The 115,343-nt window shown below is 71.6% G+C and carries 107 protein-coding genes and 2 pseudogenes (2 of these 109 cut by a window edge); 39 read left to right on the top strand and 70 right to left on the bottom strand.

All coding sequences use genetic code 11. The features are described from left to right. The 7 genes from def to GEV07_02000 form a co-directional block, all read right to left on the bottom strand. On the bottom strand, positions 1-524 hold the 5' portion of the coding sequence (gene def, locus GEV07_02030) for a peptide deformylase (GenBank protein MQA01544.1). Its footprint begins 22 nt before the window's first position; only the first 524 of its 546 coding nucleotides appear in the window; its start codon is at positions 522-524; its stop codon lies beyond the left edge, outside the window. A gap of 51 nt (positions 525-575) precedes the next feature. Beyond that, positions 576-2,570, bottom strand: coding sequence for a primosome assembly protein PriA (locus tag GEV07_02025; GenBank protein MQA01543.1), 1,995 nt, complete (start codon positions 2,568-2,570; stop codon positions 576-578). Positions 2,571-2,706: 136 nt separating this feature from the next. Next, the gene (locus tag GEV07_02020) at positions 2,707-3,900 is read right to left on the bottom strand and encodes a methionine adenosyltransferase (GenBank protein ID MQA01542.1); all 1,194 of its coding nucleotides are present in this window, start codon (positions 3,898-3,900) and stop codon (positions 2,707-2,709) included. Positions 3,901-3,942: 42 nt separating this feature from the next. Further along, a complete protein-coding gene (coaBC, locus tag GEV07_02015) occupies positions 3,943-5,178 on the bottom strand; it encodes a bifunctional phosphopantothenoylcysteine decarboxylase/phosphopantothenate--cysteine ligase CoaBC (GenBank protein MQA01541.1) in 1,236 nt (411 codons plus the stop codon). Positions 5,179-5,205: 27 nt separating this feature from the next. Beyond that, entirely contained in the window at positions 5,206-5,502 is a 297-nt protein-coding gene (locus GEV07_02010) for a DNA-directed RNA polymerase subunit omega (GenBank protein MQA01540.1), read from the bottom strand. Positions 5,503-5,558: 56 nt separating this feature from the next. Continuing rightward, positions 5,559-6,173, bottom strand: a complete 615-nt coding sequence (locus tag GEV07_02005; protein MQA01539.1) for a guanylate kinase — start codon at positions 6,171-6,173, stop codon at positions 5,559-5,561. 81 nt (positions 6,174-6,254) lie between these two features. Next, positions 6,255-6,575, bottom strand: coding sequence for a 30S ribosomal protein S13 (locus GEV07_02000; protein ID MQA01538.1), 321 nt, complete (start codon positions 6,573-6,575; stop codon positions 6,255-6,257). Between the two features lie 356 nt (positions 6,576-6,931). On the opposite strand from GEV07_02000, the gene GEV07_01995 reads away from it, so the two are divergent. Continuing rightward, positions 6,932-7,897, top strand: a complete 966-nt coding sequence (locus GEV07_01995; protein ID MQA01537.1) for a hypothetical protein — start codon at positions 6,932-6,934, stop codon at positions 7,895-7,897. Here the strand turns inward: GEV07_01995 and GEV07_01990 are convergent. The 10 genes from GEV07_01990 to pyrR all read right to left on the bottom strand — a co-directional run bounded on the left by GEV07_01990 (position 7,894) and on the right by pyrR (position 19,036). Then, positions 7,894-8,727 (bottom strand): TIGR03620 family F420-dependent LLM class oxidoreductase, encoded by an 834-nt coding sequence (locus GEV07_01990; GenBank protein MQA01536.1) that lies wholly within the window; start codon positions 8,725-8,727, stop codon positions 7,894-7,896. The genes GEV07_01995 and GEV07_01990 overlap by 4 nt on opposite strands. Before the next feature lie 40 nt (positions 8,728-8,767). Continuing rightward, positions 8,768-9,466 carry an orotidine-5'-phosphate decarboxylase gene (pyrF, locus tag GEV07_01985; protein ID MQA01535.1) on the bottom strand — a complete coding sequence of 233 codons (699 nt, stop codon included), beginning with the start codon at positions 9,464-9,466 and terminating at the stop codon, positions 8,768-8,770. A gap of 126 nt (positions 9,467-9,592) precedes the next feature. After that, on the bottom strand, positions 9,593-10,519 hold the full coding sequence (locus GEV07_01980) for a dihydroorotate dehydrogenase (protein MQA01534.1): 927 nt from the start codon (positions 10,517-10,519) through the stop codon (positions 9,593-9,595). After that, complete coding sequence (locus tag GEV07_01975; GenBank protein ID MQA01533.1) at positions 10,519-11,361, bottom strand: dihydroorotate dehydrogenase electron transfer subunit; 843 nt, start codon at positions 11,359-11,361, stop codon at positions 10,519-10,521. The genes GEV07_01980 and GEV07_01975 overlap by 1 nt, the downstream gene beginning before the upstream one ends. Continuing rightward, complete coding sequence (gene carB, locus GEV07_01970) at positions 11,358-14,660, bottom strand: carbamoyl-phosphate synthase large subunit (protein MQA01532.1); 3,303 nt, start codon at positions 14,658-14,660, stop codon at positions 11,358-11,360. Before carB ends, GEV07_01975 begins: the two co-directional genes overlap by 4 nt. Next, positions 14,653-15,780 (bottom strand): glutamine-hydrolyzing carbamoyl-phosphate synthase small subunit, encoded by a 1,128-nt coding sequence (carA, locus tag GEV07_01965; protein MQA01531.1) that lies wholly within the window; start codon positions 15,778-15,780, stop codon positions 14,653-14,655. The genes carB and carA overlap by 8 nt, the downstream gene beginning before the upstream one ends. A gap of 2 nt (positions 15,781-15,782) precedes the next feature. Next, positions 15,783-16,244, bottom strand: a complete 462-nt coding sequence (locus GEV07_01960) for a hypothetical protein (GenBank protein ID MQA01530.1) — start codon at positions 16,242-16,244, stop codon at positions 15,783-15,785. A 25-nt stretch (positions 16,245-16,269) separates the two neighbouring features. Beyond that, the gene (locus GEV07_01955; GenBank protein MQA01529.1) at positions 16,270-17,562 is read right to left on the bottom strand and encodes a dihydroorotase; all 1,293 of its coding nucleotides are present in this window, start codon (positions 17,560-17,562) and stop codon (positions 16,270-16,272) included. After that, positions 17,559-18,521 carry an aspartate carbamoyltransferase catalytic subunit gene (locus GEV07_01950; GenBank protein MQA01528.1) on the bottom strand — a complete coding sequence of 321 codons (963 nt, stop codon included), beginning with the start codon at positions 18,519-18,521 and terminating at the stop codon, positions 17,559-17,561. Before GEV07_01950 ends, GEV07_01955 begins: the two co-directional genes overlap by 4 nt. Beyond that, the gene (gene pyrR, locus GEV07_01945) at positions 18,518-19,036 is read right to left on the bottom strand and encodes a bifunctional pyr operon transcriptional regulator/uracil phosphoribosyltransferase PyrR (protein MQA01527.1); all 519 of its coding nucleotides are present in this window, start codon (positions 19,034-19,036) and stop codon (positions 18,518-18,520) included. Before pyrR ends, GEV07_01950 begins: the two co-directional genes overlap by 4 nt. A 407-nt stretch (positions 19,037-19,443) precedes the next feature. Here pyrR and GEV07_01940 point away from each other — a divergent pair, with 407 nt between their 5' ends. Beyond that, positions 19,444-19,938, top strand: a complete 495-nt coding sequence (locus tag GEV07_01940) for a helix-turn-helix domain-containing protein (protein ID MQA01526.1) — start codon at positions 19,444-19,446, stop codon at positions 19,936-19,938. Positions 19,939-20,034: 96 nt separating this feature from the next. On the opposite strand, the gene nusB is transcribed toward GEV07_01940, so the two are convergent. From nusB to aroC, 8 genes are all read right to left on the bottom strand, one after another. Then, positions 20,035-20,472 (bottom strand): transcription antitermination factor NusB, encoded by a 438-nt coding sequence (gene nusB / locus GEV07_01935; GenBank protein ID MQA01525.1) that lies wholly within the window; start codon positions 20,470-20,472, stop codon positions 20,035-20,037. Further along, on the bottom strand, positions 20,472-21,035 hold the full coding sequence (gene efp, locus GEV07_01930; protein ID MQA01524.1) for an elongation factor P: 564 nt from the start codon (positions 21,033-21,035) through the stop codon (positions 20,472-20,474). The genes nusB and efp overlap by 1 nt, the downstream gene beginning before the upstream one ends. Positions 21,036-21,067: 32 nt before the next feature. Then, positions 21,068-22,183, bottom strand: coding sequence for a M24 family metallopeptidase (locus GEV07_01925; protein ID MQA01523.1), 1,116 nt, complete (start codon positions 22,181-22,183; stop codon positions 21,068-21,070). A gap of 126 nt (positions 22,184-22,309) precedes the next feature. Next, positions 22,310-22,663, bottom strand: a complete 354-nt coding sequence (locus GEV07_01920) for a hypothetical protein (GenBank protein MQA01522.1) — start codon at positions 22,661-22,663, stop codon at positions 22,310-22,312. A gap of 395 nt (positions 22,664-23,058) precedes the next feature. Beyond that, positions 23,059-23,484, bottom strand: coding sequence for a type II 3-dehydroquinate dehydratase (gene aroQ, locus GEV07_01915; protein MQA01521.1), 426 nt, complete (start codon positions 23,482-23,484; stop codon positions 23,059-23,061). Positions 23,485-23,489: 5 nt separating this feature from the next. Continuing rightward, entirely contained in the window at positions 23,490-24,566 is a 1,077-nt protein-coding gene (locus GEV07_01910) for a 3-dehydroquinate synthase (protein MQA01520.1), read from the bottom strand. A 29-nt stretch (positions 24,567-24,595) separates the two neighbouring features. Then, complete coding sequence (locus tag GEV07_01905) at positions 24,596-25,129, bottom strand: AAA family ATPase (protein ID MQA01519.1); 534 nt, start codon at positions 25,127-25,129, stop codon at positions 24,596-24,598. A gap of 108 nt (positions 25,130-25,237) precedes the next feature. Then, positions 25,238-26,413 carry a chorismate synthase gene (aroC, locus tag GEV07_01900; protein ID MQA01518.1) on the bottom strand — a complete coding sequence of 392 codons (1,176 nt, stop codon included), beginning with the start codon at positions 26,411-26,413 and terminating at the stop codon, positions 25,238-25,240. Between the two features lie 167 nt (positions 26,414-26,580). Here aroC and GEV07_01895 point away from each other — a divergent pair, with 167 nt between their 5' ends. Next, the gene (locus GEV07_01895) at positions 26,581-28,386 is read left to right on the top strand and encodes a nuclease (protein MQA01517.1); all 1,806 of its coding nucleotides are present in this window, start codon (positions 26,581-26,583) and stop codon (positions 28,384-28,386) included. On the opposite strand, the gene GEV07_01890 is transcribed toward GEV07_01895, so the two are convergent. Both GEV07_01890 and hemG read right to left on the bottom strand, forming a co-directional pair. Next, complete coding sequence (locus GEV07_01890; protein MQA01516.1) at positions 28,370-29,041, bottom strand: hypothetical protein; 672 nt, start codon at positions 29,039-29,041, stop codon at positions 28,370-28,372. The two genes, GEV07_01895 and GEV07_01890, sit on opposite strands and share 17 nt — an antisense overlap. A gap of 64 nt (positions 29,042-29,105) precedes the next feature. Then, positions 29,106-30,509: a protoporphyrinogen oxidase gene (gene hemG / locus GEV07_01885; GenBank protein MQA01515.1), complete on the bottom strand. Its 1,404-nt coding sequence runs from the start codon at positions 30,507-30,509 to the stop codon at positions 29,106-29,108. Here hemG and GEV07_01880 point away from each other — a divergent pair. Next, a complete protein-coding gene (locus tag GEV07_01880) occupies positions 30,508-31,512 on the top strand; it encodes a DUF4349 domain-containing protein (GenBank protein ID MQA01514.1) in 1,005 nt (334 codons plus the stop codon). The two genes, hemG and GEV07_01880, sit on opposite strands and share 2 nt — an antisense overlap. 74 nt (positions 31,513-31,586) lie before the next feature. Beyond that, positions 31,587-32,840 carry an aminotransferase class III-fold pyridoxal phosphate-dependent enzyme gene (locus GEV07_01875; GenBank protein ID MQA01513.1) on the top strand — a complete coding sequence of 418 codons (1,254 nt, stop codon included), beginning with the start codon at positions 31,587-31,589 and terminating at the stop codon, positions 32,838-32,840. Between the two features lie 285 nt (positions 32,841-33,125). Here the strand turns inward: GEV07_01875 and hemE are convergent, their stop codons facing one another. Beyond that, positions 33,126-34,298 (bottom strand): uroporphyrinogen decarboxylase, encoded by a 1,173-nt coding sequence (gene hemE, locus GEV07_01870; GenBank protein ID MQA01512.1) that lies wholly within the window; start codon positions 34,296-34,298, stop codon positions 33,126-33,128. A 32-nt stretch (positions 34,299-34,330) separates the two neighbouring features. Between hemE and GEV07_01865 the strand changes: the two genes are divergently transcribed. Both GEV07_01865 and GEV07_01860 read left to right on the top strand, forming a co-directional pair. Further along, positions 34,331-34,546 (top strand): hypothetical protein, encoded by a 216-nt coding sequence (locus GEV07_01865; protein MQA01511.1) that lies wholly within the window; start codon positions 34,331-34,333, stop codon positions 34,544-34,546. A gap of 56 nt (positions 34,547-34,602) precedes the next feature. Beyond that, a complete protein-coding gene (locus tag GEV07_01860; protein MQA01510.1) occupies positions 34,603-35,172 on the top strand; it encodes a DUF3000 family protein in 570 nt (189 codons plus the stop codon). On the opposite strand, the gene GEV07_01855 is transcribed toward GEV07_01860, so the two are convergent. Next, positions 35,169-35,873: a type 1 glutamine amidotransferase gene (locus GEV07_01855; protein ID MQA01509.1), complete on the bottom strand. Its 705-nt coding sequence runs from the start codon at positions 35,871-35,873 to the stop codon at positions 35,169-35,171. The genes GEV07_01860 and GEV07_01855 overlap by 4 nt on opposite strands. Before the next feature lie 83 nt (positions 35,874-35,956). Here GEV07_01855 and GEV07_01850 point away from each other — a divergent pair, with 83 nt between their 5' ends. The 3 genes from GEV07_01850 to GEV07_01840 all read left to right on the top strand — a co-directional run bounded on the left by GEV07_01850 (position 35,957) and on the right by GEV07_01840 (position 40,617). Then, entirely contained in the window at positions 35,957-37,186 is a 1,230-nt protein-coding gene (locus GEV07_01850) for a ribonuclease D (GenBank protein MQA01508.1), read from the top strand. 147 nt (positions 37,187-37,333) lie between these two features. Then, complete coding sequence (locus GEV07_01845; protein ID MQA01507.1) at positions 37,334-38,521, top strand: acetyl-CoA C-acyltransferase; 1,188 nt, start codon at positions 37,334-37,336, stop codon at positions 38,519-38,521. Then, on the top strand, positions 38,521-40,617 hold the full coding sequence (locus GEV07_01840) for a 3-hydroxyacyl-CoA dehydrogenase (GenBank protein MQA01506.1): 2,097 nt from the start codon (positions 38,521-38,523) through the stop codon (positions 40,615-40,617). Before GEV07_01845 ends, GEV07_01840 begins: the two co-directional genes overlap by 1 nt. On the opposite strand, the gene GEV07_01835 is transcribed toward GEV07_01840, so the two are convergent. Then, positions 40,588-40,977, bottom strand: a complete 390-nt coding sequence (locus GEV07_01835; GenBank protein MQA01505.1) for a MerR family transcriptional regulator — start codon at positions 40,975-40,977, stop codon at positions 40,588-40,590. The genes GEV07_01840 and GEV07_01835 overlap by 30 nt on opposite strands. Before the next feature lie 35 nt (positions 40,978-41,012). On the opposite strand from GEV07_01835, the pseudogene GEV07_01830 reads away from it, so the two are divergent. Then, positions 41,013-41,712 (top strand): annotated as a pseudogene (locus GEV07_01830) (methyltransferase domain-containing protein). A 45-nt stretch (positions 41,713-41,757) separates the two neighbouring features. On the opposite strand, the gene dxs reads toward GEV07_01830, so the two are convergent. After that, positions 41,758-43,638, bottom strand: coding sequence for a 1-deoxy-D-xylulose-5-phosphate synthase (dxs, locus tag GEV07_01825; protein ID MQA01504.1), 1,881 nt, complete (start codon positions 43,636-43,638; stop codon positions 41,758-41,760). 137 nt (positions 43,639-43,775) lie between these two features. Next, positions 43,776-46,562, bottom strand: a complete 2,787-nt coding sequence (acnA, locus tag GEV07_01820; GenBank protein MQA01503.1) for an aconitate hydratase AcnA — start codon at positions 46,560-46,562, stop codon at positions 43,776-43,778. 173 nt (positions 46,563-46,735) lie between these two features. Here acnA and GEV07_01815 point away from each other — a divergent pair, with 173 nt between their 5' ends. After that, positions 46,736-47,305 carry a hypothetical protein gene (locus tag GEV07_01815; GenBank protein ID MQA01502.1) on the top strand — a complete coding sequence of 190 codons (570 nt, stop codon included), beginning with the start codon at positions 46,736-46,738 and terminating at the stop codon, positions 47,303-47,305. A gap of 4 nt (positions 47,306-47,309) precedes the next feature. On the opposite strand, the gene GEV07_01810 is transcribed toward GEV07_01815, so the two are convergent. Then, on the bottom strand, positions 47,310-48,497 hold the full coding sequence (locus GEV07_01810) for a TRAM domain-containing protein (protein ID MQA01501.1): 1,188 nt from the start codon (positions 48,495-48,497) through the stop codon (positions 47,310-47,312). Continuing rightward, entirely contained in the window at positions 48,487-50,502 is a 2,016-nt protein-coding gene (locus GEV07_01805) for an amino acid permease (GenBank protein MQA01500.1), read from the bottom strand. The genes GEV07_01810 and GEV07_01805 overlap by 11 nt, the downstream gene beginning before the upstream one ends. 91 nt (positions 50,503-50,593) lie before the next feature. Here GEV07_01805 and GEV07_01800 point away from each other — a divergent pair, with 91 nt between their 5' ends. Then, positions 50,594-51,259 (top strand): TrkA family potassium uptake protein, encoded by a 666-nt coding sequence (locus GEV07_01800; protein MQA01499.1) that lies wholly within the window; start codon positions 50,594-50,596, stop codon positions 51,257-51,259. Position 51,260: 1 nt separating this feature from the next. Next, positions 51,261-51,920 (top strand): TrkA family potassium uptake protein, encoded by a 660-nt coding sequence (locus GEV07_01795; protein MQA01498.1) that lies wholly within the window; start codon positions 51,261-51,263, stop codon positions 51,918-51,920. Here the strand turns inward: GEV07_01795 and GEV07_01790 are convergent. The 4 genes from GEV07_01790 to GEV07_01775 are packed head-to-tail and all read right to left on the bottom strand — an operon-like array spanning position 51,917 to position 54,424. Continuing rightward, on the bottom strand, positions 51,917-52,630 hold the full coding sequence (locus GEV07_01790; protein MQA01497.1) for a DUF3159 domain-containing protein: 714 nt from the start codon (positions 52,628-52,630) through the stop codon (positions 51,917-51,919). The genes GEV07_01795 and GEV07_01790 overlap by 4 nt on opposite strands. After that, entirely contained in the window at positions 52,627-53,013 is a 387-nt protein-coding gene (locus GEV07_01785; protein MQA01496.1) for a DNA-binding protein, read from the bottom strand. The genes GEV07_01790 and GEV07_01785 overlap by 4 nt, the downstream gene beginning before the upstream one ends. A 60-nt stretch (positions 53,014-53,073) precedes the next feature. Continuing rightward, a complete protein-coding gene (locus GEV07_01780) occupies positions 53,074-53,904 on the bottom strand; it encodes a DUF3710 domain-containing protein (GenBank protein ID MQA01495.1) in 831 nt (276 codons plus the stop codon). A gap of 52 nt (positions 53,905-53,956) precedes the next feature. Further along, a complete protein-coding gene (locus tag GEV07_01775) occupies positions 53,957-54,424 on the bottom strand; it encodes a dUTP diphosphatase (GenBank protein MQA01494.1) in 468 nt (155 codons plus the stop codon). Positions 54,425-54,539: 115 nt separating this feature from the next. Between GEV07_01775 and GEV07_01770 the strand changes: the two genes are divergently transcribed. Together GEV07_01770 and GEV07_01765 are read left to right on the top strand one after the other, a co-directional pair. Continuing rightward, the gene (locus GEV07_01770) at positions 54,540-55,013 is read left to right on the top strand and encodes a DUF3093 family protein (GenBank protein ID MQA01493.1); all 474 of its coding nucleotides are present in this window, start codon (positions 54,540-54,542) and stop codon (positions 55,011-55,013) included. Between the two features lie 59 nt (positions 55,014-55,072). Next, positions 55,073-55,381 carry a DUF4235 domain-containing protein gene (locus GEV07_01765; protein MQA01492.1) on the top strand — a complete coding sequence of 103 codons (309 nt, stop codon included), beginning with the start codon at positions 55,073-55,075 and terminating at the stop codon, positions 55,379-55,381. Between the two features lie 6 nt (positions 55,382-55,387). On the opposite strand, the gene GEV07_01760 is transcribed toward GEV07_01765, so the two are convergent. The 3 genes from GEV07_01760 to GEV07_01750 all read right to left on the bottom strand — a co-directional run bounded on the left by GEV07_01760 (position 55,388) and on the right by GEV07_01750 (position 58,979). Next, a complete protein-coding gene (locus GEV07_01760; protein MQA01491.1) occupies positions 55,388-56,182 on the bottom strand; it encodes a hypothetical protein in 795 nt (264 codons plus the stop codon). A gap of 15 nt (positions 56,183-56,197) precedes the next feature. After that, on the bottom strand, positions 56,198-56,494 hold the full coding sequence (locus GEV07_01755; GenBank protein MQA01490.1) for a DUF4193 family protein: 297 nt from the start codon (positions 56,492-56,494) through the stop codon (positions 56,198-56,200). A 313-nt stretch (positions 56,495-56,807) separates the two neighbouring features. Then, entirely contained in the window at positions 56,808-58,979 is a 2,172-nt protein-coding gene (locus GEV07_01750) for an alpha/beta fold hydrolase (GenBank protein ID MQA01489.1), read from the bottom strand. On the opposite strand from GEV07_01750, the gene GEV07_01745 reads away from it, so the two are divergent. Next, complete coding sequence (locus tag GEV07_01745) at positions 58,909-60,081, top strand: GNAT family N-acetyltransferase (protein MQA01488.1); 1,173 nt, start codon at positions 58,909-58,911, stop codon at positions 60,079-60,081. The genes GEV07_01750 and GEV07_01745 overlap by 71 nt on opposite strands. Before the next feature lie 243 nt (positions 60,082-60,324). Here GEV07_01745 and GEV07_01740 read toward each other — a convergent pair whose 3' ends face one another. From GEV07_01740 to GEV07_01700, 9 genes are all read right to left on the bottom strand, one after another. Further along, the gene (locus GEV07_01740; protein ID MQA01487.1) at positions 60,325-61,608 is read right to left on the bottom strand and encodes an MFS transporter; all 1,284 of its coding nucleotides are present in this window, start codon (positions 61,606-61,608) and stop codon (positions 60,325-60,327) included. Positions 61,609-61,680: 72 nt separating this feature from the next. Beyond that, a complete protein-coding gene (locus GEV07_01735; protein ID MQA01486.1) occupies positions 61,681-63,177 on the bottom strand; it encodes an aldehyde dehydrogenase family protein in 1,497 nt (498 codons plus the stop codon). Positions 63,178-63,344: 167 nt separating this feature from the next. Further along, positions 63,345-64,226 (bottom strand): alcohol dehydrogenase catalytic domain-containing protein, encoded by an 882-nt coding sequence (locus tag GEV07_01730; protein MQA01485.1) that lies wholly within the window; start codon positions 64,224-64,226, stop codon positions 63,345-63,347. 22 nt (positions 64,227-64,248) lie between these two features. Continuing rightward, positions 64,249-65,106, bottom strand: a complete 858-nt coding sequence (locus tag GEV07_01725) for an ABC transporter permease subunit (protein MQA01484.1) — start codon at positions 65,104-65,106, stop codon at positions 64,249-64,251. Then, positions 65,103-65,921 carry an ATP-binding cassette domain-containing protein gene (locus tag GEV07_01720; GenBank protein MQA01483.1) on the bottom strand — a complete coding sequence of 273 codons (819 nt, stop codon included), beginning with the start codon at positions 65,919-65,921 and terminating at the stop codon, positions 65,103-65,105. Before GEV07_01720 ends, GEV07_01725 begins: the two co-directional genes overlap by 4 nt. 20 nt (positions 65,922-65,941) lie before the next feature. Then, positions 65,942-66,991, bottom strand: a complete 1,050-nt coding sequence (locus GEV07_01715; protein ID MQA01482.1) for a hypothetical protein — start codon at positions 66,989-66,991, stop codon at positions 65,942-65,944. A gap of 13 nt (positions 66,992-67,004) precedes the next feature. After that, positions 67,005-68,258 (bottom strand): amidohydrolase family protein, encoded by a 1,254-nt coding sequence (locus tag GEV07_01710; protein ID MQA01481.1) that lies wholly within the window; start codon positions 68,256-68,258, stop codon positions 67,005-67,007. Between the two features lie 11 nt (positions 68,259-68,269). Then, on the bottom strand, positions 68,270-68,572 hold the full coding sequence (locus tag GEV07_01705) for a hypothetical protein (GenBank protein ID MQA01480.1): 303 nt from the start codon (positions 68,570-68,572) through the stop codon (positions 68,270-68,272). Continuing rightward, positions 68,559-69,032 carry a Rieske 2Fe-2S domain-containing protein gene (locus GEV07_01700; GenBank protein ID MQA01479.1) on the bottom strand — a complete coding sequence of 158 codons (474 nt, stop codon included), beginning with the start codon at positions 69,030-69,032 and terminating at the stop codon, positions 68,559-68,561. The genes GEV07_01705 and GEV07_01700 overlap by 14 nt, the downstream gene beginning before the upstream one ends. 17 nt (positions 69,033-69,049) lie before the next feature. Between GEV07_01700 and GEV07_01695 the strand changes: the two genes are divergently transcribed. Continuing rightward, complete coding sequence (locus GEV07_01695; GenBank protein ID MQA01478.1) at positions 69,050-70,009, top strand: LysR family transcriptional regulator; 960 nt, start codon at positions 69,050-69,052, stop codon at positions 70,007-70,009. A gap of 2 nt (positions 70,010-70,011) precedes the next feature. Here GEV07_01695 and GEV07_01690 read toward each other — a convergent pair whose 3' ends face one another. Then, positions 70,012-71,034, bottom strand: coding sequence for a ferrochelatase (locus tag GEV07_01690; GenBank protein ID MQA01477.1), 1,023 nt, complete (start codon positions 71,032-71,034; stop codon positions 70,012-70,014). 56 nt (positions 71,035-71,090) lie between these two features. Continuing rightward, entirely contained in the window at positions 71,091-72,152 is a 1,062-nt protein-coding gene (locus tag GEV07_01685; protein ID MQA01476.1) for a transglycosylase SLT domain-containing protein, read from the bottom strand. Between the two features lie 188 nt (positions 72,153-72,340). Between GEV07_01685 and GEV07_01680 the strand changes: the two genes are divergently transcribed. Further along, positions 72,341-73,174, top strand: coding sequence for a DUF3071 domain-containing protein (locus GEV07_01680; GenBank protein MQA01475.1), 834 nt, complete (start codon positions 72,341-72,343; stop codon positions 73,172-73,174). On the opposite strand, the gene GEV07_01675 is transcribed toward GEV07_01680, so the two are convergent. After that, on the bottom strand, positions 73,171-74,691 hold the full coding sequence (locus tag GEV07_01675) for a PH domain-containing protein (protein ID MQA01474.1): 1,521 nt from the start codon (positions 74,689-74,691) through the stop codon (positions 73,171-73,173). The two genes, GEV07_01680 and GEV07_01675, sit on opposite strands and share 4 nt — an antisense overlap. Continuing rightward, on the bottom strand, positions 74,688-75,245 hold the full coding sequence (locus tag GEV07_01670) for a PH domain-containing protein (GenBank protein MQA01473.1): 558 nt from the start codon (positions 75,243-75,245) through the stop codon (positions 74,688-74,690). Before GEV07_01670 ends, GEV07_01675 begins: the two co-directional genes overlap by 4 nt. 104 nt (positions 75,246-75,349) lie before the next feature. Here GEV07_01670 and GEV07_01665 point away from each other — a divergent pair, with 104 nt between their 5' ends. From GEV07_01665 to GEV07_01630, 8 genes are all read left to right on the top strand, one after another. Next, on the top strand, positions 75,350-75,910 hold the full coding sequence (locus tag GEV07_01665; protein ID MQA01472.1) for a TetR family transcriptional regulator: 561 nt from the start codon (positions 75,350-75,352) through the stop codon (positions 75,908-75,910). A 32-nt stretch (positions 75,911-75,942) separates the two neighbouring features. Continuing rightward, entirely contained in the window at positions 75,943-77,286 is a 1,344-nt protein-coding gene (locus GEV07_01660) for an MFS transporter (GenBank protein MQA01471.1), read from the top strand. A 343-nt stretch (positions 77,287-77,629) separates the two neighbouring features. Continuing rightward, the gene (locus GEV07_01655) at positions 77,630-78,814 is read left to right on the top strand and encodes a S8 family serine peptidase (GenBank protein ID MQA01470.1); all 1,185 of its coding nucleotides are present in this window, start codon (positions 77,630-77,632) and stop codon (positions 78,812-78,814) included. Between the two features lie 39 nt (positions 78,815-78,853). Next, entirely contained in the window at positions 78,854-79,432 is a 579-nt protein-coding gene (locus tag GEV07_01650; protein MQA01469.1) for a sigma-70 family RNA polymerase sigma factor, read from the top strand. Beyond that, positions 79,422-79,874 (top strand): hypothetical protein, encoded by a 453-nt coding sequence (locus tag GEV07_01645; protein ID MQA01468.1) that lies wholly within the window; start codon positions 79,422-79,424, stop codon positions 79,872-79,874. The genes GEV07_01650 and GEV07_01645 overlap by 11 nt, the downstream gene beginning before the upstream one ends. 131 nt (positions 79,875-80,005) lie before the next feature. Then, the gene (locus GEV07_01640) at positions 80,006-82,480 is read left to right on the top strand and encodes a CHAT domain-containing protein (GenBank protein MQA01467.1); all 2,475 of its coding nucleotides are present in this window, start codon (positions 80,006-80,008) and stop codon (positions 82,478-82,480) included. Between the two features lie 128 nt (positions 82,481-82,608). Next, complete coding sequence (locus GEV07_01635) at positions 82,609-83,112, top strand: DUF2752 domain-containing protein (GenBank protein MQA01466.1); 504 nt, start codon at positions 82,609-82,611, stop codon at positions 83,110-83,112. Between the two features lie 38 nt (positions 83,113-83,150). Beyond that, positions 83,151-83,390, top strand: a complete 240-nt coding sequence (locus GEV07_01630) for a hypothetical protein (GenBank protein MQA01465.1) — start codon at positions 83,151-83,153, stop codon at positions 83,388-83,390. A 25-nt stretch (positions 83,391-83,415) separates the two neighbouring features. On the opposite strand, the gene GEV07_01625 is transcribed toward GEV07_01630, so the two are convergent. The 6 genes from GEV07_01625 to GEV07_01600 form a co-directional block, all read right to left on the bottom strand. Next, positions 83,416-84,258, bottom strand: a complete 843-nt coding sequence (locus tag GEV07_01625; protein MQA01464.1) for a sulfurtransferase — start codon at positions 84,256-84,258, stop codon at positions 83,416-83,418. A 20-nt stretch (positions 84,259-84,278) separates the two neighbouring features. After that, positions 84,279-85,409, bottom strand: coding sequence for a PglZ domain-containing protein (locus GEV07_01620; GenBank protein ID MQA01463.1), 1,131 nt, complete (start codon positions 85,407-85,409; stop codon positions 84,279-84,281). An 81-nt stretch (positions 85,410-85,490) separates the two neighbouring features. Next, entirely contained in the window at positions 85,491-86,066 is a 576-nt protein-coding gene (locus GEV07_01615) for a phosphodiesterase (protein ID MQA01462.1), read from the bottom strand. A 155-nt stretch (positions 86,067-86,221) separates the two neighbouring features. Beyond that, positions 86,222-86,665, bottom strand: coding sequence for a hypothetical protein (locus tag GEV07_01610; protein MQA01461.1), 444 nt, complete (start codon positions 86,663-86,665; stop codon positions 86,222-86,224). Positions 86,666-86,699: 34 nt separating this feature from the next. Further along, a complete protein-coding gene (locus tag GEV07_01605; protein ID MQA01460.1) occupies positions 86,700-87,344 on the bottom strand; it encodes a response regulator in 645 nt (214 codons plus the stop codon). Then, positions 87,329-88,618 (bottom strand): sensor histidine kinase, encoded by a 1,290-nt coding sequence (locus tag GEV07_01600; GenBank protein MQA01459.1) that lies wholly within the window; start codon positions 88,616-88,618, stop codon positions 87,329-87,331. Before GEV07_01600 ends, GEV07_01605 begins: the two co-directional genes overlap by 16 nt. Before the next feature lie 1,006 nt (positions 88,619-89,624). Here GEV07_01600 and GEV07_01595 point away from each other — a divergent pair. Together GEV07_01595 and GEV07_01590 are read left to right on the top strand one after the other, a co-directional pair. After that, a complete protein-coding gene (locus GEV07_01595) occupies positions 89,625-90,896 on the top strand; it encodes a glycosyltransferase (protein MQA01458.1) in 1,272 nt (423 codons plus the stop codon). A 187-nt stretch (positions 90,897-91,083) separates the two neighbouring features. Continuing rightward, positions 91,084-91,971, top strand: a complete 888-nt coding sequence (locus GEV07_01590; GenBank protein MQA01457.1) for a sugar kinase — start codon at positions 91,084-91,086, stop codon at positions 91,969-91,971. A gap of 103 nt (positions 91,972-92,074) precedes the next feature. On the opposite strand, the gene GEV07_01585 is transcribed toward GEV07_01590, so the two are convergent. Both GEV07_01585 and GEV07_01580 read right to left on the bottom strand, forming a co-directional pair. Then, positions 92,075-94,873, bottom strand: a complete 2,799-nt coding sequence (locus GEV07_01585) for a DEAD/DEAH box helicase (protein MQA01456.1) — start codon at positions 94,871-94,873, stop codon at positions 92,075-92,077. Between the two features lie 46 nt (positions 94,874-94,919). Then, on the bottom strand, positions 94,920-95,537 hold the full coding sequence (locus GEV07_01580) for a rhomboid family intramembrane serine protease (GenBank protein MQA01455.1): 618 nt from the start codon (positions 95,535-95,537) through the stop codon (positions 94,920-94,922). 127 nt (positions 95,538-95,664) lie between these two features. Between GEV07_01580 and GEV07_01575 the strand changes: the two genes are divergently transcribed. The 5 genes from GEV07_01575 to GEV07_01555 all read left to right on the top strand — a co-directional run bounded on the left by GEV07_01575 (position 95,665) and on the right by GEV07_01555 (position 102,487). Further along, positions 95,665-98,094: a DNA topoisomerase 4 subunit A gene (locus GEV07_01575; protein ID MQA01454.1), complete on the top strand. Its 2,430-nt coding sequence runs from the start codon at positions 95,665-95,667 to the stop codon at positions 98,092-98,094. A 103-nt stretch (positions 98,095-98,197) separates the two neighbouring features. Further along, complete coding sequence (locus GEV07_01570; protein MQA01453.1) at positions 98,198-99,244, top strand: LacI family DNA-binding transcriptional regulator; 1,047 nt, start codon at positions 98,198-98,200, stop codon at positions 99,242-99,244. 28 nt (positions 99,245-99,272) lie between these two features. Beyond that, positions 99,273-100,397, top strand: a complete 1,125-nt coding sequence (locus GEV07_01565; protein MQA01452.1) for a substrate-binding domain-containing protein — start codon at positions 99,273-99,275, stop codon at positions 100,395-100,397. A gap of 66 nt (positions 100,398-100,463) precedes the next feature. Further along, positions 100,464-101,273 (top strand): ATP-binding cassette domain-containing protein, encoded by an 810-nt coding sequence (locus tag GEV07_01560; GenBank protein MQA01451.1) that lies wholly within the window; start codon positions 100,464-100,466, stop codon positions 101,271-101,273. After that, positions 101,270-102,487 (top strand): sugar ABC transporter permease, encoded by a 1,218-nt coding sequence (locus GEV07_01555; protein MQA01450.1) that lies wholly within the window; start codon positions 101,270-101,272, stop codon positions 102,485-102,487. The genes GEV07_01560 and GEV07_01555 overlap by 4 nt, the downstream gene beginning before the upstream one ends. A gap of 6 nt (positions 102,488-102,493) precedes the next feature. On the opposite strand, the pseudogene GEV07_01550 reads toward GEV07_01555, so the two are convergent. Next, a pseudogene (locus GEV07_01550) lies at positions 102,494-103,058 on the bottom strand (TIGR00730 family Rossman fold protein). 32 nt (positions 103,059-103,090) lie between these two features. Beyond that, positions 103,091-103,915, bottom strand: coding sequence for a hypothetical protein (locus GEV07_01545; protein ID MQA01449.1), 825 nt, complete (start codon positions 103,913-103,915; stop codon positions 103,091-103,093). A gap of 120 nt (positions 103,916-104,035) precedes the next feature. Between GEV07_01545 and GEV07_01540 the strand changes: the two genes are divergently transcribed. Further along, entirely contained in the window at positions 104,036-104,488 is a 453-nt protein-coding gene (locus tag GEV07_01540) for an AsnC family transcriptional regulator (protein ID MQA01448.1), read from the top strand. 6 nt (positions 104,489-104,494) lie between these two features. On the opposite strand, the gene GEV07_01535 is transcribed toward GEV07_01540, so the two are convergent. Then, entirely contained in the window at positions 104,495-106,573 is a 2,079-nt protein-coding gene (locus tag GEV07_01535; protein ID MQA01447.1) for a DNA gyrase subunit B, read from the bottom strand. Between the two features lie 195 nt (positions 106,574-106,768). Between GEV07_01535 and GEV07_01530 the strand changes: the two genes are divergently transcribed. Then, positions 106,769-106,969 carry a hypothetical protein gene (locus tag GEV07_01530; protein ID MQA01446.1) on the top strand — a complete coding sequence of 67 codons (201 nt, stop codon included), beginning with the start codon at positions 106,769-106,771 and terminating at the stop codon, positions 106,967-106,969. A gap of 517 nt (positions 106,970-107,486) precedes the next feature. Here the strand turns inward: GEV07_01530 and GEV07_01525 are convergent. Both GEV07_01525 and GEV07_01520 read right to left on the bottom strand, forming a co-directional pair. After that, positions 107,487-108,836: an RNA polymerase sigma factor gene (locus GEV07_01525; GenBank protein ID MQA01445.1), complete on the bottom strand. Its 1,350-nt coding sequence runs from the start codon at positions 108,834-108,836 to the stop codon at positions 107,487-107,489. A 230-nt stretch (positions 108,837-109,066) separates the two neighbouring features. Then, entirely contained in the window at positions 109,067-109,663 is a 597-nt protein-coding gene (locus tag GEV07_01520; protein MQA01444.1) for a Fe-S cluster assembly protein HesB, read from the bottom strand. Positions 109,664-109,807: 144 nt separating this feature from the next. Here GEV07_01520 and GEV07_01515 point away from each other — a divergent pair, with 144 nt between their 5' ends. Then, a complete protein-coding gene (locus GEV07_01515; protein MQA01443.1) occupies positions 109,808-110,515 on the top strand; it encodes a molybdopterin-dependent oxidoreductase in 708 nt (235 codons plus the stop codon). A 4-nt stretch (positions 110,516-110,519) separates the two neighbouring features. Next, positions 110,520-111,179 (top strand): formate dehydrogenase, encoded by a 660-nt coding sequence (locus GEV07_01510; protein MQA01442.1) that lies wholly within the window; start codon positions 110,520-110,522, stop codon positions 111,177-111,179. On the opposite strand, the gene GEV07_01505 is transcribed toward GEV07_01510, so the two are convergent. Further along, entirely contained in the window at positions 111,180-112,646 is a 1,467-nt protein-coding gene (locus GEV07_01505) for an MFS transporter (GenBank protein ID MQA01441.1), read from the bottom strand. A 95-nt stretch (positions 112,647-112,741) separates the two neighbouring features. Continuing rightward, positions 112,742-113,761 carry an EamA family transporter gene (locus tag GEV07_01500; GenBank protein ID MQA01440.1) on the bottom strand — a complete coding sequence of 340 codons (1,020 nt, stop codon included), beginning with the start codon at positions 113,759-113,761 and terminating at the stop codon, positions 112,742-112,744. Between the two features lie 62 nt (positions 113,762-113,823). Between GEV07_01500 and GEV07_01495 the strand changes: the two genes are divergently transcribed. Beyond that, on the top strand, positions 113,824-114,729 hold the full coding sequence (locus GEV07_01495) for a LysR family transcriptional regulator (protein MQA01439.1): 906 nt from the start codon (positions 113,824-113,826) through the stop codon (positions 114,727-114,729). 30 nt (positions 114,730-114,759) lie between these two features. Here the strand turns inward: GEV07_01495 and GEV07_01490 are convergent, their stop codons facing one another. Beyond that, positions 114,760-115,343, bottom strand: the 3' portion of a protein-coding gene (locus GEV07_01490) for a carbohydrate kinase family protein (protein MQA01438.1). The gene runs 550 nt beyond the window's last position; 584 of the gene's 1,134 nt are visible here — the last part of the coding sequence; its start codon lies beyond the right edge, outside the window; it ends in the stop codon at positions 114,760-114,762.

Raw genomic sequence — 115,343 nt, 5'->3', positions numbered from 1 at the left:
GGGTGCGGCGAGGTGCGTACGTCGGGGATCGGCTCGCCCGCCCACTCGGCGGCGCGGACCTCCCGCATCGCCAGCTTCCGCTGCTCCCGGTCGAGCCGGTCGATGAACAGGATGCCGTCGAGGTGGTCGGTCTCGTGCTGCAGCGCCCGCGCGAGCAGCTCGCTGCCGCGGATCTCCACCGGCTCGCCGTGCATGTTCTCGCCCTTGGCGACGACGTACATCGACCTGGTCACGTCGTACACCATGCCGGGGAACGACAGGCAGCCCTCGTCGCCTTCCTGCTCCTCCTCGGAGAGCTCGAGCCGCGGGTTCACCAGGTGGTTCACGATGCCGTCCACGTTGTACGTGAACACCCGCAGCCCCACGCCGATCTGCGGCGCGGCGAGGCCGGCGCCCTCCGCGTCGAGCATCGTCTCCTGGAGGTCGGTGACCAGCTGGCGCAGCTCCTTGTCGAAGTCGCGCACCGGCTCCGCCGGCGTACGCAGCACCGGGTCGCCGAACAGCCGGATCGGTCGGATGGCCACGAGTCACTCCAAGGAAAGATCGGGAAGCTCACAGTCTAGGCGGCCAGCAGCTCAGAGCACCTCGAGCGGGTCCACCTGCACGCGCACCTTGCCAGGCGCCTTCACCGCGCTGCGGACCGCGAGGCCGGCGTGCAGGCCCGCGGCGAGCGCCGCGCCGTCCCTGCGCGGTACCCGCACCAGGGCGCGCACCTCCTGCGGGTCGCCGGGCAGCGGCACCGGGCCGAGCACGTCGGACACCTCGGGCAGCCGGTCGGCGCCGAGCAGCTCGTCGACGGCGGTCGCGTCGCCGGTGACCGCGGCGGCCCGTACGGCGGGCGGGAACCGCAGCTCGGCGCGGTCGGCGAGCTCGCGTTCGGCGAAGCCTGCGGGGTCCCAGCGCACCAGCGCCTGCACGACCGGCAGCGACGAGTCAGCGAGCACGACGACCCGGCCGCCGGCACTGCCCGTCCGTACGAGCGCGGCCGCCGTCAGCCACCGCCGCAGCGCCTCCTCGGCCGCGCGCAGGTCGGCGCGCCCGAGCAGCGCCCAGCCGTCGAGCAGCAGGGCGGCCGCGTAGCCGCCGGCGGCCACCGGCTCCGCGCCCGGCGTCGCCACCACCAGCTGGCCGGCCGCGGGCACCTCCGCGAGCACGTCGGCGTCGCCGCCGCTGACCCGCACCCGTACGCCGGGGAACGCCTTGCCGAGCTCCTCTGCGGTGCGGGCCGCGCCTACGACCACCGCCCGCAGCCCGGTCGCCGAGCAGGACGGGCACCGCCAGTTCGCCACCGGCCGGCCGCACAGCCGGCACGCCGGCTGCCCGTCGCCGGTCGCGGCGAGCGGACCCTGGCAGTGCGGGCAGTGCGCCGTGTGCCGGCAGGAGCGGCAGGCGAGCACCGGCACGTACCCACGCCGCGGCGTCTGCACCAGCACCGGACCGTGCGCGAGCGCCTCCTTCGCCGCCCGCCAGGCGGACTGCGGCAGCCGTGCGCTGCGGGCGGCGGGGTCGCGGGCCAGGTCGGCGTCGTCGCCTGCGACCCGGACGGCCGGCATCGCCGCCCGTACCGCGGACCGGTCCCCCGCGACCGCGTGCGCCCAGCCGGTCGCGAGCAGCCGCGCGCCCTCCGCGGTGCTGGCGAACCCGCCGATCAGCGCGGCGGCGCCTTCCCGGTGCGCACGCAGGCAGAGCACCTCGCGGACGTGCGGGTACGGCGCCCGCTGCTCGGCATGCAGGTCGTCGCCGTCGTCCCAGCACACCACGAGACCGAGGTCGTGCACCGGCGCGAACATCGCCGCCCGGGTGCCGACCACCACCTGCACGGCGCCGCGCCGTACGGCGAGCCAGCGCCGGTACCGCTGCGCCGGGCCGAGCTCCGCGGTGAGCACGACGTGCTGGTCCGGGCCGCAGGCCGCCCGCACCGCGGCGTCCAGCCGCGCCACGTCGCGGTGGTCGGGCACCACGACGACGGCGCCGTTGCCCACGCTCCGCACGGTCGCGACCGCGTGCGCGATGGCCGCCGGCCAGTCCGCGCCTGGCAGCGCGTTCCAGACCGCGCGGGCGGGGCGCCCGGCGGCGAGCTCCCGCACGTACGCCGCACCGGCCGTGTACTCCGCCCACGGGCCTGGCCCGTCCGGCGGCTGTGGTGCCGGTGCGGCCACTCCAGGCGGTTCGGCCTCCACCTTCGCGTGGCGCGGCGGGACGGCGAGGCGCAGCACGTCGGCCATGGTGCCGGCGTACCGGTCGGCGACGGCTCTGGCCAGCGTCGCGACCTGCGGTGCCAGCACCGGCTCGCCGGAGACCACCCGGTCGAGGAACGCCAGCCGGCCCTCGTGCTCGCTGCGGTCCACCCGGTCGAGCACGAACCCGTCCACCAGCGACCCGGCGAACCGCACCCGCACCCGGCAGCCGGGTACGCAGTCGGCGTCCGCCGGCACCAGGTAGTCGAACGGGCGGTCCAGGTGCGGCAGCGACATGTCGACGGCGACCCGCGCCACCGGCAACCGCTCCGCCGGCTCGGGTTTCGCCGCCGTGCGGCTGCGAGCCGGCGGCCGCCGACGTACGAGCGCCAGCTGCTCGGTACCGGTCTCGCCCACCCCACCGTTCTACCGGACCCCGCCGACCGGCCAGCGGCGGGACAGCGTTGCGGCCCGCGGGCCCGGCGGTTGCCGGGCCCGCGGGCCGCTCGCTGTGCTCGGTTACGACACGTCAGGCGCCGACGAACGAACGCAGCGCGTCCGCGCGGTCGGTGCGCTCCCAGCTCAGGTTCAGGTCGCTACGGCCGAAGTGGCCGTACGCCGCGGTGCCCTTGTACCCCGGCTTGAGCAGGTCGAGGTCGCGGATGATCGCACCGGGGCGCAGGTCGAAGACCTCACCGACGGCCTTCTCGATCTGGTCCACCGGCACCTGCTCGGTGCCGAAGGTGTCGACGAAGAGGCCCACCGGCTGCGCCTTGCCGATCGCGTACGCGACCTGCACCTCGCAGCGCTCGGCCAGACCGGCGACCACGATGTTCTTCGCCACCCAGCGCATCGCGTACGCGGCCGACCTGTCCACCTTGGACGGGTCCTTGCCGGAGAACGCGCCGCCACCGTGCCTGGCGTACCCGCCGTAGGTGTCCACGATGATCTTCCGGCCGGTGAGGCCGGCGTCACCCATCGGGCCACCCACCTCGAACCGCCCGGTGGGGTTGACGAGCAGCCGGTATCCGGTGGTGTCGATGTCGAAGCCAGCCAGCACCGGCTCGATCACGTGCTGCCGGACGTCCGGAGTGAGCAGTGCATCGAGATCGATGTCGGCGGCGTGCTGGGAAGAGACGACCACGGTGTTGAGCCGCACCGGACGCTGCCCGTCGTACTCGACGGTGACCTGCGTCTTACCGTCCGGGCGGAGATACGGCACGGTGCCGTCCTTGCGCACGTTGGTGAGCTGCCTGGACAGCTCGTGCGCCAGCTGGATCGGCAGCGGCATCAGCTGCTCGGTCTCGCTGCAGGCGAAGCCGAACATCATGCCCTGGTCGCCCGCACCCTGCTTGTCGATGGGGTCGACGGAGCCTTCCGCACGCCCTTCGTAGGCGGTGTCCACACCCTGCGCGATGTCGGGCGACTGCGAACCGATGGACACCGACACGCCGCAGGACGCACCGTCGAAGCCCTTCGTGGACGAGTCGTAACCGATACCCAGGATGGTGTCGCGGACGATCTGCGGAATCTCTACATACGCGTTGGTCGTCACCTCACCGGCGACATGCACTTGACCAGTCGTGATCAAGGTCTCGACCGCAACCCGGCTCTTGGGGTCTTGTTCCAGCAACGCGTCGAGGATGGCGTCGCTCACCTGGTCCGAGATCTTGTCCGGATGGCCCTCGGTGACTGATTCCGACGTGAAGAGGCGGCTGGACACGAGGTATTCCTCCAACGAATTGGGTATCGGTCCAGCATGAGTTTACCGAGTTCCGTCAGCTCGCCCCACCAGCCGTTCGACTACCAGGTCCCAGACCCGGTCCGCGAGCGCCGTTTTCCGCTGCCTCGGTAGCGTCGTCTTGCTGCCGTCCGCGCCGAGCACGGTCGCCGTGTTGTGCTCCACGGCAAAGCCCTTACCTGCACCGACTTCGTTCACGACGAGCAGGTCACAGCCCTTGCGGGCCAGCTTCTGCTGCCCGTTGGCCACCGCGTCGTCGGTCTCCGCGGCGAACCCGACGATTACTTGCCGCGACCGGTACGGTCCGTGTCCGATCTCGGCGAGGATGTCGGCCGTCTGCTCCAGCCGCACCGGAGCGGGACCGTCCGACTCGGACTTCTTGATCTTCCTGCCGGCGACCTCGACCGGGCGGAAATCCGCAGGTGCGGCCGCCATTACTACCGCGTCGACGGCGGCCGTCCGGTCGACGACGACGGCCCGCATCTCCTCGGTCGTCTCCACCCGGACGACCTCGACACCGGCGGGGTCGGGCAGCCCGCTGTTGGCCGTGACAAGGATCACTTCGGCGCCGCGCGCCCACGCGGTCTGCGCGAACGCGTAGCCCTGCCGGCCGCTCGACCTGTTACCGATGAACCTGACCGGGTCGAGTGGCTCCCTGGTGCCGCCCGCGGTCACCAGCACGCGCCGGCCGGTGAGGTCGGTCGCCGCCGTCCCCCGGTCGAGTACGGCCTTGGCCGCGGTGAAGATCTGCTCCGGCTCGACCAGCCGGCCGGGGCCTGAGTCACTGCCGGTGAGCCGGCCGCTGGCCGGCTCGAGGACCAGCGCCCCCCGGCTGCGCAGCAGCTCCACGTTCGCCGCCGTCGCCGGGTGCTGCCACATCTCGCTGTGCATGGCGGGCGCGAACACCACCGGGCAGCGGGCCGTCAGCAGCGTGTTCGTGAGCAGGTCGTCGGCGAGGCCATGGGCCGCGCGGGCCAGCGTGTTCGCGGTGGCCGGCGCGACGACGACCAGGTCGGCGTCCTGCCCGAACCGCACGTGCGGGACGTCGGGCACGTCCGCCCAGACGTCGGTGTGCACAGGGTGCCCGGACAGCGCCTCCCACGTCGCCGCGCCGACGAAGCGCAGCGCGCTCTCCGTGGGGACGACCCGGACGTCGTGGCCGGACTCGGTGAACAGCCGGACCAGGGTGCAGGCCTTGAACGCGGCGATGCCGCCGGCCACTCCGACGACCACACGCGGTCGCGCGTCGTCCGCGGACACCGTCGCCCTCGCCGGCCCGGCGGGCTGCTACTCGACCTGTGCGGCGCCGACCGGCTCCGCCGGTGCGTCCAGCGCCTCGGTGTCGAGCAGGCCGTGGTGGATCTCGCGCAGCGAGATGGAGAGCGGCTTCTCCTGGACGTGCGTCTCGACCAGCGGGCCGACGTACTCGAGCAGGCCCTCACCGAGCTGGGAGTAGTACGCGTTGATCTGACGCGCCCGCTTGGCGGCGAAGATCACCAGTTGGTAGCGACTCGGCGTGGTCTTGAGCAGCTCGTCGATGGGTGGGTTCGTGATGCCCTCGGCAACCGGCTCGGTACCCGACAAGGCGATCCTTCCGTTGGACTGGAAAAGCGACCGGACGCCACTGGGGCGCAGATCGGCTAGGAGACTTGCCACAAGGCTACCAGCTGGTCACACACCTCTTCGACCGACGTGTTGACGAGCGTCACGTCGAACTCAGACTCGGCAGCGAGCTCGACCCGCGCCTGGGCCAGCCGGCGCTCGACCACCGCGGGTGGCTCGGTGCCCCGGCCGACCAGCCGCTGGACGAGCTCCTCCCACGACGGCGGCGCGAGGAAGACCAGCAGCGCGTCCGGCATGGAAGCACGCACCTGCCTGGCTCCCTGCAGGTCGATCTCGAGCAGCGTCGGGACGCCGGCCGCCAGGTGTTCGAGCACGGCGCTGCGCGGCGTGCCGTACTGGTTGCCGGCGAACTCCGCGTGTTCGAGGAACTCCCCGGCGTCACGCATTCGGTCGAACGTCTCGTCGTCGACGAACGTGTAGTGCACTCCGTCGATCTCGCCCGGGCGGATCTTCCTCGTGGTCGCCGACACCGACAGCCACACCTCGGGGTGGTGCTGCCGCAGCCTGGCGACGACCGTGCTCTTGCCCACCCCGGAAGGACCGGAGAGCACGACCAACCGCGCGGGCGTGCTACGCCGCAGATCCTGGCCGGCACCGACCAGCTGGTCCGGACCCCCGTGGCCGACGTTCATGCAGACTCGTTTCCCGTAGGAAAGCCTTGGGTGGCACACCATACGGCGTGCCACCCATTGCTAGTTGCTATTAGCGGAGGATCAGCTGTTGCCGCCGAACTCACGCTCGAGCGCTGCGATCTGGTTCGCACCCAGTCCGCGCACTCGCCGCGATTCGGCGATCCCCAGCCGCTCCATGATCTGCTTGGCCCGCACCTTGCCGACACCAGGCATGGCTTCGAGAAGCGCGGCCACCTTCATCTTGCCGACGACATCGTTCTCCTGGCCCTCGCGGATGACCTCAGCGAGGGTAACCCCGGAGTGCTTGAGTCGGTTCTTCACCTCCGCGCGGGCCCGCCGCGCCGCGGCGGCCTTCTCAAGGGCAGCGGCACGCTGTTCGGGTGTAAGAGAAGGGAGGGGCACTCGCGGTCACCTCGGTCTCACTCGTTGGGGCACTGGGCATCCACTTCGGCCAGGTGGCCTCGTGGAAGGGGACTCCTGGAACCTAGCGAGTCCTCCCCCACCAAAGCAACGTGGGGTACGTTCAAGTGGCCAGCTCAGCACCCGTCATAGTTGGTCATTCATGGTCGAGCAGGGCGACGAACCGGTGCGGAGACCCCTTTTGGGCCCGAAAAATCCCACATTCGGCTCGCCTTTCTCGCATCGTGAACGCTACGGAGCAGCAGGCTAACCCGCTGCTACCAGCGAAAAGTGACATCAAACATACTGGCCTACTTTCTCCTGGTCACACGACCGGTCTCAGTTGCTGAGAGAAGGAGGTGCCGGTGGCATCCGAGGACCGCTTCCGCCGCGTGCTGCTCGGCGGGATCGTCACGCTCGCCGTCCTCACGGCCGCCGTCGTGGTCGCCGGCGTCGTCCGGTCCGCCGCCCCCGAGGAGTCGCCGTCCGCCGGCCCGTGGCGCCACCAGGCGGTACTGGATACCGGCAGGGACGATTTCGGCACCGTCGTCCTGGATGGCCGGATCTGGGTGCTCGGCGGCATGACGGGCTCCCGCGGCAACCTGCTGGACACGGTGGAGATCTACGACCCTGACAAGGACCGCTGGCGGTACGGCCCGTCGCTGCCGGTCCCGCGCAGCTCGACGGCGACCGTGGCGGTGGACGGCGTCATCTACAGCATCGGCGGGCTGACCCCGCCGACCGAGACCACCGGCCGCGCGACGGCGTTCGACCCCGCGACGCGGAAGTGGCGCCGGCTGCCACCGCTGCCGACGCCCAGGTATGAGCTTGGGGCAGCCGTGCTCGGCGGCGACATCTACGCGATCGGCGGCGAGGGCGCGCAGGGGCCGGTCCGCACCGTCGAGGTGTTCGACACCCGCAGCCGCACCTGGTCGAAGGCGCCGCCGCTGCCCGTCGCCAAGGGCAGCCTGCGCGCCGTAGCGCTTGGCGGGAAGGTCTACGCCGTCGGCGGCAACACGAACGGCGAGGACACCACCGACGTCCAGGTCTTCGACCCGGCGAAGGACCGGTGGTCGAAGGGACCTGCCCTGCCAGCCCCGCTCGCCAACTACGGCCTCACGGTGCACAGCGGCCGCATCCACGCCGTGATGTACGGGCACCACTTCACCTACCGGCCAGGCGCCGCCAGCTGGCGGAAGGCACCGGGCATGGGGAGCAGCAGGCACGGCCTCGGCCTGGCCTCGGTCGACGGCCGCCTGTACGCGATCGGCGGCTGCACCCCGGAACCCCTGCGCGACGTCCCCGTCGTCGAGTCGTACCGCTAGCCCATCGCGGTGGCCAGCTCGCGGTACGCCGGCAGCGGGTCGGTGCCGGGTGCGGCGAGTGCCTGGACCGTCACGTGGTCGGCGCCGGCGTCCAGGTGGGCCCGCACCCCGGCGGCGACGGCGCTCACGTCGCCGTGGGCTACGAGCGCGTCGATCAGCCGGTCGCTGCCGTCGCCGGCGAAGTCGGCGTCGTCGAAGCCGAGCCTGCGCAGGTTGTTCTGGTAGTTGCTGAGCTTCAGGTACGGGTTCGCCACCCGTGGCCGGCCGATCGCGCGCGCTCTGGCGGGGTTGTCGTCCAGCACGACCTTCTGCTCAGGCGCGAGCAACACGCCGGGGCCGAGGATCTCGCGGGCGTGCGCGGTGTGCTCGGGTGTGGTCAGGTACGGGTGCGCGCCGAGGCTGCGGTCCCTGGCGAGTGCGAGCACCTTCGTGCCCAACGCCGCGACCGCACGGTCCTGCATCGGCACGCCGGCGTCGTCGAGTGCGTCCAGGTAGTCGACGAGCGTCGTGTACGGACGCCGGTACTCCGCGGTCGCCTCCGGGTGGCCGACGCCGACGCCGAGCAGGAACCGGTCGGGGAACCGCGCCGTGATCCGCTGGTACGAACGCGCGACGGTCGCCGCGTCGTCCTTCCAGATGTTCACGATCCCCGTCGCGACCACGATCCTGGACGTGGCCGCCAGCAGCTCCTCGGCCACCACGAGGTCGCCCGGCGGCGAGCCGCCCAGCCAGATCGCGCCGTACCCGAGGCCTTCCAGCTCCCGGGCCGCGTCGGTCGAAACGTCCGTATGGGGTCGCCAGACTCCGAGCTGGCCGAGTTCGATGCTCATACCCGGGCCAACGAGCGCGCCCGGCCGTTTCATCCCCGGGTCAGCTCGGGGTGAGGCGGCGCAGCGAGCGGCCGAGCGCCGCGGCGGCCGCGCCCGGGTCGGGCGCACCGGTGATCGGGCGGCCCACGACGATCACGTCGGCGCCGTCGGCCAGTGCCTGCTCCGGCGTCGCCACCCTGGCCTGGTCGTCGCTGCCGCTGCCGGCCGGCCGCACGCCTGGGGTGATCAGCGTGACGTCGTCGCCGACCTCGGCCCGCACCCCGGCGACCTCGCGCGGCGAGCAGACCAGCGCCCGCGCCCCGGCCGCCACCGCGTTCACCGAGAGCCGCCGCACCGCGTCACCGGCCGGGCCGGCCAGGCCGATCTCCTCCAGGTCGGCGTCGGCGAGCGAGGTCAGCACGGTCACCGCTGCGATCTTCGTAGCGGGGATCGCCTCGACCGCCGCGCGGATCATCGCGGCACCGCCGCTGGCGTGCACGGTGAGGTAGCTCGGCCGCAGCGACTCGACGGCCCTCGCCGCGCCCGCGACCGTCGCCGGGATGTCGTGCAGCTTCAGGTCGAGGAAGATGTCCGCGCCGCTGCCGCCGCGCACGCTGGCGACCACCTGCGGGCCGTAGCGCATGTACAGCTCCAGGCCGACCTTCAACGTGCTCACGTGCGGGGTCACGGCCTTCGCCCAGCGCGCGGCCGTCTCCAGGTCGCCGGTGTCGAGTGCGACGGCGATGGGTGCAAGGGTCATCAGGAGGCCTCCCGCGTGAGCATCGTAGCGAGGACGGAATGGGTGCGCCGCGCACACGGCGGAAGTGAGCGAGGAGCGGAGCGCGGGAGGTCGACGGGGTGCAGGGTCATCAGGAAGCCTCTCTCGTCAGCGGGGGTGGGCGGCCGACACTGCGTCGGTGAAGCGGGCGTACCCCCTGGCGGCCAGTGCCTCGGCCAGCTCGGCCTGGATCCGCGGGCAGGCGCCGGGGTCGCCGAAGACGGCCGTGCCGACGGACACCGCGTTCGCGCCGGCGAGGACCAGCTCGAGTGCGTCCACGCCGTGCCGTACGCCGCCCATGCCGAGGATGGGCACCTCGGGCAGCGCGGCGCGGACCTGCCAGATGCAGCGGACGGCGACCGGCCGGATCGCGGGGCCGGACAGCCCGCCGGTGACCCCGGCGAGCACCGGCCTCGCGGTGTCCACGTCGATGGCCATGCCGAGCAGGGTGTTGATCATCGACAGGCCGTCGGCGCCCGCGCCTACGCACGCCTGGGCGACCGGGACGATGTCCGTGACGTCCGGCGACAGCTTCGCTAGTACCGGCACGTCGGGCGCGGTGACCGCGCGCACGCCGGCGACGACGCGGGCCGCGGCGTCCGGGTCGCAGGCGAACACCTCGCCACGGCTCTCCACGTTCGGGCAGGAGATGTTCACCTCGAGCGCGACCAGGCCGGGCTGACCGCGCAGCAGCTTCGCGACCTCCGCGTACTCCTCGACCGAGCCACCGGCCACCGACACGATCACCCGGCAGCCTTGCTCGGTCAGCCACGGCAGGTCGTTCGCGACGAACTCGTCGACGCCCGACCCCTGCAGGCCGATGGAGTTCAGCATGCCGGACGGCGTCTCCGCCATCCGCGGCGTCGCGCGGCCGGACCGCGGGTTGCGCATGATCGACTTGGTGACCACGCCGCCCAGCGCGGCGAGCTCGACGTACGGCGCCAGCTCCCTGCCGTAGCCGGCGCAGCCGGACGCGGTGAGGACCGGCGCGGGCAGCTCGAGCGTGCCGAGGTTCGTGCGCATGTCGACGGCCATCAGTGACCACCTGCTCCCCACGTGCCGGTCGGCACGGTGCCGACGTCGGCCCACCGCACGGTCTCGCCCGCGAACACCGGGCCGGCGGTGCACGAGCGGGTCATCCTGGTGACGCCGTCGTCGCCGACGACGGGCAGCACACAGGTCATGCAGACCCCGACGCCGCAGGCCATCGCCTCCTCCACCGCGGTGTACGCGGTGATGCCCTGCTCCCTGGCGACCGCCGTGCAGGCCGCCAGCATGGCCATCGGGCCGCACGCGTAGAGCACGGTGGCGCCGGTGCGGGCGATCAGCTCGGGCAGCGGGTCGGTGACCAGCCCCCGAACGCCTGCGGAGCCGTCGTCGGTGGTGACGGTGACCGACGCGCACCGCTGCCACGCTTCCTCGCCGAAGAACAGCTTGTCGGCGCTCGCGGCGCCGACCACCAGGTGTGCCTCGCCGCCGGCGGCATGCAGCACGTCGGCCAGCGAGAACAGCGGCGCGCTGCCGTAGCCGCCGCCGACCAGCACGGCCGCGCCCGGCCTGGCGGGCAGCGGGAACGGCCGCCCGAGCGGGCCGACCACGTCCACCTGGTCGCCAGGCCGCAGCTCGGCGAGCCAGGCGGTGCCCTTGCCGTGCACGGCGAAGACCACCTCGACGGTGCCGTCGCCAGGATCGCCTGCGTACAGCGAGAAGCAGCGCCGCAGCACCATGCCCGTGTGCCGGCCGCCGACGGCGACCGCGGCGAACTGCCCGGGCTGGAACGCGGCCAGCTCCGGCGCCCGCAGCCGCAGTGAGAGGTACGCGCCGGCGCTGCCGAGCTGCAGTACCTCGGCCGGCACCTGCCGCGGGGGCACACTCATTCCGACCGCCCTCCACTCGCCGGTTGCAGCGCCGAGGTGTGGTCCTGCAGCGAGCGCACCCCGATGTCGCCACGTACGGTCGCCTCGATGCCCTCCACGGCGGCGGCCAGCCCCTGCACGGTGGTCATGCACGGCACCCCGGCCGTGGTGGCCGCGGTGCGGATCTCGTAGCCGTCGACGCGCGGTCCGGCGTGTCCCGGGCTGCCGAACGGCGTGTTGATGATCAGGTCGACCTCGCCGGCGAGGATCCGCTGCACGATGGTCGGCTCACCGTCCTCGCCCTGGCCCTGGCTGTGTTTGCGCACGACCGTGGCCGTGATGCCGTGCCTGCGCAGTACCTGCGCGGTGCCGGCGGTCGCGAGCACCTCGAAGCCGAGGTCGGCCAGCCGGCGCACGGGGAACACCATGGACCGCTTGTCGCGGTTGGCCACCGACACGAACACCCGGCCGGCGATCGGCATCGGCGAGCCGTACACCGCGACCTGTGACTTGGCGAACGCGGTGCCGAACTGCGCGTCGATGCCCATCACCTCGCCGGTGGAGCGCATCTCGGGTCCGAGCAGCGTGTCCACACCGGAGAACCTGCCCCAGGGCAGTACGGCTTCCTTCACCGCGATGGACGCGTCCGGCGGCAGGTCGCCGCCGTCGCCGTGCGGCGGCAGGATCCCCTCGGCGCGCAGGTCCGCGACGGTCGCGCCGAGCATCACCCGGCTGGCGGCCTTCGCCAGCGACACCCCGGTGGCCTTGGACACGAACGGCACCGTGCGCGACGCCCGCGGGTTCGCCTCGAGCACGTAGAGCACGTCGCCGGCCAGCGCGTACTGCACGTTCAGCAGCCCGCGCACGTGCAGGCCGCGGGCGAGCGCCTCGGTCGACGCGCGGATGTGCTCCACCACCTCCTGGCCGAGGGTGGTCGGCGGCAGGGCGCAGGCGGAGTCGCCGGAGTGGATGCCGGCCTCCTCGATGTGCTCCATCACGCCGCCGAGGAACAGCTCCTCGCCGTCGAACAGCGCGTCCACGTCGATCTCCACCGCGTCGTCGAGGAACCGGTCGACGAGCACCGGCCGCTCCGGCGACACCTCGGTCGACGACGCCAGGTACGCCTCCAGCCGCTCGTCGTCGTAGACGATCTCCATGCCGCGGCCGCCGAGCACGTACGAAGGCCGGACCAGCACCGGGTAACCGATCTCGTCGGCGATCACCTTCGCCTCGTGGAACGACGACGCCGTGCCGTGCTTCGGGGCCGGCAGCCCGGCCGCGGCGAGCACGTGCCCGAACGCGCCGCGGTCCTCGGCCGCGTGGATGCTCTCGGGCGACGTGCCGACGATCGGCACACCGGCCGCCGCCAGGTCCCTGGCCAGGCCGAGCGGGGTCTGGCCGCCCAGCTGCACGATGACCCCGGCCACCTCGCCGGTCTCCTGCTCCGCGTGCACGACCTCGAGCACGTCCTCCAGCGTCAGCGGCTCGAAGTACAGCCGGTCGCTGGTGTCGTAGTCGGTGGAGACGGTCTCCGGGTTGCAGTTCACCATCACCGTCTCGAACCCGGCCGCGCGCAGCGCGAGCGACGCGTGCACGCACGAGTAGTCGAACTCGATGCCCTGCCCGATCCGGTTCGGCCCCGACCCGAGGATGAGCACCTTACGCCGGTCGCCCGTCGGAACCTCGGTCTCCTCGTCGTAGCTGGAGTACAGGTACGGCGTGCGCGCGGCGAACTCGGCCGCGCAGGTGTCCACCGTCTTGTACACCGGACGTACCGCGAGCGCGTGCCGCAACGCGCGGACGAGCAGCTCGTCGATGCCCTTGATCGCCGCGATCTGCGCGTCGCTGAAGCCGTGCCGCTTCGCCAGCCGCAGCAGGTCGGCGTCCAGGTCCTTCGCGGCGGCCAGCTCGGCGGCGACCTCGTCGAGCAGCGCGATCTGGTCGAGGAACCACGGGTCGATGCTGGTCGCCCGGTAGGCGTCCTCGACCGACGCGCCGGCGCGCAGCGCCTGCTGCACCACCCGCAGCCGGCCGTCGTGCGGCGTGCTGGCGCGGTCGAGCAGCTCGGCCGCGTCGCCCGGGTCGCCGGCGAAGGTGAACGACGAGCTGGCGCGTTCGGTCGAGCGCAGCGCCTTCTGCAGCGCCTCGGTGAAGCACCTGCCGATGGCCATCACCTCGCCCACCGACTTCATGTGCGTGGTGAGCACAGGGTCGGCGCCGGGGAACTTCTCGAACGCGAAGCGCGGCACCTTCACCACCACGTAGTCGAGCGTCGGCTCGAAGCTCGCCGGCGTCTCCTTCGTGATGTCGTTGGGGATCTCGTCCAGCGTGTAGCCGATCGCCAGCCGCGCGGCGATCTTCGCGATCGGGAAGCCGGTGGCCTTCGACGCCAGCGCGCTCGACCTGGAGACCCGCGGGTTCATCTCGATGACCACGATCCGGCCGGTGTCCGGATGCACGGCGAACTGGATGTTGCAGCCACCGGTGTCCACGCCGACGGCACGGATCACGTCGATGCCGATGTCGCGCATCCGCTGGTACTCGCGGTCGGTCAGCGTCATGGCAGGCGCGACGGTGATCGAGTCGCCGGTGTGCACGCCCATCGGGTCGACGTTCTCGATCGAGCACACCACCACCACGTTGTCGTGGTGGTCGCGCATCAGCTCGAGCTCGTACTCCTTCCAGCCGAGCACGCTCTCCTCGATGAGCACCTCGGTGGTCGGGCTCGCCTGCAGCCCTGCCGACGCGATGCGGCGCAGCTGCGCCTCGTCGTGCGCCATCCCTGAACCGCTGCCACCCAGCGTGAACGACGGTCGTACGACCACCGGGTACTGCAGCTCCGCTGCGGCGGCGAGCGTCTCGTCGAGGCTGTGGCAGATGACGCTGCGCGGGGACTCCGCGCCGATCGACGCGACGATCTCCTTGAACCGCTCCCGGTTCTCGCCGGCCTGGATCGCGTCGATGGAGGCACCGATCAGCTCCACGCCGTACTTCTCCAGCGCCCCGGACTCGTACAGCGCGACCGCCGTGTTGAGCGCCGTCTGCCCGCCGAGCGTGGCGAGCACGGCGTCCGGCCGTTCCTTCGCGATCACCTGCTCGACCACGTCGGGGGTGATCGGCTCCACGTACGTCGCGTCGGCGAACTCAGGGTCGGTCATGATCGTCGCCGGGTTGCTGTTCACCAGGCTGACCCTTAGGCCCTCCGAGCGCAGCACTCGGCACGCCTGCGTGCCCGAGTAGTCGAACTCGCAGGCCTGTCCGATGATGATCGGACCCGACCCGATGACCAGGACGCTGGACAGGTCCGATCGCTTAGGCATCGCGCTGCTGCTCCATCATCTCGACGAACCGGTCGAACAGGTACGCGGCGTCGTGCGGCCCGGCCGCCGCCTCCGGGTGGTACTGCACGGAGAAGGCCGGCGCGTCGAGGCAGCGCAGGCCCTCCACCACGTCGTCGTTCAGGCAGACGTGGCTGACCTCGACCCGACCGTGCGGGGTGTCCACCGGCCCGGACAGCGGGGCGTCGACGGCGAACCCGTGGTTGTGGGCGGTCACCTCGACCTTGCCCGTGCCGAGGTCCTTGACCGGCAGGTTGATGCCGCGGTGGCCGTACTGCAGTTTGTACGTCGGCAGCCCGAGCGCGCGGGCGAGCACCTGGTTGCCGAAGCAGATGCCGAACAGCGGCACCTTCCGGTCGAGCAGCTCGCGCACCACCTCGACCTGCGGGTCCGCCGTCGCCGGGTCACCCGGCCCGTTGGCGAGGAACACGCCGTCGGCGCCCACGCCGAGGACGTCCGCGACGGTCGCCGTGGCCGGCAGCACGTGCGTCTCGATGCCGCGCTCGGCCATCCGCCGCGGCGTCATGCTCTTGATGCCGAGGTCGAGCGCGGCCACCCGCAGCTTGGCCTCGCCGGCGGCCGGCACCACGTACGGCTGGTCGGCGCTGACCTCCTCGCACAGCTGGGCACCGACCATGCTCGGGCTGGCCAGCACCTGCTCGCGCAGCTCGTCGACGGACCGCCCGGCGGCCGGCCCGCTGAACACACCCGCCCGCATCGCCCCGCGCTCCCTGATGTGGCGGGTGACCGCGCGGGTGTCGACGCCCTGGATGCCGACGATGCCCTGCTCCCGCAGGTCGTCCTCCAGGCCGCCGGTGGCGCGCCAGCTCGACTGGCGGCGCGCCGGGTCGCGCAGCACGTAGCCGGCCACCCAGACCCGCCGCGACTCCGGGTCGTCGGAGTTCACCCCGGTGTTGCCGACGTGCGGCGCGGTCATCACCACGATCTGCTTGTGGTATGACGGGTCGGTCAGGGTCTCCTGGTACCCGGTCATGCCGGTCGAGAAGACGATCTCGCCGAACGTCTCGCCCACCGCCGCGTACGGCGCGCCGCGGAACACCCGCCCGTCCTCGAGGACGAGCACCGCTCCGGCTCGCTGCATGCTCACTGCATCCGTCCCATCTGCTCCAGGCTCGCCACCCAGCTTGCTACCTCGCCGGCTGCGTCGAGCTCCACGGCCGTCTCCAGCACGACCCCCTCGTGCCGCCACCGCACCACCAGCCTGCCGCTGCGCTCCTCCGCGCCGAGCAGCTCGTGCTCCTCGATCAGCAGGTCGTTGAGGCCCTGCCGGTCGAGCACCAGGCCCTCCGCGGCCAGGATGAGCTGCACCCGGCCGCCGTTGCCGAGGCCGTGGGCGCGCACCAGCTGGCCGTCCGCTGCGCGCTCGGTGCCGCCGTACGTACCCTCGGTCGGTGCGCGCAGCGCCCGCGGGTAGTTCGGCGGCGTCGCCGGTGGCGCCACGGCCGGCCCGCTGCTGCGCAACCAGCCCGGCCACCGGAACAACAGCACCAACACCACGGCGACCAGCACGAGCAGCACGAGGACCAGGACGGCGGCGGGGCTCATCGGATGCTCCGCGCGGCAGTCATCCTCATGTCGGTTTCCCGTCCAGCACCGTCGGGCGACCGCCGTAGAACGTCGCCACGATCCTTCCCGGCAGGGCGTGCCCCGCGTACGGGGTGTTCGTGCTCCGCGACGCCAGCCGGGCGCGGTCCACCGTCCACTCCGCGGCCGGGTCGTAGAGCACCAGGTGCGCGGGCTCCCCCTCGGCCAGCGGCCGGCCGTGGCCGGCGAGACCGCCGATCGCCGCCGGCTTGGTGGCCATCCGGTCGGCGACGCCGGCCCAGTCGAGCAGCCCGGTGTCGACCAGCGCCTGCTGCACGATCGGCAGCGCCGTCTCCAGGCCGAGCATGCCGGGTGAGGCGACCGCCCACTCGGTCTCCTTGTGCTCCAGCGAGTGCGGCGCGTGGTCGGTGGCGACGCAGTCGATGGTGCCGTCCGCGAGCGCCTGCCGCAGCGCCTGCACGTCCGCATCGGTACGCAGCGGCGGGTTCACCTTGTAGATCGGGTCGTAGCTGCGTACCAGGTCCTCGGTGAGCAACAGGTGGTGCGGCGTCACCTCGGCGGTGACGTCCCAGCCCTTCTCCTTCGCCCACCGGACGATCTCCACCGAGCCGGCGGTGGACAGGTGGCAGATGTGCACCCGCGAGCCGACGTGCCCGGCCAGCAGGACGTCCCTGGCGACGATCGCCTCCTCCGCGACCGCCGGCCAGCCGCCAAGCCCGAGCACCCCGGACAGCGCGCCCTCGTTCATCTGGGCGCCCTCGGTCAGCCGCGGCTCCTCCGCGTGCTGCGCGACCACCCCGCCGAACGCCTTCACGTACTCCAGGGCGCGCCGCATCAGCACCGCGTCGGAGACGCAGTTGCCGTCGTCGCTGAACACCCGTACGCGCGCGGCGGAGTCGGCCATCGCGCCGAGCTCGGCCAGCCGCTCCCCCTGCCGGCCGACGGTCACCGCGCCGATCGGCTGCACGTCGCAGTGCCCGGCGTCCCTGCCCAGCCGCCAGACCTGCTCCACCAGGCCGGCGGTGTCTGCGCACGGCTCGGTGTTGGGCATGGCGAAGACGGCCGTGTACCCGCCGAGCGCGGCGGCGAGGGTGCCGGTCTCGACGGTCTCCGCGTCCTCGCGCCCGGGCTCACGCAGGTGCGTGTGCAGGTCGACCAGGCCGGGCAGCGCATGCAACCCCGCGGCGTCGACCACCTCGGCACCGGCCGCGTCCACGTCGGTGCCCACGGCCGCGATCCTGCCGTCGGCGAGCAGCATCCGGACGGGCTCCCCACCCAGTGGGCGTACTCCGTCGAGCAGGTATCGCTGTGCTGTCATGCGCTCTCCGTCGGCTCGGTGTGGGCTGGGTCGTGGCCGATCGCCGGCTCGGTGCCGCCGAGCAACAGGTACAGCACGGCCATCCGGATGGAGATGCCGTTCGCCACCTGCTCGGTGATGGTCGACCTGGTCGCGTCGGCGACCTCGGCGGCGATCTCCATCCCGCGGTTCATCGGCCCCGGGTGCATCACCAGGGCGTGCTCGGGCAGCGTCGCCATCCGCCTGGCGTCCAGGCCGTACCTGCGGCTGTACTCCCGCGCGCTGGGGAAGAACGCGGCGTGCATCCGCTCCTGCTGCACCCGCAACATCATCACCACGTCGCACTTCGGCAGCACCGCGTCCAGGTCGTACGAGGTGGCGCACGGCCAGGTCTCGACGCCCACCGGCAGCAGCGTCGGCGGGCCGACCACCGTCACGTCGACGCCGAGCGTCGCGAGCAGCAGCACGTTCGACCTGGCCACCCTGCTGTGCAGCACGTCGCCGACGATCACCACGGAAAGCCCGTCCAGCCGGCCCAGCCGGTCGCGGATGGTATACGCGTCGAGAAGCGCCTGTGTGGGGTGCTCGTGCGTGCCGTCGCCGGCGTTGATGACGCTGCCGTCGATCCAGTTCGTCAGCCGGTTCGGCGTGCCGGACGCGCCGTGGCGCACCACGACGGCGTCCGCACCCATCGCCTCCAGGGTGAGCGCGGTGTCCTTGAGGCTCTCGCCCTTCGCGACGCTCGAGCCCTTGGCGGAGAAGTTGATCACGTCCGCGGACAGCCGCTTCGCCGCCACCTCGAACGACGTCCTCGTCCGGGTGGAGTCCTCGTAGAACAGGTTCACCGCCGTACGCCCGCGCAGCGTCGGCAGCTTCTTCACCGGCCGGCTCGCCACCTGCGCGAGCTCCGCGGCGGTGTCGAGGATCAGCAGGGCGTCGTCGCGGCTCAGGTCGCCGGCGGAGATCAGGTGGCGGTTCACTGTGCGCTCCCCGTGACTTCGCGTTCGATCAGCACGGCGTCGCGGCCGTCGCGCTCGGCGACCAGCACCCGCACCTGCTCGACCTGGGCGGTGGGCAGGTTCTTGCCGATGTAGTCCGGGCGGATCGGCAGCTCCCGGTGGCCGCGGTCGACGAGCACCGCGAGTTGTACGTTGCGTGGCCGGCCGAGGTCGTCCAGCGCGGTGAGCGCCGCGCGGACCGTGCGGCCGGAGTAGAGCACGTCGTCGACCAGCACCACCAGCTTGCCCTCGACGCCGCCCGCGGGCTCCTCGGTGTGCTCGAGCGCCCTGGTCGGCCGCAGCCGCAGGTCGTCGCGGTACATGGTGGGGTCGAGCGAGCCGACGGGCACCTGGCCGCCCTCGACGGCGGCGATCCGCTCCGCCAGCCGCCTGGCGAGGTCGACACCGCGGGTGGGGATGCCCATCAGCACGACGTCGGTGCTGCCCTTGGCGCGCTCCAGGATCTCGTGCGCGATCCTCGTCAGCGCCCTGGCCATGTCGGCCGCCTCGAGGACGACCCGGCCGGACCGCGCCGGCTCCGCCGGTGCGTCGCCGTTCGTCGGGCGCGCGGGCAGGCTGCTCACACGGACCTCCTTCCCCGCCTCACGGGACGGGCGTTAAAGGATGCCTTCGCAGGGCACGGCAGCGGACCCTGCTCGGTACCTCACGCTAGCAGGCGGCCCGGTCAGGACCTGCACAGACCTCGACGTGTGTCGCGTCATTGACCCGTCACGGACCGCAGTCTCGCTCGTTACCTCTCTGTAGACGTTTCATTACGGATCGTCGGGTTGCGCCCACCGCTTGACCCCGGCTGTGGTCATACTTACGGTCACTGTGAGTAGTCACTCGGGGCGAGGGTCGCCGATCGGTGGTACCGAGGTCCAGTGACGGGGAAAGGACCGGAATGTCGGACTACGGAAAGTCGCTAGGCGCACGGCTTCGAGCCATTCGCCAACAGCAAGGACTCTCCCTCCACGGGGTGGAGGAGAAGTCCCACGGTCGGTGGAAGGCAGTGGTCGTCGGCTCGTACGAGCGCGGCGACCGGGCAGTCACCGTGCACAAGCTCGCCGAGCTCGCGGAGTTCTACGGCGTACCGATCTCGGAGCTGCTGCCAGGCGGCCACCCGAGCAACGGTGTCGCCGACCGCCCGCCCAAGCTGGTCATCGACTTGGGCAAGCTCTCCACGCTGCCACAGGAGCAGTCGGGACCGTTGGCCCGCTATATCGCCGCCATCCAACACCAGCGGGGCGACTACAACGGGCGGGTGCTCACCATCCGCAGCGAGGACCTGCGTGCGCTCTCGGTCATCTACGACCTCGAGCCGTCCGCTCTGGTGACCCAGCTGATCGGCTGGGGCGTGCTCAACGACGAGGCCCAGAGCATCACCGAAACCCTCTGACCGGACCGGTCCGTTGGCTCGTGCACGCCCGCGGGGGGCGGGCACGAGGCAACGGGCCGTCGCGGTCGGGTCGAGCGGGGCACCCAGTGCCCCGCGTCACGCTCCCGCCGCGGTGCCCTTCTCGCTGAGCACGGCCGCAAGCAGGCCGTTGACGAACCCGGGCGACTCGTCCGTGGACAGCTCCCTGGCCAGCCGTACGGCCTCAGCGACGGCGACCGCGTCCGGCACGTCGTCGGCGTAGAGCAGCTCGTACGTACCGAGCCGCAGCAGGTTCCTGTCCACGGCCGGCATCCGATCCAGCGACCAGTCCACCGAGTGCTTCGCGATCAGCTCGTCCAGCTGCGCACGGTGGGCGGTCACACCCTCTACCAGGCCGACGGCGTACTCAGGTACCACCGGGTCCGAGGCAGCGATCCGCTCGGCCAGCAGGGTCAACGGATCGGCGCGGCGCACGTCCGCCTCGAAGAGCAGGTCGAGCGCACGCTTCCGCGCCTTGCCCCGGGCGCCTACCCGCCCACTCGACTGCGCCGGCATCAGCCAGACACGCGGGAGAGGTACTCGCCCGTCCTGGTGTCCACCTTCACCCGCTCGCCGGTGGTGACGAACAGCGGCACCTGCACCTCGGCGCCGGTCTCCAGCCGCGCCGGCTTCGTGCCGCCGCTCGACCGGTCGCCCTGGATCCCGGGCTCGGTGTACTCGATGGCCAGCTCCACGGCGGCCGGCAGGTCGACGTACAGCGGGTTGCCGTCGTGCAGCGCCACCGTCACCTCCTGGCTCTCCAGCAGGAAGTTCGCGGCGTCGCCGACGACGTCACCGGTGACGTAGATCTGGTCGTACGTCTCGGTGTCCATGAACACGTAGTCGGCGCCGTCTTGGTAGAGGTACTGCATGCCGCGCTTGTCGACGGTCGCCACGTCGACCTTGATGCCGGCGTTGAACGTCTTGTCGACGACCTTCCCCGAGGTGACGTTCTTCAGCTTCGTACGGACGAACGCGCCGCCCTTGCCCGGCTTCACGTGCTGGAACTCGACGATGTTCCAGAGCTGGCCGTCCAGGTCGAGGGTCATGCCGTTCTTGAGATCGTTGGTGGTGGCCACTGCCGTGTCGTCTCCTGGGTATTGCTGTGCGCTCAGCCGAGCACAGTGAGCTCGCGGTCGGTTCGGGTGAGGGATTCCGTGCCTTCCGCGTCGACCAGGACGGTGTCCTCGACGCGCACTCCGCCGCGACCGGGGAGATACACCCCGGGCTCGACGGTGACGGGCACCCGGCTGGCCAGTGTAGCCGTCGAGCTGTAGCCCATGAACGGGTCCTCGTGGATCTCCAGCCCGACGCCGTGCCCGAGCCCGTGCGTGAACCGGTCGCCGAACCCCGCGTCGGTGATGACGGCGCGGCTCGCGGCGTCCACGTCCTTGGCCGCGACGCCGGGCACGAGCGCCTGTTTCGCGGCGTGCTGCGCGGCGACGACCAGCTCGTAGATCTCCTTCTGCCAGCCCGCGGCGACGCCGACCACGAACGTCCTGGTCTCGTCCGCGTGGTAGCCGGCGTAGCGTGCGCCGAAGTCGATCTTCACGAAGTCGCCGGTCTGCAACAGCCGGTCGGTCGGCTGGTGGTGCGGGATCGCCGAGTTCGGGCCGCTGGCGACGATCGTCGGGAAGCCGGGCGCGTCCGCCCCGTGCTCGCGCATCTTCGCGTCCAGCTTGCGGGCCAGGTCGCGCTCGGTGATGCCCTCCCTGATCCCAGGGAGCAGGTCGGTGAGCGCTTGGTCGCTGATCGTGCAGGCCCGCCGCAGCGCGGCGATCTCGACCTCGTCCTTGACCATCCGCAGCTGCTCCACGCCGCGCTGGAGCGAGCCGAGCCCGAGCTCAGCGGCGCCGTCGACCATCGCGCGATGGGCCGCCACGGTGACGTCGTGGTCCTCGAACGCCACCCTCCGCTCGCCGGAGGCGACCAGCTGCTTCGCCGCGTGCACGGCGACCGGCAGCCGCACGCCCGTGCGGGCCGGGTAGTCGACGTAAAGCTCCAGGTCCGGCGCCTCGGTGACGGCCTGGTCGGCGTACCTGCCGTCGGTCACCAGCAGGTCGGCGCCGTTCTCGCGTACCACGAGCGCACCGTTGGACCCGCTGAACCCGGACAGGTACCGCACGTTCACCAGCCTGGTGACGATCGCCGCCTCGACGTCCCGCTGTGCGAGGAGCACCCGTAGCCGATCCCTACGAACCGCGTGATTGGCCCCCGAGCCACCCATATGTCGCCTTTCCTCTGCTCCGCGCATGCACCGCCGCCGCACGGTACCGCACCGGCCCCTCACACCGTAACCCGGCCGTGACCTATTCGCCGCCGCCGTCGGGTGAATTCCCCGCAGTGATCGCGGCTAGCTGACCGGTCGGCTGGGGACGAACGGGCGTACTTGCACCACGCCGGGGTTCCATTGCACGAAGGCCTCGGCGAACGCCGGATGCGGCTTGGTGAGCACGAAGTACCCCTCCTCGACCCGCGCGTCCACGTCGCTGGTGTGGAACAGCCTGATGCTGTAGACGTCCAGGCCCCGCGCGAGCACGAGGAAGACGAGCGCGAAGGCCAGCGCGTGCCAGTCCAGGTCGGTTGCGAACAGGGTCGCCGCGCCGAACACCGCGACGATGCAGGCGACGACCGCACCGACGAGGGCGACCATCCCGTTGCGCAACCGCGCACTCGACCTGGCCGCCACCTCTGGGCACGCCGGCATCGACATATGCCCGTGCCAAGCCGGCCGGCCGGCCGAACAACAGGTCGATCAAGTAACTGTGGTCGCCCGGGCGGCCGCGCCGGAATCGCCAGAGCTCCTGCCACCACTCGGGTGCCTCGCCGTACGCCCGCGGGTCGAAGTACACCTTCGTCACGTCGCCGGGTCGCCGCCCGGCCGGTGGCAACGCACACCGGCGGTGGCGGCACCGGCTGCGCCCGGTACCAGCGCACCTGGACGTCCTGGCCGGGCAGTACCGGTTCCGCCCAGAACCGGTCGCCGTGCGGGTGCCCGGGCCACGGCTGACCATGGGGTGCGTCCGGGTACATTCGCCTCCCTGCGCACGCTCCTGCCTGCCGGGCGGCGACATACCAGCCGTGCGGCGGCCCGTGTCGTCATCAGGTGTTCGCGACCGCGCGCAGCGCGAGGTCGTACGACGCCATGCCGAAGCCGGCGACGGTGCCGGTCGCGACGCCGGCGACGACCGAGGTGTGCCTGAACTCCTCGCGCGCCGCCGGGTTGCTCAGATGCACCTCGACCAGCGGCGCGGTGCGCTGCGCGCAGGCGTCGCGCAACGCGTACGAGTAGTGCGTGAACGCGGCCGGGTTCAGCACCACGGGCAGCTCGCCGTCCGCGGCCTCGTGCAGCCAGTGGACCAGCTCGGCCTCGTCGTCGGTCTGCCGCACCTCGACGTCCAGACCGAGCTCCTTGCCGACCGTCGTACACCGCTCGACCAGGTCGGCGTAGGAGGTGTGACCGTAGACGTCGGGCTCCCGCGAGCCGAGCCGGCCGAGGTTCGGACCGTTCAAGACCAGTACGCGCATCCGGCTCAGCGCCCCACGGTGGAGTACGTCTGCTCGAGCAGCTCGGGATCCGGGTCCTCGAGGATGATCGGGTCGGCGAGGCCGGCGAGAACCACGAAGCGCAGCTTCGCGCCGCGGGCCTTCTTGTCCACGCGCATGGACTCGAGCAGCTTCGGCCACGCCTTCGCGTGGTAGTGCGTCGGCAGGCCGAGCGCCTCGAGCACGGCGACGTGCCGCTTCGCGGTCACCTCGTCGAGCTCACCGGCGCGCCTGGCCAGCTCGGCGGCGAACACCATGCCGACGGAGACCGCGTAGCCGTGCTTGCACTTGTAGCGCTCCAGCCGCTCGACGGCGTGGCCGAGGGTGTGCCCGTAGTTCAGCGCCTCGCGCGGGCCCTGCTCGCGCAGGTCGCCGGCGACGACGTCCGCCTTCATCGCGATCGCCCGCTCGACCAGCTGCCGCGCGACCGGGCCGCTCGGCGTGGTCGCTGCCGTGGGGTCGCCCTCGATCAGGTCGAGGATCTTCGGGTCCGCGATGAAGCCGGCCTTCACCACCTCGGCGAGGCCGGCCACGTAGTCCTCACGCGGCAGCGTCGCCAGCGTGGACAGGTCGCACAGCACGCCAGCCGGCGGGTGGAAAGCGCCGACCAGGTTCTTGCCGGCGGACGTGTTGATGCCGGTCTTGCCGCCGACCGCCGCGTCCACCATGCCGAGCAGCGACGTCGGCACGTGGACGACCCGCACGCCGCGCAACCAGCTCGCCGCGACGAACCCGGCCAGGTCGGTCACTGCTCCCCCGCCGACGGCGACCACGCAGTCGGTGCGGGTGAAGTTCCGCTCGCCCAGCCGGTTCCAGCACATGGCGGCGACCGAGACGTCCTTGCCGGCCTCCGCGTCCGGCACGGAGATCCGGCAGACGTCGTAGCCCGCGCCGTCCAGCACCTCGGCCACCTGGTCGGCGACCAGCTGCAGCGGCGGCGCGGTCACCACGGCGACCTGCCGCGCGCGGTCACCGACGATGGCCGGCAGCTCGTCGAGGATCTGCTCGCCCACGAGCACCTCGTACGGTTGCTCGCCCTCCACCCGTATCCGCGTGGTACCCACCTTGGTTGCCTCTCGTACTCGAACAGTCCCTAGACCGGAAGGCCGATCGCGCTCGACACCTCGGCGGCGACCTCGCTCGGCGTGCGGTCGGCCGTGGCCACGGTGGCCGTCGCGACTTCCTCGTACAGCGGCCGGCGTTCGGCCATCAGGTGGCGCAGCGCCGTGCGCGGGTTGACCACGAGCAGCGGGCGCGGTGCGTCCAGCCCGACCCGTTGCGCGGCAGCGGCCAACGTGACGTCGAGGAAGACGACCGTGTGCTCGCGCAGCAGCGCGCGGGTGTGCTCGTCGAGTACGGCGCCGCCGCCGAGCGCGAGCACCCCGGTGTGGGTCGCCAAGGCCGTCTCGACGGCCTCGCGCTCCAACTGCCGGAACACGGCCTCGCCGTCGGACACGAAGATCTCCGAGACGGCCGTGCCGGTGCGTTCCTCGACGTCGCCGTCGGTGTCGCGGAACTCCACGCCGAGCCGCTCGGCGAGCAGCTCGCCCACCGACGTCTTGCCTGCGCCCGGCGGGCCGACCAGCACCACGCGCGGCCCGTGACTCACCAACTCGGTGTCGCCCACATCGACCTTCTTATTCACTGTCTGTAGTCACTTAGGTTCTCATGGTCACATTCCGACCACACAGCCGGTCCCCGACACCGACCGCCCCTGCGCACATGATCACACGTGCTAACGGACGGTGAGGCTGGCCAGGTAGCTGGCCAGGTTGCGCCGCACCTCGGGCACCGAGTCGCCGCCGAACTTCTCCACCGCTGCGTCCGCGAGCACCAGCGCGGTCATCGCCTCCGCCACCACAGCGGCGGCCGGCACCGCGCAGACGTCGCTGCGCTGGTTGATCGCCTTCGCCGGCTCCCCCGTCGCGACGTCGACCGTACGGAGGGCGCGCGGCACGGTGGAGATCGGCTTCATGGCCGCGCGCACCCGCAGCACCTCGCCGGTGGTCATGCCACCCTCAGTGCCGCCTGAGTACCCGGTCAGCCGGCGTACGCCTTCCGGCGTGCCGACGATCTCGTCGTGCGCAGCGGAACCGCGCCGCCTGGCGACGTCGAAGCCGTCGCCGACCTCGACCCCCTTGATCGCCTGGATCCCCATCAGGGCAGCGGCCAGCCGGCCGTCCAGCCGCCTGTCCCAGTGCGTGTGGCTGCCCAGCCCAGGCGGCAGCTTGTGCACCACTACCTCGACCACGCCGCCCAACGTGTCGCCCTCGGCCTTCGTGGTGTCGACCTCGGCGACCATCTGCTTCGAGGTGTCCGGGTCGGCGCACCGTAGCGGGTCCTCGTCGATCCGCTCCCGGTCGGCCGGCTCGGGCACGACGCCCGCAGGCACCTCCACCGGGCCGAGCGCGGTCACGTGGCTGAGCAGCTCGACGTCCAGCGCCTGCAGCAGGAACCGCCTCGCCACCTCGCCGAGCGCGACCCTGGCCGCGGTCTCCCGCGCGCTCGCGCGCTCCAGGATCGGCCGCGCGTCGTCGAAGCCGTACTTCTGCATGCCCACCAGGTCGGCGTGGCCGGGGCGCGGCCTGGTCAGCGGCGCGTTGCGCGCGAGGTTCTCGATCTCCGCCTGGTCGACGGGGTCGGCGGCCATCACCTGCTCCCACTTCGGCCACTCGGTGTTGCCCACCTGCACCGCGATGGGGCTGCCGAGCGTGCTGCCGTGCCGCACGCCGCCGAGGAACGTCACCTCGTCCTGCTCGAACGACATCCGCGCGCCGCGGCCGTAGCCGAGCCGCCGCCGCGCCAACGCCGCGGCCACGTCCGACGTGGTCACCTCGACGCCCGCGGGCAGCCCCTCGAGTATCGCCACGAGCGCAGGACCATGCGACTCGCCTGCGGTCAGCCAACGCATCATGCCCCAAGTCTCCCACTGCCCCACCGCAGGCCCTGCGGAAGAGGTCGCAGCGCGTCACGAGCGGGCGAGTTCATCTCGCGTTCAGTACGTCTGACTAGGCGCGATGTCCGTGCGCTGGTAGGAAGTACGGCGCCAGCAGTTCCGCCGACCGTCGGAGGCGACCGATGCGCCGAACCGTTGCTGCCGCGTCGGTCGCGGCTCTGCTCGGGCTCACCGTCGCCGCCGGGCCCGGCTACGCGGCCGAGGACGTGCACGTCCACGACATCCAAGGTGCTGCGCACGTCTCGCCGCTGGCCGGCGAGGACGTCGCGGACGTCCCCGGCGTGGTCACCGCCGTCGCCGACGACCAGTTCTTCCTGCAGGACCCGCAGCCGGACACCGACCCCGCCACCGCCGAGGGCCTGCTGGTGTACACCGGCGCCGCGCCCGGCGTGGCCGTCGGCCACGCCGTCACGGTGACCGGCAAGGTCACCGAGTACCGGCCCGGCGGAGCGGCGACGAACCTCAGCACCACGGAGATCGTCAGCGCGCCCGACCAGGTCGACGTGGCGTCGAGCGGCAACCCGCTGCCCGCGGCCACGGTGGCGGGCAGCGACGGCCGGGTGCCGCCCAACCAGGTGATCACCGAGGGCGTGGACGGTGACGTCGAAGAGTCGGACGTCTTCGCCCCGGCGAAGCACGGCCTGGACTTCTGGGAGTCGCTGGAAGGCATGCGGGTGCAGGTGGACGACGCGCTCGCCGTGGCGCCGACCAACAGGTTCGGCGAGCTGGCCGTGGTCGGCGACGACGGCGCACACGCGAAGCCACGCAGCACCAGCGGCGGTGTGGTGCAGACGGCGGCCGACGGCAACCCGGAGCGGCTGATCCTGCGCGGCGCGTTCGCGAAGGTGCCTACCGCCGACGTGGGTGACGTACTGCCAGGCGCCGTGACCGGGGTGCTCGACTACAACTTCGGCAACTACACGCTGGAGATCGACGAGACGCCGGACGTGCGAAGCGGCGACCTCGACCGCGAGGTCACCGACCCGCAGCGCCGGAACGAGCTGTCCGTCGCGTCGTTCAACGTGGAGAACCTCGACCCTGCGGACCCCGCGGCGAAGTTCGCCGGCCTCGCCGAGACGGTCGTACGCAACCTCCGTGCGCCCGACATCCTCACCGTCGAGGAGATCCAGGACGACACCGGCCCGACCGACGACGGCACGGTGACCGCCGACGCCACCGTGGATAAGCTGACCGCGGCGATCGAGGACGCCGGCGGCCCTGCGTACGCCTGGCAGTCGATCGACCCGGAGAACAACGCCGACGGCGGCGAGCCTGGCGGCAACATCAGGGTCGGCTTCCTGTACCGCACCGACTGCGGCATCGAGTTCGCCGACGCGCCGCGCGGCGACGCCACCACGCCCGTTGGGGTCGAGGCGGCCGACGGCGGCGCGCGGCTGACGCATAACCCCGGCCGCATCGAGCCGAACGGCGACGCGTGGGACGAGACCCGCAAGCCGGTCGCGGGACAGTTCACCTGGCGTGGCGAGACGGTGTTCGTGGTCGCCAACCACTGGAGCAGCAAGGGCGGCGACGACCCGCTGATGGGCCGCTACCAGCCGCCGCGGCTGGCCAGCGAGGAGCAGCGCGTCGCGCAGGCGCGGTCGGTGGCCGGGTTCGTCGAGGAGCTCACCGCCGTGGACCCGAAGGCGCACGTCGTCGTCGCCGGTGACCTGAACGACTTCCCCTGGTCACCGCCGATCACGGAGGCTACCGACCTGGTCGACCTGCCGCAGCTGCTGCCGAAGGCGGGCCGGTTCACGTACAACTACCAGGGCAACTCCGAGGTGCTCGACCACATCCTGCTCAGCAGGTCGCTCACCAAGCGTGGATTCCGGTACGACGTGGTGCACACCAACGCGGACTTCGCCGACCAGCTCAGCGACCACGACCCGCAGGTCGTAAGGCTCGAGCTCACGGCAGGGCGTTGACGATCTCCGCGACCGGCCGCCTGGTGCCGGTGTAGAACGGCACCTCGAGCCTGGTGTGGCGCCGCGCCTCCGAACCGCGCAGGTGCCGCATCAGGTCGGTGAGGCTGTACAGCTCGTCCGCCTCGAAGGCAAGCATCCACTCGTAGTCGCCGAGGGCGAACGACGCGACGGTGTTCGAGCGCACCTCCGGGTAGTCGCGCGCCATCTTGCCGTGCTCGGCGAGCATGGTGCGCCGCTCCTTCCCGTCGAGCAGGTACCACTCGAGCGACCGGACGAACGGGTACACGCAGACGTACGTCCGCGGCTCCTCGCCCGCGAGGAACGCGGGGATGTGACTCTTGTTGAACTCCGCCGGCCGGTGCAGCGCCATCGCGGAGAACACCGGCTCGCAGCAGCGGCCGAGCTGGGTGCGCCTGAATCGCGCGTATGCGTCCTGCAGCAGCTCGGGCGAGTCGGCCACCCACCAGAACATCAGGTCGGCGTCGGCCCGGAAGCCGCTGACGTCGTAGCTGCCCCTGGTCGTCACGCCCTCGGTGTCGAGCTTGGCCAACAGCTGCTCGACCTCGGTCGCGACGCGTTGCCTGTCGACGTCCGTCTGCCGGTCGCCGCGGCCGTCGAGATCGATCGGTGTGGTGGCACGGAAGACCGACCACATGGTGTACCGCACGACCTCGTTGAGCTCGCGCGCCTGCTTGCCGTCTACTGTCACGCTGCCATTGTCACGCGTGGCCGAGCGCACCGAGCACCCGGTCCGCGGCCGCTCGGCCGCTCGCGACGCACGCGGGCACGCCGACACCGCCGTACGCCGCACCGCACACCGCGAGCCGGTCGTGCTCGGCCACCGCCGCAAGCGCCTTCTCCACCCTCGCCAGGTGCCCGACTACGTACTGCGGCAGCGCGCCGCCCCACCGGGTCACCCGGCTGGCGACCGGCGGCTCGGCGATCCCGGCCGCGGCGAGGTCGGTGACCGCCTGCTGTACGAGCGTCCCGTCCGCGACCTGCAGGGTGCGCTCCTCGCCGTACCTGCCGACCGAGCAGCGCACCACGGCGAGGCCGTCGGCGGCCACCTGCGGCCACTTCTGCGACATGGCGGTGGCCGCCTTGATCGTCCGGCCGGCCGACGCCGGCACCAGGAACCCGCTGCCCAGCCTGCCTGGCACGGCCGACGCCGGGTACACCAGCGTGACGAGCGCCATGCTCGCGTACTCGACGGCGCCCAGCTCGGTCGCCGCGGCCGGGGCGATCTGGGCGAGCAGCCGGGACGCCGGGCGCGCAGGCACGGCGAGCACCACGGCGTCCGCCCGCACCTGCTCGGGTTCGCGCGCCGGCCCGACGGTCAGCCACCAACCGTCGGTGCTCTCGCACAGCTCCCGCACCATGGCCGAGGTACGGATCCGCGCACCCGACCGCTCGGCGAGCAGCTGCGGCAACCGGCCCATGCCACCGCGCAGGCTGACGAACCCCGGGCCGGTGGCCGACGGCGCCTGCGCCACCACCCGCCTGGCCGCGGCCACCAGCGAACCGTCGGTACGCAGCAGCGGTGCCAGCTGCGGCAGCGTCGCCGGCAGCGAGAGCGCGTCCGCCCGGCCGGCGTACACGCCGGCGAGCAGCGGCTCGACGAGCCGGTCCACCACCTCGGCGCCCAGCCGCGACGTCACGTAGTCGCCGACGGCCACGTCGTCGGTGAGCGGTCTGCCGGGCAGCTGCGGCTCTTGCGCCACCCGGTCGACGGTGTCCGCGGAGAACAGCCCACTGCCCGCCACCGCGTCGACGTCGGCGGGGATGCCCATCACGTGGCCCTTCGGCATGGGCACCAGGTCGTCGCCCACCCAGATCGACGCGCTCGTCGTCGCCGGCTCGACCAGGTCGCCGGCCGCGCCGAGCGCCCGCACCAGCTCGACGCCCTCCGGCCGGCGCGCGAGCATCGACTCCGCGCCCTCGTCCACGGGGATGCCCGCGACCTCGGACACCCGCAGCTTGCCGCCCAGTTGCGGTGCACCCTCGAACACCGTCACGTCGACCCGGTCGCCCACGCGGTTGGTCAGCTCCCACGCGGCGGTCAGGCCGGCCACCCCGGCGCCGACGACCGCGACGCGCGGGCGGTCGGAACGGTTCCCTGGCATGCGCAAAGGCTCTCAGACCGTTGCGGCATTGGAACCTCAGCCCAGGCATCCGTACGCGTTCCCCGAGGCGTGTAGTCAGCAAAACGCGCCAACGAGGGGATCACGTATGACAGCCCGCCTGCTGACCATCCACCGCCGCCGACTCGCCATCGCCGCGATACCGCTCGCACTCGCGGTTCTCGTCTCGTGCGGTGGCGCGCAGGAGACCTCGACCGAGGAAGCCGACTCCGGGCTCGCCGACCGTTCCGAAGGCAAAGCGCAACCGTCGAAGCCCGGCACCACGACTACCGACGAGCCGGCGAAGACCATCGGCGCCCAGCTGCTGACGTACACGGCGACGCTGCGCTTGCGTGTCGACGACACCGACAAGGAGTCCGTGGCCGCCGAACGGCTCGTCACGAAGGCCGGCGGCTACGTGCAGAGCCAGCAGCAGCTCGGCGAGTCGAACGGCGCGACGGCCACCACCACGTTCCAGGTGCCGAGCGCCGAGTACCGCACCGTGCTGAAGCAGCTCGGCAAGCTCGGCACCAGGCTCTCCCTCACCCAGAACACCGACAACGTCACCGAGGCCGTCGCGGACGTCGACCAGCGCGTCAAGTCGGCTGAGGCGTCGCTGAAGCGGCTGCGCACCCTGCTGAAGACCGCGTCGGACATCGACGACGTGCTCGCCATCGAGGAGAAGATCGGCTCCACCCAGGCGGAGCTGGAGTCGCTGCAGGCCAGGCAGCGCGCGCTGGCCAAGCAGGTCGACTACGCGACCATCACCGTCACGCTCACCGGCCCGCGGGACGAGCAGGACGAGCAGGCGACAGGGTTCCTCGCCGGCCTGCGCGCCGGCTGGCACGGGCTGCTCGCCTTCCTCACCGGTGTCGCCACGGTGTTCGGCGCCGTCCTGCCGTTCCTGCTGATCGCCGGCCCGTTGGGGCTCGCCGGCTGGCTGTTCTGGCGCCGGCACCGCAGCACCCGCAGCCGGCGACAGGCCAAGGCCGAACCTTCGGTGTGACGCCCGCCACTTGCCACCGGGCGCCCGGCTTGATTGCATCGTGAGCGTCCGTACGGGTGAAGGGCAGTGTTCCCATGGCCAACTACTGGCATCCATTCGCCGACATGGCACAGGTCAGCGCGGGCGGCGAGCTCGTCATCGCGGCGGGCGACGGCGCGTACGTCTACGACGAGGACGGGCGCAAGTACTTCGATGCCGCCGGTGGGCTGTGGTACTGCAACGTCGGCTATGGCAGGGCGGAGCTCGCCGACGCCGCGGCGGAGCAGATGCGGAAGCTGTGCGCGTACTCCAACTTCGGGCCGTACGCGACCCGGCCGACGCTCGACCTCGCCGACCGGCTGGTCGAGCTCGCCCCGATGGACGGCGCGAAGGTCTTCTTCACCAGCGGCGGCTCCGACTCCGTCGACACCGCCGTGAAGCTCGCGCTGCGGTACTGGGCGGAGCGGGGCCAGCCGCAGCGCGACACGATCATCGTGCGGCAGCGTGCGTACCACGGCATGCACGCGGCCGGCACCGGTCTGGCCGGCATCCCGGACAACCGCGCCGGTTACCCGCAGCTGCTGCCGCACGTCGAGCAGGTGTCTTACGACTCGGCGGAGGAGCTGGCCGCCACCATCGAGCGGGTCGGGCCGGACCGGGTCGCGGCGTTCTTCTGCGAACCGGTCGTCGGCGCGGGCGGGGTGTACCCGGTGTCCGCGGAGTACCTGACCGCCGCCCGCGCGACCTGCAGGGACGCCGGCGTCCTGTTCGTCGCGGACGAGGTGATCTGCGGGTTCGGGCGGCTCGGCGAGTGGTTCGCCAGCGGTAGGTACGGGCTCGACCCCGACCTGCTCACCTGCGCGAAGGGGTTGACGTCCGGCTACCTGCCGATGGGTGCCGTGCTCATCGGCGCGAACGTCGCGGAGCCGTTCTTCGCCGAACCTGGCACCATCTGGCGGCACGGGTACACCTACTCCGGGCACGCGACGGCGGCCGCGGTCGCGCTGGCCAACCTCGACATCCTAGAGCGGGAGCAGCTGATCCCGCACGCCCGCGAGCTGGAGGGCGAGGTCACCACTGCACTGCAGCCGCTGGCGCAGCACGCCCTCGTCGACGAGGTGCGGTCCGGGGTCGGCGTGCTCGCCGCGGTGCAGCTCGCCGCGAGCGCACTCGCCGACCGGCCGGGGCTGCCCGACCAGGTGATCGGCGGCCTACGCGAACGCGGCGTGCTCACCCGCGCACTGGCCGGCGGAGCCATCCAGGTCTCGCCGTCGCTGGTCACGCAGACCACCGACCTGAAGCTACTCGCCGACGCCGTCACCGGCGCCCTGGACGCCTATGGCACCTAGCTCGCCGTCTCGGTGTGTACCAGGTCGGCTGCTCGCCGACGCCTAACCCGCCGACTCGGCATGCACCACGCTGACCAGAAGCTGCTCGCCGACGCCCTGGACGTAGCGGACGCCTAGGGAGCCGACTCGGCATGCACCAGGCCGACCTGAGCTGCTCGCCGACGCCCTGGACGTAGCGGACGCCTAGCCGGCCGTCTCGCCGACGCCCTACGTGCCGGCGCCCTGGACGCAGCGGACGCCTAGCCCGCTGTCTCGGCGACTGGACACCCTGGACGCCTATGGCACCTAGCTCGCCGTCTCGGTGTGTACCAGGTCGACCAGGCGGGTGAGGGTGTCCGGGTCGGTCGACGGCAGCACGCCGTGGCCGAGGTTGAACACGTGCCCGGCGGCGGCGCGTCCCCTGGCCAGGACGTCCTTGGCGCGATCGGCGACCAGGTCCCAGGGGCCGAGGCACACCGCCGGGTCCAGGTTGCCCTGCAGCACGACGCCAGCGCCGACCCGCTTGGCCGCCTCGTCCAGCGGCACCCGCCAGTCGACACCGAGCACCGTCGCGCCCGCCTCGACCATCGGGCCGAGCAGCTCCCCCGTCCCGACGCCGAAGTGCACCCGCGGCAGGTCCGCGGGCAGCCCGTCGAACACCGACCTGGTGTGCGGCAGCACGTAGCTCCGGTAGTCCTCCACGCCGAGCACCCCGGCCCAGGAGTCGAACAGCTGCACCGCAGCCACGCCCGCGTCCACCTGCACCTGGAGGAACGTCCGGGTGAGCGCCGCGATCCTGCCGAGCAGGGCGTGCCAGGTGTCCGGCTCCGCGTACATCAGCGCGCGGGTGCGTTCGAAGTGCCGCGACGGGCCACCCTCGACGAGGTACGACGCCAGCGTGAACGGCGCCCCGGCGAACCCGACCAACGGCACGCCGCGCAGCTCGGTCAGCGGGCCGCGCACGGCGTCCGCGACGAACTCGAGGTCCGCCGGCGTGAGCTCGGGTAGCGCGGCCACGTCGGCCGCCGACCGGATCGGCGTCCCCACCACCGGGCCCACGCCCGGCCGCAGCTCGACGTCCATCCCCGCAGCGTGCAACGGCACCACGATGTCGCTGAACAGCACCGCCGCGTCCACCCCGTAGCGGCGCACCGGCTGCATGGTGAGCTCGGTGACCAGCTCGGGACGCCGGCAGGCGGTAAGCATCGGCACGCCCTCCCTGGCCCGCCGGTACTCCGGCAGCGCACGTCCGGCCTGCCGCATGAACCAGACGGGAGTGTGGGGCACCTGCTGGGCCCGACAGGCGCGCAGGAACGGGGAATCGGCCAGCAGATCGCTCACTGCCGGATCGTGACACACCTCGGCATGCTCGCGACACGCCGGGGCCGCCTCCCGGGTTTCCCTCCACCGCCGTGCCACCGTCGAAGCGACGAAGCTCACGGTGCCGCCGGCCGTACGGGCCCGGCAACACCGACCCATGGGCCCAGGCACGACAACAAGAGAGCTGACCGATGACGAGCCAACCAGAGTTCTTCTGTCCGTCCTGTGCGGCGGTCGTCGCATTCGAGCAGCCACCGTGTTCAGACGGTCACGAAGAGTGTCTAGACCTCGCGTGCACCCTCTGCGGTACCGCACTCTTCGCCGGTGGCCAGGCGCCTTGGCCGCAGCGCCGACGTCGGCACCGGCCGGCCCGTCGTGCCCGTACGTCCGCGGGTCGCGTCGCGTGAGCCGTTTCGGCGCGCCGCGAGGGCGCGGAGCCGTCGATTCGGCCTACGCTGCTGACATGACCGTGTTCGGGGACACGGACGGGACACCACCGGAGTTTCGTCGCGCCATCGCCAGCCTGCGCAGCGTCACGCTGCGCCCCGAGGTGCAGCTCGACGAGGCGCCTGCACCCCGGCAGCTGGCCCCGTACTCGATGGCACTCACCGCCGACGTCGTCGTCGCGGACGAGGACCTGGCCACCGGACGACTGGTCGTGCTGCACGACCCGGACGGCCCGGACGCCTGGGCCGGCACCATCCGGATGGTGTCGCTGGTGCAGGCGGACATCGAGCCGGAGGCGGCGGCCGACCCGCTGCTGCCGGCCGTCGGCTGGAGCTGGCTGATCGACGCGCTGGACGCCAGGAACGCCACGTACGGCGCGGCCAGCGGCACAGTCACCAGGCTCGCCGAGGAGTCGTTCGGCCTGGACAGGGAACCGACCGCGAAGGTGGAGATCCGGGCTTCCTGGACGCCGCACGACGAGGACCTCGGGCCGCACCTCAGCGCGTGGAGCGACGTGCTCTGCCAGGCCGGCGGGCTACCGCCGGTGCCACCGGACGTGGCGATCCTGCCGAACCGCTCGCGCTAGGCCCCGGCCAGCGTCGCGAACCGGCCGGCGAACGCCGACCAGGTCTGCCGCATCTCGTCCTCGTGCTCCCTCACGGTGGCCAGCGCGTCGCGGGTGGCGTCGTCGTGGTCGGCGCCGCGGGACTCCAGCTTCGCCCACACCTCGGCCTTCTCCGCGCCGGCCTCCGGGTGGAACTGGATGCTCCAGGCCTTCGGCCCCACGCGCGCCGCCTGCGGGTGCCCGTCGGCGCTCTCCGCGAGCAGCACTGCGCCCGGCGGCAAGGCCGTGACCACGTCACCGTTCCACTGCACCGCATGCGTCCCGGTGGGGAGCGGGCCGAACAGCGGGTCCTCCGCCGCCTCGCGCTGGAACCCGACGGCCAGCGCACCGCGCTGCCGGCCGTCCGGGTTGCGCTGTACCTCGCCGCCGCACGCGACGGTGAGCAGCTGGTGCCCCAGGCAGACGCCCAGGCACGGCACCTCCGCCCCGACGTACGCGCGCAGCAGCGCCTTCGTGTCGGTCAGCCACGTGTACTTGACGTCGTCGTACGCACCCATCGAGCCGCCCAGCACGACGAGCGCGTCGTGCGTCACCTCGGCCGGCACCGTCTCGCCGGCGAACGGCCGCACCACCTCGACGGTCAGCCCCGCGTCCTCGAACCACTCGCCGAGCCAGGCCAGGTCGGCGTCCTTCTCGTGCTCGATCACCAATGCAGTCGCCACACCTGCACATTAACCGTCGCGCCGTGTCGCCGCACGGCGCGCCATATCGGCAGACCCGCGGTCCGCGGCATACGGTGGAGACCATGGCCAAGGTGGCACCGGATGACGTTGCCGCCGCAGCGGACACGGTGCGCCTAGTCGAGCCTCGCGACGGAATCCCGCCAGTCATCGACCGGCCCACCGACCTGCGCGCGGCGGTCGACCGCTATGCCCGTTCGTCCGGTCCCGTCGCGTTCGACGCCGAACGGGCCTCCGGCTACAGGTACAGCCAGCGTGCGTACCTGATCCAGCTGCGGCGGCCGGACGCCGGCACACTCTTGATCGACCCGACCGCCGTGCCCGACCTGACGGTGGTACGCGACGCGTTCGCGGACGACGAGTGGGTGCTGCACGCCGCCAACCAGGACCTGCCGTGCATGGCCGAGCTCAGCCTGCTGCCACCCCGGCTGTTCGACACCGAGCTGGCCGGCCGGCTGCTCGGCTACCCGCGGGTGGCGCTCGGCACCCTGGTCGAGACGCTGCTCGGCTACTCGCTGGAGAAGGGGCACGCCGCGGCCGACTGGTCCACCCGGCCGCTGCCCCGCGACTGGCTCGCCTACGCGGCACTCGACGTCGAGCTGCTGATCGAGCTGCGCAACCACCTGGAGGCCGAGCTCGCCGAGGCCGGCAAGCTCGACTGGGCGCGGGAGGAGTTCGACGCGATCCGCACCGCGCCGACCCGGCCGCGCCGCGCCGAGGAGTGGCGGCGTACCTCGGGCATCCACAAGATGACCGAGCTGCGCGGCCTGGCCATCGTCCGCGCGCTCTGGTCGGCGCGCGAGGAGCTGGCCAAGCAGCGCGACCTGGCACCCGGCCGCGTCCTCGCCGACGCGGCGATCGTCGCGGTGGCGCAGGCCAAGCCCACCACGCTGGACGAGCTCCGCAAGGTGCCTGGCGTCTCAAGCAAGCGGACGTCCGCGTCCACCCCGCGGTGGCTCGACGCCGTCACCTCGGCGCTCGAGCTGCCGGACGCCGACCTCCCCCGCCGCCGCGCCCGGTCGACCGAGCCGCCGGCGACCAAGCGCTGGGGCAGCAAGCAGCCGGAAGCCGCGGCCCGCCTCGCCGCCGTACGCGCCGTCGTGACCGAGCTCGCGGAGCAGCACAACCTGCCGCAGGAGAACCTGGCCCCGCCGACCGCCGTACGCCAGCTGGCCTGGGCACCGCCCGCACGACCCACCAGCGACGCGGTCGCCGCCCTGCTCCGCGCGGAAGGCGTCAGGGAGTGGCAGATCTCCCTGCTCGCCACCAACCTCGCCGGCGCCCTGTCCAGCTGACGACCGAACGCGGACCTGCTGCCGTGTCGTCGCGTGCCCTCCTGGTCAAGCGTTGTTACTCGTGAGTAATATGGGGCCGTCCGCTGCCCACCGCGATGCGGAGGAACCGTGCCCGACCAGTCCGACCCACCCGCCACCGCTCGCGCCGTGCGCGACGTCGTCTTCGTCGACGGGGTGCGCACTCCGTTCGGCAAGAACAACGGCGCGTACGCCGAGACCCGCGCCGACGACCTGGTCATCCGCTGCCTGCGGGAGCTCTTGAAGCGCAACCCGTCGCTGCCGCCTGAGCGCGTGGACGACGTTGCGATCGCCGCGACCACGCAGACCGGCGACCAGGGCCTCACCATCGGCCGCACCGCGGCGCTGCTCGCCGGGCTGCCGAAGACCGTGCCCGGCTTCGCCATCGACCGGATGTGCGCCGGCGCCATGACCGCGGTCACCACTATCGCGTCGGGCATCGCCGTCGGCGCGTACGACGCGGCGTTCGCTGGCGGCGTTGAGCACATGACCAGGCACCCGATGGGCGAAGGCGTCGACCCCAACCCGCGGATCATCGCGGAGAAGCTCGTCGACCCGTCCGCCCTCGTGATGGGCCAGACGGCGGAGAACCTGCACGACCGCTTCCCCGGCATCAGCAAGGAGCGCGCCGACGCGTTCGGCCAGGCCAGCCAGCAGAAGCTGGCGAAGGCGTACGCGGACGGCAAGGTGCAGCGCGACCTGGTGGCGATGGCGACGAGGAGCCAGGCCGAGGGCTGGGGCCTGCAGAGCGTGGACGAGCCGCCGCGGCCGGACACCACGCTCGACGGCCTCGCCGGCCTGAAGACGCCGTTCCGGCCGCACGGCCGGGTCACCGCCGGCAACGCCGCGCCGATCACCGACGGCGCCACCGCGTGCCTGCTCACCGCCGCGGACGTCGCCGCCGAGTTCGGGCTCACGCCGAAGATGCGCCTGGTCTCGTTCGCGTTCGCCGGCGTAGAGCCCGAGGTCATGGGCGTGGGCCCGATCCCGTCCACGGAGAAGGCGCTGGCGAAGGCCGGCCTCGGCATCGACGACATCGGCCTGTTCGAGCTGAACGAGGCGTTCGCCGTGCAGGTGCTCGCGTTCCTCGACCACTTCGACATCTTGGACGACGACCCGCGGGTCAACGAGTACGGCGGTGCGATCGCCGTCGGCCACCCGCTCGCCTCGTCCGGGGTGCGGCTGATGACCCAGCTGGCCAGGCAGTTCGAGGAGCACCCCGAGGTCCGCTACGGCGTCACGGCGATGTGCATCGGCATCGGCATGGGCGGCACGGTCATCTGGGCGAACCCCCACTACGTCGGAGGGGACAGCTGATGGGCAGCACGGCAACGCTGGACTTCCCGGACGAACTCGTCACGCACGCGCACGTGAAGTACGTGGACCTGCCGGACGCCGCTGGCACCGCCGCGCTCATCACGCTGGACAACGGCTTCGACCACACCAAGCCGAGCTCGTTCGGCGTCGGCGGCCTGCGCTCGCTCGCCGCAGCTCTCGACGAGGTGGAGGCACGCGACGGCCTGGCCGCCGTGTGCATCACCGGCAAGCCGTTCATCCTGGCCGTCGGCGCCGACCTCAAGGGCATGCCGCACATCACCACCCGCGAGCAGGCGCTGGCCATCGGCAAGCTCGGCCACGACGTGTTCCGCCGGCTCGGCGAGCTGCCGGCGCCGTCGTTCGGGCTGATCAACGGCGCCGCCATGGGCGGTGGCCTCGAGGTCGCGCTGCATTGCACGTACCGCACCGTCTCCGCGTCCGCGAACGGCATCGCGCTGCCGGAGTGCTTCCTCGGCCTGGCGCCCGGCTGGGGCGGCACCCGGCTGCTGCCGAACCTGATCGGCCCGGAGTCCGCGGTCACGGTGATCATCGAGAACGCGCTCAACCAGAACCGGATGCTCGACGCCGCGAAGGCGTACCGGCTCGGCATCGCGGACGCGATGTTCGACGGCGCCGACTTCCTCGAGGAGAGCCTGCGCTGGGTCGGCCAGGTCGTCCGCGGTGAGGTCACGGTGACCCGCGACGAGCCGGACCGCGGCGCCGGCTGGGACGCCGCGATCGCCCGTGGCCGCGGCATCGCGGACCAGAAGGTGCATGGCGCGACGCCGGCGCCGTACGCCGCCCTCGACCTGCTCGACCGGGCGCGCGACTTCGACCGCGACGCCGGCTTCGCCGCCGAGGACGAGGTGCTCGCCGACCTGATCATGAGCGAGGAGCTGCGCGCCAGCCTGTACGCCTTCGACCTCACGCAGAGCCGCGCCAAGCGCCCGGCCGGCGCGCCGGACAAGCAGCAGGCGTTGCCGGTCACCAAGGTCGGCATCGTCGGCGCCGGCCTGATGGCGAGCCAGCTCGCGCTGCTGTTCCTGCGCCGGCTCGAGGTGCCCGTCGTGCTGACCGACGTCGACCAGGGCCGTATCGACGCCGGTGTCGGCTACGTGCACGCCGAGGTCTACAAGCTGCTCGGCAAGGGCCGCATCGGCCAGGACAAGGCGAACAAGCTGAAGGCGCTGGTCTCCGGCTCGGCCACGAAGGACGCGTTCGCGGACACCGACTTCGTCATCGAGGCGGTGTTCGAGGAGATGAAGGTCAAGAAGCAGGTCTTCGCCGAGTGCGAGGCCGTCGTCTCCGAGTCGTGCGTGCTCGCGACGAACACGTCCTCGCTGTCGATCAGCGAGATGGCCGCGGACCTGAAGCACCCGGAGCGCGTGGTCGGCTGCCACTTCTTCAACCCGGTCGCCGTACTGCCACTGCTCGAGGTCGTACGTGGCACGGCCACCGACCACGCGACGCTCGCGACGGCGTTCAGCGTCGGCAAGCGGCTGAAGAAGTCGTGCGTGCTGGTGAAGGACGCACCTGCGTTCGTGGTCAACCGGCTGCTCACCAGGTTCCTCGGCGAGATCACCGCCGCCGTGGACGAGGGCACGCCGATCGAGGTGGCCGACCGCTCGGCCGCGCCGCTCGGGCTGCCGATGCCGCCGTTCGTGCTGCTGCAGCTGGTCGGCCCGGCCGTCGCGCTGCACGTCGCGGAGCAGCTGCACGAGGCGTTCCCCGACCGGTTCACCGTGTCGGAGAACCTGCGCAGGCTGGTGTCGGCCGGCAAGCCGAGCGTGTACGTCTGGGAGGGCGCCACCCCGAAGGTCGACCCCGAGGTGGCCGAGCTGTTCGAGCACGGCGACGCCCCTTCGACCGAGGAGCAGCTGCGTGCCCGGGCGCTCGGCGCGGTCGCGCAGGAGGCGCGGCTGATGCTCGACGAGGGCGTGGTGGCGGAGGCGCAGGACCTCGACCTGTGCATGCTGCTCGGCGCCGGCTGGCCGTTCCACCTCGGCGGCATCACGCCGTACCTGGACCGCACCGGTGTCAGCGAGCAGGCCACCGGCGCCCGCTTCCTACCGCAGGGCGTCGCGAGCCTCCCCTGACGGCGTCGCCTCGCCCAGCCCGGCCCGTTCGGCGAGCACGGCCTGGAAGTGCGGGCAGGTCGCGATGTCGTCGTGCTCGCAGTCGAGCGCGCAGTCCAGCAGTTCGAGCGACGCCTGCGCGCGGGCGATCCGCTCCGCCAGCGCGGCGCGTTGCTCGACGAGCACCTGCCTGCGTTCGGCGGGGTCGGCCGTGGCGAGCAGCCGGCGGATCTCCGCCAGCCCGAGGCCGGCCTCCAACGCCTGCAGGATCATGGCGACGCGGTAGCCGTCCACCTCGCCGTACCTGCGCCGGCCGTCCGCGGCCCGCGCCGGCGTCAGCAGGCCCATCGCCTCCCAGTGCCTGAGCACGTGCGTCGCCAGTCCGAACCTGGCGGCGAGCGCACACTGAGAACGACATCACCGCCCTTGCCCGGGTGCTCGACGCCACCGACGAGCTGGCCGGAGCGTACGAGCTGCGGGCTCGCACCTTCGACCTGCTCCGGCTGCCGCCGGGCGCGGTCGCCGCGGACGTCGGCTGCGGCACCGGACGGGCCGTGGCCGAGCTCACCGAGCGCGGCGTGCACGCCGTCGGCGTGGACGTCAGCCCGCCGATGATCGACATCGCACGGCGACCGCTGGCCGACCGCACGGTTCCGGGTCGCCGCCGCCGAGTCGCTGCCGTTCGCGGACGGCGAGCACGCCGGCTACCGCGCGGAGAAGGTCTACCACGCCCTGCTGGACCCCGGGCCCGCGCTCGCCGAAACGCGCCGCGCACTCGCCCCAGGAGCGCGGATCGTGCTGCTCGGGCAGGACTGGGACACGATCGTCGTCGACTCGGCGACGCCACCCACCAGGCGCCTCGTCCAGGCGCAGGCCGACACCATCGCCTCACCGACCGCGGCCCGCGGCTACCGCACCATGCTGCTCGACGCCGGCTTCACCGGCGTCACGGTCGAGGTGCACACCGGCGTGCTGACCGAACCGGACGTGGCGATGCCGCTGCTGCAGCGCCTCGCCACTGCGGCAGCGGACACCGCCGCCGACGACTGGCTCGCCGAACAACAGGAACGTACCCGCACCGACCGCCTCTTCGTAGCGATCCCGATCTTCTCGTAGCGATCCCGATCTTCGTCGCCGCCGCCACCAGGGCGTGACTGGACGTCAGCTGGACAGCGGCACTACGGGGGTGTCGGTGTCGAGGCCGCTGAGCGTGCCGATCACCTCGCGGCCGATGTCGGCCGGGGTGAGGCCGACCTCGGCGAGCACCTCTTCGCGCTTGCCGTGGTCGAGGAAGCGCTGCGGGATGGCGAAGCCGCGCACCGGCACCTCGGTACCCCGGTCGTGCAGCTCCTGGCCGAGGGTGGCGCCCACTCCCCCGGCGCGGCCGCTGTCCTCGAGCACGACGACCAGCCGGTAGTCGGCCGCGAGCGCGAGCAGCGCGGGGTCGACCGGCTGCACCCACCGCGGGTCGACGACCGTCGCGCCGTAGCCCTCGGCGTGCAGCCGTCCCGCGACGTCCAGTGCGGTGCCGGCCATCGCGCCCACCGACACCAGCAGGACGTCCTTGCTCTCCGCCGTACGCAGCACGTCGCAGCCGCCGACCTGCTCGACGGCCGGGATGTCGTCCGGCACCGCGCCCTTCGGGTACCGCAGCGCGGTCGGGGCGTCGTCCACCGCCAGCGCTTCGCGCAGCAGCTCGCGCAGCCGGGTCTCGTCGCGGGGCGCCGCGACGCGCATGCCCGGCACCACGCGCAGGATGGAGAGGTCCCACATGCCGTTGTGGCTCGGCCCGTCGTCGCCGGTGACGCCGGCGCGGTCGAGCGCGAACGTCACCGGCAGCCGGTGCAGCGCCACGTCCATGAGCACCTGGTCGAAGGCGCGGTTGAGGAACGTCGAGTAGATCGCGACGACCGGGTGCAGGCCGCCCATCGCGAGCCCCGCCGCCTTCGTCACCGCGTGCTGCTCGGCGATGCCGACGTCGTACACGCGCTGCGGCGCGCGCTCGGCGAACTTCGCCAGCCCCGTGGGGTGCAGCATCGCCGCCGTCACGCCGACGACCTCCGGCCGTTCCTCGGCGACGGCGACGAGCTCGTCGGCGAACACGTCGGTCCACGTCGTCGGCTGGTCGGTCTTGCGGATCTGGTGCAGGCAGTCCTGCTCGTCCTGCTCCGCGACGTCGTACCCGCGCCCCTTCTGGGTGACGCAGTGCACGATCACCGGCCCGTCGAACCGGCGTGCCTTGCTCAGTGCCGACTCCACCGACTCGACGTCGTGCCCGTCGATCGGGCCGACGTACTTCAGCCCCAGGTCCTCGAACAGGCCCTGCGGGCTGACCATGTCCTTCAGCCCGCGCTTGATGCCGTGCAGCGTGTCGTAGAGCGCGGCCCCGACCAGCGGGGTGCGCTCCAGGGTCTCCTTGATGAACGCGAGCATCTGCTCGTACCGCGGGTTCGTTCGCAGCCCCGCCAGGTAGTCGGCGAAGCCGCCGTGCGTGGGCTCGTACGACCTGCCGTTGTCGTTCACCACGATGACCAGCCTGCGGTCCTTCACCGCGGCGATGTTGTTCAGCGCCTCCCACGCCATGCCGCCGGTGAGCGCGCCGTCGCCCACCACGACCACCACGTCGCGCTGCTCGCCGCGCAGCTGGTACGCGGCCGCGAGCCCGTCCGCGTACGACAGCGCGGTGGACGCGTGCGAGTTCTCGATCACATCGTGCTCGGACTCGGCCTGGCTCGGGTAACCGGAGAGCCCGCCGCGTTTGCGCAGCGTGCCGCCGCGGAACCCGTCCTGCCGGCCGGTGAGCATCTTGTGCACGTACGCCTGGTGCCCGACGTCGAACAGGATCCGGTCGCGCGGCGAGTCGAACACCCGGTGCAGCGCGATGGTCAGCTCGACGACCCCCAGGTTCGGACCGAGGTGCCCGCCGGTCTTCGACACCTCGTCGACGAGCACCTCGCGGATCTCCCGCGCGAGCTCCACCAGCTCGGCTTCGCCGAGGCGCTTCAGGTCGTCAGGGCCACCCAGCGATGCGAGGCTGCTCACGCAAAGTCTCCCTCTCGACCCGACTGCCCGACGGGTGCCCGCCGGCTACTGATCCATCGAGTCTAACGACGCGCAGCGACCGGCAAGCGTTTACCGATGGAGGTGTGCCGTGTCGCATACCCGGCGGTCAGCTCGGCCTACTCGGCGTCGCGCAGCGAACGCAGCACGTACTGCAGGATGCCGCCGTGCTTGTAGTACTCCGCCTCACCCGGTGTGTCGATCCGGATCGTCGCAGTGAACTCCTTGCCGTCCGCGCGCACGGTGACCTGCCGCGGGATCTCGGCCGCACCCTCGATGCCGGTGATGTCGAAGGTCTCCTCACCGGTCAGGCCGAGCGACTCCGCGTTCTCGCCGTCGGCATACTGCAGCGGCAGCACGCCCATGCCGATCAGGTTCGACCGGTGGATCCGCTCGTACGACTCCGCGATCACCGCGCGCACGCCGAGCAGCGTGGTGCCCTTGGCCGCCCAGTCGCGCGACGAGCCCGACCCGTACTCCTTGCCGGCCAGCACGACCAGCGGCACGCCGGCCTCGGCGTAGTCGACCGCCGCGTCGTAGATGCTGGTCTGGCCGCCGTCCGGCAGCTGCCTGGTGTAACCGCCCTCGACGCCGTCGAGCAGCTGGTTGCGCAGCCGGATGTTCGCGAACGTGCCGCGGATCATCACCTCGTGGTTGCCGCGCCGGGAACCGTAGGAGTTGAAGTCCTTGCGCTCCACGCCGTGCTCGACCAGGTACGAGCCCGCCGGGCTGTCCGGCTTGATCGCACCGGCCGGCGAGATGTGGTCGGTGGTGACCGAGTCGCCGAGCTGCGCCAGCACGCGCGCGCCGGCGATGTCGGTCAACGGGGCCGGCTCGGCGGGCATGCCGTCGAAGTACGGCGGGCGACGGACGTACGTCGATGCCTCGTCCCACTCGAAGATGTCGCCCTCGGCCACGTCCAGCGAGGTCCAGCGCTCGTCGCCGGTGAACACGTCCGCGTAGTCACGGGTGAACATCTCCGACTGCAGGGCACCGGCGATGACCTCCTCCACCTCCCGGTTCGTCGGCCAGAGGTCGGAGAGGTACACCGGCTCGCCGTCCGCGCTCGTGCCCAGCGGGTCGCTGGTCAGGTCCACGTCCATCGAGCCCGCGAGCGCGTACGCCACGACCAGCGGCGGCGACGCGAGGAAGTTCAGCTTGCAGTCCGGGTTGATCCTGCCTTCGAAGTTCCTGTTGCCCGACAGCACCGACGCGACCGTCAGGTCGTTGTCGCTGATCGCCTGGCTGATCTCGTCCTGCAGCGGGCCGGAGTTGCCGATGCACGTGGTGCAGCCGTAGCCGACCAGGTTGAAGCCGAGCTTCTCCAGGTACGGGGTGAGGCCGGCCCGGTCGTAGTAGTCCATGACGACCTTGGAGCCCGGCGCGAGCGTGGTCTTCACCCACGGCTTGCGGTTGAGCCCGAGGTCGACGGCCTTCTTCGCGATCAGCGCGGCCGAGACCATCACGTGCGGGTTCGACGTGTTCGTGCACGAGGTGATGGCCGCGATCACCACGGCGCCGTGGTCGAGCTCGAACTCGGTGCCGTCGGAGAGCCGCACCTGCACCGGGTTGCTCGGCCGGCCGGCCGCACGGGCAGCCCCGGAGACCGTCGTCGCGGGCGCGCCCGCACCGTTGTCCTGGTGGTCGTAGGCCGTGGGGTCGGACGCAGGGAACGTCTCGTCGATCGCCTCGTCGACCGCGGACGTCGGCCCCGCGCCGTTGCCCGGGCTGGCGTAGTCGCCGAGCACGTTGCGGAAGGTCGCCTTCGCGTCGGTCAGCGCGATGCGGTCCTGCGGCCGCTTCGGGCCGGCGATGCTCGGTACGACGGTGCCCAGGTCGAGCTCGAGCGTCTCGGAGAACCGCGGCGTGCGCTGCGGGTCGTGCCAGATGCCCTGTTCCTTCGCGTACGCCTCGACCAGCTCGAGCTGCTCCGCCGGCCGGCCGGTCAGCTTGAGGTACTCGATGGTCTCCTCGTCGACGGGGAAGATGGCGCAGGTGGAGCCGTACTCCGGGCTCATGTTGCCGATCGTCGCGCGGTTCGCCAGCGGGACGTTCGACACGCCCGGGCCGTAGAACTCCACGAACTTGCCCACGACGCCGTGCCGGCGCAGCATCTCCGTGATGGTGAGCACGAGGTCGGTCGCCGTGGCGCCCTCCGGCAGCTCGCCGGTGAGCTTGAACCCGACCACCCGCGGGATCAGCATGCTGACCGGCTGGCCGAGCATGGCCGCCTCGGCCTCGATGCCGCCTACGCCCCAGCCGAGCACGCCGAGGCCGTTCACCATGGTGGTGTGCGAGTCGGTGCCGACGAGTGTGTCCGGGTACGCGACGCCGTCGCGCTCGAAGACGACGCGGGCGAGGTACTCGATGTTGACCTGGTGCACGATGCCGGTGTTCGGCGGGACGACGCGGAAGTTGTCGAAGCCCTGCTGCCCCCACTTGAGGAACTGGTAGCGCTCCTTGTTGCGCTCGAACTCCAGCGCGATGTTGCGCTCGATCGCGTCGTGCACGCCGAAGAAGTCCGCGATCACCGAGTGGTCGATGACCAGCTCGGCCGGCGCAAGCGGGTTGATCTTCGCCGGGTCGCCGCCCAGGTCGCGCATCGCCTCCCGCATCGCGGCGAGGTCGACGACGGCCGGCACCCCGGTGAAGTCCTGCATCAGCACCCGCGCAGGCGTGTACTGGATCTCCCGGCTCGGCTCGGCCTTCGGGTCCCAGTTGGCGAGCGCCGCGATGTCGTCCGCGGTGATGTTCGCACCGTCCTCGGTGCGCAGCAGGTTCTCCAGGAGCACCTTCAAGCTGTACGGCAGATCCGCCGCGCCCTCGACCGCGTCGAGACGGTAGATCTCCAGGTCACGACCACCGACCCGCAGACTGCTCCGTGCCCCGTAGCTGTTGACCGACATCGCGCTACCCCAACCTCTCGGTTCCGGCATCCTCACCAGTAGCCAAGCATCCCCGCCGGCGTCACTCCAGCCACCCTGCCACGCCGGCAAACTTGTCTCGATATCAAGATAACAGCCATCTGCGGGTGTCCGCGCTCATGGGGTGGGCCCGGGCCGATAGTCTCCTCTCGCCGGTGTTCACCGAGTGCCTGGAGCAGGAGATGACGAAGAGCCAAGAAGCCAGGAGCTTCCGGCCCGCCACGCAAGTGCTTGCGCTCATCATGGGCCTGTCGCTGTTGGTCGTCGGCGCCGCCGGCCTGGTCTTCCACCTCGCCGGCATCCCCGGCTGGATCCTCGGGGAGACCCTCGCCATCGACGTCTTCCACCTGGTGATGGGCGTACTCGCGATCGGCGCCGCGCGCACACCGGGGGCATCGAAGGGCTACGGCGGCTTCGCGTTCGTGGTCTTCCTCGTCACCGCCGGCATCGCCGCGGCAGCCCCGATGCTGGCCCACGAGGAGCACGCGATCGCCGGCGTCCCGACCTGGCTGGCGCACAACGAGCTCGGCTTCTCCGGGATCAACTACATCGTCTTCTTCCTGATGGCGCTGTGGGGCCTGCAGCTGGCCACCACGCAGCCGGACGTGGACACCGTCGGCAGCGGCGACTCGCACGCCGCGCTGCGCGCGCTGCCGGACCGCGAGAACGCCATCGTCGAGTCGCAGCAGCGGAAGCGGCAGCTCGAGGCCGCCACGTCGGAGTGACCGGCTAGGCCGGTTCCAGGATCGCCACGCACTCGACGTGGTGGGTCATCGGGAACAGGTCGAACGCGCGCACCCCGCGCAGCTGCCAGGCGTGGTCGCGGAAGTACCGCACGTCCCTGGCCAGCGCCGCCGGGTCGCACGTCACATAGGCGGTCCTGCGGGTCTGCAGCCGGCAGAGCAGGTCCACCACCTCCCGCCCGGCGCCGCGCCGCGGCGGGTCGAGCACCACCAGGTCGGCGCGGCGCAGCCGCAGCCCACGGAGCACGTGCAGGACGTCGCCTTGCCGCATGTCCACCGTCGGCAGGTCGGCCAGGTTCGCACGCGCGTCCCCGACGGCGTCGCGGCCGGACTCCACGGCCGTAACCCAGCCGCCCGGCCCCAGCCGCTCGGCGAGCGCACCGGCGAACAGGCCCACGCCGGCGTAGAGGTCGAGGGCCGACTCCCCCGGCTGCGGCTGCAGGCCGTCGAGCACGGCGTCCACCAGGGTGTCAGGGGCGCCAGGGTGCACCTGCCAGAAACCCGTGCCTGTGACCTGCCAGGTGCGGCCGGCGGCGTGCTCCCGCACCGACCGACGCTGCGCCTTCGCCCCGCCAGGCTGCACCACACTGCCGCCGCCTGTCGGTGCCGCGGCCACCGTGATCCGGCGCTCCCCCGGCCACCGCTTCGTCTCGATGCCCAGCTCCCGCACCGCGGGATGAGCGATGGCGCAGCGGTCGACCGGCACCACGTCGTGCGAGTGGTACGCGTGGAAGCCGGCGCGGCCGTCGGCGTCGACAGCGTACGCGACCCGGGTGCGCCAGTCCAGCCCGTCGGGCGCGCCAGGCACCTCCTCCACCGGCACCTCGAGCTCGATGCCGGCGAGCCGCTGCAGCTGCTCCTCGACGACCGCAGCCTTCAGCGCGCGCTGCGCGGGCAGAGCCGCGTGCTGCCAGTCGCAGCCGCCGCACACCCCCGCGTACGGGCACGGCGCCTCGACCCGGTCGGCCGACGCCGCCAGCACCTCCACGCAGTCCGCGCGCAGGAACTTGCTGCGCACCTGGGTCACCCGCGCCCGCACCCGCTCGCCGGGCAGGGCGTGCCGGACGAAGACGACCTGCCCCTCGTGCCTGGCGACGCACGACCCGCCGTGTGCCACCGCGGTGACGGCAAGCTCCAGCACGTCACCGACGCGTACCGCCGGCTCAGCCTGCATCGGGACCACTCGACGAACGCTGCGACACCTCGTCGCGTTCGAGCTTGCCGACGATCCGGTCCGAGGACCGCAGCTGCCAGGGCACGTTGGTCACCATGACGCCTGGCTCGAACAGCAACCGCGCCTTCAGCCGCAGCGCGCTCTGGTTGTGCAGCAGCTGCTCCCACCAGTGCCCCACCACGTACTCCGGCAGAAACACCGTGACGACGTCGCGCGGGCTCTTCCTGCGGATGGCCCTGAGGTAGTCGACGAACGGCTTGGTCATCTCCCGGTACGGCGAGTCGAGCACCTTCAGCCGGACCGGCAGCCCCAGCCGCTCCCACTCGGCCTGCAGCTTCCTGGTCTCCTCCGGGTCGACCTGCACCGAGACCGCCTCGAGCACGTCCGGCCTGGTCGCCCGCGCGTACGCGACGGCGCGCAGTGCCGGCTTGTGGATCCGGGAGACGAGGACGATCCCGTGCACCCGGGACGGCAGCATGGTGTCGGCCGCCTCGTCCGGCCGCAGGTCGGCCTCCACCCGGCCGTAGTGCCGCTTGATCGCCCGCATAACCGTGAAGAGCACGGCCATCGCGAGGATGGTGATCCAGGCGCCGTGCGTGAACTTCGTGATCAGCACCACCACGAGGACGATGCCCGTCACGGACAGGCCGAACGCGTTGATCGCCCGCGACCGCTGCATCCCGCGCCTGCGGGCGCCGTCGCGCTCGGTGCGTAGCAGCTTCGTCCAGTGCAGCACCATGCCCAGCTGGCTGACCGTGAACGACACGAAGACACCGACGATGTACAGCTGGATCAGCCGGGTGACCTCCGCGTCGAAGGCCACGATCAGCACGATGGCGAAGCCGGCGAGGAGCAGGATCCCGTTGCTGAAGGCGAGCTTGTCGCCGCGGGTGTGCAGCTGCTTGGGCAAGTAGCCGTCGCTGGCCAGGATCGAGCCGAGCACCGGGAACCCGGTGAACGCCGTGTTGGCGGCCAGCAGCAGGATCACGCCGGCGGCGGCCGCCACCACGTAGAAGCCGGGGGCGAAGCCGCTGAAGACCGACTCGGCGATCTGGGTCATCAACGGGTCCTGGTGGTACTCCGGGCCCACCGGTTCGCCGTTCGGCCGGATCAGCTGGGTGGCCGGGCGCTCGGCGACCCGCGCGTGGGTCAGGTTGGCGAGCATGACCGTGCTCAGCGCGCCGGTCACCGCCACGACGCCAAGGATCAGCAGTGTGGTCGCCGCGTTCTTGCCCTTCGGCTTGCGGAACGCCGGCACACCGTTGGCGATCGCCTCGACACCGGTCAGCGTCGCACAGCCGGAGGCGAACGCCCGCAGCAACAGGAAACCCGCGGCCAACCCACCGAACCCGTTCACGAAGTCGTCGTCCGCCCTGATCTCCAGGCTCGCGCTCTCCGCCGCGGGCAGCTCACCGAAGAAGTACCTGAGGAACCCGACGGCGGCCATGCCGAGCACGGCCACCATGAAGACGTACGTGGGCACCGCGAAGGCCGTACCAGCCTCCTTGATGCCCCGCAGGTTCATCGCCATCAGGAACACCGTCGCGCCGACGGCGAGCCAGACCTGCCCGCCCTGCAGGAATGGCATCGCGGTGGCCGCGTACTGGGCTGCCGACGAGATCGACACCGCGACGGTGAGCACGTAGTCGACCAGCAGGGCGCTTGCGACCATCAGGCCGGGCCCGCTGCCCAGGTTCGTCGTCGCGACCTCGTAGTCGCCGCCGCCGCTCTGGTAGGCGCGGACGTTCTGCCGGTACGAGGCGATGACGGCCAGCATCACGAACGCGATGACCAGGCCGACCTTCCAGCTGTACGTGTACGCGACGGTGCCCGCCAGCGAGAGCATCAGGAAGATCTCGTCCGGCGAGTAGGCAACGCTCGACAGCGGGTCGCTCGCGAACACCGGCAACGCGATGCGCTTGGGCAGCAGCGTCTGGTGCAGTTGTTCGGAGCGACGGGGTCGCCCGACGAGCAGCCGCTTCAGCAGGTAGGGAGCGCTGGGCACAGCAGACGAGGCTAGCGGCCCACCCTGGCGCCGTCACACCCGCCAAGCGTGTAGCGTCTGAATGGCGCTACCGACGGCGAAGGGACATCTCGTGCACTGCGTCATCCTGGGCTGCGGTCGGGTGGGCTCCCTTCTGGCCAACACCCTGGAACAACGCGGCCACTCCGTAGCCATCATCGACCAAGACACGACGGCTTTCCGCCGGCTGGGCAGCCACTTCGAGGGCAAACGGGTGGAAGGGTACGGCTTCGACCGGGATGTGCTCATCGAGGCCGGCATCGACCAGGCGCATGCCTTCGCCGCGGTGAGCAGCGGCGACAACTCCAACATCATCACCGCGCGGATCGCCAGGGAGACCTTCGGCGTGGAGAACGTCGTCGCGAGGATCTACGACCCGCGCCGCGCCGAGGTGTACCAGCGGCTCGGCATCCCGACCGTGGCGACCGTGCAGTGGACCGCCGACCAGATCCTGCGGCGGCTGTTCCCCGAGCAGAGCGCCCCGGACTGGCAGGACGCCACCGGCACCGTCATGCTGACCGAGGTGCCCATCCACCCCAGCTGGGCGGGCAACACGGTGCAGGCCGCCGAGGAGGCGACCGGGAGCCGGGTGGTGTCCATCGCGCGGATGGGCGAGGCGGTGCTCCCGACCGGGCAGACCGCCATCCAAGAGGACGATCTCGTGCACGTGGCGGTGCGTACGGGCACCCAGGCGGAGGTCGTGGGGACGCTCAGCAAGCCGCCGGAGGGAAGCGACTGAGATGCGTGTTGCCATCGCTGGCGCCGGCGCAGTCGGCCGGTCGATCGCCACCGAACTACTCGACAACGGGCACGAGGTGCTGCTCGTCGACAAAGACCCGCGCGCCATCCGGGTCGACTCCGTGCCGCGCGCCGAGTGGCTGCTCGCGGACGCCTGCGAGATCGCCTCGCTGGACGAGGCCGGCTTCGAACGCTGCCAGGTGGTCGTGGCGGCCAGCGGCGACGACAAGGTCAACCTGGTGGTGTCGCTGCTCGCCCGTACCGAGTTCGGCGTCCCCCGCACGGTGGCCAGGGTGAACCACCCGAACAACGAGTGGCTCTTCAACGACTCCTGGGGAGTCGACGTGGCGGTGTCCACCCCCCGGATGTTGTGCGCCCTGGTCGAGGAGGCGGTCTCCGTCGGCGACCTGGTGCGGCTGATGACGTTCCGGCAGAGCAACGCCAACCTGGTGGAGACGACGCTGCCTGAGACGTCCACCCTGGTGGGCGAGAAGGTCAGCTCGGTGGCCTGGCCGGCGGACACCGCGCTGGTCGCCATCCTGCGCGGCGGCCGGGTCCTGGTGCCGAGCGGCGACGACCCCCTCGAAGCCGGCGACGAGCTGCTGCTGGTCACCACGGAGAACGTGGAGAGCGAGCTGGACGCCCTGTTCCACCGGACCTAACGGGTACCCGGCGGGGCGTCCGGGCGGACCGGTGGCACTCGGCGGATGATCAGCCAGGTCACCCACGCGACCACGGCGAAGACCGGCCAGCCGAGGGCGACACCGGCGACGCCGAGGGCGAACGTCATGTCCAGGTGGTACAGCGGGAAGATCACCGCGAGCCGCACCGCGAACATCGCCGCCCACAGCAGGGTCGCCTGCGCGTACGCGCGCCGGCGGGCGTCCACCGCGCGCCACGCGAAGTTCTCCTTCAGCAGCGGGCCGATGATCACGCCGAGCAGCGGCCACCTCACGAGCACCGACACCAGGTACAGCGCCGCGAAGCCGAGGTTCTTCAGCATCGACGGCACGAAGTAGTCCTTCGCCTCGCCGGTGCTGACGGCGAACAGCCCCGCGATGAGCACGCCGACGAAGCCGCCGACCGCGTACTGCACGGTGCTGCGCCGACCGACCCGGATCGCGAGGAAGACGAGGGCGAGGGCCACCGCCACGATCGCGGAGAGCTGCACGTCCCGCCAGATGGAGAAGATGGTGACGAAGAGCAGGCCGGGCACGCTGGTCTCCAGCGCACCACGGCCGCCGCCGACGGCGCCGAGCAGCGACTTGCGTTGTTCCTCCGGCGTGGGCGTGGCTTCGGCCGGTTCGGCGTCCTCGGCTGTGGTGGCGGTCGGCTCGGTGCGCGACTCCCCCGGCTGGTCCGGCCCGGTCAATGGCCACTCGCAATCAGCTCGTACTTCGGGTTGTAGATCACCCTGCGCCCTTCCGCGGTCGTGACCATGCCACTGGCGCGCAGCCGCCGGCCGGGCTCGATGCCGTGAATCTTACGTCGCCCCAGCCACACCAGGGTGAGCGTGTCGGACCCGTCGAAGAGCTCCGCCTCGAGTGCGGGCGCGCCCGCGCGCGGCTGCATGGTCACGGTGCGGACGGTGCCCGCGACGACGGCGCGGCACCGGTCCGCGCATTCCTTGACGGGAGTCGCCCCCAGCTCCTCGGAGCGTTCCTGCAACTCCTCGGCGTCGAGCTCTTCCGTGGACGAGAAGAGCCGCCTGATCCGCTGCGCTAGCGTCAGCCGGCGATCGTCACCGCTTGCCATGAGGCTCCTCGACCGTGGCCCCCGACTCGACCATTACGGAGTCGTTGCTCGTCTGCCATGCTACCCAGCCGAGTCGGGTGCCCGCCGGAACGACTTGAACCGGTTGGCGGCCTCGGTGTCGTCCTCCTGCGTGGTCAACCCGAGCGCTTCCTTCGCGTCCCGCGGCAGGTCCATCGGGATGAGCTCGCGCGGTGCCATCGGCTCCTGCCCGCGGTCGACGACCGTCCCCCGCAGGATGTCCTCGAGCGGCACGGCCTGCTTGGGTTCGTCCACCGCACGCCCGGAGAAGGCGCCGCGGAGGAACCAGCGCGGGCCGTCGATGCCGAAGAACCTGACGTGCTGGGTGCCCTGGGTGCCGTCCGGGCCGGTCACCGGTACCTCGGCGATCAGCTCCCGGCCGAAGGTCCCGTCCACGGACGCCACCTTGCCGCCGGAGCTCTTCAGCCCCTTGATCATCTCGCTGCGCAGCTCGTCCCAGAGCCCACCGGTCTTCGGGGCGGCGCAGGCCATGATCTCCAGGCCGCTGTCGCCGTGCAGGACGTTCGCCGCGACCGGGACGTTGTTGTCCATCCGGATCTGGATCTCGAAGCCGTCGACGACCGGCACCTGCAACGACCCCAGGTCGATCCGCTCCGCCTCGGGGAAGTCCTCGTCGACGTCCCACGGACCGTCGGCGCGCGGCGAGTCGTCCGCTTCGTCCTCGTCTTCGTCCTCGTCCTCGTCGTCGAGGTCGTCCGCGGTCTCGTCCTCCTCGGCCGAGTCATCGACGGACGCGTCCTCCTCGGCGACGGTGTCGTCGTCGAGATCGGAGTCGTCGTCCGCGGCGGCCGATTCCTCGACGGCCGGCTCCTCGGCGCGCTTGTCCTTGGCGCGACGGCGTCGGAAGATCACGATGTCCCTTCGCTTCCTCAGGCCTCAGGTCTGCAGATCGGCGTTCGGCAGGCTATCGCGCGGTGTGCCCGACGGAGTCGGTGAACCCGCCCGTCGAACCATGGCCATCGGCTCCCCGGTCCGACCCGGGCAGCTGCTCGACCTCGTGCACACGCATCCGCTCGACCTGCTGAACGACAAGTTGGGCGATCCGGTCCCCCCGGCGGAACCGCACCGACTCGGTTCTGTCCGTGTTGATGAGCGTAACGCGTATCTCGCCACGGTAGCCCGCGTCGACGGTACCCGGCGCGTTGACCAGCGTCACACCGAGCCTGGCGGCGAGCCCGGACCTGGGGTGCACGAACGCCGCATACCCGTCCGGCAGCGCGATGGCGATGCCGGTGCCGACGTTGGCGCGCTCCCCCGGCGCCAGCGTCACGTCCTCGTTCGTGCTCAGGTCCGCGCCGGCGTCGCCTGGATGGGCGTAGCCGGGCAGCGGGACGTCGGCAGCGAGCCGGCGGATCAGCACGTCGACGGCCATCGGGGTCCTCCGAGCGGGTGCGGTGCGGGCGGGGCAGTGCGGACAAACGTACCGCCGGGGAGAAGAATGACAGCAGATCGGGCGCCGACGGCAGCGCCCTCGGGAGGAGCGACGGATGGCCACGCAGCCGGACGAGGCGGCCGGGTTCGCCGAACGCCTCTGGGTGCCCTGGTGGTGGTGGCCGGTCGCAGGCGTGACGGTGGCGATCCTCGGCGCCGAGGTGCATCTCGGCCTCGGTCCGCTGGCCGCGGTGCTGACGTACCTGGTGCTCGGCGCCACGACCGCGGCGCTGCTGGTGCGCTGGGCGTTCCCCGTCCGCGTCGACCGCGACACGCTCGCCGTGGGCACACACCGGGTGGAGCTGGCCCGCGTCACCGGCGTGACGGTCATCGAGCGTACGGAGGCGCGCCGGGCACTCGCCGACCACCCGGACGCCACCGCGGTCGTGCTGCTGCGCGGCTACGCGAGGCACGCGGTGTTCGTCACCACCGACGGTGCCGCCGGTGCGCCCGGCTACCTGCTGTTCTCCACCCGCCGGCCGGACGAGGTCGCCGCCGCACTCGACGAGCCCTCCGCCGCCGCACGGTGATCCACTCTGCGAGACTGTCTCATCGCGTAACCGACCGAATCGTGGGAAGGCGACACGACATGGGCAAGAAGAAGCCGAAGCCCGATATCGGGTGGACGATCGTCGGCGGGCTCAGCGCCTTCGCCGCCGGTGTCGTGACGCGTAAGGTCCTCGAGCTCACCTGGACCAAGACCACCGGCAACAAGCCGCCCGAGTCGCCCGAGTCGCCGGACGTGGCGCTGCGCGAGGCCGTCCTCTGGGCGGTCGCGACCGGAGTCGCCGTCGGCGTGGCGCGGCTGGTCGTCACCCGCGAGGCCGCGAAGGTATGGCGGCGCGCCACCGGCGACCTGCCGGCGGTGCTGAAGAAGCTGGACGAGCTGGACGACTAGCCGGGGTCACTGCGGGTCGAGCGTGTGTCCGCGCAGGTCGTTGCGGATCGCGTCGGCGAGCAGCTTGGTGCCGCGCCGGTTCAGATAGGCGCCGGCGACCGCCCCGGTGAGGAACGGCCCGAGGGTGGTCAGGTTCCTGCCGAGCCGGTTGAGCATCCGCTGCCGCAGGTTCCTGCGGGCACCGATACCCAGGACGGCGCTCACCGACCCGGGCTGTAGCGGGCTGACGCCGCGCTGCGCGGCCCACCCCTGGAGATACGCGACCGCACGCTGCCGCGGCGGGCCCTCGATCCGCACTCCGTAGACCTCGTGCAGCTCGGCGATCAGCTTGAGCTCGAGGGCGGAGACGATGATCGTCTCCGCCGCCACCTGGACCGGGGCGGACAACAGCGTCGGGGGCGCTGTGTACTCGACCGCGGCCAGCGCGCCACCGGCGGCGCCGACAACCGCGGACCCGCGGGAGGAGTGGCGTACGAGGGAGTCGGCCAGGGCCTCACCGGTCAGGCCGTGGTGGTGTGCGCGGAGCGCCTCCAGGTCGCGGACGCGGACCCGGGGTGCGACCTCTTCGAGGACGCCGACCAGCCAGCCTGCGACACCGCCCTTGGCACGAACGGACTTGGCGTTCCTACCCATCGAGGAGACCACCTTGCCGACCAGCTTGTGGCGCTGCGCGTCGGCGGTCTGCTGCTCGGCGTGCAGCAGCTGCTCGACAGCCTCTGCGACCTCTTCGGCCACCGGCGCGTCGGGCTGCTGCTCGTCGGACCTGAGCTCGGTCTCCCCGGGCGGTTCGTCCCCGGCCATCGTGGTCCTCTCAGCTCAGGCCGCGCAGTCCTTGCAGACCAGCTTGCCCTTCTTGTTCTCCACGAGCTGGCTGCGGTGGTGCACGAGAAAGCAGCGCGAGCAGGTGAACTCGTCGGCTTGCCGGGGAAGTACCCGGACGCTGAGCTCTTCGTTGGATAGGTCCGCGCCCGGCAGCTCGAAGCTCTCGGCCAGCTCGGCCTCGTCCTCGACAGCAACCGCGGACTTCTCCCGCCTGCGAGCCTTGAGCTCCTCGATGCTGTCTTCGCTGACTTCCTCTTCGGTCTTGCGCGGCGCGTCGTAGTCGGTTGCCATTTCGTCTCCCCGAACGTGTGTCCTCAAACCCGGCGCGGTGGATGTAACGCACGGCGACCGTGGTTTGTGCCCGGCCCGGCGCAGAGATTGTGCACTATCCCGCCAGTCGAGCACAGCCGGGTATCGTCCATTGGACGCTTGCGTCCTGTGCTATCCGTCACATGCAGCCGTGACCAGGCATTTAGCCGTTACGTCAGGCACACCCGACGGTGAGCCGCAATCAACCCGTTGCACATGGTGACACCAGCGCGGGTCTCTGCCGGGTGACCAAGACCACTCGCTAGTAGCACCAGCCGCCCGCGTCGCGGGCGCCTCATAGCCGCTGTGGCCGTTGCCACGGTTCGCCGAGTACGTGGGTGGCGAGGAACGCCGTGATGGTGTCGTACCAAGCGATCACGTTTCCTGGTTTCAAGATCCAGTGGTTCTCGTCCGGGAAGTACAGGAACTGCGCCTCCACGCCGGACTTGACCAACTGCCAGTAGAGCCTCAGCCCTTCCCCGACGGGCACCCGGTAATCCTTGTCGCCGTGGATCACCAACATCGGCGTGCCGAGCCGGTGCGCGAACTCGTGCGGAGAGTGCTGCTCGTAGCGCTCGGGGTGCTGGGCCGGATCGCCGAACTGCGTCTGCCAGTACGCAGGGACGTCCGTGGTGCCGCTGAACTGGTCGAGTGCCCACAGGCTCGCGTGCGTCACGATCGCCTTGAACCTGTCGGTGTGTCCGGCGATCCAGTTCGCCATGTACCCGCCGAACGAGCCGCCGAGCGCGGCGGTGCGATCCTCGTCGACGTCCGGGCGCGCCACGGCGACATCGGTCACGGTCATCAGGTCGGTGTAAGGCTTGTCACCCCAGGAACCCCAGCCCCGCTGGTGGAACTCGATGCCGTAACCGGTCGACAACGCCGGGTCGGGCAGCAGCACCGCGTAGCCGTTGGCGACGAGCAGCCACGGGTTCCAGCGCCACGACCACTGGTTCCACGACGACTCCGGGCCGCCGTGCGCCCACAGCAGCAGCGGCGCCGGACGGTCCGCGCCGGCGTCGTGCGGCAGCGCCAGCCACGCCCGCAGCGGCTGGCCGTCGTCGGCGACCGCCGCCACCTCGGTCAGCCGGCCGGGCAGCTCCGGCGGCTCCGCCGGCCCGCGCAGCGGGGTGGGCTGCTGGTCCTTCGCGCGCGCGTCCAGCACCACCGGCGCCGGCGGCCCGGTCACCGCCGACCGCAACGCGAAGAGCCGGTCGCCGTCCGGGTGCGGGCACACGGCGCTGTACACGCCGTCGTCGCCGGTCAACACGGTGACGGCACCAGACTCGCGCTCGACCCGCACGATCCGCCCTCTGCCGACGTCGTCGAAGGTGGCGTAGACCGCGCTGCTGTCCGGCGCCCAGACCGGCGCGGCCGGCCACCTGTCCAGGTCGGGCAGCAGGTCGCGCTCCTCGCCGCTGGCCAGCGGCACCAGGCACAACGTCGTGTCGCTCGGCTCGGTGTACGTCGGCCAGCTCTCCCGGCCGGCCACCACCCACTGTCCGTCGGGCGACACGGCCACCGAGCCGTAGTCGGCGTGCTCGTCGTCCAGCAGCACCCGCACCTGCCCGGTGGCCACGTCGATCACCCGCACCTGGTTGCGTAGCTCCCCCGGGCCGCGCGGCACCGCCCACGTGGTGACGACCGCGCTGCCGTCGGGGACGACGTCGTACGACGCATTGTCCAGCGCCCGCCCGGGCTCGGCGGTGAGGTCGGTGAGGTCGGTGCCGTCCGTACCGTCCGCGCCCGGGGTGACCAGGTGCGGCTCGGCCGGGCCGAGGTCGTGGTCCCAGTGGCGCAGGGGGAAGTCGCTGTAGAGCACTGCGGAGACCCCGCGGTCCCTGCGTGCCTTGCGCAGCTCCCGGTCGTCGGCGCCGGCCGCGCCGGGCAACACCGACGTCGCGCAGACGAGCGTGCCGGCCGAGCGCGCGGCCGCGAGGTCGGCGATACCGCCGGGCGCGGCGAGCACTCTGGTCGCCTCGCCGCCGGCGGCCGGCAGCTGCCAGACCGCCGTCCGGTGCTCGTCCTCGGCGTCCGCGGCATCCGGCACCGGCCGGTCGGAGAGGAACAGCAACGACCCGTCAGGGGTGAAGACCGCCCCGGACTCGCCGTTGTCGGAGCTGGTGAGCCGTCGCGCGGGCTGCTCCCCCGCCGGGTCGACCTGCCACAGCGAGCCGACGTACTTCTTCCTGTCCCCGGACAACACCGAGACGGTCGCCACCAGCCGGCTGCCGTCGGGGGACAGCGTCAGGCCCGCGACCCGCGGGAGGTCGAGGAAGCGCTCCAACTCGGCGAACACACCCGCGTCCGGCACGGGCGCCTCCTTCCCTAGGCGTGAGCTGCACGCTATCGCGAAATCGGTTGCCCGGCCCGGTGGGCTTCGAGAGCATCGCCGGATGGACCCGCAGGTGATAGACGCCGGCGGCGTCCGGCTGCGCCCGCATCGCGCCGACGACGTCCCGGCCATCGTCGAGCAGTGCATCGACCCCGAGTCGCAACGGTGGACGACGGTGCCCTCGCCGTACGGCCGCGCGGATGCCGAGGAGTTCGTCGACCTGGTCGCCCGCGGCTGGGAGGAGGAGCGGTCGCTGGCGTTCGCGCTCGCCGACCCCGCCACCGACGCGTTCCTCGGCAGCATCGACCTGCGGCTGGACGGCGCGGGCGCGGCCGACATCGGGTACGGCCTGCACCCGGGCGCCCGCGGCCGCGGCCTGACGACCGTCGCGCTGCGCGCGGTCGCCGACTGGGCGTTCGCGCAACAGCACCTCGCCCTGCAGGTGCTGCAGTGGAGCGCCATCGTGGGCAACTGGGCGTCCCGCAGGGCCGCGTGGCGGGTGGGCTTCCGCGTCGAGGGCACGCTGCGCGGGCAGCTGAACCAGCGCGGCACCCGACGCGACACCTGGTGCGCGACGTTGCTGCGCGACGACCCGCGCCAACCGCGGACCCGGTGGCTGCGGCCGGCCAGGCTGACCGGTGCCGGTGTGGTCCTCCGCCCGTTCCGCGCCGGCGACGCCGAGGGGTGCGTCGAGGCGTGCACCGACCCGCGCACCAGGCACTGGCTACCGCAGCTGCCGGATCCGTACACGGCCGAGGCCGCCGCCGAGTACATCGCCACCAGGGAGGAGGAGCACGCGGCCGACCGCGGCGTCTTCTGGTGTGCCGCCGACCCGGTCGACGACCGGATGCTCGGTTCGTTCGGGCTGCACCTCGACCGCGACGGCGGCCCGGACACCGCGGAGCTCGGCTACCTGCTGCACCCCGCGGCGCGCGGCCGCGGGATCGCGACCACCGCGGCACGGCTGGTCCGCCGGCACGCCTTCGCCCCGGCCGACGCCGGCGGGCTCGGGCTGCGGCGGCTCGTCGTGTGCGCGGCGCAGGGCAACGAGGCGTCCGTACGGGTCGCGCAGCGGGCCGGCTTCGTCCGCACCGGCGTGGACCGCGCGGCCGCGCCGCTGGGCGACGGCACCGTCGACGACATGGTGCGGCTGGACCAGCTCGCGTCGACGACAGCGGACGGTGGCCGCGAGGACCGGCAGAGTGCCGAGGCGCGGGAACGCCGTAACGAGTGAGTAACGGAGAGTTGGCTGGTGTTGTCATCCCACGCGCCGAGGGGCACATTCAAGACAGCTCGTGGATCAACACGAGTTGCCATTTGGTGAGTCCGGCCGCGAGCTCAGCCAACGGAGGTGCCGTGCCGATCCCCGCGTCCGATCGCGAACAGCGCCCGTCCTCTGCGCTCTGCTGGACCTGAACGCTCGCTGCCCCGTTTGACCGGCTCTCGGCCCGAGTTTCCCCCGGCTCGGGCCGAGAGCTCACTTCCGCTCTGCCGTGGTCGTCGGCACGGCGTGCCGACGGAGCAGCGGCGACTTCGGCACCAGCGCGATCAGCAGTGCACCGAGCACGCCAGCGAAGGCGAACAGGTAGAAGTTCCACTCCACCGCGAGCGCGGACCCCACGATGAACCCGCCGAGGATCGGCCCGAGGATCGCGCCGAGCCGGCCGACGCCGAGCGACCAGCCGACGGCGGCGGCGCGGCTGGTGACCGGGTAGAACGAGGCGACGTACGCGTTCATCAGGATGGCCGTACCGATCGAGCCGAAGCCCGCGACGGCGATCGCCAGCATGTTCACGGTGAGACCGAGGTTCACGCTCAGCACGACGTTCGCGATCGCGGCGGCGGAGAACGACGCGATCAGCACGGTCTTCGAGCCGCGCCGGTCGCCGATGCGGCCGGCGAGGATGGTGCCCGCCACCGCGCCGACGTTCAACGAGGTGAGCACGAGCAGCGCCGAGCCGAGCGGGTAGCCGGACTGCCGCATGATCTCCGGCAGCCAGGTGGACAGGCCGTAGACGAGCAGCAGGCCGAGGAACGCGGCCGCCCACAGCAGCACCGTGCCCGCCACGTAGTCGCGGCGGAACAGCTGTGTCACGGGGGCCAGCCGGCCGCGCGGCGCCCCGGTCTCCTCGACGGGCTCCGGCTCGGGCGCGACCGCTATGCCGAGCCGCTTCGCCGTCGCCTCCGCCTCGGCCAGCCGACCCTTCGCACGCAGGAACGCCACCGACTCCGGCAGCAGCTTCAGGCACAGCGGCGTGAGGAAGACCAACGGCACCGCGCCGAGACCGAACATCACCCGCCAGCCGAAGGCGGGGATCAGCGGGATCGCGACCAGCGCGGCGAGCACTCCGCCGACCGAGTAGCCGGTGTACATCACCGCGTACGTGAACTGCTTCTTCGCCACCGGCGCGTACTCGAGCGTCAGCGCGGTGATGGTGGGCATCACGCCACCGAGGCCGAGCCCGGCGAGGAACCGCGCCACCCCGAGCACCTCGGGCGACGGGGCGACCGCGGCGAACGCCATGGCGAGCGAGAACCAGGCCTGGCAGGCGATGACCAGCTTCCGCCGCCCGACGATGTCGGTCAGCGTGCCGATGACCAACGCGCCCACAAGCATGCCCATCAGCGCGTAGCTGCCGATGGCGCCCGCGGCCGCCGGGCTGAGCTGCCAGCCGGGGTCACGCAGCAACGACGGCACGACCGTGCCGTAGACGGTGAGGTCGTACCCGTCGAAGAGGATCGTCGCCCAACAAAGCACGATGACGAGCAACGTCTTGCGCCGTCCGGTGGGCAGCGTCGGTCCGCTCATCGCCCGTCTCCTGTTCAGCCGCCGTCAGCCGAGCACGAACGGGTCGCGGGTCGCCCCCGTCAGCTCCACCCAGATCGCCTTCGTCTCGGTGTACTCGTGGATAGCCGCGATCCCGTTCTCCCGCCCGAGGCCGCTCATCTTGAAGCCGCCGAACGGCACGCCGGGCGCGACCACGCGGTACGCGTTGATCCACACGCTGCCGGCCTTGATCTGGTGTGCGACGCGGTGCGCGCGGTGGATGTCCTTCGTCCAGACGCCGCCGGCGAGGCCGTACGAGGTCGCGTTCGCGGCGGCGACCGCCTCGTCCTCGTCCGTGAACGGCATCACGCACACGACCGGCCCGAAGATCTCCTCGTCGAACGCCCGCAGGCCCGGCTTGGCGCCGGTGATCACCGTCGGTCGCACGAACAGCCCGCCCATCTCGTCGGCGGCGCCGCCGTACGCGACGGTGCCGCCGTCCTCGACGGCCGAGTCGAGGTAGCTCATGACCTTGTCGAACTGAGCCTGGTTGGCGACCGGGCCCATCTCCGTCTCCGGCTCGAGCGGGTCGCCGAGGCGTACGGTCTTCACCCGGTCGACCAGGCGCTGCACGAGCGCGTCGTGGACGTCCTCGTGCACGAGCAGCCGCGAGCCTGCCATGCAGGTCTGGCCGGTCGCGGCGAAGACGCCGGCGATCACGCCGTTGGCCGCGGCGTCCAGGTCGGCGTCGTCGAACACCACCTGCGCCGACTTGCCGCCCAGCTCCAGCGAGACGCGGGCGAGGTTCTGGGCGGCGGCGGCCGCCACCTGGATGCCGGTCTGCGTCGACCCGGTGAACGCCACCCGGTCGACGTCCGGGTGCGCCGTCAGCGCCTTGCCCACGGCTGGGCCGAAGCCGGTCACCACGTTGAAGACACCGGGCGGCACCCCGGCCTCCTGCACGCGTGCGGCGACCTCGATGGTCGACACGGGTGTGTAGTCGGACGGCTTCACCACGAACGTGCAGCCGGCCGCCAGTGCGGGCGCGAGCTTCCAGAACATCAGCAGCAGCGGCGAGTTCCACGGCACGATCGCCGCCACTACGCCCACCGGCTCGTGCCTGGTGTAGACGAGGAAGTTCGACCGCCCGGACGGGATGACCTCGCCCTCGATCTTGTCCGCCAGCCCGGCGTAGTAGTAGAACCACTCCGGCAGGTAGTGCAGCTGCCCGGACATCTCGCGCAGCAGCTTGCCGTTGTCCTGGGTCTCGATCCGTGCGAGCTCGTCGGCGTCCCTGGCGATGATGTCGCCGAGCCGGCGCAGGATCTTGCCGCGCTCGGCGCCGGACAGCTGGCCCCACGGCCCGTCCAGCGCCGCTTTCGCGGCACGCACCGCTACGTCGACGTCCGCCTCGTCGCCGTCCGGTACCCGCGCCCAGGCCTGCCCGGTGTACGGGTTGTTGCTCTCGAACGTGTTGCCGGACAACGCGTCGACCGACTCGCCGCCGATCGACATCTGGTAGCCCGCGATCTCCTCGCTGCCGGCTGGTGCTGACTGTGTCACGGCTCCTCCTCGGCTTCGCCGGTCATCGGTCTCGGTACGTCAGGGCGTCAGGGCCACCTTTATGACGCCGTCGCGCTTGGCACTGGCGAGCTCGAACACGTCCGCCGCCTCCGCCAGCGGCCTGCGGTGGGTGATCAGCAGGTCCGGTCTGATCGCTCCCTCGGCCGTCAGCCGTACACAGGTCTCATACTGGCCCTTGCCGCCGTTGCCGCCCACCCCATAGAGGGTGAGCTCTTCAGGATGAACGGCACCAGGTCGTGGTGGCCCATGGTGGTCTGGATGCCGACGTTCGCCAGCCGGCCGTGCTTGCGCGCCAGGCCGACCATGCTCTCCACCGTCGGCTGCGTGCCGGCCGCCTCGATGACGATGTCGGCGCCGTCCCCCGTCAGCTCGAGCACCGCCGCGTGCACGTCGTCGGTGGCCGCGTCGACCGTGTGGTCGGCGCCGAACGTCGTGCCCATCGACAGCGCCTCGGCCCGGATGTCGACGGCCACCACCCGGGCACCGGACAGCTTCGCCATACTGATCTGCGCGAGCCCGATCGGCCCGCAGCCGAGCACCACGACCCACTCCCCGATCGCCGGCTGCACCCTCGTCATGGTGTTCAGCGCGACGGCGAACGGCTCCAGGTTGGCGGTCGCCTCCGCCGACACGCCGTCCGGCAGCGGCACCAGGTTCACCGCAGGCACCGCGACGTACTCGGTCATGCAGCCGTCCGACCACAACCCGACCAGGCGCTTGTTCTCGCAGTACTCGTGGGCGTCCCTGCGGCACCAGTCGCACGCCTCGCACGGGAACGAGGGCTTCACGACGGCGCGGGCCCCGACCTCGGTGGCCACCGAGGCGCCGACCTCGACCACGGTGCCGGCGAAGTCGTGGCCGGGCACCCGCGGGAACTCGGTCGGCAGCGTGCCCTCCCACTGGTGCACGTCGGTGCCGCACACCCCTGCCGCGTCCACCCGCACGACCACCTGGTGCGGCGCCGGCACCCGCCGCGGCCGGTCCTCGACGACAACCGTTCCGACTCCGGTGAGCACACATGCCTGCACGCCGGCGGCTCCTCTCGTCGCCTCAGGCCCCGGGGCCGTCCTTGTCGAGCGCGGAGACCGACCGCCACACGAGCGCCCGCGCGTTCAGCACGTGCACCAGCCGCTCCATCACCAGCCCGACGACCAGCAGCGCGAGCAGCACGACGAACGTGGACGTGGTGTCGAAGCTGTTGCCGTAGAACTGCACCAGGTGGCCGAGCCCGCGGTTGGACGCCAGCATCTCCGCCGTCACGACGCCGACGAGCGACATCGGCAGCGACATCTTCATCCCGGCGGCGATCCAGACGAACGCCGAAGGCAGCCGCACCCACAACGCCACGTGCAGCCGGTTGCCGCCCATCACGCGCACCGCGTCGATCAGGCCCTGGCTGACGTCCCTGATGCCGTAGTACGTGTTGTAGAAGAGCAGGAAGAAGGTGAGGATCGCGGCCACCACCACGGCGAGCGGCGCACCGATGCCCACCCAGATGACCAGCAGCGGAATCACCGCGGTGCGCGGCATCCCCCACAGCGCGGTGATGAACGGCTCCACGATCGCCGCCCAGAACGGTGACACCCCGAGCAGGTACCCGATGAGGATCGCCGCCACCCCGCCGATGAGGAACCCGCCGACCGCAGACCCCAAGGTGATCAGTGCGTTGGTGACCAGCGCGCCGTCGGCGAGCATCGCCACCGCACGTACCGCGATCTTGCTCGGGCTGCTGATGTAGTACGGCTCGATGACCGTACGGGACGCGCCCTCCCAGGCGGCCAGGAAGCCCGCGAGCAGCAACAGCTGGATCACCCGCCGCACCACGCGCTGCCGCCGCCTTACGGTCTTCTTCTGCGCCGCACCGCCGGTGTCGACGCGGTCCGTAGGCGCCACCTGTGTCGCGGTCATCGGGCCACCTCCCCCGCGCTCGCGGGCGAGCCTTCGCCGTCCAGCTCCATCCGCAGCCGGCGCTGCAGCTCGACGTACTGCGTGCTGAGTCGGATCTCCGCGAGGTCGCGCGGCCGGCCGAACGGGATCTCGAGCTCGCTGCTCAACCGGGTGGGCGCCGTCTCGCTGGTCCTGAACACCACCACCCGGTCGGACAGCAACGCGGCCTCCGCGATGTCGTGCGACACGAAGACCACGGTCAGGTCGAGCTGCTCCACGGCGTGGCGCAGCTCCTCGTGCAGCTCCTCGCGCAGGCTGGCGTCGATCGCGCCGAACGGCTCGTCCATCAGCAGCACCGAAGGCTCGTACACCATGCTGCGGGCGATCAACGTGCGCCGCCGCATCCCGCCGGACAGCTGCGCCGGGTACTTGTCGGCCGCCTCCCGCAGGTTGAGCAGCTCCAGGTACTCGTCGACCCGCGGCCGCAGCTCGGTCTTCGGGTAGCCACGCAGCCGCAGCGGCAGCTCGATGTTCTTCCGCGTGCTCCGCCACGGCAGCAGGGTGTCCTCCTGGGTGAGGTAGCTCACCTGCGTGTTGACGCCCTCGACCCGGCTGCCGCGGAACCTGACCTCGCCCTTGGTCGGCGGCAGCAGGCCCGCGACGATGTTCAACAGGGTCGACTTGCCGCAACCGCTGCGCCCGAACAGGGTCACGAACTCGCCGCGCTCGACCCGCAGGTCGACACCGGCGATCACCGGGGTGTCGGAGTCGCCGTACGCCATCGCCACGTCGTCGAGCTCGATGACGTGGTCTCCAGTACTCACCGTAAGCGTCATGCGCCCTCGCCTCCTCTGCCCTACTCCGCCCGGGCGAACTTGGGGACGATCTCGGTGAACGAGAGCTTGCTGTAGTCGCGCTTGTAGACGCTCTTCGTGAGGTCGATGGTGTACTCGAACTCCCTGGTGGTGAAGCCCTGCGACGGCACCGTCGCCTCCTTCGCCGACTTCCAGGTCCGCTCGTACACGTCCTTGCTCAGGGTGGGGAAGAACTTCTTCTTCACCGCGGCGCGGGTGGCCGCGTCGTCGGCGAGCACCAGCTTCGCGCCGTCGCGCAGCGACGCGACGAACTTCTCGGTGAGCTCCGGATCGCTCTCGAGCATCTCCTTGGACGCGACCGCACCCATGTAGAGGTAGTCCTTGAAGCCGCCCAGGTCACCGTCGGCCGTGGCGATCCACTCCACGGCCTCGTCGTCGCCGAGCGTCTCCAACGGCCCGGCGGACCACATGGCGGCGTCGAACTTGCCCGCCTTCAGCGACGACGCCACCGTCCGCTGGTCCGAGGGCAGCAGCTTGAGGTCCTCGGTCGCGTCCACGTCGTACTTGTCGAGGATCGCGCGCAGCAGCGTGTAGTTCGTGGCACCCGGCGGGTGCGCGCCGAACTTCAGCCCCTTCAACGCCTGCACCCGCTCCTCGATCGGTGAGTCCGGCGTCACGCCGGTCTCCTTCTCCACCCGGTCGGCGACGTTCTTCCGCAGCGCGACGGTCAGCGCGGGTCGTTCGACGTTGGAGATCAGCCGTAACGGCAGGCCCTCCTTCATGCTGTCGAGCGCGGTCGCCGTGCCGGCCGTGGCGAACTCCGCCTGGCCGCGGGTGACCGTGGCGATCGCCTTGGTGGAGTCGCCGCCGACCTCGGTCCACTCCACGGCCAGGTCGTGGTCGGCGAAGGTGTCCTCGGCGATCGCGGCCAGCACCGGCGCGGACGACAACGCCGTCGACGTCAACGTGACCTTGATCTTCTGCTTGCCGTCCGCGGTGGTCTCCGTCCCCCCGCCCGCACATGCCGTCATGGACGCGACGACGGCACTGGCAAGCACCGCGGTGAACAGGTGCTTGAACCGTACTCTCATGGTCCCTCCAGGGCTACGTTGCGGAGGAAGGCGTGCTCGACTCTGGCAGCTTGAACAGCTCGGCGGCGTTCTGTCCGAGAATCCGGTGCTTCGCCTTCTCGGACAGGAACGGCAGGTCGTAGATGGTGCTCGGCAGGTTGAAGTCCCAGTGCGGGTAGTCGGAAGCGAACAGCAGCTGGGTCTCCGCGTTGATCATGTCGAACGTGACCTCGAGCGCCCGCAGGTCGTGCATCTCCATCGGCTGGGTGGTGAAGTAGAAGCTGTCCCTGATGTACTCGCTCGGCAGCTTCTTCAGCAGCGGCGCCTCCGAGGTCCGCATCATGTACTCGTTGTCCAGGCGCTGCATGATGAACGGCAGCCAGGCCAGCCCGGACTCGATCCAGATGATCTTCAGCCGCGGGAACCGCTCGGGAATGCCGTTGATGACGATGTTCGTGAGATGGATCAGGTTGTGCAGCACGAACCCGATGGCGTGCGCCGAGAGGAACCGGTTCATCCCCTCGAGCAGCCGGTCGCGGTTGAAGATCGCGGCGTGGAAGCCGAGCGGCAGCCCGGACTCCTCGATCGCGCGGTACACGCTGCTGTACGCGTTGTCGTGCACGGCGCGGTAGCGCGCGGCCGTCACCATGAAGCCCGCCACTCCCGGCCGGTCACCGAACGTCTCCACCGCGCGCAGCGACGCCTTCGGGTCGTTGAACGGCAGGTAGATCATGGTGCGGATGCGCGGCTCGTGCGGCAGCACCTCCTCCGTCAGCCAGCGGGTGTACGCCCAGCTGAGCGCGTTCTCCATCCGGGAGTCAGGGTGCATGCCCAGGTCGAGCATCGGGGTCGGGAAGACGACCTGGTAGTCGATGCCGATGCTCTCCATCTCCCGGCGGATCAGGTCGACGTCGCGCGGCCGGTCCTGCGACGTGCCGCGCTCGTGCCGCCGCCGCTGGTACCGCACGATCCGGCCGGAGTGGCTCTGGTCGAGCGCCGGGTCGATCAGCAACGCGTTCGGCGAGCCGTACTGCGCACCGCCCGCACCCCCGTGTTGGGCGCGGTAGCGCAGCACCGGGTCCTCGATGTACTTGACGATGTCGGGCCACGACTCCGTCTCGTAGTGGTGCGCGTCCGCGTCCACGATGAGGAGATCCCCGTAGTTGCGCTCCTCCGCCTGCTGGCGCGCGTGCGAGAGGTGCTTCGACGTGTGGAACGTCGTCGGGTCGGCGACCTCGAGGTCCTCGACCCGGGCCGCGGCCGACCCGGTGACCGTGTCGTGCTCCATTGCGCCTCCTGCTAGTCCTGCGGTATCCGGCTGCCCCACAAGGTGAGCTCGAAGAGCTGCAGGTCGACGACCTTCAACATCTCGATGGAGCACGTGGCGACGTCGGTCGCCGTGACGTCCGCGGCGACCAGGGGTGGCGTGTCCGGTTCCTGCTCGTATCGCGCCGAGTACTGCGTGACGGCCGCGGTGAACAGCTGCCGCAACACGTCGTCGGGGAGCACCACCTCGGGCGAGGCCCTCGCCACCCGTTCGGCCAGCAGGCCGAGTGTCGACACCTCATCGGCTCGCAGTGACGCACCGTCATCGTCGGACATAGACCTGCCCCTCACGCACGTCGGTCGGATACGTCCGCAGGCGCAGCCGCGGGAGCGCCGCACACCTGCCGGACGCGATGTCGTACTCCCAGCCGTGCCACGGGCACACGACGTGCGTGACGTCGTCGGAGAACCGGTCACCGAGGTCGTTGCCTTCCTCGTCGACCACGCTCTCCACCCGGTCCACGAGCAGCCCTTCGGCGATCGGGCCACCCATGTGCAAACAGCGGTTTTCCAGCGCATATACCGTGTCCCGGTGACGGAAGACGACTATCTCCTCGCCGGCAATGGTGACGAGTTTGCGGTTGTCTTCGCTGAGCTCCGAGAAATTGCCGACAAAGTAGTCCTGCACTCGCGAATCACCTCCGGGTCGATCACAGTGATTCACTGCGAGGCGACGGCGGAGTCCTCGCAGACGGTGTCCTGAGATTAGGCGGAATTTATCTGTCAAATCCAACATAAATTTCGCGTTGAATCATGCACTCTTGTTATAGTCCGTGCGTGGATGACGATCGCCCGTCGATTCGTGAGATCCGGGCATTCCTGGAGGTCGAACGGGCACGCAACTTCTCCGCCGCCGCCCGCGCCCTACGCGTCTCCCAGCCGGCACTCAGCCGCACCATCGCCGCACTCGAGCGACACCTCGGGCACCGGCTCTTCGAACGCACCGGGCGCCGGCTCGACCTCACCGCCGAGGGGCACGCCTTCCTCGAGGTGGCGACGGTCATCTCAAGCACCCACGCCACCGAGCTCCGGCGCTACGACAGGTACTGCGGCGGCTCGGCGGGCACCGTCACCATCGCCGCCATCCCCTCGGTCACGGCCGTCGTGCTACCCCAGATCGTCTCGTCGTTCGCCGCGCGCTACCCGGACGTGACGGTCAAGATGATCGACGGCCCGGACGAGGCCAACGTCCAGCTGGTGCTCGCCGCGAAGGCCGACGTCGCGATCTCGCTGCTGTGGGACCGCCGCGAGGGCCTCGCGCGGCACCCGTTGATCGGCGACGACTTCCAGCTGACCTGCCGGCCGGACCACGAGCTGGCCGCCGCCACCCAGGTCAGCTGGGCGGACGCGGCCGAGCACGCCATCACGTCGCTGCCGGACGACAGCAGCGTGCGGCAGCTCGCGAGCGCGACGTTCAGCCGGTTGGGCCTGGTGCCGCACACGGTCTTCGAGGTCGCGACCATCCCGGCGCTCGGCGGCATCGTCGCCGCGGGCCTCGGCGTCGCGACCGTGCCGTCGCTCGTGCTGCCGCTGATCGACTTCGCCGGTGTGCACAGCCAGCTGCTCGAAGAGCCGGTGGTGGAGCGGCGGCTCGGCCTGATGTACCCCAGCGACCGGCCGCTCACCGGCCCGGCACGGCTGCTGCTCGACCACATCGCCTGCACCGAGGAGCGGCCGGACATCCCGGCGGGCACCCGCTGGCTGGACCGTTGACGTTACTTCGCGCGGCAGCAGCCGGGCGCGCACTTGTCGGCGGCCGGCCCCAGCCGGCCGAGCGACCGCCGCGGCGTGCTCGGGTCCAACCGCTCGTGCACCAGCTCCCGCACCATGGCGACGAACTCGGGCGCCACCCCGACCGAAGGCACCCGCACGGCGCTCATGCCGAGCTCCGCCGCCTTGTCCAGCGCCTCGGTGTCGAGGTCGTAGATGACCTCCATGTGGTCGGAGACGAACCCTACCGGCACGATCGCCACCGACCGCACGCCCTTGTCGCGCAGCTCGACCAGGTGGTCACAGACGTCCGGCTCCAGCCAGGGCTGGCTCGGCGACCCGCTGCGGCTGCACCAGGCCACGTCCCAGTCGTGGCCGCCGACCGCCTCGGCCACCAGCCTGGCCGCCTCGTGCACCTGCGCCGGGTACGCGCCGCCGGACGGCCCGCTCGCCTCTGCCATCGACGTCGGGATGCTGTGCGCGACGAACACCAGCCGCGCGGCGGCACGGTCGGCCGCAGGCAGGTCCAGCAGCTGCTCGCGGGTCAGCCGCACCATCGGCTCGATGAAACCCGGGTGGTCGTAGAACGGCCGGAGCTTCGCCACCGCAGGCGCGTCCGGACCGACCTCGGCGCGGGCCCGCTCGATGTCCTCCAGGTACACGCAGCACGACGAGTACGACTGGTACGCCGAGGTCACGAACGCCAGCGCGTTGCGTACGCCGTCGGCGGCCATCTCGCGCAGCGTGTCCGGCAGCAGCGGGTGCCAGTTCCTGTTCCCCCAGTAGAACGGCAGGTCCAGACCCGCGCCGGCGAAGTCCGCGCGCAGCGCGGCGAGCAGGTCACGGCACTGCCCGTTGATCGGGCTCACCCCGCCGAAGTGATGGTAGTGCTCCGCGACCTCGAGCAGGCGTTCCCTGGGCACGCCGCGGCCGCGGGTGACGTTCTCCAGGAACGGCATGACGTCGTCGGGACCCTCAGGGCCACCGAACGAGACGAGTAGGACGGCGTCGTAGCCCGCTTCGGCCATACCCCCATGAAACCACCGTGACCACCGTCACTTCAGGTCGACCGGTACTCGTGCAGTCATCCTGACGCGGCGTAGACGGCGGCCGTGGCCAGCACCTCGCGTACGTACGCGTCCGAGTGGTTGTACGCGTAGACCGCGCGGTACAGCGACCGCCCACCGTCGCCGGCACCGCTCGCGCAGAGGTAGTCGGCGGCCGCCGGCACCGCGTCGCGCGGGTCCCAGACGTCGCGGTCGCCGTCACCGTCGCCGTCCACCCCGTACGACCGCCAGGTCGCCGGCATGAACTGCATCGGACCGAGCGCACCCGCGCTCGACGGGCCCATGTTGCGGCCGTGCCCGCTTTCCACCTGCCCGATCGCCGCCAGTACGGTCCACGACAGGCCGGTGCAGCGGCTGGCGGCGAACTCGTACAGCTCGCGGTACGAGTCGGCCGCCGCGGTGCCGTCGCCGCGCTCCGGGCGTGGGCCTGCGGTTGCCTGCGGCCGCAGCCGGACCAGCCGCGCGTCCGCGCCGACCGCCTTCCGTACGAGCCGCTTCAGCACCGGCATCGGCACTGCGGGCGCGTTCACCAGCATGCCGGTGTCCGCGGTCAGGCCGAGCCCGTCCGCCGTCGGTTCCGTCACCAGCCCGTCGACGCCGGCCAGCCGCAGCTCGGCCACCCCGCCGAGGCGCATCGGCAGCGTCCGCGACCCGGTCACCGGGTAGGTCCTGTCCAGGCCCACCCGGTGGGCGTCGCGCGCGGCGAAGCTCAGCACCAGCTGGTCGTGGGCGAGCGCGCGCCACAACGCGTCCGACTTCGCCGAGGCCAACGGCGTCCAGGCGCGGAACACCGACGGGTCCACGCCGAGCAACCCGGCGCGCTTCGACCCCAGCCGCACCCGTCCGGCCCGCACCCGCAACGTCTCGGTGACCGTCCGCGAGCGCTCCACCTCGGCGACCGCCGCCGGCGAGATCCGGCGCGGCGACACCACGAGCAGGTCGGGCGTCACCACCCGGTTCAGCGGTGCCACCCCCGGGTCGTCGGCCGTGGTGCTCGACGCGCTGCCGGTGGCCGCCCGTTCGTCCGGCCGGATGGTGTGCCCGCGCAGGTCCGCGACGAGCACCGTGACCGCCGCCACCAGAGTGGTCGCACAGAGCGTCGCAACGACTACTACCGGCCACCCGGCGTGCCTTTCCGGCACCGGCGTTCACCCCCTGGCACTGCATCGGTTTGTCGACTTTGCGACTCGCCGGGCGCGGTTGTAGTAGTGGGCGAGACAGACCAGAGAGACTGCTACTCGTAGTCGACTACCGTCCGGAGGCCAGTATGCAGGAGTTGCGCCTGGTCGGGATCAGCGACGACGGGGAGTTCCTGCTCCTCGCCGCCCCCGACGCGACAGGCGCCCACTTCCGCGTACCCATCGACGGACGTGTCCGGGCAGCCGTCCGAGGCGACCACGAGCGTAGCGGGCGGCCAGAGACGCAGATGGAGACCACGGTGCGCCCGAAGGAGATTCAAGCACGTATTCGCGGCGGCCAGAGCCCGGAAGAGGTGGCGAGCGCCGCCGGGTTGCCGCTCGAGCGCATCGAGGCGTTCGCGACCCCGGTGATCCGTGAACGCATGCACATCGCCGAGGTGGCGCAACGTACCGCCGTGCGCCGGCCCGGCGAGTCGCAGCCGGGACCCGAGCTCGGTGAGCTGGTGCGCCAGCGGTTGCAGGCGCGCGGGGTGGCTCCCGAGGACCAGGAGTGGGACGCGTGGCGGCGCGACGACGGCAGCTGGAAGGTGCGCCTGCACTACAAGATGGCGAACCGCACCGGCGCCGCCGAGTGGATCTACGACGTCTCGGCCAGGCACGTACGCCCGGTCGACGACGAGGCGGCGACCCTGGTCAGCGCGAACGGCTCTGCACACCTGCAGGCAGAAGCCGAGCCGGAGCCTGAGGAGGTCATCGAGCGGCCGCGGCTGGCCGCCGTCAGCGGCGGCGCCGACGCGGCCCCGACGGTGAGCGTCCCCACCCAGGAGCCGCTGAGCCAGGACGAGCAGACCACCGAGCCGCTGCGGATCGCCAGCCAGCAGAACAACAACAAGAGCTCCAAGCGCGCGTCGGTGCCGTCCTGGGACGAGATCATCTTCGGCACCCGCAGGCAGCGCGACTAGGAACGCTCCTCCGCCGCCAGGAACGGCTCCACCCAGCGCGGCGTGACCTGGCGTGCGAGCTCGCCTGCGGCGCGGGCGTCCATGTCCACCGCCCGATACCCGCCGCTGCCCGCGCCTACCCCGACGACCAGCGTGGCGAGGCCCTGCCGGCGCTGGAAGAACGTCTGCCGCACCTGCCACCCGACCACGGCCTGCTGCTGCACCAGGACGGTCCGCCTGGACCAGGAGCCGCTGCGGACACACAGGAACCCGTCCGCGTAGGCGTGCCCGAGCGAGCGGTACCTGTCGAGCGCCAGCGGCACCCCGACCACGGCCAGCACGGCAGCCACCGCGGCGGCGCCGAACTGCCCGCCCCAGCCGGTCAGCCCGGTAACCAGCAGCCACGGCACCACGGCCCGGAACAGCCGTCGCCGCCGCGCGGCCCGCGGGTGCCGGCGCAGCGGGCCGGGCACCGAGCCGACGGTCTGCCCGGCGAGCAGCCGGATGGCGGCGACCGGCCCGACGGGGAGCAGCTCGGCGCGGGAGCGCCCGCTGAGGCCGGTGACCAGGGCGAGCAGCCGGCCGCTGTGCGTCGGCCTGGCCGGCAGCGCCTCCACCAGCTCCCAGCCGCGCACCCGGCGCCGTTCGAGCGTCACGTGCCTGCGGGTGAGCAGCCCGCGCTGCAGGTTGAGCGCGTCCGGGGTGCTCCGCACGGTGAAGCCCCAGTTCAACACCGTCGTCACGGCGATCGACGCGACCGGCAGGCCGAGCAGGAGCAGACAGCCGGCGGTGAGCCCGAGCAACCACGGGTCGCCGGCCAGCCACTCCGCCCACCCGATCACCCGCCGCTCGCTGAACGGTTCCTGCCCGGCCCAGCCCCACACGGTGCCGAGCACGGCCAGCGGGGCGAACAGGTACGCACCGGTCAGCGGTGAGTACAGGAACCACGACGCCTTCACCTTCGCCAGCACGTCACCGGTCGTGGCCGCACCCCCTGCGGTCGCCTCGGCGCCGCCCGCGGGCCGCCGCGCAAGCAGCAGCCGCCGCAGCCGCGTGCCTTCCGCGACGCTCACCGCGTCGAGCACGCCCTCGTCCACCTGACCGCTGCCGCCGGCCGCCGCGTCCACGCGCACCACGACGACCCGCAGCAGCCGGTGCAGCGGCGACGCGGCGACGTCCACGCCCCGGATCCGGTCCAGCGGGATCGACCGCGACCTGCGGTGCAGCAGACCGGAGGTGATGTCGAGCCGGCCGTAGCGGACGGTGTAGCGGAACGTCAGCCACCGCACCGCCGAGTAGACGACGGACAGCAGCCCGGCGCCGAGCCCGTAGAACGCGGCACGGTCGACGGTGAAGTGGCCGGACAGCAGGAACGCGACGGTCACCGGCAGCAGGAACGCACCGAGCCGCCTGAACGGGTCGACGATCAGGCTGCGCGCGCTCAGCCTGCGCGGTGGCACGGCCACCGCGTCCACCGGGTCAGGCACAGGCGCGCCGGTGTTCGTGGCAGCCGCGAGCTCCGGCTCCCCGCGCCTCACGTGGCGTCGTCCGGCAGCACGTTCGCCCGCTGGGCGAGGTCGTACGACAGCCGCACGGCGACGTCGGCCGGCAGCCCGACGATCTCGCTCGACCCCGCGTGCGAAGCGGTCTGTACGACGAGCGTGGCGAGGCCGAACATCCGCTGCAGCATCCCCCGCCGGGTGTCGACGCTCTGGATCCGGCTGATCGGCACCACCCGCCACTCCCGGCTGAACCAGCCTGCCCTGGTGTAGACGACCTCGTCGGTCACCTCCCACCGGTGCACCCGGAAGCGCCACCACGGCTCGACGACGACGAACACGAGCCCCACCAGGCCGAGCGCGATCGGCAGCGCCCACCGCCAGCGCGACGCCTCCGGCGGCAGGAAGGCGGGGTTCCACCAGGTGAGCAACAGGCCGAGCGCGAGCAACACGGCGAGCTGCAGGAGTCCCTCGACGGCCCACTGGTAGACCGCGCGACGCGAGACGGTGTGCAGCGGAGCTCGCAGCGGTGTCGACACGCAGCCGAGCCTATGAGACGCAGCACCGCCGCCGGCCAGCTGTGCCGTCGCAATGCCGTAGGTGGTCCGAACGATCCTCGTGCATGGTCCTGCTAAGTTACAGGTGACTTACTAGTTCCTACCGGGAGGTGACCGTGCCCGCACAGCGCGGTAAGCGGCTGGCCGGCGCGGATCGCCGCGAGCAGGTGCTGCGGATCGCCGGGGACGAGTTCGCCGAGCACGGCCTGCACGGGGTGTCGGCCGAGGTGATCGCGCGTAAGGCGGGCATCACGCACGCCTACGTCTTCCGCCTCTTCGGCACCAAGAAGCAGCTCTTCCTCGAGGTCGTCCGCCGCGCCTTCGCCGCGATGGCGGACGGCCTCGCCGCATCCGCGGACACGGCGTCCGGCCTCGAGGCGCTGGCCGCCATGGGCCGGCGTTACGACGCCAGCCTGAAGGACCGCCCCCTGCTGCTGCTCCAGCTGCAGGCATTCGCCGCGTGCGGCGACGCCGAGGTGTGCGAGGCGGTGCGGGAGAGCTTCGGCCGGCTCTGGCAGACGGTCAGCGACGCCACCGGCCTCGACCCGGTGCAGGTCAAGACGTTCATGGCGTACGGGATGCTGCTCAACACCAACGCCGCCCTCGGCACCGCGGACGTCGACGCCGACTGGGCGCGCCAGGCGACGACCCGCATCCACGCCGGCCTCTTCACGCATGTCACCACCGAGGCGAACCGGTGACCGACACCCGGCGTCCGCTGGTGCCGACGCTGATGTTCATCGCACTCGTCGTCGCCGTCGGCGGCAGCCTCGGGGCGCCGCTGATCACCTCGGTTGCCGGCGAGCTCGACGTCTCGCTGGCGGCCGCGCAGTGGACGCTCACCGCCCCGCTGCTCGTCGGCGCGATCGCCACCCCGGTGCTGGGTCGGCTGGGCACCGGCCCGCGCCGTCGCCAGGCCGTCCTCGCCGCCCTGGCCGTCACCGTGGCGGGCAGCCTGCTGACGGTGGTGGCGCCTTCGTTCGGCTGGCTGCTTGCCGGCCGGGTCGGCCAGGGCGCGGGGCTGGGGCTGACGCCGCTGATGATGGGCGCCGCCCGCGACCACCTGCCCGCCGAGCGCCCCGGCCCGACGATCGCGCTGCTCTCGGTGGCCTCGACCATCGGCGTCGGCGTCGGTTACCCGCTTGCCGGGCTGCTGACCGACGTCGCCGGGCTGCGCGCGGCGTACGGACTCGGCCTGCTCATCACGGCGGTCGCGCTGGTCGCCGCGTGGCGCTCCGTGCCCCGGCCGCCGGCCGGCCGCTCGGCGGCGCTCGACCTGCCGGGCGCGTTGCTGCTCGGCGGCGGGCTGTCTGCGTTGCTCCTGGCAATCAGCCAGACCGCCGTGTGGACCGAGCGCCCGGCGTTCGGCGCCGCGCTCCTGGCCGCCGCGGCCGTGCTGGGCGGCGCGTGGGTGCACCGCGAACGCCGGTGCGCCGCCCCGCTGGTGGATCTCGCCCTGCTGCGCAAGCCTGCGGTGGCCGGCGCCAACGCCGTCATGCTGCTCGGCGGCGTCGGCATGTACCTGCTGCTGACCCTGGTGACCCGCTACGTGCAGACGCCCGCCTCAGCCGGCTACGGGGTCGGCGTGGACGTCTTCGTCGCTGGCCTGGTGCTGGTGCCGTTCTCCGCGCTGGGGTTCGCCGGCGGCAGGCTGGTGCGGCCGCTGCGTACGCGGCTCGCTCCGGCGAGTGTACTGGCGGCGGGTGGCACGGTAGTGCTGGCGGCGCTTGCGCTGTTCGCGCTGACCCGCAGCCAGCTGTGGCTGTCGTTCGCGGTGATGGGCGTGCTCGGGCTTGGCGTCGGCGCCTTCTCGGCGGCGATGCCGGCAGCGATCCTCGCCGGCACCCCGGCGGAGGAGACGTCGAGCGCGATGAGCTTCAACCAGGTCGTCCGCAGCGTCGGCTTCTCCATCGGCAGCGCCCTGGCCGGCCTGACCCTGGCCGCCCACACCCCGGCCGGCTCGACGTTCCCCACCGACACCGGATACACGACGGCGTCCTGGCTCGGCGCCGCGGCAATGGGCGTCACCGTCGTCACCGCGCTGACCCTTCGGCACACGGCTGGCCGCCGGCCGTGAACACCTGCCCGAGGGCCGGCGACCATCAGCAGGCAGAGCGACGTCGGCAGCCGTTCCCGGAGACACCGCCACGGTGCGGCAGCGCGTCGACACTCTGCGTCCGTGTCATGACCGATCCCCCGTCCGATGTATCTGAGCCCACCGCGGCAACTCCGTCTCGATGACACGGCATACACACACCGACCTGTCGTGTCAGGCCGGCCGGGGGCTGCCGATGCTCGAGGCGCTGCACACGCGCCCAGGCATCCGGGGCCGGCAAACGCGAGGGGCCGTGCCAGCGGGGGCGCACGGCCCCTCGTACCCTCCCCGAACGGGTACCAACTGTGTGAGGAGATACAGCCGGATGAGTGACCCCGAGCGCCCCAACCGGATCAGCCGCCGCCACGGTGCCATCGTGCTCGACGACGAAGGCCATGCCCTGGCGAAGAAGCACGAGTTGTTGTGCAGTCGCAAGCATGCCGCCACCGTCGTGGACGACCGTCTCCGCAAGTGGGTGGACAGCAGCGAGGACGTCCGCGGCGCGGGCATCGTACGTATCCGCCTGAATAAGCGCGCCAGGGTCGACCTGCGCAAGGTGACCGCCGACCTGGAGCCGTACGCCCGCGTGGCGCCGAACCTCATCTACACCGGGGAGCCGGCGTGGAACGGCGGCCCGAGCGGTCCGCCCACCCAGCCGTCGCGCAAGCCGCGCCCACCGCGTGCGCCGTCCCCCGGGGCCAAGCACGCCACCGCAGCCGTACTCGACACCGGCATCTCCGCACACCCGTGGTTCACCGACCGCGACTGGTTCGCCGACTGCGGGCCGGCGAACGCCGAGGAGTACGACGCCGACCTCGACTTCGAGCTCGACAGCCAGGCCGGCCACGGCACGTTCGTCACCGGCCTGCTGCTCCACCGCGCGCCGGACGCCCACGTCACGCCGGTACGGGTGCTCTCCAGCGACGGCGTCTGCGACGAGCTCGAGCTGATCAAGGCGATCGCGGACCTGCGGCCGCGGAAGTCCGGCGGCATCGACGTGCTGAACCTCTCGCTCGGCGGCTACACCCACGACGACCGTCCCTCTCCCCTACTCCTCGAGGCGCTGCACGCGCTCGGCCCGAAGACCGTCGTCGTCGCGGCCGCCGGCAACCAGGGCACCGAGCGGCCGTTCTGGCCCGCCGCAGCCAACTCGGTCATCGCCGTCGGTGCGCTCGAGGAGGCCGGCGGCGAGCCCGCGCACTTCAGCAACCACGGCTTCTGGGTGGACGCGTGCGCGCCCGGCCAGGACGTCAGCAGCAGCTTCGTCTGGTTCAACGGCCCGGACGTGGACACCGGCGCCGGCGACACCGACGAGGACCTGTTCCTCGGCTACGCCGACTGGAGCGGCACCTCGTTCGCGGCGCCCCAGGTCGCCGGCGCGATCGCCGGGATCTGCGCGAAGCAGGGGGTGGACGCACCCGAGGCGGCCCGCATCCTGCTCGACCCGAGCAAGCACAGCTACGTCCCCGACCTCGGCCTCGCGGTGTTGGAGCCGCGCCGTACCAGGTAATCTCACCGGTGTCGATGTTCGGCCCGGCGGGAGGTACGTGTGGAACGCACATACCCGCGCACCGGCGAGCCGTGCAACACCACCTTGCTCGAGCTCGCCGGTGAGGGCGACACCGAGGCCTGGCGACAGCTGGTCGACCGGTTCTCGCCGCTGGTCTGGTCGGTCGCCCGAGCGCAGGGCCTCGGCCGGATGGACGCCGCCGACGTCTACCAGACCACCTGGCTGCGGCTGGTCGAGCACCTGGGCCGCCTCCGCGACCCGGCAGCCGTCGGCGGCTGGTTGGTGGCCACGGCCCGCCACGAGGCGATCCGGGTCTCCCGCCGCGGCGCCAGGGAGCGGCCGGTGGAGGACCACGGTCTCGACCAGTCCGCGACCGACCTCGACACCCCCGAAGCCGCGCTGCTCCTCTCCGAGGAGCACCGCGGCGTACTGCGCGCGTTCGTGCAACTGTCCGATCGCTGTCAGCGCCTGCTGCGGGTGCTCTCCGCCAGCCCCACGACGAGCTACGCCGAGGTCGCCGCGGAGCTGGACATGCCCGTCGGCAGCCTCGGTCCCACCCGGGGTCGCTGTCTGAAACACCTGCGTCAGTTGTTGGAGGGGGACGACGATGAGCGGTGAGGAAGCAGTGTTGGCGCGCCTCGGCTCGGCCTTCGACGCGGTCGACCCGGTGCCGTTGGCCGCGTACGAGGCGGCCGTGGCGGGCCTCGCCCTCCGCGACGTGGACGCGGAGCTGGCCGAGCTGGCCGCCGACTCGGTGCTCGCCGACAGCGGCGTGCGTACCCGGCCGGCCACCGGCCCGCGGCTGCTGACGTTCACCGCGGGCGAGCTGTCCATCGAGGTGGAGGTCGCCGACGACGGGGCGCGCCGCCGGCTGCTCGGCCAGCTCGTCCCGCCGCAACCGGCGGAGATCGACGTGCACTGGGACGGCGGCGCCAGCACGGTGACCACCGACCAGCTCGGCCGGTTCAGCGTCGTGTCCGTACCCGCCGGCCTGGTGAGCATGGTCTGTCAGCTGACCGACCCCGCGCGCCGGGTGGCGACGAGCTGGGTGTCGATATAGCGGAGCAACCCGACTTCATCGAGCGAGCGGAGGCGGCCAGGGACGCGGTCTCGGTCGACCCGGACCAGGCACGTGCAGAGGCGACGGCCATCCTCGACGCCTGCGACGACGCCGAGGCCAGGTCGATCGCGTTGCGCGTGCTCGCCCTGGAGAGCAGGCTGCGCGGCGACGCGCGGCAGGCTGAACGGCTGTTGCGCGACGCCATCGAGCACGCCGACCTGGCCGGCTCGCAGCGACGGGCGGCGCAGGCGCGGTTGAGCCTGGTGCCGGTGCTCGCCGACCTCGGCCGGCTGCCCGATGCGCTCGCCGCGGCGCGGGCGGCACGGCCGGCGCTGCACGGCGTCGAGCTCGGTCAGCTGGAGACCCAGCGCGCGCTGGCGCTGAGCCGAGCGGGCAGGTACGCCGAAGCGCTCCGCGACTACGACCGCGCGCTGCGGTTGCTGCGGCCGGGCGGCGACGCGGAGTGGACGTGCCGGGTGCTCTCCAACCGCGCCGCCGTCCTCGGCTATCTCGGGCACTACCCGGCCGCCCGCCGCGACCTGCAGGTGGCACACCAGCTCGCCACCGACAACCGGCTGGACATCTACGCGTTCCGCACCAAGCACAACCTGGGCTTCGTCGAGCTGCGCTCCGGCGACCTCCCCGCCGCGTTGCGGTCGTTCGCGGCGGCCGAGCAGTGGCTGCCGGCCGGCAGCGTCGAGGCGTCCAGCCTGCTCGACGTCGCCGAGGCGTACCTCACCGGACGGCTCGTCCACGAGGCCAGGGAGAAGCTCGAGGAGGCGATCGAGGCACTCGCCGCCGGTGGCTTCGCCGTGGACGTGCCCGAGGCGGAGGTGCTGCTCGCCCGGCTGCACCTGCTGGACAAGGACCCGGACGCCGCGGCCAGGGTCGCCACCGGCGCGGCCGCCCAGTTCCGGCAACAGCGCCGCCCCGGATGGACGTCGCTCGCCCACCACCTCGCGCTCCACGCCCGGGTCGACCGGGGCGAGGCGGACCGCGGGCTGCTCGACCAGCTCCGCCGGTCGGCCGGCCAGCTGCGCCGGCGCGGCTGGGCGCACGCCGCCGTGCACAGCCACGTGCTGGCCGGCGACCTCGCCCGCCGGCTCGGGCACACGAGGATCGCCCGCACCGAGCTCGACCGGGCCAGCCACGCGAGGCAGCGCGGGCCGATCGCGGTACGCGCGCCCGCCTGGTACGCCACGGCGCTGCGCCGCCTCGTCGACGACGACGTCGGCGGCGCCCTGCGTGCCGCCAGGGCCGGCCTGCGTGCCGTGGACGAGTTCGCCGCCACGCTTGGCGCCACCGACCTCCGGGTCAGGGCGAGCGGCTGGGGCGAGGACCTCGCCACGTTGGGCGTGCAGCTGACCAAGCGGGCCGGTGACGCCTGGCACTACCTCACCTGGGTCGAAAGGTGGCGGGCCAACGCCCTGCGTCGTCCGCCGGTACGACCACCGCACGACGGCCGGCTGGCCGCCGACCTCGCGCACCTGCGTAGGGTCACCGCGGAGCTCGCCGCCAGCTCCGCACGTGGCGTCGTGTCGCCGAAGCTCGCCGCCGAGCAGGTGCGGCTGGAGCGCGCCATCCGCGACCGCAGCCGGATCGCAAGCGGGCCAGGCGGCCAGGGCACGTCGACGACCCTCGATCGCGGTGAGCTGCAGGCGCAGCTCGGCGACCGGGCGCTGGTCGAGCTCACCGAGTACGACGGCGCGCTCGTCGCGGTCACCGTGGTGGCGGGCAGGTGCCGGCTGCACGAGCTCTGCACGCTGACCGAGGCGACGGCGGAGATGGACGCGCTGCGGTTCGCCCTGCACCGGCTCGCCAGGCGGCACGGCTCGCGGGCGAGCCTCGCGGCCGCCGAGGCCGGCGTCGCGCACGCCGCGGGCCGGCTGGACACACTGCTGCTCGGCCCGCTGCTGCCGTACATCGGCGACCGCGAGGTGGTCCTCACCCCGACCGGCGCGCTGCACGCGCTGCCGTGGAGCGCCCTGCCGAACCTGCGCGACCGGCCGCTGTCCGTGGCGCCGTCGGCGACCATGTGGCTGTCCGCGGCGCGCGGCACCCGCAGGCGGGCGCGCAGGCGCGGCGCCGTGGTGCTGGCCGGCCCCGGGCTGGAACACGCCCCGCGCGAGGCACGGATGGTGGCACGGCACTACCAACGGGCCAGGCAGTTCACCGGTCGCAGGGCGACCGTCTCGGCCGCGCTCGGCGCGCTCGACCGCGCCGACGTCGCACACATCGCGGCGCACGGGACGTTCCGTTCCGACAACCCGCAGTTCTCTGCTCTCGACCTGGCGGACGGGCCGGTCACCGTCTACGACCTCGAACACCTGGAGGTGGCCCCGCGCCGGCTCGTGCTGTCGTCGTGCGACACCGCGCTGTCCGCCGTGCACGCCGGCGACGAGCTGCAGGGCGTGGCGGCCGCGTTCTTCGCGCTCGGCACCACCACGCTGGTCGCCAGCGTCACGCCGGTCGCGGACGACGAGACGCACGCCGTCATGACGCGCTTCCACCGGCTCCTCGCGGCCGGCAGTCCGCCCGGCCAGGCGCTCGCCGACGCCGGCACGAGCACCGGAACGCTCGGTTTCGTGTGCTTCGGCGTCGGGTAATCGGCACGTAACGGGAAACCGAACTCTGTCCGCCAGGCAAGACACCCGGCCGACGCGGAAACCGATCCGCCTGGCGTGACGTCGCAGCACTGCGACACCCCGGGAGATCCGCCGGAGCACACCCCGCAATGGCGCGACTCGCTTTACCAGAGCTTGACCGGACGTGCCGCATCCGCAAGGATGCCGCAGGCATCACGGGGAGGCAGATGGCCGTCGAGAGCCAGGCGAGACCACCGTTTCGCCGTCCGTGGCAAGGGACGTTCACCGATGCCCTTCGTCGAACGTCGATCAGAATGGGGGTTCTCGGTGCCGTCGCCTTGGTGCTCGCAAACCTGCAGCTACCGTGGCGGCCCACTACGCTCTGCGCCCTGCGCGGGACGATCGGTATCCCCTGCCCGCTGTGCGGCACCACGACAGCCGCTGTGCACATCGGCCAGCTCGATCTGCTGGGTGCGCTCGCGGCGAACCCGTTCACAGTCACCATCATCGCTTTGATCGCAACCGCGCCGTTGACAGGCATCGACCGCTGGTGGGACACCAGCCTGCGCAGTCGGCCGCGTGCGCTAATCTGCATCGCCTTGTTCGTCGCGGCCGAAGTCTGGCAGCTCTTCAGAGTCGACTTGCTGCCTTGATCGGGACGACGTCCCACGCAACCCCGAAAGGAATCTGCATGAGCACGCCGCAAGGATCACCTGCCGGCCAGCAGTCCAACACCCTCGGCATCATCGGCATCATCTGTGCCGTTCTCTGCTGGCCCGCCGGCCTGATCATCGCCATCATCGGCATGGTGAAGGCGGGTCAGAGCGGAGGGTCGAAGACCCTCTACACGGTCGCGTTGATCGTCAGCATCGTGGTCGGCATCTTCTCGATCGTCTACAACGTCGCCTTCAACCCGATGCTCGGCAGCTAGCCGTTGCCATCGCGACCGCGCCCGGTCAGCCAGGCTTCTCGCCGACGCTGACCGGGCGTGTGCTGTCTGTGATCCAGTCCGACCACGAACCGACGTAGAGCGCCGCGGGCACACCGGCGAGCCGCAGCGCCAACACCGTGTGCGCGGCGCTGACGCCGGATCCGCAGTATGCACCGACCTGCGTGTCGCCCGTGACGCCGAGCGCGTCGAACCGGTCGCGCAGCGCCTCGGCGTCGAGGAACCTGCCGTCCGGCCCGGAATTGTCGGCCGTCGGCGCGCTGACCGCGCCGGGGATGTGTCCGGCGACCGGGTCCACCGCCTCGGTCTCGCCGCGGTAGCGCTCCCCGGTACGTACGTCGAGCAGCACCCCGGCACGTGCGACGGCCGCGGCCTCGTCCGCGTCCACCAGCTCGAGACCGCCTGGACGCGCCTCGAAGTCACCCGTGGACGGCGCCGGTGGCTCGGTGCTCACCGGTTCGCCCGCCGCCACCCAGGCCTGGTACCCGCCGTCGAGCACCCGCACCTGGCGATGCCCGTAGTACGCCAGGCACCACCAGGCGCGTGCGGCGGCCATGCAGTCGCCGCCGTCGTAGACCACGACCGGGCGGTCCTGCGACACCCCGGCCGCCCGCATGGACGCACCGAAGTCGGCCGGTGCCGGCAGCGGATGCCGGCCGCCCGCGCCCGGGGGCGCGGCGAGCGCCGTGTCGAGGTCGACGTACACCGCGCCCGGCAGGTGACCCTCCCGGTAGGCGAGCTCACCGGGCGGCCCGCCGAGCGACCACCGCACGTCCAGCAAGGTCGGCGGCGCGGCACCGCGCAGCTGCTCGGCCAACTCGGCGACCTGCACCAGCTCCGACGTACCCACGTTGTTCCCTCCTGCCGGCGTCAACCGACGCGCGTCTCCAACAGCGGCACCTCGAGCTCGGCGCGGGTCAGCGAGCCGTGGTAGCCGACGAGCGCCGCGCCCTGCGGCTCCGCACGCGGCGCGACCATCGCCGACCGGTCGTACGGCACGGCGAGCACGTCGCCGATCCGCGGCAGCAACCCGGCCTCGATGCTCGGCCCGAACCACCCGGCGGCCACCGCCTCGTCCCTGGACACCACCCACGCCCGGCCGGCCAGCACCTCACGCCAGGCCTGGAGGACGTCGGGCGCGGCTCCCGACCGCGCGTAGATGTGCCTGAACCGCGGCTCACCGCCGAGCAGCAGCACACCGTCGGCCATGCCGGGCGTGCTCTCCACGTCGATCTTGTCGCCGTCGGTGACGTCCACCATGCCGTGGTCCGCCGTGACCCACAGCGCCGTGCCCGCAGGCAGTCGCTCGGTCAGCCGTTGCGTCAGTGTGTCGACGTCGCGCAAGGCCGTGCGCCATTCCTCGGAGTCGACACCGTGCACGTGCCCGGTGAGGTCCACGTCGCCCCAGTAGACGTACGCGAAGCCGCGGTCCACCCGGGTCAGTGCGGCGCCCGCGGCGTCGATGCGTTCCTCGGCCGTCTCCGCGGCCACGAACGACGCGCCACGGGTCGCCGCCACGGTGAGCCCGGAGTCCTTGAACGACGCCGGTCCGACGAAGAACGCCGGCAACCCAGCCGCGGTGGCCCGACCGAAGACGGTGGGCTGGCGCTGCCAGCCCACCGGATCCACCCGCTTCGACCAGTGCAGGTGGTTGAGCAGCCGCATCTCACCCGGGATACGCACCTTGAAGCCGAGCACGCCGTGGGTGCTCGGTGGTACCCCGGTGCCGAACGACACCAGGCTGGTCGCGGTGGTCGAAGGGGCCGCGGACATCAGCGCCGCGGCCTCCCGCATGGACGAGAGGAACGGGGCGGCGGACGCGTGCGCGCGCAGCTGTGCACGCCCAAGGCCGTCGATGAGCAACACGCAGCCGCGGTCGGTGCCGCCCAGCCGCAGCGCGTTCTGCTCCCCAGGCACACCGTGTGCGGCGAGCACGGAGGGCAGCAGCTCCGCGAGCGTCGCCTCACCGTAGCGAGGCACGACCGGTGGCGGCTGTGTCACGTGCCCACCCCATTCATCCGGTCACAGTAGCGGCTCACCGCAGCAGCTAGTCACATCGCGTGACGCGGGCCGGAAGGCCTGTCACCGGCTGGTGGCCGCGGACAGCGCGGCGGCGAAGTCCACCAACCGCTGCACCGCGTCGTCGCCTTCCGCCGTGCCGCTCACCCGGAGGGTGAGGTCGTCGGAGGTGAGCTGCCCGGTGTAGCCGTGGTCGGCCTCGCAGTTCTCGTCGGCGCAGCTGGCCGGCTCGAGGTCGACCCGGCCGACGATCCCCCACCCCACGGTGAGCGTGGCCTCGGCAGGCGCCCGGCCGGCCGCGTAGTTCGCCGGCTCCGGGATCACCGAGCTCAACAGCACCGACTGGATCTGGCGCAGCGGCACCGCTTCGACGCTCGTCGTCGCGTGCGGCTGCGAGGCGCCGTCGACCGGCGGGTGGTCGTCGGTGTGCAGGACGAGCAGCCGGGTACCGGTCAGCACCAGCACGGAGACGTGGCGCCGTACCTCCATCTCGACGTCGAACGTCGCCTCGTGGTGGACGATCCAGTCCGTCGCCGGGTCACTACCCAGCGCCGTCTCGACCCCGTGCACCACCAGCTCGGGAAAGTAGCCGCAGCGCTCCACCTCGGTACGCAGATCATCCAGCGTGCTAGTCGTCATCCCCCCATCCTGGCACCTCGCCGTTCCGGCCAGGGACGCAACCAACGCCGGACGGCGGGTCAGCTGAACGCGGGCGACCGCCCGCGTCAGTCCGGAGCCGAACGCGCGCAGCCGCCGCACGCCGTCCGCGCCCTCGGTCTCGGTGTCCACGCGGATCAACGCGTCGCTCGACGTAGGCTGCCGGAGAACCTGCCGTCGTCGGGCGTCGCGTTGAGCTTCTTGTCGCTGTTCCAGCTCACCAGCAGGTACGCGACGTCCGGCACGTCCGGCTTGCCGTCCCCGTTCGCCGGGTAGCGGCGCGACCGGCTGACGACGGACGTGACGTTACGCAACGGCACGCCGGCGACACCGGTGGACCAGCACGACTGGCCGCGGTGCGGGGTGTTGTCGGCGTTCAGGTACAGGAACCTCGACTCGGTGAGCGCGAAGATCAGGACCTGCGCGGTCGAGCCGCCTGCGCCCGGCCGGGCCCGGTGCCAACAGAACCAGTCGCGCATCGACTCCCCGGCGACCATGTCCTGGATCTGTTCGACCACGAAGTCCGGATACACGTCCCGCTTGCGGATCTCGGCTTCCAGATCCTTGCTGGTTCCAATCATGGAGCCAATGTTGGCATTGGGCGGACGGCCGTGGTCACGAGTCGAGGAACCGTAATACGGCCAATACCCTTCGGTGATCGTGCTGGCTGCCCGGTGGCATGCCCAGCTTGGTGAAGATGCCACTCACGTGCTTCTCGACCGCACCGTGGCTGAGTACCAGCTGCTCGGCGATGCCGGTGTTCGAGCGGCCTTCCGCCATCAGCGCGAGCACCTCCCGCTCGCGGTTCGACAGCTCGGCGAGCGGGTCCCTGCGCCGGCTCCTGACCAGCAGCTGCCCGACCACCTCCGCGTCGAGCGCCGTGCCGCCGTCGATGACCCGGCGCAGCGCGGCGAGGAACTCGTCCACGTCGGCGACCCGGTCCTTCAGCAGGTAGCCGACCCCGCGCGACTCCCCCGCGATCAGGTCCACCGCATAACGTTCCTCGACGTACTGCGACAGCACGAGTACGGCGACGTCCGGATGGTTCTTCCTGATCACCAGTGCCGCCCGCAGCCCCTCGTCGGTGTGCGTAGGCGGCATCCGCACGTCCGCCACCACGGCATGCGGTGGCTCGGCCTCGACCGCGCGCAACAGCTCGTCGGCGTCCGCCACCGCCGTCACGTCGTAGCCGGCGGTTTCCAGCAGCCGCACCAGGCCCTCGCGCAGCAGCACGGAGTCTTCGGCTAGTACGACGCGCATGGCAGCTCCGCGATGATCGTGGTGGGACCGCCGTACGGACTGTGCACCTCGAAGACACCGTCCAACGCCGCCACCCTCCGCTCCAGACCGGCCAGGCCGGTTCCCGCTGCCATCGTCGCGCCACCGCGCCCGTCGTCCTCGATCGACACGCGCAGCCGGTCGTCGATCCTGACGACGGCGATTTTCGCCTGCGTGGCACCAGAATGCCGCGACACGTTCGTCAGCGCCTCGGCGACCACGAAGTAGGCAGCCGCCTCGACGGTCAGGTCCGCCCGTTCCGCCACGTCGACGTCGACCGCTACGGGCACCGCACAACGCGCGGCGAGCGCAGACAGTGCCGCGTCCAGGCCGCGGTCGGTCAGCACTGCAGGGTGGATGCCGCGCACCAGCTCGCGCAGGTCCGCCAACGCGGCCTTGGACTCCTCGTGCGCCTTGACGATCAGCACACGCACCTCGTCGGGGTCGTCGGCGTAACGCGCCCGCGCTACGCCGAGGTCCATCGCCAACGCGACCAACCGCTGCTGCGCGCCGTCGTGCAGGTCGCGCTCGATCCTGCGCCGCTCCGCGTCCGCCGCGGCGACCACCCCGGCGCGGCTGGTCCGTAGGGTGCTGACCTCTTCGGTGAGCCGCTCCTTCTCGCTCGGGCCGAGCAGGCTGCGTACGACGACGGCGTCGACGATGATGGCCGCACGCGCGAGCCAGGGCGCGGTGACGAGCAGGGCGACGCCGCCGGCGAGCATCAGCGACGTCTGCGCGACGGCCCAGCTGCCGGAGTCGAACAGCACGAAGGGCGCACCGGTGAGCAGGGTGATGCCGAAGCCCCAGCTACCGCCCACCAGGCCGGCCTGCACGGCGCTCACCGGCAGGCGTGCGAGGCAGTACCCGATCTCGCGCCACCTGTCCCGCGACCGCAGCAGCGTGGACAGCGAACGCACGACACCCGTCCTGCCCTCGAGCGGGCTCGGCGGTACGTCCACGCCGGCGAAACCGCGCAACCGCGCCCGGTCCAGGTTCGCGAACGCGCGCGCCAACCCCATGCTCAGCCACAGCAACGGCGTACCGAGGAAGAGGAACGGCGTCGTGACCAACGCCAGCGCGGTGAACGGCGGGACGAGCGCGAAGTACAGCACGCCGAGGATGAGCCCGAGGAGCACGTGGATCGTGTACTTCCACGGCGTCCACGTCAACGGTGCGCGCAACCACGGCGGCAGCCGGCCCGGCTCCGCCTGACCAGACCGCGCGCCGTCCTCGACAGGCGGCTCGGATGCCGTCATTTCCTGGTCTTCTCCTCGACGTGTCCACGTCACCTCGTGCTTCACCTTAGGCGGCCAGCATGGAGGCGGACATCAGGTAAGCCACCTACGGGAGGTGGGGTAAACCCCACCAACCTTCCGGGCGCCCGCGCCATGGCTGCGCCCGCCGTTCGCGACCAGGCTGGAGAACACGAATTCACGTTCGCGAAAGGGCTCATCGATGACAGTGCTTGCCATGGTCCTGGCGCTCGCGGGTGCCGCGTGTTACGCCGTCGGTGCCGCTCTCCAGCATCAGCAAGCGGCGGCCATTACGCCACAGGGCCTGCATCCCCGGCTGCTGCTGCAGCTCGTCCACCGGCCCAGGTGGCTCGCCGGTGTGGTGGCCAACGCAGCGGGCGCCGGACTCCACGTGCTGGCACTTGCTTTCGCGCCGCTGGCGCTCGTGCAGCCGATCGGTGTGATGACCGTCGTCTTCGCGGTGCCTGCCGCCGCACTGCTGCGCCGCCGCCGGCCGCTCGCCGGCGAGGTCGTCAGCGCGGTGGTGGTATCCGCCGGCCTGGCACTGCTGATGACCACGTTGCGCGCCACGGCGGCGGTGCCCGAGCTCAGCTTCACCGATGTCGTGCCGCTCGCCGGTGTCGTCGTTGGCGTGCTCGGCCTGGCCGCGCTCGTCGTACGGCGGGTGTCCGGGCCGGTACGCACGCTCGTGCTCGCAGCCGGTACGGGGATCGCGTTCGGCGTGACGTCGGCGTTGCTGCGGCCGCTGATGCACGCCGTCGGCGGTGCCGGTGTGCTCGCCCTGTTCAGCTGGATCACACTCGCCGCCCTCGCCGTCGCGGGGATCGGGCTGCTGCTGCAGCAGTCGGCGTTCCAGACCGGCAGGCTCGGCCTCGCCATCGCGGTCATCACCGTCACCGACCCGCTCGCTGCGATCGGCATCGGCAGCCTGTTCCTCGGCCAGCCCGCCCGGGTGGACGACGTGCTCGTCGCCGCTGTCGCCGTCCCACTCATCGTTACGGGGGTCGTCTTGCTCTGCCGTCGGTTTCGCCGCCCCTACACCGGTCACCTCGTACCTGCCGTCACCGCCCGGCCGGCGCCGACGGCCGGGCTCCGCGTCCTCATCGGCGCGGACACGTACCCACCGCAGGTGAACGGCGCCGCGTTCTTCACCTACCGGCTGGCGCACGGCCTCGCCGCCCGCGGACACGACGTGCACGTCTGCTGTCCGGCCGAGGACGGCGACGCCGTCGTGGAGTACGAGGACGGCATCACCGTGCACCGGGTGCGGTCCGTACGCACGCCGTTCCACCACACGTTCCGGGTCGCCAACCCGGCGACCGTGCGCCGCGACGTGGCCGAGGTCTGCACCGAGGTGCAGCCGGACGTCAGCCACGTACAGAACCACTTCCTGATCGGCCGCGCGCTGTGCCGCCTGGCCGGTCGCACGAACCTGCCGCTGGTCGCCACCAACCACTTCATGCCGGAGAACCTGCTGCCCTACCTGCCGCTGCCCGAGCCGGTCGCCAGGCTCATCACGAAGCTGGCGTGGCACGACCTGGCGAGCGTGTTCGCTCCGGCGAGCGCCCTCACCACACCGACGCCGACGGCCGCGCGACTGGTGACGGCGTCCGGCATCGGGAAGCACGTGGAACCGGTGTCGTGCGGCATCGACCTCGACCGGTTCAAGGCGCAGCCGGACGGCACGCACAACGGCGAAAGGAAGCGCATCCTGTTCGTCGGCAGGCTCGACGCGGAGAAGCACATCGACGACCTCGTCGACGCCCTGCCGGCGGTGCGGGAACACGTCGACGCGGAGCTGGTCGTCGCCGGCATCGGCAACCTGCGCGACGACCTGGAGGCGCGGGCGAGCGACCGCGGGGTCGCGGAGTACGTCCGGTTCCTCGGTTACGTCCCCGACGAGGACCTGCCCGGGCTCTACTCGTCCGCCGACGTGTTCTGCATGCCGGGGACGGCCGAGCTGCAGAGCCTGGTCACGCTGGAGGCGATGGCCACCGGGCGGCCGGTGGTCGCCGCCGACGCCATGGCACTGCCGCACCTCTGCCAGCACGGCAGGAACGGCTTCCTGCACCGGCCGCGCAACCACGCCGAGCTCGGCGAGCACGTCCGCACGATCCTCACCGACGACACGCTGCGGGCCCGGATGGGGCGGGAGAGCCTGGTCATCGCCATGGGCCACGACCAGACCGCCTCGCTGCAGCGGTTCGAGCAGATCTACGGCGAGGTCACCGGCTTCCGGCTGCCCGCCCGTCGCGGCGCATCCGAACCCGTCGCCGCCTGACGAGAAGCGGGTCAGAGGCGAACTCCACCGGACACCGTCCGGTGGGGTTCGTCACGTCCCGGTCCGCTGTGCAGGGAATACTCGTCCCGATCCGGCTACCCGCGCGGAGTGTCCGCGAACAATCACCCGGTCCCCTTGTACGGTTTGGCACACAGGGACGACCGCGACGCCCGAGACGGAGTGGGACATGAGCAGGTTTGTCGTCGTCGGCGATCTCATGACTGACGTGGTCGCCAGGGTCATGGGACCTGTCACGCTCGGCATGGACACCCCGGCCTGGGTGGACAGCTACGGCGGTGGATCAGGCGCGAACGTCGCCGCCTGGCTGGGCATCCAGGGCGAACACGTCGTCTACGTGGCCAGGCGCGGCCCGGACGTCGTCGGCCGCACCAGGGAGATGGAGCTGCTCGGTTACGGCATCGACCCCCGGGTGGTGATGGACCAGGCACGGCCGACCGGCACCTGCGTCGTCATCGTCGGCGAGCGCGGCGACCGCAGCCAGTTCCCCGACCCGGGCGCGAACGCCGCACTGCGGCCGGAGGACATCCCGCCCGACGTGTTCGACCAGGACACCCACCTGCACCTGTCCGGCTTCCCGCTGGCCCACGAGGGCGGCCGCGACGGCGCCATGACCGCCATGAGCTACGCCATCGAGCGCGGCTCGACCGTCTCGCTCGACACCCCTTCGGTGCCGCTGCTCGAACGGCTCGGCGGCGACACGTTCCTCGGCCTGGCCCGCGGCGGCACGCTGCTGGTCGCGAACAAGGCGGAGGCGAGCTTCCTCTCCGGCGAGTACGACACGTACGCCGCCGCCCGAGCGCTGACCAAGCACTTCCCGCACGTCGTGGTCACCGAGGGCAGCTCGGGCGCCGTGTGGACGGCGAACGGCGAGAACCCGGTGCACTGCCCGGCCCACCAGGTCGAGGTCGTCGACCCGACCGGCGCCGGCGACGCGTTCTGCGCCGGCTTCCTGCCGCACTGGCGCGCCGGCTCACCACCGACCGACGCCCTCGCCGCGGGCGCGGCGCTCGCCGCCCGCGTCCTCGTCCAGACCGGCGCCCGCCCCACCGACTGACCTGCCGCGGCGGGGTCACGCTCGCTCAGCCGAACCTGATGTGCTCGAGCCCTGTCCACGCGCGGCGCAATGACCACCCCGTGGTCGGCGAGAACCGCAGTGGTCAGCGCCAGGCGACGCGCATTGCGGTGGTCACGGCGAACGGGTCGGCGCCTGACTGGGCCTGGAGGACGCCGGCGCCCTCCGGGCTGCCGGTGTAGAGCGGCTCGCCGTCGCTGACCCAGCGGCGCCACGCCTGCGCGTACGCCTTCGCGCGGCCCGCGTTCACGCCGAGCTCCTCGGGCACCGCGTGCCAGACGACGGCCTTCGGCCGCAGCTTGCCGGCCAGCAGGCGGGTCCCGTCGAGCAGCTGGGTGAGGTCTCCGGTCGGCGGGTCGAGCAGGTAGCGCGGCACCACGTACCGCGGCGTGGCGATGGGGCTGATCGCGTCGTCGAGCGCGCGGGCGAACCGCGCGGAGACATCCTCCGCCACGCCTTCGAGGGCGAACTGGTAGCTGCCGTCCGGCTCGACGTTCCACCGCACGCCGTCGGCGCCGACCGGGGACAGCTCGGCGTCACGCAGGCCGTCGGCGACCGCGTAGGCGATGCGCAGCGTGTCCACCGGCTCCGCGGCCGCCAGCACCAGCCGGCCGGCCCGCCAGACCTGCACCACACCCATGACGAGTGCCGCGATCATGCCGAGCACGAAGACGATCGCCGCGATGAACAACCGCAGCCGCAGGACGGTGAACGCGAGCAGCAGCGAGGTGCCGGCGAGCACCACCGGCCGCCTGCCGCGCGACGGGACCGAGCCGCGGTTGACCCGCACACCGTCCGCGGCCGGCACGGCGACCGGCGCCGCCGTGCTCGCCCCGCCGGCGACGAGGGTCTCCGCCCGCCTGGTCGCCGTCGGCCGGACGTCGGTACGTACGCGCAGCGTGTGCACGAACCGGTCCAGGTACGGCTGTCCCACCTGCCAGCGCTCGCCCAGCAGCTCCCGGCCACCGGCCCGCTGCAGCATCGCCGCGTTGACGCCGGCGAACTCGGCGACAGGCGGCGGCGCGTACGGCGACAGCGCCGCGTCCACGTGGGCCACGCCGCCGACCACCTCGCCGTGGTCGTCGAGCGCGTAGTAGCCCTCGTGCTTGCGGACGAACCTGCCCCAGTCGGTGGCGCCCTTCGGGTGCTGCTCGGTGACGCACACGACCGTCCAGGTCAACGCCACCTTGTCCGGCCAGCGCGGGTCGATCCGCAGGGCGCGGCCACGGGTTTGCACGACGGCCGTCGGCGTAGTCGCCGTGGTCAGGTCGACCACGCCGGTCACGCCCTTGGCGTCCCAGCCCTCGCCGAGCAGGGCCCTCGTGCCGACCAGGACGCGGCAGCCGCCGGCTTCGAAGAAGTCCGTGACCAGGCGCACCCAATGCCGGCTGCGCCAGTCGCCGGTGATCTCGACCACGCCGGTCACCTCCGGCGACACCGGGTCGAGCCGCACCTCGGGCGCATGCTCGGTGACGTACGCGACGAGCGCCCTTGCGGTGTCCGCGGCGGCGGCCACCACCCGGCCGGTCACCAGCACCGGGTCGAGTGCCGCGGTCTCGGCACCGACGAGCGTCTCGAGCACCAGCCGCGCCGACCCCGCGTCCTCGGCGAGCACCCCGGACAGCCGCGCCGGCAGTGTCGCCGTGGCCCGTTCGTGGTCGCACAGCACGAGCAGCCGCATCCGGTCGCCGATGTTCGCGCTCTCCGCCCGGACGATCTCCACCACCGCGTCGGTCTTCGCCGCGCTACGTGCGAGCACCCGGTCGACCGGTGACCTGCCGGCCCTGATCCCGGCACGGGTCAGCCGGTAGCCGATGCTCGGCAGCGCGTCCCTGATCCGTTCGGCCGCCTCGAGATCGCCGGCAGAGTCGGTCTTCGTCAGGCAGTTGCGCACCCAGTCGTCGACCAGCAGCACCCAGTCGTCCGCGGTCGGCCGGGCGCGGTGCTCCTCGCGCAACCGTGCACCGGTAGGCAGGCCGAGCAGCCCGCCGTTGTGGAATCGCAGTACGGCGCGTGCGACGTCCGGCGCCTCCTGCTCGATCTTGTACCAGGGCACGACCTCGGTGCCGTCGGCCGACCGGCGCACGAACCGCTGGTCCAGCCAATGCAGGAACGGCACGGACCCGAACGACGGGTCGGTCAGGTCGGTGACCATCTCGAGGAAGCGCTCGGTCTCCCCCGCCAGCCAGTCGGTCTCGTCCGACGTCGGCGTGGTGAGCCACACCAGCTCACCGAAAGGGGCGAGGGTGCCCTCCCGCACCGCGGCCGGAATGGTCGCCGCGTACGCCGTCTCGCCGAACAGCTCGGCCACCAGGTCGCGCTGCTCGACGCTCAGCGAGTCCGGCGGGGTCGCGGTCAGCCCGAGCACCCTGGCCTGCGGGATCTCGGCCAGCAGCTCGACGAGCAGCCGCCCCCAGACCTCGAGCAGGTGGTGGCACTCGTCGAGCACGACGGTGAGCTCCGGTTGCGCGTGCATCGCCGCCACCAGCGCCTGGCCGTTGGGGTGCAGCCGGTCGAGCAGCGACGCCGACTGCGCTGCGGGGTCGGTCTGCTGCCCGTCCTCGTCGACCTCGTCGTCGGGCGAGAACGTCGCCAGCGCCTGGTAGGTCAGCGCGGTCAGCGGCGCGTCGAGCGCCCGGTCGGTGCCGACGGGCACGACGGCGGGCGTGAACTGCGCCCACTCGCGCACCCACTGCGTCTGGATCGCCGTGTTCGGGCCGAAGACCACCGTCGGCTGGCCGGCCCTGCGGGCGAACTCCAGCCCGACCAGCGTCTTCCCTGCACCGGGCGGCAACACCACCCAGGCGCGCCTGCGGTCACCGCGTACCACCTGGTCGAGGGCGTCGAGCGCCTCCCGCTGGTGCCGCCGCAACGGGACGGACAACTGCGTCGTCTCGAACGCCGCCCCGACGTCGTCGAGCGACGCTGCGTCACCGGCCAACGCCGTACCCGTTCGCCCCTCCACTGCGGCGCCGCATCAGCCAGGCGGCGAGCACGCCGCCGACGAACCCGAACAGGTGGGCCTGCCAGGAGATGTACGGCGTGCTGGGGATGATCCCGGTCAGCATCCCGCCGTACAGCAACAGCACCGCGATGCTGATCATGATGGAGCCGATGCTGCGTACGAAGATGCCGCGGACCAGGAGGAACCCGAGCAACCCGAAGATGACGCCGCTCGCGCCCACCACGACGGTGCCCGGGCTGGTCAGCATCCAGGCCCCGAACCCGCTGGTCAGCGCCGTGAGCACGATGACGGCCACGAACCGCGCCGCGCTCACCGCGAGGTACGCGACGAACGCCAACACCGCGTACGACATGCTGTTCGCGATCAGGTGCTCGAAGCCGGCGTGCAGGAACGGCGCGAACAGCAGCCCCTGCAGGCCGCCGACGTCGAGCGGGTGGATGCCGTAGCCGTCCAGCCGCCCCCCGAGCACGGTGTCGACGATTTCGATCGCCCACAGCACGGCCAGCGAGCCGCCGACCACGAGCAGTCCGCCCACGGCACGGTCCGTCCAGTGCCGGGTCCGACCTGTGGTGTCTTGGCCCATCGACCCATTGTCCATCCCGAGCCTGGTAACTGGGTAACGATCCGCGATACGTCGTCACGCAGCGAAAGCGGGGGCTCGTCGGCGGGTCCAGTTGGGGCGAGCCGGCCGCCCCCGGGAGAATCGGGGCATGCCACGGCGCACGAAGACACCACCACCAGAGGAGTTCGAGGAGCGGATCGTCGACATCGACGTCTCCTCGGAGATGCGGGAGAGCTTCCTCGAGTACGCGTACTCGGTCATCTACTCGCGTGCACTGCCCGACGCCCGCGACGGGCTGAAGCCCGTGCAACGCCGCATCCTCTACCAGATGCGGGAGATGGGCCTACGTCCCGAGCGCGCGCACGTGAAGTGCGGGCGCGTCGTCGGCGACGTGATGGGCAAGCTGCACCCGCACGGCGACACCGCGATCTACGACACGCTCGTGCGGATGGCGCAGTCGTTCACCATGCGGCTGCCGATGGTCGACGGGCACGGCAACTTCGGCTCCCTCGACGACGGGCCCGCGGCGTACAGGTACACCGAGTGCCGGCCGGCGGAACCGGCCGGCGCCATGACGGACAGCCTGGACGAGGACGTCGTCGACTTCCGGCCGAACTACGACGGCCAGCTCACCGAGCCCGAGGTGCTGCCGGCCGCGATCCCGAACCTGTTGGTCAACGGTGCCGCCGGCATCGCCGTGGGCATGGCGACGAACATGCCGCCGCACAACCTCGGTGAGGTCGTCGCGGCCTGCCAGCACCTGATCGAGAACCCGGACGCCGACCTGGACGAGCTGATGCGCTACGTGCCGGGCCCTGACCTGCCGGCCGGCGGGAAGATCATCGGTCTGGACGGGATCAGGGACGCGTACGAGAGCGGGCGCGGCTCGTTCAAGATGCGTGCGACGGCGCGGGTGGAGAACGTCACCGCACGGCGAAAGGGCATCGTCGTCACCGAGCTGCCGCTGTCCGTCGGGCCGGAGAAGGTGAAGGAGCGCATCGGCGACCTGGTGCGGTCGAAGCGCCTCGCCGGCATCCACGACGTGCAGGACTACACCGACAGGCACCAGGGGCTGCGGCTGGTGATCGAGCTGAAGGGCGGCTTCAACCCCGACGCCGTGCTCGACCAGCTGTACCGGCTGACGCAGCTCGAGGAGTCCTACGGCATCAACAACGTCGCACTCGTCGACGGCCAGCCGCGCACGCTCGGGCTGCGCGAGATGCTGCAGGTGTACGTCGAGCACCGGTTCGACGTCGTACGCAGGCGTACCGCGTTCCGCAGGAAGAAGCGCGAGGAGCGGCTGCACCTGGTCGACGGCCTGCTGGTCGCACTGCTCGACATCGACGAGGTCATCCAGGTGATCAGGGAGAGCGAGAACTCCGCACACGCCAAGGAACGGCTGATGCAGATCTTCGACCTCTCCGAGATCCAGGCGCAGTACATCCTGGACACCCCGCTGCGGCGGCTGACCAAGTTCGACCGGCTGGAGCTGGAGCAGGAAGGCGAGGAGCTGCGCCAGCAGATCGCCGAGCTCACCGCCATCCTGGACTCCGACGACGAGCTGCGCCGGGTGGTCTCAGAAGAGCTCACGGAGATCGCGAAGCAGTTCGCCACGCCGCGCCGTACGGTGCTCCTGGAGTCCGCCGGCCAGCCGGCGACCGCCGCGCCGCTCGAGGTCACGGACGACCCGTGCCTGGTGCTGCTCTCGTCGACCGGGCTGCTCGCGCGCACCACCGGTGTCGACGAGATCGGCCGCGACGGCGCACGCGCCAAGCACGACGTGCTCGTCTCGTCCGTACGTGCCACCGCGCGCGGTGAGGTCGGAGCGGTCACCAGCACCGGCCGGCTGCTGAAGCTGCCGATGCTCGACCTGCCCGCGCTGCCACCGGCAGCCGGCAGCCCGAGCTTGTCCGGCGGCGCGCCACTGCGCGAGTTCGTCTCGCTCGAGCGCGGCGAGCGGGTCGTCGGGCTGACCTCCCTCGTGGCCGGCGGCGCCGGCCTGGCCATCGGCACGGCGGCCGGCGTCGTCAAACGGGTGACGGCCGACTACCCGGGCTACAGGGACGGCTTCGACGTCATCTCGCTGCGCGAGGATGACGAGGTCGTCGGCGTCGCCGACCTGGAGAGCGACGACGAGGAGCTGTGCTTCGTGACAACGAACGCCCAGCTGCTGCACTTCGCCGCGTCGAACGTCCGTCCGCAGGGCCGCAGCGCCGGCGGCATGACCGGCGTCAAGCTCACCACCGACGCGAAGGTGGTGTGGTTCGGCGCTGTCACGCCGAACCCGGACACGGTCGTCGTCACCGTCGCGGGCGCGTCCGACACGTTGCCGAGCACCATCCCTGGCGCGGCGAAGGTCACCCCGTTCACCGAGTACCCGGCCAAGGGCCGCGCCACCGGCGGCGTGCGCTGCCACCGCTTCCTGAAGGGCGAGGACACCCTCGTGCTCGCCTGGGTCGGCACCGCCCCACCACGGGCCGCCGCAGCCTCAGGCGTAGCGATCGACCTCCCCACAGAACACGGCCGCCGCGACGGCTCCGGCACGCCGCTGAAGAAGCCGATCGCCGCCATCGGCTAGGGCTGGTAGCCGGCCCGGCCGGCGCGCTCACCTGGTGGTTGTTGCACAGCCGTTGCCTGCTCGGCCTTGACAGGCTGCGGCGGGGCGGCCAGAGTCCACCCTGATGACAACGTTGTCGACGAGTAGGTCACGCGCCCGGCCGACGATGGCCGACGTGGCGCGGCGTGCTGGTGTGTCGCTGAAGACCGTGTCGCGGGTCGTCAACGACGAGCCCGGCGTGCACACCGGCACCGTGGACCGGGTGCGCAAGGCGATCGAGGAGCTGAACTACCGGCGCAACGACGGCGCCAGCCTGCTGCGCCGCGGCGCCGCCACCGCGAGCATCGGCCTGGTGGTGGAGGACCTCGCCGACCCGTTCTACTCCGCGGTCGCCGCCGGGGTGGAACAGACCGCGCGGCTGCGGGGGCACCTGTTGCTCACCGGCTCCGGCGAGTCCGACCCGCGGCGCGCGCACGACCTGGCGCTCGCCTTCTGCGCCCGCCAGGTCGACGGGCTGATCATCGTGCCCGCGGCCGACGACCACAGCTGGCTGCAGCCCGAGGTCGACCGCGGCACGCCCGTGGTCTTCGTGGACCGGCCTGGCACCGGCTGCCCCGCGGACGTCGTGGTCGTCGACAACGACGGCGGCATCAAGGCCGCCGTGTCGCACCTGGCCAACCAAGGGCACCGCAGGATCGCGTTCCTCGGCGACGACCCGGCGTTCTGGACGGCCCAACGGCGCCGTGCCGCGTTCAAGCGCAGCATGGCGGCACGCCGGCTCTCGGTACGCGACATGGTCGCGATGGGTCCGCACGAACCGTTCGCGCTCGCCGACCGGGTCCGCACCTGGCTGGAGCTCGCCGACCCGGTGACGGCCGTCGTCGCGGGCAACAACAGGATCAGCGCGACGCTGCTACGGGTACTCGCCGCCATGGACCGTCGCGACCTCGCCGTCGTCGGTTTCGACGACTTCGAGCTCGCCGACCTGCTCGACCCGCCGGTCACGGTGGTCGCGCAGGATCCCACGAAGATCGGCCAGCAGGCGGCGAGCGTGCTGTTCGCACGTCTCGACGGCGACAGCGGCCCACCCAGGCACGTTGTGCTGCCCACCCGGCTCGTACCCCGCGGTTCCGGAGAGGTACCGCCTTGGCATCCGCGGGAGAACCCGTAGAGAGATCCCACCACCTTGGAGGACGACGATGGCGACGTCTGGCAGGTCACGGCTGCTCGCCGCGTTCGCCGCACTCGCGCTGTTCGGCGCGAGCGCTTGCGGCGCAACGCAGAGCGGCGAGGAGGAGGCCAACGAAGGAAAGACCAGGGAAGGCAAGAAGTCCGGTCGCATCGCGTTGCTGTTGCCGGAGAACAAGACCGCGCGTTACGAGGCGGCGGACCGGCCGTTCTTCGAGCAGCGGATGAAGGAGCTCTGCCCGGACTGCAAGATCGACTACAAGAACGCCACGCAGAGCGCCGATCTCCAGCAGCAGCAAGCCGATGCGGCGCTCACCAACGGTGCCGACGTCCTCGTCCTCGACCCGGTCGACAGTGAGGCGGCGGCCAAGATCGTGGACAAGGCCAAGGGCCAGAACGTGCCCGTGCTCTCGTACGAGCGGCTGATCCTCGGCTCGGAGCCCGACTGGTACATCTCGTTCGACAACGTGAAGGTCGGCGAGGAGCAGGCGAAGTCACTGGTGGCCAGGCTGGACGAGCTCGGCACCAGGAAGAAGGGCCAGATCGTGATGATCAACGGCTCCCCCACGGACAACAACGCGAAGCTCTTCAAGCAGGGCGCGCACTCCGTACTCGACGGCAAGGTGAAGATCGGCAAGGAGTACGACACCCCGGAGTGGAGCCCGGACAACGCGCAGAAGCAGATGGACCAGGCGATCACCGCGCTCGGCAAGGACAAGATCGTCGGCGTCTACGCGGCCAACGACGGCACGGCAGGCGGTGCCATCGCCGCCATGCGCAAGGCGGACATGGACCTCGAGCAGGTCCCAGTCACCGGCCAGGACGCCGAGGTCGCCGGGCTGCAGCGGGTCGTGGCCGGCGAGCAGTACATGACGATCTACAAGCCGATCAAGGACGAGGCCGCCAAGGCGGCGGAGATCGCGTACGACCTGCTGCAGGGCAAGACCCCGAAGAAGGAAGCCGACACCGACAACGGTGAGGCGAAGATCCCTTCCACCTTCCTCCCGGTGCAGGCGGTCACCGCCGACGACCTGGAAGACACGGTGCTGAAGGACGAGTGGGTCACCTACGAGCAGCTCTGCGCCGGCAAGTACGAGGCGGCGTGCAAGAAGCACGGGATCGAAGCCCGAGACTGACCGGTTCGCCGTCGATCCCGTGCCGGCGCGGGGTCGACGGCGCATCCACCACCGTGGAGGATTTCGATGAGTGACCCAGTCCTGCGGGTAAGCGGTGCAGAGAAACACTTCGGCGCGGTCCAGGCCCTGCGCGACGTCGACCTCGACGTGCACGGCGGCGAGGTCGTCGCGCTGGTCGGCGACAACGGTGCCGGCAAGTCCACGCTGATCAAGGGTCTCGCCGGGGTGCAGCCGTTCGACGCGGGCAGCATAGAGATCGGCGGTCATCCCGCGCGGATCACCACCCCGCAGCAGGCGACCGGCCTCGGCATCGCCACCGTGTACCAGGACCTCGCGCTGTGCGACAACCTCGACGTCGTCGCGAACCTGTTCCTCGGCAACGAGCCGCTACGGCTGCGCCGGCTCGACGAGGTCGCCATGGAGAAGCAGGCGCACGGCCTGCTCGCCCAGCTCTCCGTCAGCATCCCTTCCGTACGTACCCGGGTGGCGTCACTGTCCGGCGGCCAGCGGCAGTCGGTCGCCATCGCCAGGTCGCTGATCGGCGAGCCGCGGGTCGTGCTGTTGGACGAGCCCACCGCTGCCCTCGGCGTCGCACAGACCGCACAGGTGCTGCAGCTGGTCACCCGGCTGCGCGAGCGCGGCCTCGCCGTACTCCTGATCAGCCACAACCTGGCCGACGTGTTCGCCGTGGCCGACCGGATCGAGGTGCTCAGGCTGGGCGGCAACGGCGGCTCGTTCCGCGCTGCCGACGCACGCAACGCGGACGTGGTGGCGGCGATCACCGGGGCCACCAAGGAACGCCTGGACGCCGCGCTCGCGGAGGCCACTGCGGAACACTCGGCGGACGCCTCGACGGCGGGAGGAGAACGCTCATGAGCACGATCGAACGGGACCCTCGCCTGGTCGAGCCGGAGAGCTCGCTGAGCGGGTACGTCACCGCGGCCGGTCGGCGGCTGAGCGCAGGCAACCTCGGTTCGCTGCCGGTGATCATCGGGCTGGTCGTCACCTGGATCGTCTTCACCATCCTCAACGAGCGCTTCCTCACGGCCGTCAACATCACCAACCTGATGCTGCAGATCGCGGCGATCGGCACGATGGCCGTCGGCGTCACGTTCGTGCTGCTGCTCGGTGAGATCGACCTGTCGGTCGGGTCGGTGAGCGGTGTCACGGCGGCCGTCCTCGCGGTCTCCATCACCCGTTACGGCATGGGCGACCTCGCCTCGGTGGTGGCGGCGGTGCTGACCGGCGTGCTGATCGGGCTGATCCACGGTGTGCTGTTCACGAAGCTGCGGATGCCGGCGTTCGTCGTCACGCTCGCCGGGCTACTCGGCTGGCAGGGCCTGCAGCTGTACGTGCTCGGCCAGGGTGGTTCGATCAACCTGCCGGACGGCCCCGTCAACGCGCTCACCGAGCAGTTCTTCGTGCCCGCCTACGGCTGGGCGTTCGCGGCCGTCTGCGTGGCCGGTTTCGCCGCGGTGCAGTTCACGCGCAGGTACGCGCGCACCCGCGCCGACCTGCCGGCCGGCAGCGTGGCGCTGCTGGCCGTACAGGTCGTCGGGCTCGCCGTGGTGCTGGGCCTGGTGGTCATCGTGCTCAACGCCGACCGCGGCGTGCCGATGGTCATGCTGGTCTACCTGGTGATCATCGTGGCATGCGCGTTCGTGCTCCGCCGGACGGCGTTCGGCAGGCACCTGTTCGCCGTCGGCGGAAACATCGAGGCCGCACGGCGTGCCGGCATCAGGGTGGACGCGGTTCGGATCGCGGCGTTCACCATCTCGTCCGGGCTGGCCGCGGTCGGCGGCATCCTCGCCGCAAGCAGGCTCACGGCGGTGACGCAGAGCAGCGGCAGTGGTGAGGTGCTGCTCTACGCGATCGCGGCGGCGGTCATCGGCGGCACCAGCCTGTTCGGCGGGCGCGGCAGCGTGTGGGCCGCGCTGCTCGGCATGCTCGTCATCGGGTCCATCGGCAACGGCCTCGACCTGCTCAGCGTGAGCGCGCCGGTCAAGTTCATGGTCACCGGGCTGGTGTTGGTGATCGCCGTGCTGCTCGACTCGCTGTCGCGGCGGGCAGAACCCCGCCGCAGCCGCTGACGCCGGCTACTGCCACTTCGCGACGGAGTGCGGCGGCTCGTACTCGACGATGCGGTCGACCAGCTTGCCCGGGTCGGGGTCGAGCAGCAGCATCGCGCTGTGCTCGGCCCGCAGGAAGCCCTCGTCGACCATGTGCTCGACCATCCGGCTCATCGGCTCGGAGCCCGACGACGTCGAGCAGGCCGATCGGCTTCTCGTGCAGCCCCAGCTGCGCCCACGTCCACACCTCGAACAGCTCCTCCAGCGTGCCGGCGCCGCCTGGCAGGGCGATGAACGCGTCGGCGTGGCCGGCCATCCGCGCCTTCCGCTCGTGCATGTCCGCGACCACGTGCAGGTCGCTGACCCCGTTGTGCGCGATCTCGCGGTCCACCAGCTGCTGCGGGATGACGCCGACGACGTCACCGCCGGCGGCCAGCGTCGCATCGGCGAGCACGCCCATGGTGCCGACGCGCGCGCCGCCGTACACCAGGCCGATGCCGCGCTCGGCCAGCAACCGCCCCAACGTCTTGGCCTGTTCCACGTAGACCGGGCTACGTCCCGGCGAGGAACCACAGAACACACAGATTCGCACCAGTGAACCCTAGCCCGGTGCGGCGGCCACCGTTACGAGACCCGCACCAGCAGCCGCCACCGGTACCGCAGGCGCGCGGCCAGCCGCAGCCGGGTGAGCGCGCGGGTCAGCGGCGCGGCGACGGCGCGCACGATAGCCGCACCGCCGATGGCGATCGCGCAGCTGGGCAGCACGTCGAGCGGCCCGGCGAACGCGGCGACGAGCAGGACGAACGTGCCACCGCACCACATGCCGGTGAGCATGCTCTCGATCAGCTGCACTGACGCGGCCGTCCCCGTCGCCCGCTGGGTGAACGCGGCGTGGATCAGCGGCACGGTCGGGAACGCGACGAGCGCGCCGGCCACCTCGGGCCCGAACGCGCCCGACGCCTTCGTCGCGACCACGACGCACGCGGTCGCCACCGCCGTGCGGAAGAACGCGTCGCGCTTCCACCGCTGGTGTCCGGTACGCGACGTGCTGCGGATCTGCGGCCAGCAGGCCAGCGTGCCGGCGAGGAACGCCCCGAGCAGCAGCACCGCGCACCACCACGGCAGGTGCCAGGCGACCAGCCCGCCGCCCGCGCACACCGCGACCGCACCGGCCGCACAGCTCGCCGCGACCCAGCCGCGGTGCCGTGCCACGTACGCGTAGACCGCGCAGCACGCCACCGCCGTGACCTGCCCGATGACGATGCCGGCCGCCGTCGAGCGCGCCATCCAGGCCCCCTCACCGATGCCCACGAACAACAGGAACGGCAGCGACGTGAGTGGCAGACCTACCAACCAACCGGTTGCCTTCGGGCCGCAGCGGGCCTGTACGACGCTGGTGGTTCCGACGAGGAGGGCAGTGATCAGGGCACGGAAGACGAGGAGTTCCACGTACCATGAGCCTTCCAGCCCCTCGGCCGAACATGGCTCGGAATCCTCGAGAGATCTGCTGCCGATTCCGCGATAAGATCTGTAACGATGAGCACTAACCGAGGAAACCCCGACACCTCGCTGGACGACATCGACCGGGAGCTGCTCGCCCTGCTGCTGGCCGACGGCCGCGCCACGTACCAGGAGCTGGCGAAGCAGGTCAGGCTCTCCGCCAACACGACCGCAGAGCGGGTCCGCCGGCTGCGCCGGGCCGGCGTCATCGACGGGTACCACGCGGACCTCGACCTGGAGGCGCTCGGCCACTCGCTGGTCATGCTCACCGACATCAGGCTGCGCGAAGACGTGCTGAGCGAGGACTTCAAGGAGAGCCTCGCCAGGCTCCCCCAGGTCGTCGCCGCGGCCCACACCACCGGCGAGTACGACTACCAGCTGCGCATCGCGTGCCGCGACGCCAGGGAGTTCGAGCGGGTGGCGGACCAGCTGAAGCGCAACCACGGCGTCCGGGAGTCGCGCAGCCGGCTGCTGCTCAGCGAGCTACCGCTCGGCCCGGACCGGCTGCTGCACCACGCCTGAGGCGGGTCACATGTCGATGCGGGCGCGGTCGAGCTCATACGCGCCGGCGAGGATGAAGTCGCGGCGCGGCGCGACCTCGTTGCCCATCAGCAGCGAGAACACCTCGCCCGCCGCCGCGGCGTCCTCCATCTGCACCCGGCGCAGCATCCGGTGGCGCGGGTCCATGGTGGTCTCGGAGAGCTGGTCGGCGTCCATCTCGCCGAGGCCCTTGTAGCGCTGCACCGGCTCCTTCCACCGCCGGTTCTTCTTGCTCAGCTCGGCCAGCTTCCTGGTCAGCTCACCGTCGGAGTACGTGTAGACGTACTTGTCCTCACCCTTCTTCGGGTTGGTCAGCTCGACCCGGTGCAGCGGCGGCACGGCGGCGAACACCCGGCCGGCCTCGAGCAGCGGCGCCATGTACCTGTGGAACAGCGTGAGCAGCAGGTTCCTGATGTGCGAGCCGTCGACGTCGGCGTCGGTCATGATGATGACCCGCCCGTAGCGGGCCGCCTCCAGCTCGAAGCTCCTCCCGGAGCCGGCACCGAGCACCTGGATGATCGCCGCGCACTCGTTGTTCTTCAGCATGTCCGCGACACTGGACTTCTGCACGTTCAGGATCTTGCCGCGAATCGGCAGCAGCGCCTGGAACTCCGAGTTCCGCGCCAGCTTCGCGGTGCCGAGCGCCGAGTCACCCTCCACGATGAACAGCTCGGTGCGGTCCACGTCCGTGGACCGGCAGTCGACCAGCTTCGCCGGCAGCGCCGAGCTCTCCAGGGCGTTCTTACGCCGCTGGTTCTCCCGGTGCACGCGGGCGGCGATCCTGGTGCGCGACGCGGCCGCCACCTTGTCGAGCACGGCCTTGCCCTGCGCCTTCTGGCCGCGCTTCGGCGCGACGAAGAACTGCTTGAGCTCCTTGCCGACCACGTTCGACACGATCCGGGTGACCGCAGGCGTGCCGAGCACCTCCTTGGTCTGGCCCTCGAACTGCGGCTCGGGCAACCGTACGGTCACCACCGCCGTGATGCCCTCGAGCACGTCGTCCTTCTGCACGCCGTCCTCGGACGCCTTCAGCACCTTCGCCGCGCGCAGCTGGTCGTTCAGCGTCTTCGTCATGGCACGGTCGAAGCCCTGCACGTGTGTGCCGCCCTTCGGCGTGGCCACGATGTTCACGAACGACCGCACGCAGGTGTCGTAGCTGGTCCCCCACCGCAGCGCCACGTCGACGTCGACCTGCCGCTCGAGGTCCTGCGGGTTCATGTGGCCCTTGTCGTCGAGGACGGGCACGGTCTCGGTGAAATGCCCGCTGCCGGTCAGCCGCAGCGTGTCGCACACCCGCTCGTCGCGGGCCAGGTACTCGCAGTACTCCGCGATCCCGCCGTCGTGTCTGAACGACTCCTCGACCGGCTCGTCGCCGCGCTCGTCGCGCATGGTGAGGGTGAGGCCGGGCACCATGTACGAGGTCTGCCGCAGCCTGGTGAGCAGCTCGTCCATGTCGACCGCGGCGTCCTTCACGAACACCTGCCGGTCGAACCACCAGCGGACCCTGGTGCCGGTGACCTTGCGGGCCACCTTGCCGACCGTCCGCAGCCCGGACTTCGGCGCGAACGACGCGTCCGGACCTTCGCCGTCGAAGACGCCGGGCACTCCGCGGTGGAAGCTCATCGCGTGCGTCTTGCCGCCCCGGTCCACCTCGACGTCCAGGCGGACGGAGAGCGCGTTGACCACGGAAGCGCCGACGCCGTGCAGCCCGCCGGTCGCGGTGTACGAGCCGCCGCCGAACTTGCCGCCGGCGTGCAGCCGGGTGTACACGAGCTCGACGCCGGGCAGCTTGGTCCGCGGCTCCACGTCGACCGGGATGCCGCGGCCGTCGTCGCGCACCTCGATCGAGGAGTCCCCGTGCAGCAACACCTCGACGTGGCTGCACGCCCCGGCGAGCGCCTCGTCCACGGCGTTGTCGAGGATCTCCCAGAGGCAGTGCATGAGGCCGCGGCCATCGGTGGACCCGATGTACATGCCCGGCCGCTTGCGTACCGCCTCGAGACCCTCGAGTACCGACAGGTGACGGGCCGTGTAGCCGTGGCCACGCTCCGCAGGCAGCGCGCTCACGTTATTACCCTTCAACTCGATGGATCCAGCATCGGCAGAGTAGCGTCCCAAGTGCACGAGGCAGCGCTGCCTCGCCGTCCAAGGTGGGACACCGTGACGAGTTCCACTGCGGCAGCGGGAAGCACTGCCTCGTACTGACTGTTGTGAAGGTTAGATGGCCGAAGCTACGACACCCACGAGCGTAGGGGGGACCACGTGACCACAACCCTCGCCCAGAGCCCACTGACGGCCGCCGAGCGGTGCGACAGGTGCGGTGCCCAGGCATACGTCCGCGTTGTGCTGGAGAAGGGCAACGAGCTGCTCTTCTGCGGTCACCACGCCAACGAGTACGAGCACGCGCTCCGCAAGATCGCGATCGAGTTCCAGGACGAGCGGGCCCGCATCAGCGAGAGCTAACGGCCACTACCCACACCGACCAGCGGCGGGCGGCGGAATCCCAGATTCCGCCGCCCGCCGCTTCGTATGCCCGGACGAGCCCGGGCAAGTCGCCGCATTTGGTGCCCGAAAACCGGATCACGCTGGCGATTGGTGCTGGAAAACCTGATCACGCTGAGGATAGATTTCCCCCAGGGGAGTTACGACAAGTAGCCGATAGACTGCAACTAGTTCGCTAACGGGGCACGGCCGGAGCATCCACAGGGGGGAGACCTGGTGATGACAGAGGAACCGGTTCCGGACCGCGGTGCGGCAGTGCGGGCAGATCGGGCAGCGGCGAGCGAGCGCCGCCGACAGCGACGACTACCCGCCGAGGCACCACACGAACAGGACGGGCTCTGCTCGCGCTGCGGCGGCAGCTGGCCCTGCCTGCGCTGTCTCACCAGCACGCCGCCCTACGTGCGCGTCCAGAACAACTACTGAACAGCAGTGAGCCGCCGCGACAGCGTCGCGGCGGCTCACCTGAACAGGTCTTCCCCTACTGGTCGAGGTAGTCCCTGAGCACCTGGGACCTGGACGGGTGCCGCAGCTTGGACATCGTCTTCGACTCGATCTGCCGGATCCGCTCCCGCGTCACGCCGTAGACCTTGCCGATCTCGTCCAGCGTCTTCGGCTGGCCGTCGGTGAGGCCGAACCGCATGGAGACCACACCGGCCTCGCGCTCCGACAGCGTGTCGAGCACCGAGTGCAGCTGCTCCTGCAGCAGCGTGTGGCTGACCGCCTCGGACGGCTGCACCGCCTCCGAGTCCTCGATCAGGTCGCCGAACTCGCTGTCGCCGTCCTCGCCGAGCGGCGTGTGCAGGGAGATCGGCTCCCGGCCGTACTTCTGGACCTCGACGACCTTCTCCGGCGACATGTCCAGCTCGACGGCGAGCTCCTCTGGGGTGGGCTCGCGGCCGAGGTCCTGCAGCATCTGCCGCTGCACCCTGGCCAGCTTGTTGATGACCTCGACCATGTGCACGGGGATCCTGATGGTCCGCGCCTGGTCGGCCATCGCCCGCGTGATCGCCTGCCTGATCCACCAGGTGGCGTAGGTCGAGAACTTGTAGCCCTTGGTGTAGTCGAACTTCTCGACCGCACGGATCAGGCCCAGGTTGCCCTCCTGGATCAGGTCAAGGAACAGCATCCCGCGCCCGGTGTACCGCTTGGCCAGCGAGACGACCAACCGCAGGTTCGCCTCGAGCAGGTGGTTCTTCGCCCGCTGCCCGTCCTCGGCGATCCACTCCAGCTCGCGGCGCGGCTTGGCGTTGAGCTTCTGGCCGTCGGTGCTGAGCTTCTCCTCGGCGAACAGGCCGGCCTCGATCCGCTTGGCGAGCTCGACCTCCTGTTCGGCGTTGAGCAGCGAGACCTTGCCGATCTGCTTCAGGTAGTCCTTGACCGGGTCGGCGGTCGCGCCGGCGACCACGACCTGCGCCGCGGGGGCGTCGTCGTCGCTGTCGCTGAGGACGAAGGAGTCCTCGCCCTCGCCGATCTTCGGGTCGGCTTCCTTCGACTTGGCGGCACCGGGGGCGAGCTCCTCGGCGACGACCTCGGGCTCCTCCTCCGGGTCGGCGTCCTCGGCGGGCTCCTCGGCGACCACCTCGGTGTCATCGCCGTCGGTCGCCTCGGTGTCCGCGTCTGCGTCGTCGATCTCGACGACGTCGAGATCTACCGCATCGTGCTCGGCGTCCTCGGACTCGACCGCAGGATCGGGTGCAGCCTGCACGGACTTGCGTTTGCCGTTCTTCGCCGCTGCCTTCTTGGCGAGCTTCCCAGCAGGCGCGGACGCGGCGGTCTGCTTCGTAGCCGTAGCCGTGCGCTTCGGTGTCGACCCGGCGGCGCTTGGCATAGTGGTCACTTCCTCCTCGTCGGCGGCATAGGGCGTCCGTGCAGGTACGAACCCTGAACGGGTGACGATCGCCCAGTCGCCCTGGGCAAGGCAGGCCTCTTCGAGGCAGGGACAGGCCACACCGGGCGCTGCACACAGCTATCCATTCTGTCACGCCACTTCGACGACTGGGACGGATGGGGGAACTAAGGCGACCCGGCGTCGGACCTACCTACCGGTCCCCCGCGCGATCAACTCCCTTTTGCTGCTTTCGCCGCCCGCTTCTGCTCGCGCTTGTACTCGCGAACCTCCGCGAGCGTGGTCTCGTCGAGGATGTCGGCGACGGACATCCGGACCCCGTCCTCCCCGTACGCACCGGCAGCCTCGCGCCAGCCGTCCGGCCGTACGCCGAGCTGCTTGCCGAGCAGTGCGGTGAAGATCTGGGCCTTCTGCTTGCCGAACCCGGGCAGCGCCGTCAGCCTGCGGATCAGGTCGCGGCCGCTGGCCGCGTCCTTCCACACCGCCGCGGCGTCCCCGTCGTACTCCTCGACGAGGTACGTGCACATCTTCTGGATGCGTCTCGCCATCGCCGCCGGGTACCGGTGGATCGCCGGCGGCGTGCAAGCGAGGGTCACGAACTGCTCAGGATCGTGGGCCACGATGTCCGCGGCCACGAGGCGCTTGCTGCCCAGCCGATCGGCGAGCAGCTTCGGCGCACCGAACGCCCACTCCATGGCGACCTGCTGATCGAGCAGCATGCCGGTGAGGAGGGCAAGTGGATCCCGGGAGAGGAGCGCGTCAGCGTCGGGGTCCTGAGCAAGGTGGAGGTCTGGCTTCCCGCTGGCCATTCGCCAAGTTTCCCACGCCGGGGCCGAACTGGCGAGCAGGGCATGCCGTACGGCGCCGGAGGGGGCCCGCCCCAGATATGACGAACTGGTGATGTTTGCGCCGCTGCCCTTCCGGCCCGGCCCGGCGCGCGCTGCAATGGACAGATGACCGCGAACGAGGAGAGGGGCACGCCCGTCGGCCGCCGTGTCGTGCTCGGCATGGTCGGGCTGGGCGCGCTCGGGGTTGCCTTCGGCGCCCCGGTGGGCGACGCCCTCTCCCGCGCCCTCGCTCCCCTGACGCCCGACGGGGACAGCATCCTGCCGGCGAGCGGCGGCTTCAGGTACTACTCCGTGACCGGTTCGGAACCCACCCGCACCGCCGAGAGCTACCGGCTCAAGATCGGCGGGCTGGTGGACCGGCCGACCACGTTCAGCTACGCGGACCTGCAGGCCATGCCGCAGACCGCCATGACGAAGGACTTCCAGTGCGTCACCGGGTGGCGGGTGCTCGACGTGCCGTGGCGCGGAGTGCTGCTGGCCGACCTGCTCGACGAGGTGGGCGTACGCACAGGCGCGAAGGCCGTACGCTTCCGCTCGTTCGACGGCACCTACACCGAGTCGCTGACGCTCGCGCAGGCCAACAGGCGGGACGTCCTCGTCGGGCTGCAGATGTACGGCAAGCCGATCACCCGCTCGCACGGTGGCCCGGTGCGGCTCTACGTCGCCGCGATGTACGGGTACAAGTCGCTGAAGTGGCTCGGCGGCATCGAGCTCGGCGACGAGGTGGTGCCCGGCTACTGGGAGCGCCGTGGCTACGACGTGGACGCCTGGGTGGGCCGGTCGAACGGCCGCAACGACGAGCCAATCGGCTGACCCGATGGCCGCGAGCAACGACCTCCCGCGCTTCGACCGGATGACCAGGTGGGTGCACTGGACCACGGCCGCGCTGTTCGCCTGCTGCCTGCTCACCGCCGTCGCCCTGTACGTGGGCCCGGTGGCGACCGCGATCGGCCGCCGGCCGCTGGTCTCCGCGATCCACGTCTACGCGGGCTTCGCGCTGCCGGTGCCCGCGCTGCTCGGCCTGCTCGCCCGGGCGTTCCGGGCGAACGTACAGGCGCTCGAGCGGTTCGGCCGCCACGACTGGCGGTGGCTGCGCAGCAAGCACAACCGGCTCGGCCACCTGCCGATCGGCAAGTTCAACGCCGGCCAGAAGCTGAACGCCGCGTTCACCTGCGGCGCCATCCTCGTGATGCTGGGCACCGGGCTCATGCTCTGGTACCCCGACCCGTGGCCGGTGCAGCTGCGCACCGGCGCCACGTTCGTGCACGACTGGCTCGCGCTCGCCTTCCTCATCGTGGTGCTCGGCCACCTCTGGTTCGCCTCCAGGGACGGCGAGGCCCGCCGCGGCATGCGCACCGGGCGGGTACGTAAGGAGTGGGCCTGGGTGGAGCACCCCGGGTGGGCGGCCGAGAACGAGCCCACGGCCACCGACGAAGAAACGCAGGCAACGCACGGGCCGCCCCGCGACCGCCAATAGCTACCGGGCGTCCGGTGGCGCGTCGCCGAAGCGCAGCGGGCGGAACCTGCGCGGCGTCACCAGCATGACGACGAGCGCGATCACCGCGACCACGCCGACGCCCCACAGCACCCGGTGTACCGAGAGGTACAGGCCGGCGCGGAGGAACTCGACCGCGGCCTGGCTGGTATCGGCCGCGGTGATCACCCGGGTGGCGTCGTCGATCGACGCGGGCAGCTCGGCGCGCAACGACCTGGGCGCGGAGCGCAGCCAGTCGGTGAGGCTGGCGTTGGCGACCGCCCCGAGTACCGCCGCGCCGAGCGCGGTGCCGATGGTCCTGGTGAACATCAGCGACCCGGTGACCACGCCGCGGCGCGTCCAGTCCACGATCGACTGCACACCGACCATCGTCGAGTTGGACAGCAGGCCGAGCCCGAAGCCGACGACCAGGCTGCCCACGGCGATGTGCCAAAGCGACGAGTCCGCCCGCACGGTGAGGAGCGTCACACTGCCGGCGAGCAACAGCCCAGCGCCGGCGAGCGCCGTGTCGCGGAAGCCGATCCGCATGTACAGCCGCGCCGAGCAGGTCGCAGCGACCGGCCACCCGATCGACATGGCGGCCAGCACGAAGCCGGCGGCCACGGGCGACGCGCCGAGTACGCTCTGCGCGAACGTGGGCAGGAACGTGGTCAGGCCGCTCACCGTGAGCCCGACGCACAGGCTGGCCAGGTTCGCGCCCGCCGTCACCCGGCTGCCGAAGACCCACGGCGGCAGCATCGGCTCGCTCGCGCGCCGCTCCCTGACGACGAACAGGACGAGCGCCACCACGCAGCCACCGAGCGCCAGGTAAGTCGGCCAGGACGCCCACGGCCACCTGGTGCCCGCAGAGAGCAGCACCAGCACGAGCGGGCCTGTCCACAGCACGAGGAGCACGGCGCCACCGACGTCGATGCGGTGCCGCCTGCGGACGACGTTCTCGCGCAGGTACCGCACGATCATCGCCACCGCGGCGAGCCCGAACGGGATGTTGATGAAGAAGATCAGCCGCCATCCGCCGTACTGCGAGAGCACGCCGCCGAGCGCGGGCCCGACCACGGCGGACAGCCCCCAGACGCTGGACATCCAGCCGGAGATGCGGCCGCGCTCGGCGATGTCGTAGAGGTCGCCGACGACCGTCTGGCTGATGCCCTGCAACGCACCGGCACCGAGCCCCTGCACGGCGCGCGCCATGATCAGCGCCGGCATCGACCACGCGACGCCGCAGAAAACCGAGCCGACGAGGAACAGCGACGTGCCGAAGACGATCATCGGGCGGCGGCCGTAGAGGTCGGCGAGCTTGCCGTACACCGGCGTCGTGACCGCCGCGGCGAGCACGTACGCGCTGAACACCCAGGGGAACGCCGAGAACCCGCCGAGGTCGCGGACGATGGCGGGCACCGCGGTCGCCACCACGGTGGCGTCCAGGGCGGCCAGGCTGGTGGCGAGCATCAGGCCGGCGAGCACCCGGCCCCTGCGCACGGTCCGCGGTGCGGCTGCGGACGATGCGGGGGTGTTCACCGGGTCAGCCTACGGAGCCGGCCACGTCAGGTGTAAGTGGCCCTGTCCCGAGTGCCCCCTACAGCAGGGTCGGCGTCGGCGGCCGCCACCGGGTCCGTGGGCCGCCGCGGGCGCGCGCTCGTGACCCACACCCCGGCGATCACCACCACGCAGCCGAGCAGCTGCCAGGCGGTCGGCCGCTCCCCCACCAGACCGATCGCGAAGAGCACGGCGAGCACCGGCTGCAGCAACAGCAGCGTCGACCCGACGTTGGACTGCAACCGCGGCAGCCCGGCACTGATCAGCAGCCAGCCGCAGACCTGACCGGACACCGCGAGCGCCGCCAGCCATCCCACTGCCTGCCAGCCGGGCGTCAGGTCCAAGCCACCGGCGAACGGGCCGAGCGCGGCGCTCGCGAGCGCCGCGCCGACGGTGGCGGCGAGCACCGGCTGCGCCTGGTGGCGGGGACCGCCCGCCGTCCGGCCGCGCAGCAGGAAGAGGTACCCGGCGTACGCCGCACCGGCGGCGACGCCGAACACCGCACCCCACCATGCGGAGCCGGTCGTCGCCGTCTCGCCGCCGAGGGCGCCCGCGGCCAGGGCGACCCCGCCCAGCATTACCGGCACGATCAGCACGAACCGCCTGGGCACCCGCTCGCGGTACACGAGCAGCGCCAACAGCGGCACGATCACGACCTGGATGTTGACCACGACCGTGGCGATGCCGGCGCCCAGCCGGCCGATGGCCAGCCCCCACAGCACCATGTCGACGCCGAGCAGTACGCCGGCCACCAGCTCCACGCCCTGGCGCCGCCACGCCCGGACGCCCCAGCGTCGCCGCTCGGCCAGCACGAGCGGCAACAGCAGCGGCAACGCGAGCACGCAGCGGTAGAAGCTGGCGGTGGGCGCGGAGGCCTCCGACAGCTTCATCAGAATGGCCGAGACGGAGATGCACCCCGCGCCGAGGACGACCAGTACGCGCGCATCGATCCGGTCGAGGAACGACGCCTGCGGCGTCGGGGTAGGTCGCCGTCCTCGGCCCGCCGCAGTCGTCACGACAGCCAGCATCGCCCGCCGTTTTGCTGAGGACAAGTGATCTTTCCTGCGTAATACCGATTAGCATCACTACCGTGTTCAGCATCGAGCGGCTCCGCGCGCTCGACGCCGTGTGCCGCCTCGGGTCGGTCGCCGCGGCCGCGACCGAGCTGCACGTCACGCCGTCCGGCATCTCGCAGCCGCTAGCCAAGCTGGAGCGCGAGAGCGGGCACCGGCTGACCGAGGCGGACGGCCGGGGCATCCGGCTGACCCAGGCCGGGCTGGTGCTCGCCGACCACGCCGCCAGGGTGCTCGGCCAGCTCGCGGCGGCGCACACCGACCTGGCCGACCTGCACTCGGAGATCCTCGGCCCGCTGCGCATCGGTGCCGTGGAGAGCGCCACCAGGACGCTCGTGGCGCCGGCCCTCGCGGCGCTGCGCGAGCAGCACCCGCGACTGTCCCCGAACCTCTACACCGGCGAGGCCGTCGTCACGGTGCCGATGCTGCACCGCGGCGACCTGGACATGGTGGTAGTGGAGAGCTGGGACAACCAACCGCTGTCGTTCGCCGCCGACGTGACGCACGTCCAGATCCTCCGCGAGGACACCTACGTCGCGCTGTCCACCCGGCATCCGCTGGCCGGCCGCGACAGCGTCGAGCTGGCCGAGCTCGCCGACACCGGCTGGGTCAGCTGCTTCCCCGGCACCGGCGCGCACGACTCGCTCGTGCACGCGCTGCGCGGCGTGGGCGTGGAGCCCGAGGTGACCTGCATCGCCAGCGAGTACCCCACGCAGCTCGCGCTCGTCGCCGCCAACGTGGTGGCCGCGTTCGTCCCGCCGCTCGGCCTCACCGAGCCGGTGCCGGGCGTCCGGTTGATCCGGCCGCGGCCGGCGATCGGCAGGGAGATCGTGGCGGCCTGGCGCACCGACAGGCAGCGGCCGGCGATCCGCACCTGCGTCGCCGCGCTCCACGACGTCGCCGCGGCGGTGCCCACGCCGTGACCCACGAGGGTCAGCCGGGCAGCACCCTGGCTACACGGCGTCGGCGTACCGCACCGTGGGGTGAGCCCGAGCGCGGTCGACGCCGTGCAGGTCGGGGAGCAGCTCGGCGACGAAGTCGTAGGTCGGCGGGACGCCGGTGCCGCAGAACCACTCGCCGATCTCGTGCCAGCACGGGGCGCCGAGCGAGCCGCTGAACTGGCGCACCGACAGGGCGGCGCACAGGTTCGCGAACCGCAGCCGCCGCTCCAGGCTCCAGCCGGACAGGCTGGCGAACACGAACGCCGCGGCGAAGACGTCACCGGCGCCGGTCGGGTCGATCGCCTCGACCTGCACCGCAGGTGCGTGCACCCGCTCGCCGGTCTCCCGGTCGATGGCGTACGCGCCGTCCTTGCCGGCCTTCACCACGACGAGCGGCACGTGCGGTGACAGCTGCTCCAGCGCCTCCTCCGGCGTCGCCGTGCGGGTGTAGGCCATCGCCTCGACCGCGTTCGGCAGGAAGACGTCCACCCCGGCGAGCCGGTCGAACAGGCTGGTGGACCACTCGCCGGTCGGGTCCCACCCGACGTCACCGAACACGTACGTACCGCGCTGCCTGGCCCGCGTGACCCACTCAG

The organism is Streptosporangiales bacterium (assembly GCA_009379825.1).
GTDB lineage: Bacteria > Actinomycetota > Actinomycetes > Streptosporangiales > WHST01 > WHST01.
Note: the sequence above shows the minus strand (reverse complement) of the source record. Positions and strands in the feature narration are given on the sequence as shown.

Bases quoted from the DNA above. Each gene is read 5' to 3' on its own strand.
- GEV07_01680 (MQA01475.1), top strand. From the start codon at position 72,341: ATGCAGGAGTTGCGCCTGGTCGGGATCAGCGACGACGGGGAGTTCCTG.
- GEV07_01940 (MQA01526.1), top strand. From the start codon at position 19,444: ATGTCGGACTACGGAAAGTCGCTAGGCGCACGGCTTCGAGCCATTCGC.
- GEV07_01850 (MQA01508.1), top strand. From the start codon at position 35,957: ATGGCCAAGGTGGCACCGGATGACGTTGCCGCCGCAGCGGACACGGTG.
- GEV07_01655 (MQA01470.1), top strand. From the start codon at position 77,630: ATGAGTGACCCCGAGCGCCCCAACCGGATCAGCCGCCGCCACGGTGCC.
- GEV07_01715 (MQA01482.1), bottom strand. From the start codon at position 66,991: ATGAGAGTACGGTTCAAGCACCTGTTCACCGCGGTGCTTGCCAGTGCC.
- GEV07_01745 (MQA01488.1), top strand. From the start codon at position 58,909: ATGGACCCGCAGGTGATAGACGCCGGCGGCGTCCGGCTGCGCCCGCAT.
- GEV07_02005 (MQA01539.1), bottom strand. From the start codon at position 6,173: ATGAACGTCGGCCACGGGGGTCCGGACCAGCTGGTCGGTGCCGGCCAG.
- GEV07_01560 (MQA01451.1), top strand. From the start codon at position 100,464: ATGAGTGACCCAGTCCTGCGGGTAAGCGGTGCAGAGAAACACTTCGGC.
- acnA (MQA01503.1), bottom strand. From the start codon at position 46,562: ATGTCGGTCAACAGCTACGGGGCACGGAGCAGTCTGCGGGTCGGTGGT.
- GEV07_01785 (MQA01496.1), bottom strand. From the start codon at position 53,013: ATGGCAAGCGGTGACGATCGCCGGCTGACGCTAGCGCAGCGGATCAGG.
- aroQ (MQA01521.1), bottom strand. From the start codon at position 23,484: ATGCGCGTACTGGTCTTGAACGGTCCGAACCTCGGCCGGCTCGGCTCG.
- GEV07_01570 (MQA01453.1), top strand. From the start codon at position 98,198: ATGACAACGTTGTCGACGAGTAGGTCACGCGCCCGGCCGACGATGGCC.
- GEV07_01525 (MQA01445.1), bottom strand. From the start codon at position 108,836: ATGCCAAGCGCCGCCGGGTCGACACCGAAGCGCACGGCTACGGCTACG.
- GEV07_01975 (MQA01533.1), bottom strand. From the start codon at position 11,361: ATGAGTGTGCCCCCGCGGCAGGTGCCGGCCGAGGTACTGCAGCTCGGC.
- pyrR (MQA01527.1), bottom strand. From the start codon at position 19,036: ATGGCCAGGGCGCTGACGAGGATCGCGCACGAGATCCTGGAGCGCGCC.
- hemE (MQA01512.1), bottom strand. From the start codon at position 34,298: ATGGGTCGGTGTTGCCGGGCCCGTACGGCCGGCGGCACCGTGAGCTTC.
- GEV07_01920 (MQA01522.1), bottom strand. From the start codon at position 22,663: ATGCCGGCGTGCCCAGAGGTGGCGGCCAGGTCGAGTGCGCGGTTGCGC.
- GEV07_01865 (MQA01511.1), top strand. From the start codon at position 34,331: ATGACGAGCCAACCAGAGTTCTTCTGTCCGTCCTGTGCGGCGGTCGTC.
- GEV07_01605 (MQA01460.1), bottom strand. From the start codon at position 87,344: ATGCGCGTCGTACTAGCCGAAGACTCCGTGCTGCTGCGCGAGGGCCTG.
- pyrF (MQA01535.1), bottom strand. From the start codon at position 9,466: ATGACCCTTGCACCCATCGCCGTCGCACTCGACACCGGCGACCTGGAG.
- GEV07_01980 (MQA01534.1), bottom strand. From the start codon at position 10,519: ATGGCCGTCGACATGCGCACGAACCTCGGCACGCTCGAGCTGCCCGCG.
- GEV07_01695 (MQA01478.1), top strand. From the start codon at position 69,050: ATGCACTCTTGTTATAGTCCGTGCGTGGATGACGATCGCCCGTCGATT.
- GEV07_01750 (MQA01489.1), bottom strand. From the start codon at position 58,979: ATGGCCGGGACGTCGTCGGCGCGATGCGGGCGCAGCCGGACGCCGCCG.
- GEV07_01720 (MQA01483.1), bottom strand. From the start codon at position 65,921: ATGACGCTTACGGTGAGTACTGGAGACCACGTCATCGAGCTCGACGAC.
- GEV07_01990 (MQA01536.1), bottom strand. From the start codon at position 8,727: ATGAGCATCGAACTCGGCCAGCTCGGAGTCTGGCGACCCCATACGGAC.
- GEV07_01795 (MQA01498.1), top strand. From the start codon at position 51,261: ATGCGTGTTGCCATCGCTGGCGCCGGCGCAGTCGGCCGGTCGATCGCC.
- GEV07_01500 (MQA01440.1), bottom strand. From the start codon at position 113,761: ATGCTGGCTGTCGTGACGACTGCGGCGGGCCGAGGACGGCGACCTACC.
- nusB (MQA01525.1), bottom strand. From the start codon at position 20,472: ATGCCGGCGCAGTCGAGTGGGCGGGTAGGCGCCCGGGGCAAGGCGCGG.
- GEV07_01880 (MQA01514.1), top strand. From the start codon at position 30,508: ATGCGCAAAGGCTCTCAGACCGTTGCGGCATTGGAACCTCAGCCCAGG.
- GEV07_01810 (MQA01501.1), bottom strand. From the start codon at position 48,497: ATGCAGGCTGAGCCGGCGGTACGCGTCGGTGACGTGCTGGAGCTTGCC.
- GEV07_01705 (MQA01480.1), bottom strand. From the start codon at position 68,572: ATGTCCGACGATGACGGTGCGTCACTGCGAGCCGATGAGGTGTCGACA.
- GEV07_01615 (MQA01462.1), bottom strand. From the start codon at position 86,066: ATGACGACTAGCACGCTGGATGATCTGCGTACCGAGGTGGAGCGCTGC.
- GEV07_01505 (MQA01441.1), bottom strand. From the start codon at position 112,646: ATGCTCGCCACCAGCCTGGCCGCCCTGGACGCCACCGTGGTGGCGACC.
- GEV07_01700 (MQA01479.1), bottom strand. From the start codon at position 69,032: ATGTTGGATTTGACAGATAAATTCCGCCTAATCTCAGGACACCGTCTG.
- GEV07_01860 (MQA01510.1), top strand. From the start codon at position 34,603: ATGACCGTGTTCGGGGACACGGACGGGACACCACCGGAGTTTCGTCGC.
- GEV07_01600 (MQA01459.1), bottom strand. From the start codon at position 88,618: ATGACGGCATCCGAGCCGCCTGTCGAGGACGGCGCGCGGTCTGGTCAG.
- GEV07_01565 (MQA01452.1), top strand. From the start codon at position 99,273: ATGGCGACGTCTGGCAGGTCACGGCTGCTCGCCGCGTTCGCCGCACTC.
- GEV07_01555 (MQA01450.1), top strand. From the start codon at position 101,270: ATGAGCACGATCGAACGGGACCCTCGCCTGGTCGAGCCGGAGAGCTCG.
- hemG (MQA01515.1), bottom strand. From the start codon at position 30,509: ATGCCAGGGAACCGTTCCGACCGCCCGCGCGTCGCGGTCGTCGGCGCC.
- GEV07_01575 (MQA01454.1), top strand. From the start codon at position 95,665: ATGCCACGGCGCACGAAGACACCACCACCAGAGGAGTTCGAGGAGCGG.
- GEV07_01660 (MQA01471.1), top strand. From the start codon at position 75,943: ATGTTCATCGCACTCGTCGTCGCCGTCGGCGGCAGCCTCGGGGCGCCG.
- GEV07_01725 (MQA01484.1), bottom strand. From the start codon at position 65,106: ATGACCGCGACACAGGTGGCGCCTACGGACCGCGTCGACACCGGCGGT.
- GEV07_01890 (MQA01516.1), bottom strand. From the start codon at position 29,041: ATGTGGTCGGTCTTCCGTGCCACCACACCGATCGATCTCGACGGCCGC.
- carB (MQA01532.1), bottom strand. From the start codon at position 14,660: ATGCCTAAGCGATCGGACCTGTCCAGCGTCCTGGTCATCGGGTCGGGT.
- GEV07_01635 (MQA01466.1), top strand. From the start codon at position 82,609: ATGGCGCGACTCGCTTTACCAGAGCTTGACCGGACGTGCCGCATCCGC.
- GEV07_01710 (MQA01481.1), bottom strand. From the start codon at position 68,258: ATGGAGCACGACACGGTCACCGGGTCGGCCGCGGCCCGGGTCGAGGAC.
- GEV07_01510 (MQA01442.1), top strand. From the start codon at position 110,520: ATGGCCGCGAGCAACGACCTCCCGCGCTTCGACCGGATGACCAGGTGG.
- GEV07_01515 (MQA01443.1), top strand. From the start codon at position 109,808: ATGACCGCGAACGAGGAGAGGGGCACGCCCGTCGGCCGCCGTGTCGTG.
- GEV07_01690 (MQA01477.1), bottom strand. From the start codon at position 71,034: ATGGCCGAAGCGGGCTACGACGCCGTCCTACTCGTCTCGTTCGGTGGC.
- aroC (MQA01518.1), bottom strand. From the start codon at position 26,413: ATGCGTTGGCTGACCGCAGGCGAGTCGCATGGTCCTGCGCTCGTGGCG.
- GEV07_01925 (MQA01523.1), bottom strand. From the start codon at position 22,183: ATGGGTGGCTCGGGGGCCAATCACGCGGTTCGTAGGGATCGGCTACGG.
- GEV07_01840 (MQA01506.1), top strand. From the start codon at position 38,521: ATGGGCAGCACGGCAACGCTGGACTTCCCGGACGAACTCGTCACGCAC.
- GEV07_01775 (MQA01494.1), bottom strand. From the start codon at position 54,424: ATGGCCGTCGACGTGCTGATCCGCCGGCTCGCTGCCGACGTCCCGCTG.
- GEV07_01755 (MQA01490.1), bottom strand. From the start codon at position 56,494: ATGGCAACCGACTACGACGCGCCGCGCAAGACCGAAGAGGAAGTCAGC.
- GEV07_01960 (MQA01530.1), bottom strand. From the start codon at position 16,244: ATGAGCCCCGCCGCCGTCCTGGTCCTCGTGCTGCTCGTGCTGGTCGCC.
- GEV07_01765 (MQA01492.1), top strand. From the start codon at position 55,073: ATGGGCAAGAAGAAGCCGAAGCCCGATATCGGGTGGACGATCGTCGGC.
- GEV07_01630 (MQA01465.1), top strand. From the start codon at position 83,151: ATGAGCACGCCGCAAGGATCACCTGCCGGCCAGCAGTCCAACACCCTC.
- GEV07_01895 (MQA01517.1), top strand. From the start codon at position 26,581: ATGCGCCGAACCGTTGCTGCCGCGTCGGTCGCGGCTCTGCTCGGGCTC.
- GEV07_01875 (MQA01513.1), top strand. From the start codon at position 31,587: ATGGCCAACTACTGGCATCCATTCGCCGACATGGCACAGGTCAGCGCG.
- GEV07_01520 (MQA01444.1), bottom strand. From the start codon at position 109,663: ATGGCCAGCGGGAAGCCAGACCTCCACCTTGCTCAGGACCCCGACGCT.
- carA (MQA01531.1), bottom strand. From the start codon at position 15,780: ATGCAGCGAGCCGGAGCGGTGCTCGTCCTCGAGGACGGGCGGGTGTTC.
- GEV07_01760 (MQA01491.1), bottom strand. From the start codon at position 56,182: ATGGCCGGGGACGAACCGCCCGGGGAGACCGAGCTCAGGTCCGACGAG.
- GEV07_01580 (MQA01455.1), bottom strand. From the start codon at position 95,537: ATGGGCCAAGACACCACAGGTCGGACCCGGCACTGGACGGACCGTGCC.
- GEV07_01955 (MQA01529.1), bottom strand. From the start codon at position 17,562: ATGACAGCACAGCGATACCTGCTCGACGGAGTACGCCCACTGGGTGGG.
- GEV07_01610 (MQA01461.1), bottom strand. From the start codon at position 86,665: ATGATTGGAACCAGCAAGGATCTGGAAGCCGAGATCCGCAAGCGGGAC.
- GEV07_01590 (MQA01457.1), top strand. From the start codon at position 91,084: ATGAGCAGGTTTGTCGTCGTCGGCGATCTCATGACTGACGTGGTCGCC.
- GEV07_01770 (MQA01493.1), top strand. From the start codon at position 54,540: ATGGCCACGCAGCCGGACGAGGCGGCCGGGTTCGCCGAACGCCTCTGG.
- GEV07_01645 (MQA01468.1), top strand. From the start codon at position 79,422: ATGAGCGGTGAGGAAGCAGTGTTGGCGCGCCTCGGCTCGGCCTTCGAC.